The sequence below is a fragment of the Pseudomonas sp. MDT1-17 genome, from assembly GCF_054898105.1.
This window is the reverse complement of record NZ_JBUBVM010000001.1, coordinates 3,836,018-3,949,044: the sequence shown is the minus strand read 5'-3', so window position 1 is coordinate 3,949,044 and position 113,027 is coordinate 3,836,018. Positions and strand designations below refer to the sequence as shown.

100 protein-coding genes and 6 pseudogenes (2 of these 106 running past the window's edge) are annotated in these 113,027 nt (G+C 59.2%); 59 read left to right on the top strand and 47 right to left on the bottom strand.

What is annotated here, in order from left to right:
• Window positions 1-738 carry the beginning of a bifunctional aconitate hydratase 2/2-methylisocitrate dehydratase gene (gene acnB, locus ACYZTX_RS18250; protein ID WP_462037068.1) on the bottom strand. The gene continues 1,872 nt to the left of window position 1, outside the view, so the window shows 738 of its 2,610 coding nt (coding positions 1-738); its start codon is at window positions 736-738; its stop codon lies off the left edge, out of view.
• A 408-nt stretch (window positions 739-1,146) separates the two neighbouring features.
• Between acnB and ACYZTX_RS18245 the strand changes: the two genes are divergently transcribed.
• Window positions 1,147-1,617, top strand: a complete 471-nt coding sequence (locus ACYZTX_RS18245) for a DUF1289 domain-containing protein (RefSeq protein WP_094467712.1) — start codon at window positions 1,147-1,149, stop codon at window positions 1,615-1,617.
• 101 nt (window positions 1,618-1,718) lie between these two features.
• Here the strand turns inward: ACYZTX_RS18245 and ACYZTX_RS18240 are convergent, their stop codons facing one another.
• Complete coding sequence (locus ACYZTX_RS18240) at window positions 1,719-2,582, bottom strand: universal stress protein (protein WP_462035250.1); 864 nt, start codon at window positions 2,580-2,582, stop codon at window positions 1,719-1,721.
• 158 nt (window positions 2,583-2,740) lie between these two features.
• Here ACYZTX_RS18240 and ACYZTX_RS18235 point away from each other — a divergent pair, with 158 nt between their 5' ends.
• Window positions 2,741-3,349: a MiaE family protein gene (locus ACYZTX_RS18235; RefSeq protein ID WP_046032069.1), complete on the top strand. Its 609-nt coding sequence runs from the start codon at window positions 2,741-2,743 to the stop codon at window positions 3,347-3,349.
• A 15-nt stretch (window positions 3,350-3,364) separates the two neighbouring features.
• Here the strand turns inward: ACYZTX_RS18235 and ACYZTX_RS18230 are convergent, their stop codons facing one another.
• A complete protein-coding gene (locus ACYZTX_RS18230) occupies window positions 3,365-3,853 on the bottom strand; it encodes a GFA family protein (protein WP_462035249.1) in 489 nt (162 codons plus the stop codon).
• Window positions 3,854-3,899: 46 nt separating this feature from the next.
• A complete protein-coding gene (locus ACYZTX_RS18225; protein WP_462035248.1) occupies window positions 3,900-4,334 on the bottom strand; it encodes a PaaI family thioesterase in 435 nt (144 codons plus the stop codon).
• Window positions 4,335-4,563: 229 nt separating this feature from the next.
• On the opposite strand from ACYZTX_RS18225, the gene ACYZTX_RS18220 reads away from it, so the two are divergent.
• From ACYZTX_RS18220 to ACYZTX_RS18210, 3 genes are all read left to right on the top strand, one after another.
• Window positions 4,564-5,448 carry a LysR substrate-binding domain-containing protein gene (locus ACYZTX_RS18220; protein ID WP_462035247.1) on the top strand — a complete coding sequence of 295 codons (885 nt, stop codon included), beginning with the start codon at window positions 4,564-4,566 and terminating at the stop codon, window positions 5,446-5,448.
• A gap of 100 nt (window positions 5,449-5,548) precedes the next feature.
• Complete coding sequence (aguA, locus tag ACYZTX_RS18215) at window positions 5,549-6,673, top strand: agmatine deiminase (protein WP_462035246.1); 1,125 nt, start codon at window positions 5,549-5,551, stop codon at window positions 6,671-6,673.
• A 2-nt stretch (window positions 6,674-6,675) separates the two neighbouring features.
• A complete protein-coding gene (locus tag ACYZTX_RS18210) occupies window positions 6,676-7,773 on the top strand; it encodes an extracellular solute-binding protein (RefSeq protein WP_462035245.1) in 1,098 nt (365 codons plus the stop codon).
• A 33-nt stretch (window positions 7,774-7,806) separates the two neighbouring features.
• On the opposite strand, the gene ACYZTX_RS18205 is transcribed toward ACYZTX_RS18210, so the two are convergent.
• From ACYZTX_RS18205 to ACYZTX_RS18185, 5 genes are all read right to left on the bottom strand, one after another.
• Window positions 7,807-8,430, bottom strand: a complete 624-nt coding sequence (locus ACYZTX_RS18205) for a DNA-3-methyladenine glycosylase family protein (RefSeq protein ID WP_462035244.1) — start codon at window positions 8,428-8,430, stop codon at window positions 7,807-7,809.
• Between the two features lie 5 nt (window positions 8,431-8,435).
• A complete protein-coding gene (locus tag ACYZTX_RS18200; protein WP_462035243.1) occupies window positions 8,436-9,248 on the bottom strand; it encodes an isocitrate lyase/PEP mutase family protein in 813 nt (270 codons plus the stop codon).
• Window positions 9,249-9,290: 42 nt separating this feature from the next.
• Window positions 9,291-10,373, bottom strand: coding sequence for a bifunctional transcriptional activator/DNA repair enzyme AdaA (locus tag ACYZTX_RS18195; RefSeq protein ID WP_462035242.1), 1,083 nt, complete (start codon window positions 10,371-10,373; stop codon window positions 9,291-9,293).
• Window positions 10,374-10,492: 119 nt separating this feature from the next.
• Window positions 10,493-11,296: a 2OG-Fe(II) oxygenase gene (locus ACYZTX_RS18190; protein ID WP_462035241.1), complete on the bottom strand. Its 804-nt coding sequence runs from the start codon at window positions 11,294-11,296 to the stop codon at window positions 10,493-10,495.
• A gap of 83 nt (window positions 11,297-11,379) precedes the next feature.
• Window positions 11,380-12,189 (bottom strand): glycosyltransferase, encoded by an 810-nt coding sequence (locus ACYZTX_RS18185; protein ID WP_462035240.1) that lies wholly within the window; start codon window positions 12,187-12,189, stop codon window positions 11,380-11,382.
• Window positions 12,190-12,544: 355 nt separating this feature from the next.
• Here ACYZTX_RS18185 and ACYZTX_RS18180 point away from each other — a divergent pair, with 355 nt between their 5' ends.
• Complete coding sequence (locus tag ACYZTX_RS18180) at window positions 12,545-13,129, top strand: LysE family translocator (RefSeq protein ID WP_462035239.1); 585 nt, start codon at window positions 12,545-12,547, stop codon at window positions 13,127-13,129.
• Here ACYZTX_RS18180 and ACYZTX_RS18175 read toward each other — a convergent pair.
• Complete coding sequence (locus ACYZTX_RS18175; protein WP_462035238.1) at window positions 13,126-13,959, bottom strand: AraC family ligand binding domain-containing protein; 834 nt, start codon at window positions 13,957-13,959, stop codon at window positions 13,126-13,128. The two genes, ACYZTX_RS18180 and ACYZTX_RS18175, sit on opposite strands and share 4 nt — an antisense overlap.
• Before the next feature lie 35 nt (window positions 13,960-13,994).
• A complete protein-coding gene (locus ACYZTX_RS18170; protein ID WP_462035237.1) occupies window positions 13,995-14,492 on the bottom strand; it encodes a VOC family protein in 498 nt (165 codons plus the stop codon).
• A 258-nt stretch (window positions 14,493-14,750) separates the two neighbouring features.
• Between ACYZTX_RS18170 and ACYZTX_RS18165 the strand changes: the two genes are divergently transcribed.
• Window positions 14,751-14,999, top strand: coding sequence for a transmembrane sensor/regulator PpyR (locus ACYZTX_RS18165; RefSeq protein WP_462035236.1), 249 nt, complete (start codon window positions 14,751-14,753; stop codon window positions 14,997-14,999).
• A gap of 10 nt (window positions 15,000-15,009) precedes the next feature.
• Here the strand turns inward: ACYZTX_RS18165 and ACYZTX_RS18160 are convergent.
• Window positions 15,010-15,490: pseudogene (locus tag ACYZTX_RS18160) on the bottom strand (LysR substrate-binding domain-containing protein); the annotation flags it as partial.
• Window positions 15,491-15,499: 9 nt separating this feature from the next.
• Between ACYZTX_RS18160 and ACYZTX_RS18155 the strand changes: the two are divergent.
• The 6 genes and pseudogenes from ACYZTX_RS18155 to ACYZTX_RS18130 all read left to right on the top strand — a co-directional run.
• Window positions 15,500-15,700: pseudogene (locus ACYZTX_RS18155) on the top strand (SDR family NAD(P)-dependent oxidoreductase); the annotation flags it as partial.
• Between the two features lie 212 nt (window positions 15,701-15,912).
• Window positions 15,913-16,971 (top strand): IS110 family RNA-guided transposase, encoded by a 1,059-nt coding sequence (locus ACYZTX_RS18150; protein WP_462037001.1) that lies wholly within the window; start codon window positions 15,913-15,915, stop codon window positions 16,969-16,971.
• A gap of 521 nt (window positions 16,972-17,492) precedes the next feature.
• Window positions 17,493-17,948: a (2Fe-2S)-binding protein gene (locus ACYZTX_RS18145; protein WP_094467681.1), complete on the top strand. Its 456-nt coding sequence runs from the start codon at window positions 17,493-17,495 to the stop codon at window positions 17,946-17,948.
• A gap of 25 nt (window positions 17,949-17,973) precedes the next feature.
• On the top strand, window positions 17,974-20,142 hold the full coding sequence (locus tag ACYZTX_RS18140) for a xanthine dehydrogenase family protein molybdopterin-binding subunit (RefSeq protein WP_462035235.1): 2,169 nt from the start codon (window positions 17,974-17,976) through the stop codon (window positions 20,140-20,142).
• Window position 20,143: 1 nt separating this feature from the next.
• Window positions 20,144-20,722 (top strand): hypothetical protein, encoded by a 579-nt coding sequence (locus ACYZTX_RS18135; RefSeq protein WP_462035234.1) that lies wholly within the window; start codon window positions 20,144-20,146, stop codon window positions 20,720-20,722.
• 74 nt (window positions 20,723-20,796) lie between these two features.
• Complete coding sequence (locus ACYZTX_RS18130) at window positions 20,797-21,396, top strand: GGDEF domain-containing protein (RefSeq protein WP_462035233.1); 600 nt, start codon at window positions 20,797-20,799, stop codon at window positions 21,394-21,396.
• Here the strand turns inward: ACYZTX_RS18130 and ACYZTX_RS18125 are convergent.
• Window positions 21,365-21,790 carry a VOC family protein gene (locus tag ACYZTX_RS18125; protein WP_462035232.1) on the bottom strand — a complete coding sequence of 142 codons (426 nt, stop codon included), beginning with the start codon at window positions 21,788-21,790 and terminating at the stop codon, window positions 21,365-21,367. The two genes, ACYZTX_RS18130 and ACYZTX_RS18125, sit on opposite strands and share 32 nt — an antisense overlap.
• Window positions 21,791-21,902: 112 nt before the next feature.
• On the opposite strand from ACYZTX_RS18125, the gene ACYZTX_RS18120 reads away from it, so the two are divergent.
• Window positions 21,903-22,757, top strand: coding sequence for a LysR family transcriptional regulator (locus ACYZTX_RS18120; protein WP_462035231.1), 855 nt, complete (start codon window positions 21,903-21,905; stop codon window positions 22,755-22,757).
• A 172-nt stretch (window positions 22,758-22,929) separates the two neighbouring features.
• On the opposite strand, the gene fabI is transcribed toward ACYZTX_RS18120, so the two are convergent.
• The 8 genes from fabI to gloB all read right to left on the bottom strand — a co-directional run bounded on the left by fabI (window position 22,930) and on the right by gloB (window position 33,631).
• Window positions 22,930-23,724, bottom strand: a complete 795-nt coding sequence (fabI, locus tag ACYZTX_RS18115) for an enoyl-ACP reductase FabI (protein WP_008152082.1) — start codon at window positions 23,722-23,724, stop codon at window positions 22,930-22,932.
• Between the two features lie 24 nt (window positions 23,725-23,748).
• A complete protein-coding gene (locus tag ACYZTX_RS18110; RefSeq protein WP_462035230.1) occupies window positions 23,749-25,356 on the bottom strand; it encodes an ABC transporter ATP-binding protein in 1,608 nt (535 codons plus the stop codon).
• 1 nt (window position 25,357) lies between these two features.
• Window positions 25,358-26,377, bottom strand: coding sequence for an ABC transporter permease (locus ACYZTX_RS18105; RefSeq protein ID WP_462035229.1), 1,020 nt, complete (start codon window positions 26,375-26,377; stop codon window positions 25,358-25,360).
• 1 nt (window position 26,378) lies between these two features.
• Window positions 26,379-27,452 carry a microcin C ABC transporter permease YejB gene (locus ACYZTX_RS18100; protein WP_462035228.1) on the bottom strand — a complete coding sequence of 358 codons (1,074 nt, stop codon included), beginning with the start codon at window positions 27,450-27,452 and terminating at the stop codon, window positions 26,379-26,381.
• 3 nt (window positions 27,453-27,455) lie between these two features.
• The gene (locus tag ACYZTX_RS18095; RefSeq protein WP_462035227.1) at window positions 27,456-29,297 is read right to left on the bottom strand and encodes an extracellular solute-binding protein; all 1,842 of its coding nucleotides are present in this window, start codon (window positions 29,295-29,297) and stop codon (window positions 27,456-27,458) included.
• Window positions 29,294-31,126, bottom strand: a complete 1,833-nt coding sequence (locus ACYZTX_RS18090) for an extracellular solute-binding protein (protein WP_462035226.1) — start codon at window positions 31,124-31,126, stop codon at window positions 29,294-29,296. Before ACYZTX_RS18090 ends, ACYZTX_RS18095 begins: the two co-directional genes overlap by 4 nt.
• 189 nt (window positions 31,127-31,315) lie before the next feature.
• Window positions 31,316-32,764: a lytic transglycosylase domain-containing protein gene (locus ACYZTX_RS18085; RefSeq protein WP_462035225.1), complete on the bottom strand. Its 1,449-nt coding sequence runs from the start codon at window positions 32,762-32,764 to the stop codon at window positions 31,316-31,318.
• Window positions 32,765-32,863: 99 nt separating this feature from the next.
• Window positions 32,864-33,631, bottom strand: a complete 768-nt coding sequence (gene gloB / locus ACYZTX_RS18080) for a hydroxyacylglutathione hydrolase (protein WP_462035224.1) — start codon at window positions 33,629-33,631, stop codon at window positions 32,864-32,866.
• A 65-nt stretch (window positions 33,632-33,696) separates the two neighbouring features.
• Between gloB and ACYZTX_RS18075 the strand changes: the two genes are divergently transcribed.
• The 5 genes from ACYZTX_RS18075 (at window position 33,697) to ACYZTX_RS18055 (ending at window position 39,074) form a co-directional block, all read left to right on the top strand.
• Window positions 33,697-34,455, top strand: coding sequence for a methyltransferase domain-containing protein (locus ACYZTX_RS18075; protein ID WP_462035223.1), 759 nt, complete (start codon window positions 33,697-33,699; stop codon window positions 34,453-34,455).
• A gap of 92 nt (window positions 34,456-34,547) precedes the next feature.
• Entirely contained in the window at window positions 34,548-35,000 is a 453-nt protein-coding gene (gene rnhA / locus ACYZTX_RS18070; RefSeq protein ID WP_008152099.1) for a ribonuclease HI, read from the top strand.
• Between the two features lie 202 nt (window positions 35,001-35,202).
• Window positions 35,203-35,961 carry a DNA polymerase III subunit epsilon gene (gene dnaQ, locus ACYZTX_RS18065; protein WP_462035222.1) on the top strand — a complete coding sequence of 253 codons (759 nt, stop codon included), beginning with the start codon at window positions 35,203-35,205 and terminating at the stop codon, window positions 35,959-35,961.
• A 228-nt stretch (window positions 35,962-36,189) separates the two neighbouring features.
• A complete protein-coding gene (locus ACYZTX_RS18060; protein ID WP_462035221.1) occupies window positions 36,190-38,445 on the top strand; it encodes an Orn/Lys/Arg family decarboxylase in 2,256 nt (751 codons plus the stop codon).
• A gap of 14 nt (window positions 38,446-38,459) precedes the next feature.
• Window positions 38,460-39,074, top strand: a complete 615-nt coding sequence (locus tag ACYZTX_RS18055; protein ID WP_462035220.1) for a GNAT family N-acetyltransferase — start codon at window positions 38,460-38,462, stop codon at window positions 39,072-39,074.
• On the opposite strand, the gene ACYZTX_RS18050 is transcribed toward ACYZTX_RS18055, so the two are convergent.
• Both ACYZTX_RS18050 and ACYZTX_RS18045 read right to left on the bottom strand, forming a co-directional pair.
• Window positions 39,040-39,933 (bottom strand): LysR family transcriptional regulator, encoded by an 894-nt coding sequence (locus ACYZTX_RS18050; RefSeq protein ID WP_462035219.1) that lies wholly within the window; start codon window positions 39,931-39,933, stop codon window positions 39,040-39,042. The two genes, ACYZTX_RS18055 and ACYZTX_RS18050, sit on opposite strands and share 35 nt — an antisense overlap.
• Before the next feature lie 88 nt (window positions 39,934-40,021).
• Window positions 40,022-40,282, bottom strand: a complete 261-nt coding sequence (locus ACYZTX_RS18045) for a hypothetical protein (RefSeq protein WP_462035218.1) — start codon at window positions 40,280-40,282, stop codon at window positions 40,022-40,024.
• A gap of 174 nt (window positions 40,283-40,456) precedes the next feature.
• Here ACYZTX_RS18045 and ACYZTX_RS18040 point away from each other — a divergent pair, with 174 nt between their 5' ends.
• Window positions 40,457-41,017 carry an NADPH-dependent FMN reductase gene (locus ACYZTX_RS18040; RefSeq protein WP_462035217.1) on the top strand — a complete coding sequence of 187 codons (561 nt, stop codon included), beginning with the start codon at window positions 40,457-40,459 and terminating at the stop codon, window positions 41,015-41,017.
• A 29-nt stretch (window positions 41,018-41,046) separates the two neighbouring features.
• A pseudogene (locus tag ACYZTX_RS18035) lies at window positions 41,047-41,207 on the top strand (ArsB/NhaD family transporter); the annotation flags it as partial.
• A gap of 113 nt (window positions 41,208-41,320) precedes the next feature.
• On the opposite strand, the gene ACYZTX_RS18030 reads toward ACYZTX_RS18035, so the two are convergent.
• Window positions 41,321-42,271 carry a DUF1853 family protein gene (locus ACYZTX_RS18030; protein WP_462035216.1) on the bottom strand — a complete coding sequence of 317 codons (951 nt, stop codon included), beginning with the start codon at window positions 42,269-42,271 and terminating at the stop codon, window positions 41,321-41,323.
• 108 nt (window positions 42,272-42,379) lie between these two features.
• On the opposite strand from ACYZTX_RS18030, the gene ACYZTX_RS18025 reads away from it, so the two are divergent.
• The 6 genes from ACYZTX_RS18025 to pepN are packed head-to-tail and all read left to right on the top strand — an operon-like array spanning window position 42,380 to window position 48,898.
• Entirely contained in the window at window positions 42,380-43,270 is an 891-nt protein-coding gene (locus ACYZTX_RS18025) for an NAD(+) kinase (RefSeq protein ID WP_010459816.1), read from the top strand.
• Window positions 43,267-44,241, top strand: a complete 975-nt coding sequence (locus ACYZTX_RS18020; protein ID WP_462035215.1) for a metallophosphoesterase — start codon at window positions 43,267-43,269, stop codon at window positions 44,239-44,241. The genes ACYZTX_RS18025 and ACYZTX_RS18020 overlap by 4 nt, the downstream gene beginning before the upstream one ends.
• Window positions 44,238-45,113 carry a rhomboid family intramembrane serine protease gene (locus tag ACYZTX_RS18015; protein ID WP_462035214.1) on the top strand — a complete coding sequence of 292 codons (876 nt, stop codon included), beginning with the start codon at window positions 44,238-44,240 and terminating at the stop codon, window positions 45,111-45,113. The genes ACYZTX_RS18020 and ACYZTX_RS18015 overlap by 4 nt, the downstream gene beginning before the upstream one ends.
• 29 nt (window positions 45,114-45,142) lie before the next feature.
• The gene (locus ACYZTX_RS18010; RefSeq protein ID WP_449644620.1) at window positions 45,143-45,403 is read left to right on the top strand and encodes a YeaC family protein; all 261 of its coding nucleotides are present in this window, start codon (window positions 45,143-45,145) and stop codon (window positions 45,401-45,403) included.
• Window positions 45,400-46,230, top strand: coding sequence for a DUF2797 domain-containing protein (locus ACYZTX_RS18005; protein ID WP_462035213.1), 831 nt, complete (start codon window positions 45,400-45,402; stop codon window positions 46,228-46,230). Before ACYZTX_RS18010 ends, ACYZTX_RS18005 begins: the two co-directional genes overlap by 4 nt.
• A 10-nt stretch (window positions 46,231-46,240) precedes the next feature.
• Entirely contained in the window at window positions 46,241-48,898 is a 2,658-nt protein-coding gene (pepN, locus tag ACYZTX_RS18000) for an aminopeptidase N (RefSeq protein ID WP_462035212.1), read from the top strand.
• Window positions 48,899-48,979: 81 nt separating this feature from the next.
• Here pepN and ACYZTX_RS17995 read toward each other — a convergent pair whose 3' ends face one another.
• A complete protein-coding gene (locus ACYZTX_RS17995) occupies window positions 48,980-50,284 on the bottom strand; it encodes an IS4 family transposase (RefSeq protein ID WP_462037067.1) in 1,305 nt (434 codons plus the stop codon).
• A 946-nt stretch (window positions 50,285-51,230) separates the two neighbouring features.
• Here ACYZTX_RS17995 and ACYZTX_RS17990 point away from each other — a divergent pair.
• Entirely contained in the window at window positions 51,231-52,304 is a 1,074-nt protein-coding gene (locus ACYZTX_RS17990) for a WD40/YVTN/BNR-like repeat-containing protein (RefSeq protein WP_462035211.1), read from the top strand.
• Window positions 52,305-52,332: 28 nt separating this feature from the next.
• Window positions 52,333-54,717 (top strand): efflux RND transporter permease subunit, encoded by a 2,385-nt coding sequence (locus ACYZTX_RS17985; protein ID WP_462035210.1) that lies wholly within the window; start codon window positions 52,333-52,335, stop codon window positions 54,715-54,717.
• Window positions 54,718-54,912: 195 nt separating this feature from the next.
• On the opposite strand, the gene ACYZTX_RS17980 is transcribed toward ACYZTX_RS17985, so the two are convergent.
• Window positions 54,913-55,632, bottom strand: a complete 720-nt coding sequence (locus ACYZTX_RS17980) for a FadR/GntR family transcriptional regulator (RefSeq protein WP_462035209.1) — start codon at window positions 55,630-55,632, stop codon at window positions 54,913-54,915.
• Window positions 55,633-55,863: 231 nt separating this feature from the next.
• On the opposite strand from ACYZTX_RS17980, the gene ACYZTX_RS17975 reads away from it, so the two are divergent.
• From ACYZTX_RS17975 to ACYZTX_RS17955, 5 genes are all read left to right on the top strand, one after another.
• Window positions 55,864-56,160, top strand: coding sequence for a DUF5629 family protein (locus ACYZTX_RS17975; RefSeq protein WP_462035208.1), 297 nt, complete (start codon window positions 55,864-55,866; stop codon window positions 56,158-56,160).
• The gene (locus ACYZTX_RS17970) at window positions 56,147-57,322 is read left to right on the top strand and encodes a lactonase family protein (RefSeq protein WP_462035207.1); all 1,176 of its coding nucleotides are present in this window, start codon (window positions 56,147-56,149) and stop codon (window positions 57,320-57,322) included. The genes ACYZTX_RS17975 and ACYZTX_RS17970 overlap by 14 nt, the downstream gene beginning before the upstream one ends.
• A 155-nt stretch (window positions 57,323-57,477) precedes the next feature.
• The gene (locus tag ACYZTX_RS17965) at window positions 57,478-57,657 is read left to right on the top strand and encodes a hypothetical protein (RefSeq protein WP_033054657.1); all 180 of its coding nucleotides are present in this window, start codon (window positions 57,478-57,480) and stop codon (window positions 57,655-57,657) included.
• Window positions 57,658-57,978: 321 nt separating this feature from the next.
• Window positions 57,979-58,191, top strand: coding sequence for a hypothetical protein (locus ACYZTX_RS17960; RefSeq protein WP_462035206.1), 213 nt, complete (start codon window positions 57,979-57,981; stop codon window positions 58,189-58,191).
• Entirely contained in the window at window positions 58,188-58,445 is a 258-nt protein-coding gene (locus ACYZTX_RS17955; RefSeq protein ID WP_462035205.1) for a hypothetical protein, read from the top strand. Before ACYZTX_RS17960 ends, ACYZTX_RS17955 begins: the two co-directional genes overlap by 4 nt.
• A gap of 119 nt (window positions 58,446-58,564) precedes the next feature.
• Here the strand turns inward: ACYZTX_RS17955 and ACYZTX_RS17950 are convergent, their stop codons facing one another.
• The 10 genes from ACYZTX_RS17950 to ACYZTX_RS17905 all read right to left on the bottom strand — a co-directional run bounded on the left by ACYZTX_RS17950 (window position 58,565) and on the right by ACYZTX_RS17905 (window position 71,600).
• Window positions 58,565-59,161: a glutathione S-transferase gene (locus ACYZTX_RS17950; protein ID WP_462035204.1), complete on the bottom strand. Its 597-nt coding sequence runs from the start codon at window positions 59,159-59,161 to the stop codon at window positions 58,565-58,567.
• The gene (locus tag ACYZTX_RS17945) at window positions 59,158-62,799 is read right to left on the bottom strand and encodes an AAA family ATPase (RefSeq protein WP_462035203.1); all 3,642 of its coding nucleotides are present in this window, start codon (window positions 62,797-62,799) and stop codon (window positions 59,158-59,160) included. The genes ACYZTX_RS17950 and ACYZTX_RS17945 overlap by 4 nt, the downstream gene beginning before the upstream one ends.
• A complete protein-coding gene (locus tag ACYZTX_RS17940) occupies window positions 62,796-64,040 on the bottom strand; it encodes an exonuclease SbcCD subunit D C-terminal domain-containing protein (RefSeq protein ID WP_462035202.1) in 1,245 nt (414 codons plus the stop codon). The genes ACYZTX_RS17945 and ACYZTX_RS17940 overlap by 4 nt, the downstream gene beginning before the upstream one ends.
• A 54-nt stretch (window positions 64,041-64,094) precedes the next feature.
• On the bottom strand, window positions 64,095-65,747 hold the full coding sequence (locus tag ACYZTX_RS17935) for a BatD family protein (protein ID WP_462035201.1): 1,653 nt from the start codon (window positions 65,745-65,747) through the stop codon (window positions 64,095-64,097).
• On the bottom strand, window positions 65,744-67,483 hold the full coding sequence (locus ACYZTX_RS17930) for a tetratricopeptide repeat protein (RefSeq protein WP_462035200.1): 1,740 nt from the start codon (window positions 67,481-67,483) through the stop codon (window positions 65,744-65,746). The genes ACYZTX_RS17935 and ACYZTX_RS17930 overlap by 4 nt, the downstream gene beginning before the upstream one ends.
• Window positions 67,480-68,556 (bottom strand): vWA domain-containing protein, encoded by a 1,077-nt coding sequence (locus tag ACYZTX_RS17925; protein ID WP_462035199.1) that lies wholly within the window; start codon window positions 68,554-68,556, stop codon window positions 67,480-67,482. Before ACYZTX_RS17925 ends, ACYZTX_RS17930 begins: the two co-directional genes overlap by 4 nt.
• Window positions 68,549-69,043: a DUF4381 domain-containing protein gene (locus tag ACYZTX_RS17920; protein WP_462035198.1), complete on the bottom strand. Its 495-nt coding sequence runs from the start codon at window positions 69,041-69,043 to the stop codon at window positions 68,549-68,551. Before ACYZTX_RS17920 ends, ACYZTX_RS17925 begins: the two co-directional genes overlap by 8 nt.
• The gene (locus tag ACYZTX_RS17915) at window positions 69,040-69,987 is read right to left on the bottom strand and encodes a DUF58 domain-containing protein (RefSeq protein WP_462035197.1); all 948 of its coding nucleotides are present in this window, start codon (window positions 69,985-69,987) and stop codon (window positions 69,040-69,042) included. Before ACYZTX_RS17915 ends, ACYZTX_RS17920 begins: the two co-directional genes overlap by 4 nt.
• A gap of 5 nt (window positions 69,988-69,992) precedes the next feature.
• Window positions 69,993-70,952, bottom strand: coding sequence for an AAA family ATPase (locus tag ACYZTX_RS17910; RefSeq protein ID WP_008150800.1), 960 nt, complete (start codon window positions 70,950-70,952; stop codon window positions 69,993-69,995).
• Between the two features lie 294 nt (window positions 70,953-71,246).
• On the bottom strand, window positions 71,247-71,600 hold the full coding sequence (locus ACYZTX_RS17905; protein WP_462035196.1) for a hypothetical protein: 354 nt from the start codon (window positions 71,598-71,600) through the stop codon (window positions 71,247-71,249).
• 502 nt (window positions 71,601-72,102) lie between these two features.
• Between ACYZTX_RS17905 and ACYZTX_RS17900 the strand changes: the two genes are divergently transcribed.
• On the top strand, window positions 72,103-77,004 hold the full coding sequence (locus ACYZTX_RS17900; RefSeq protein ID WP_462035195.1) for an NAD-glutamate dehydrogenase: 4,902 nt from the start codon (window positions 72,103-72,105) through the stop codon (window positions 77,002-77,004).
• 169 nt (window positions 77,005-77,173) lie between these two features.
• Here the strand turns inward: ACYZTX_RS17900 and ACYZTX_RS17895 are convergent, their stop codons facing one another.
• The 3 genes from ACYZTX_RS17895 to pdxR form a co-directional block, all read right to left on the bottom strand.
• Window positions 77,174-77,884, bottom strand: coding sequence for an ATPase (locus ACYZTX_RS17895; RefSeq protein ID WP_462035194.1), 711 nt, complete (start codon window positions 77,882-77,884; stop codon window positions 77,174-77,176).
• Window positions 77,885-78,243: 359 nt separating this feature from the next.
• Entirely contained in the window at window positions 78,244-78,537 is a 294-nt protein-coding gene (locus tag ACYZTX_RS17890) for an antibiotic biosynthesis monooxygenase family protein (protein ID WP_449643310.1), read from the bottom strand.
• A 123-nt stretch (window positions 78,538-78,660) separates the two neighbouring features.
• On the bottom strand, window positions 78,661-80,094 hold the full coding sequence (pdxR, locus tag ACYZTX_RS17885; protein WP_462035193.1) for a MocR-like pyridoxine biosynthesis transcription factor PdxR: 1,434 nt from the start codon (window positions 80,092-80,094) through the stop codon (window positions 78,661-78,663).
• A 206-nt stretch (window positions 80,095-80,300) separates the two neighbouring features.
• On the opposite strand from pdxR, the gene ACYZTX_RS17880 reads away from it, so the two are divergent.
• From ACYZTX_RS17880 to ACYZTX_RS17870, 3 genes are all read left to right on the top strand, one after another.
• The gene (locus tag ACYZTX_RS17880; protein WP_462035192.1) at window positions 80,301-80,741 is read left to right on the top strand and encodes a carboxymuconolactone decarboxylase family protein; all 441 of its coding nucleotides are present in this window, start codon (window positions 80,301-80,303) and stop codon (window positions 80,739-80,741) included.
• 87 nt (window positions 80,742-80,828) lie between these two features.
• Window positions 80,829-81,806 (top strand): LysR substrate-binding domain-containing protein, encoded by a 978-nt coding sequence (locus ACYZTX_RS17875; protein WP_462035191.1) that lies wholly within the window; start codon window positions 80,829-80,831, stop codon window positions 81,804-81,806.
• A gap of 52 nt (window positions 81,807-81,858) precedes the next feature.
• A complete protein-coding gene (locus tag ACYZTX_RS17870; RefSeq protein WP_462035190.1) occupies window positions 81,859-82,380 on the top strand; it encodes a GNAT family N-acetyltransferase in 522 nt (173 codons plus the stop codon).
• Window position 82,381: 1 nt separating this feature from the next.
• Here the strand turns inward: ACYZTX_RS17870 and ACYZTX_RS17865 are convergent, their stop codons facing one another.
• Window positions 82,382-83,074 (bottom strand): aspartate/glutamate racemase family protein, encoded by a 693-nt coding sequence (locus tag ACYZTX_RS17865; RefSeq protein ID WP_462035189.1) that lies wholly within the window; start codon window positions 83,072-83,074, stop codon window positions 82,382-82,384.
• Between the two features lie 149 nt (window positions 83,075-83,223).
• Between ACYZTX_RS17865 and ACYZTX_RS17860 the strand changes: the two genes are divergently transcribed.
• Complete coding sequence (locus ACYZTX_RS17860) at window positions 83,224-83,718, top strand: hypothetical protein (RefSeq protein WP_462035188.1); 495 nt, start codon at window positions 83,224-83,226, stop codon at window positions 83,716-83,718.
• Between the two features lie 30 nt (window positions 83,719-83,748).
• Window positions 83,749-84,000: pseudogene (locus ACYZTX_RS17855) on the top strand (DUF934 domain-containing protein); the annotation flags it as partial.
• 50 nt (window positions 84,001-84,050) lie between these two features.
• Here ACYZTX_RS17855 and ACYZTX_RS17850 read toward each other — a convergent pair.
• Window positions 84,051-84,551 (bottom strand): peptidase associated/transthyretin-like domain-containing protein, encoded by a 501-nt coding sequence (locus ACYZTX_RS17850; RefSeq protein WP_461964270.1) that lies wholly within the window; start codon window positions 84,549-84,551, stop codon window positions 84,051-84,053.
• A gap of 297 nt (window positions 84,552-84,848) precedes the next feature.
• Between ACYZTX_RS17850 and ACYZTX_RS17845 the strand changes: the two are divergent.
• The 3 genes and pseudogenes from ACYZTX_RS17845 to ACYZTX_RS17835 all read left to right on the top strand — a co-directional run.
• Window positions 84,849-84,971, top strand: a pseudogene (locus ACYZTX_RS17845) (DUF3313 domain-containing protein); the annotation flags it as partial.
• An 83-nt stretch (window positions 84,972-85,054) separates the two neighbouring features.
• Window positions 85,055-85,276 (top strand): hypothetical protein, encoded by a 222-nt coding sequence (locus ACYZTX_RS17840; protein WP_462035187.1) that lies wholly within the window; start codon window positions 85,055-85,057, stop codon window positions 85,274-85,276.
• Window positions 85,277-85,515: 239 nt separating this feature from the next.
• Window positions 85,516-85,887, top strand: a complete 372-nt coding sequence (locus ACYZTX_RS17835) for a hypothetical protein (protein ID WP_462035186.1) — start codon at window positions 85,516-85,518, stop codon at window positions 85,885-85,887.
• Here the strand turns inward: ACYZTX_RS17835 and ACYZTX_RS17830 are convergent.
• A complete protein-coding gene (locus tag ACYZTX_RS17830; RefSeq protein ID WP_462036995.1) occupies window positions 85,859-87,160 on the bottom strand; it encodes an IS4 family transposase in 1,302 nt (433 codons plus the stop codon). The genes ACYZTX_RS17835 and ACYZTX_RS17830 overlap by 29 nt on opposite strands.
• Before the next feature lie 110 nt (window positions 87,161-87,270).
• Here ACYZTX_RS17830 and ACYZTX_RS17825 point away from each other — a divergent pair.
• The 7 genes and pseudogenes from ACYZTX_RS17825 to ACYZTX_RS17795 form a co-directional block, all read left to right on the top strand.
• A pseudogene (locus ACYZTX_RS17825) lies at window positions 87,271-89,527 on the top strand (S-type pyocin domain-containing protein); the annotation flags it as partial.
• Window positions 89,527-90,003 (top strand): DUF6392 family protein, encoded by a 477-nt coding sequence (locus ACYZTX_RS17820; RefSeq protein WP_462035185.1) that lies wholly within the window; start codon window positions 89,527-89,529, stop codon window positions 90,001-90,003. The pseudogene ACYZTX_RS17825 and the gene ACYZTX_RS17820, both read left to right, overlap by 1 nt.
• Window positions 90,004-90,063: 60 nt before the next feature.
• Complete coding sequence (locus ACYZTX_RS17815; protein ID WP_462035184.1) at window positions 90,064-90,261, top strand: hypothetical protein; 198 nt, start codon at window positions 90,064-90,066, stop codon at window positions 90,259-90,261.
• The gene (locus tag ACYZTX_RS17810; protein ID WP_462035183.1) at window positions 90,261-90,737 is read left to right on the top strand and encodes a DUF6392 family protein; all 477 of its coding nucleotides are present in this window, start codon (window positions 90,261-90,263) and stop codon (window positions 90,735-90,737) included. Before ACYZTX_RS17815 ends, ACYZTX_RS17810 begins: the two co-directional genes overlap by 1 nt.
• 150 nt (window positions 90,738-90,887) lie before the next feature.
• The gene (locus ACYZTX_RS17805) at window positions 90,888-91,163 is read left to right on the top strand and encodes a bacteriocin immunity protein (RefSeq protein ID WP_462035182.1); all 276 of its coding nucleotides are present in this window, start codon (window positions 90,888-90,890) and stop codon (window positions 91,161-91,163) included.
• A gap of 101 nt (window positions 91,164-91,264) precedes the next feature.
• Window positions 91,265-91,540: a bacteriocin immunity protein gene (locus tag ACYZTX_RS17800; RefSeq protein ID WP_462035181.1), complete on the top strand. Its 276-nt coding sequence runs from the start codon at window positions 91,265-91,267 to the stop codon at window positions 91,538-91,540.
• A gap of 101 nt (window positions 91,541-91,641) precedes the next feature.
• Window positions 91,642-93,162: a bacteriocin immunity protein gene (locus ACYZTX_RS17795; protein WP_462035180.1), complete on the top strand. Its 1,521-nt coding sequence runs from the start codon at window positions 91,642-91,644 to the stop codon at window positions 93,160-93,162.
• An 81-nt stretch (window positions 93,163-93,243) separates the two neighbouring features.
• On the opposite strand, the gene ACYZTX_RS17790 is transcribed toward ACYZTX_RS17795, so the two are convergent.
• Window positions 93,244-93,669, bottom strand: coding sequence for a YciI family protein (locus ACYZTX_RS17790; RefSeq protein WP_462035179.1), 426 nt, complete (start codon window positions 93,667-93,669; stop codon window positions 93,244-93,246).
• 265 nt (window positions 93,670-93,934) lie between these two features.
• On the opposite strand from ACYZTX_RS17790, the gene tpx reads away from it, so the two are divergent.
• The 7 genes from tpx (at window position 93,935) to ACYZTX_RS17755 (ending at window position 106,847) form a co-directional block, all read left to right on the top strand.
• Window positions 93,935-94,435: a thiol peroxidase gene (gene tpx / locus ACYZTX_RS17785; protein WP_462035178.1), complete on the top strand. Its 501-nt coding sequence runs from the start codon at window positions 93,935-93,937 to the stop codon at window positions 94,433-94,435.
• A gap of 178 nt (window positions 94,436-94,613) precedes the next feature.
• The gene (locus ACYZTX_RS17780) at window positions 94,614-95,930 is read left to right on the top strand and encodes an MdtA/MuxA family multidrug efflux RND transporter periplasmic adaptor subunit (protein ID WP_462035177.1); all 1,317 of its coding nucleotides are present in this window, start codon (window positions 94,614-94,616) and stop codon (window positions 95,928-95,930) included.
• Entirely contained in the window at window positions 95,927-99,031 is a 3,105-nt protein-coding gene (locus ACYZTX_RS17775; protein ID WP_462035176.1) for an MdtB/MuxB family multidrug efflux RND transporter permease subunit, read from the top strand. Before ACYZTX_RS17780 ends, ACYZTX_RS17775 begins: the two co-directional genes overlap by 4 nt.
• Window positions 99,028-102,135: an efflux RND transporter permease subunit gene (locus tag ACYZTX_RS17770; protein WP_462035175.1), complete on the top strand. Its 3,108-nt coding sequence runs from the start codon at window positions 99,028-99,030 to the stop codon at window positions 102,133-102,135. The genes ACYZTX_RS17775 and ACYZTX_RS17770 overlap by 4 nt, the downstream gene beginning before the upstream one ends.
• Window positions 102,132-103,613 carry an efflux transporter outer membrane subunit gene (locus tag ACYZTX_RS17765; RefSeq protein ID WP_462035174.1) on the top strand — a complete coding sequence of 494 codons (1,482 nt, stop codon included), beginning with the start codon at window positions 102,132-102,134 and terminating at the stop codon, window positions 103,611-103,613. The genes ACYZTX_RS17770 and ACYZTX_RS17765 overlap by 4 nt, the downstream gene beginning before the upstream one ends.
• Before the next feature lie 312 nt (window positions 103,614-103,925).
• A complete protein-coding gene (locus ACYZTX_RS17760; RefSeq protein ID WP_462035173.1) occupies window positions 103,926-106,007 on the top strand; it encodes a putative bifunctional diguanylate cyclase/phosphodiesterase in 2,082 nt (693 codons plus the stop codon).
• A 93-nt stretch (window positions 106,008-106,100) separates the two neighbouring features.
• Entirely contained in the window at window positions 106,101-106,847 is a 747-nt protein-coding gene (locus tag ACYZTX_RS17755; RefSeq protein ID WP_462035172.1) for an SDR family oxidoreductase, read from the top strand.
• Between the two features lie 124 nt (window positions 106,848-106,971).
• Here ACYZTX_RS17755 and mapR read toward each other — a convergent pair whose 3' ends face one another.
• From mapR to ACYZTX_RS17740, 3 genes are all read right to left on the bottom strand, one after another.
• Entirely contained in the window at window positions 106,972-108,381 is a 1,410-nt protein-coding gene (mapR, locus tag ACYZTX_RS17750) for a GntR family transcriptional regulator MpaR (RefSeq protein ID WP_462035171.1), read from the bottom strand.
• 146 nt (window positions 108,382-108,527) lie between these two features.
• Entirely contained in the window at window positions 108,528-109,958 is a 1,431-nt protein-coding gene (gene ccoG, locus ACYZTX_RS17745; protein ID WP_462035170.1) for a cytochrome c oxidase accessory protein CcoG, read from the bottom strand.
• Between the two features lie 195 nt (window positions 109,959-110,153).
• The gene (locus tag ACYZTX_RS17740; RefSeq protein WP_462035169.1) at window positions 110,154-110,387 is read right to left on the bottom strand and encodes a DUF3203 family protein; all 234 of its coding nucleotides are present in this window, start codon (window positions 110,385-110,387) and stop codon (window positions 110,154-110,156) included.
• A gap of 137 nt (window positions 110,388-110,524) precedes the next feature.
• On the opposite strand from ACYZTX_RS17740, the gene ACYZTX_RS17735 reads away from it, so the two are divergent.
• Window positions 110,525-111,025 carry an MgtC/SapB family protein gene (locus tag ACYZTX_RS17735; RefSeq protein WP_462035168.1) on the top strand — a complete coding sequence of 167 codons (501 nt, stop codon included), beginning with the start codon at window positions 110,525-110,527 and terminating at the stop codon, window positions 111,023-111,025.
• Window positions 111,026-111,028: 3 nt separating this feature from the next.
• On the opposite strand, the gene ACYZTX_RS17730 is transcribed toward ACYZTX_RS17735, so the two are convergent.
• Window positions 111,029-111,199 carry a hypothetical protein gene (locus ACYZTX_RS17730; protein ID WP_462035167.1) on the bottom strand — a complete coding sequence of 57 codons (171 nt, stop codon included), beginning with the start codon at window positions 111,197-111,199 and terminating at the stop codon, window positions 111,029-111,031.
• Window positions 111,200-111,428: 229 nt separating this feature from the next.
• Between ACYZTX_RS17730 and ACYZTX_RS17725 the strand changes: the two genes are divergently transcribed.
• Window positions 111,429-113,027, top strand: the 5' portion of a protein-coding gene (locus ACYZTX_RS17725; protein ID WP_462035166.1) for an alpha-1,4-glucan--maltose-1-phosphate maltosyltransferase. Its footprint extends 399 nt past the window's final position; the window shows 1,599 of its 1,998 coding nt (coding positions 1-1,599); it begins with the start codon at window positions 111,429-111,431; the stop codon falls past the right edge of the window.

The window sequence follows — 113,027 nt, the reverse complement described above, 5'->3', positions numbered from 1 at the left end:
ACGCGAAGAACCGGTACCGACCACGTCGCCGACGTAGGCGATCGGGAAGCCTTGACCGCGCATTTCTTCGATCTGCTTCATCGGGCCGGTGACGCCTTGGGCGTCAGGCACGATGCCTTCACGGGCCATTTTCAGCATGGCCAGGGCGTGCAGCGGGATGTCCGGGCGGGACCAGGCGTCCGGAGCAGGGGACAGGTCGTCGGTGTTGGTTTCGCCGGTGACCTTGAACACGCGCAGGCTGATCTTGTCAGCCAGGACAGGGCGGTTCTGGAACCACTCGCCGTCAGCCCAGGATTGCAGCACGCCTTTGGCGTGAACGTTACCGTTCTTGGCTTTTTCAGCGACGTCGTGGAAGGCGTCGAACATCAGCAGGGTGTGCTTGAGTTCTTTGGCAGCGACTGGCGCCAGTTCGGCGTCGTCCAGCAGGTCAACCAGGGTCACGATGTTGTAGCCGCCCTGCATGGTGCCGAGCAGTTCAACAGCGCGTTTCTTGTCGATCAGAGGGGATTTTGCTTCGCCTTTAGCGAGGGCAGAGAGGAAACCGGCCTTGACATAGGCGGCTTCGTCCACACCTGGCGGAATGCGATTGGTGATCAGGTCAACGAGGAAAGCTTCTTCGCCAGCCGGGGGATTCTTCAGCAGCTCGACCAGGCCTGCAGTTTGTTCGGCGTTAAGCGGCTGGGGAACGATACCCAGTGCTGCACGCTCTTCGATATGTTTGCGGTAGGCTTCAAGCACAGTTATTACCCTCATCAGTGGTCCCAAATGGGTGTCCGGGACGCTCATCCCGAAATTGCCGTACTCATGCACTGCGTGGCGTTGTGGGCCACTTAGCCAGAATTACCGACAATTCCTTACAGAAGCTGCTTTCAAAGTTTTACGCCTGCAGAACGGGGAGCTGATGAGGGTTGGCGTAGAGCTTTTCCCCGCTGGAAAAACCCTTCGCCAACTCCGCTCTGAAGGAACGACTGTGCTCGTGACGCTTTGAAAACAGCTTCTAACGGACATTGGCGCCTTAAAAGGCTGGCTGATTCTACGGCAAAAAAAAATTAAAGGTAAGTTAGACCCTCAAGATTGAGGGGTGATCAATGTTAGACAAAGGGCTAACATGCCGACCTGTTCTGCTTTCCCGTGTTCTCCCTGACTATGCCCAATCAGACCATCAAGACCCCCTGCGTCGGCCTCTGCTCCACTGTTTACGGTGATTTGGTGTGCCGTGGCTGCAAGCGTTTCCACCATGAAGTGATCAACTGGAATGGTTACAACGAGGAAGAGAAGCGCGCGGTGTGGCTGCGTCTTGAGCAACTGCTGTCCCAGGTGATGGCCAGCAAGCTGGAAATTTTCGATCCCCAGCGACTGCGACTGCAGCTGGAGCAGCGCAAGATCCGCTTTGTGCCGCATCAGTCGGAATATTGCTGGGCGTATCAGTTGATCGCCCGGGGCGCGCGGGTCATCAACAATCTGGAAGCCTACGGAATGGTGCTGATGCCAGAGTTTCGCGACTGGAACCTGCCGGAATTACGGGACGCCATTGATCGGGAATTCTTTTTGCTGTCAGAGGCGCATTACCAGCGCTACATCGCGCCGGGCTTCCTCAGGGACGCCTTCGGCGGCTAAAGCTTAAAAGCTTCGCGAGCAAGCCCGCTCCCACATTTGAAATGCATTCCCATGTGGGAGCGGGCTTGCTCGCGAAGGCATTCTACCAGGCGCCGCAAATCTCAATGCTGGGTCACAATCTCCTCCAGATGATCCATGATCGTATCCGGCTTCAGCACCAGCACATCGCTCTCCACCGCATCCAGCACCACTTCCGCCGTATTACCGATCAACGCCCCCGACAACCCGGACCGCGCGACCGTACCGATCACGGTCACCGACGCCTGCAGCTTGTGAACCATGAACGGAATCAACACATCCGCCGGACCTTCTTCGATATGCAGGTGCTTATCATCGATATCGAACTCGGCCTGAAACGATTTGCACTGTTCGCGATAGCGCGCCTGAATGGTTTCGCTGAGCTGCAACGTCGGATCGGCCGCCGACAGCATCGGCGACGGATGGGCACTGACCACGTGCAAATGGGCCTTGGCCAGGCTGGCGATGTCGTAGCCATGATCAATGATGCTAGCGTGCAGCGTACGGTGTTCGGCGTCGTTATTACCGACGTCGATCGCCGCGAGAATGACCCCGCCCGACCAGGGTTTCGAGGTTTTGACCAACAGCACCGGCGTCGGGCAGTAACGCAACAGTTTCCAGTCTGCCGGGGTGAGGAGGGCTTTTTTCAGCGGGCTGTCGGGGTAATGCTGTTTGACCACCAGTCCGCAACCTTCAGCCTGCTGCACATCGACGATGGTTTCGTGCAGGCTTTCGTTCCAGGCCTGCTCGGTGGTGACGCTGTAGCCGTCCTCCAGCAACGCAGCCTTGAGCACGCCCAACATGCCACTGTGGTCATGCTTGCGGTCGCAGACCAGCAGATGCAGATGAGCCTGGGTCACGCCGGCAATCAATTTGGCCCGTTTGAGCGCCAGGCTTTCCGAGTGTTCGGGTTCGATGACCACCAGGATGCTGCGAATGGCTTGCATGATCGGGATCTCCAGGATGTAAAAAATACTGCGTTGGACAACTATAGTTGCTGGCCGGGCATTCGGGACTTGATGCATATCAACGGTCGCGACTGGTGGTCTGCCGACAGGCCGGTATAATCGGCGCCCTTCGATTTGACCTCTTATCCGTGAGCCCCATGATCCTTCCCGAAATTCACGAGTTCCTCGGCTGCCGTACCCCCGATGGCTGGGTTCAGGCCGCGCTGGCCGATCAGGAAACCCTGCTGATCGATCATAAAAACTGCGAATTCAAGGCGGCCAGCACGGCGTTGAGCCTGATTGCCAAGTATCACTCCCACGTCGATCTGATCAACCTGATGTCGCGCCTGGCCCGGGAAGAGCTGGTGCACCACGAACAGGTCATGCGCCTGATGAAAAAGCGCAAGATCGAGCTGCGTCAGCTGTCCGCCGGGCGATACGCGTCGGGCCTGCGCAAAGTGGTGCGCAGCCACGAGCCGGTCAAACTGGTGGACACCCTGGTGGTCGGCGCTTTTATCGAAGCCCGCAGCTGCGAGCGTTTCGAGGCGCTGGTGCCGCATCTGGACGAAGAGTTGGGCAAGTTCTACTTCGGCCTGCTGAAAAGCGAGGCCCGGCATTTCCAGGGTTACCTGAAACTGGCCTACCAGTACGGTGACGCCAAGGACATCGCCCAGGTGATCGACAAGGTCCGCGCCGCCGAGCAGGAGCTGATCGAGTCGCCGGACGTGGAGTTCCGTTTCCACAGCGGTGTGCCCGCCGCGGCCTGACGGTAACGGCCGCGGTCAAACCTTCAAGTCCAACCGCTCGTGCCACTCGGCGATGGACTCATCCGGCCAGACATCGCTCTGCCGATCACCCGCCTGCGCCTTGACCTCCACCCACGGCGCTTTCGAACCGAGCATCACGTGAGTGAGTTCCGGCGGCAGTGGCAACGGCGTGTCGATGGCCGAGGCAAACGGGTGGATCAACTCCGGCCATTCGGGACTGAACAGCCACAACCCCGAACCACACACCGAACAGAAATGCCGTTCGGCCGTGCTGCGGTGGGCGCGTTTGTCACTGTCGCTCTTGAGCCGTGCATGATAAATCGCGATGTGCTTGCGGCCGCGCACCTTCAGGCTGCCAGCGTCGCCACCGATGTTGATCGAATAACCGCCACCGCCCTGGGTCTTTCGGCAGATCGAGCAGTAACAACGCTGGTACGGATAGGGATGGGCGCTGGTCAGACTGAACGACACCGCGCCGCAATGGCAGGAACCTTCGAGCTGCATGGGAACCTCCGACAGGTCAGAAACTTACCCAAGACAGCCTAGACCTTCAGCGCCCCTCGACCGGTACAAGAATCGCATCGCCGGTCGCCACCAGTTTCAGCTGATCACCGGTTTGCGCGAACAGCTCCGCGCGGGCGAACACCTGTTTTTTGCCAGCCTTCACCACCCGACCTCGAGCGATGAACACTTCGCCGATGGCGGGCGCCAGGCAGTTGACCGAAAAATGCGAAGCCAGCACGTTGCCGGCGACTGTTCCAGCGGCAAACCCGCAGGCGGTGTCGAGTAGCGCGCCGATCAGGCCGGCATGCAGGAAGCCTGCGTATTGCGCCATGTCGGAATCGCGAAACGCCATGGACAATTCCGCTTCGCCACTCTCGGCGCGGGTCACTTCGAAACCGGCCCAGCGGTTGAAGGCTGAAGTTGAGTTGATCTGTTTGAGTGCATTGAGCATGTCGAATCCCTCCGGTTGAAGCATCAACATGCACCGGGTCTGGGGGGAAGTCATGGTGGATAAGGGAGGGTGATGGTCAGTGGGGTTTGCGGTGAATGTGCCGACCCCTTCGCGAGCTGGCTCGCTCCCACATTTGATCAATGTCGTTCACAAATCACTTGTGGGAGCGAGCCTGCTCGCGAAGAACGATAACGCGGTCCCTCTGGACGCCCACCCATGGCCGGGGCAGCATGGGCGCCTTCCTATTGGAGCCCTTGCCATGCGACGACTGCCTTCTCTGGCCGCACTCAGAACCTTCGAATGCGCCGCCCGTCACGCACACTTCGGCAGGGCCGCGGCGGAGTTGTGCGTCACCGACAGCGCGGTCAGTCATCAGATTCGCCAGCTCGAAGAGCAATTGGGCGTGTCGCTGTTCGTCCGCGAAGGCCGGCAGATTCGCCCGACGATGGCCGCCGGGCGCCTGATGCAAAGCCTGCAGCAGGCCTTCGAACTGATCGGCGATGCCTGCGATGAGCTGCGTGACCCATCATCGCTGGCGGTGTTACGCCTGGCGGTGACTGCCGAGTTGGCGCAAAAGTGGTTGATGAGTCGCTTGACTGATTTTTACGCGCGCTATCCGCACATCACCCTGCACCTCTATGAACAACCGATCGACGCCACAGCGCCCGGCGAAGACATCGACCTGGCGATCACTTACGGCACCGGCCCGGTGGACAGTAGCGCGTACTTCGTCAGGCCCTTGCCGGCGTTGCAATTCTTCCCGGTGTGCAGCCCCGGTCTGTTCAACCAAGGCACGTTGAAAACCCCGAAGGATCTGGCGCGTCACTGCCTGCTGCACGACGATCAGGACGGCAAGACCTGGACCGCCTGGCTCACCAGCCATGCCGGCGATCAGCGCCCGGAACGGCAGCTGTATTTCGCCCACGCGGGTTTGGCGCTGGAAGCAGCGGCCCAAGGCCAAGGTGTGGCCATGGGCGATAACTTGACCGCGCAGGAGGATTTGCTCAGCGGTCGTCTGGTCCGGCCTTTCACCTCAAGCATGACTGCACTCGGCCAATATGCGCTGGTGTGCGAGCGGGTGAGGCTGGAGCGCCCGGCGGTGGCGCAGATGCTGGAATGGTTCAATGATCAGCTGATCGATTGATGAGTTGAATTCAAGTATTCCGAAATAATCATCGTTGGCGGGGAGGGCGCCGGCGACCTTAGCCTGTGGTCATTCCAATCCCCGTTGATGAGGTTTGACCATGGCACGTTTGCTCGATTCCACCCCTAAACTCGATGGTTTCCGCTTGCCTGGCGAATTCGAAACCAAGTCCGGTTGCTGGCTCGGCTGGCCGGAGCGTACCGACGTCTGGCGCAACGGCGCCAAGCCTGCGCAGAAAGTCTGGGTGCAGATCGTCACCGCCATTTCCCACAGCGAACCGGTCACCGTATGCGCGTCCGCCTCGCAGTTTGCCACTGCCCGCCGCCAGTTGCCGCCGCAGGTGCGCGTGGTGGAAATGACCTGCAACGACACCTGGTTCCGCGACAGTGGCCCCTGCTTTGTGGTCAACGACGACAGCGGTGAGGTGCGCGGCGTCGACTTTGAGTTCAACGCTTACGGTGGCCTCGATGGCGGCCTCTATTACCCGTGGGACAAGGACGATCAGATCGCCAGCAAAATCCTCGAAATCGAACGGTTCGACCGCTACCGCGCCCCGCTGATTGCCGAACTGGGCGGCATCCAGAGCGACGGCCAGGGCAGCCTTCTCACCACCGAGCAATGCCTGCTCAACCGCAACCGCAACCAGCATCTGGGCAAGGACGAAGTTACCCGGCGATTGACTGATTACCTCGGCGCCGAGCAAGTTATCTGGTTGCCTCGGGGCTGCAAGTTCGACGAAACCGATGGCCACGTCGACGACCTCGCGTGCTTCGTGCGCCCGGGTGAAGTGGTGCTGCAATGGACCGACAATCGCGATGACCCACAATGGGAAATCTACCAGGAGGCCTACGACATCCTGCGTAGCACCCGCGACAGCCGTGGCCGCGAGTTGATCGTGCACAAGCTGCCGCAACCGGATGTGCTGGAATGGACCGCCGAGGAAGCCGAAGGCCTGGATCAGCAAGACAGCACGCACACCCGTCAGGCCGGCACGAAAATCTGCGCGTCGTACATCAACTACTACGCCGGCAATTCCTCGATCGTGGTGCCTTTGTTCGGTGATCGCAATGATCAGGCAGCAATGGCGACCCTCGCCGAATTGTTCCCGCAGCACAAAATCGTCGGCATCGAAAACTCTCGTGAAATCCTCCTCGGCGGCGGTAACGTCGCGTGCATCACCATGCCGCAGTACGCAGGCAGTGCCTGCAACAAAAAGGGAGTTTGAAAATGGGCCTGCACAAACTGACTCAAGCATTACTGCTGGTGCTCGCACCCCTGTGTGTGCAGGCCGCCGACACCGCCAAACCGGTGGTCAACCTGTACATCTGGGGCGAGTACCTGGCCCCGGACACCCTGACCAATTTCGAGAAGAAAACCGGCATCCGCGTGGTGGCTGATCACTTCGACTCCCTGGAAACCGCCGAGACCAAATTGCTCACCGGCCGTAGCGGCTATGACCTGGTGCTGACCGCGGGTCAGCATTTGTCCCGGGCGATTCAGAGCGGTGCGATTCAAACGCTCAACCTGCAACAGCTGCCACATTTTGCCGGTGTGGGTGAAGAATTCCGCCAGCACATGGCTGTGTTCGATCCGGGCAACCGCTACGCCGGGATCTACGCCTGGGGTACCACCGGCGTCGGCTATCAAGAAGAGGCGATCAAGCAACGCCTGCACGACGCACCACGGGACAGTTGGGCGATGCTGTTCGACCCGGCGGTGGTGTCGAAATTTGCCGATTGCGGGGTCAGTCTGCTCAACGATCCCAATGAGGTTTTCGCCGCGGTCATGAAGTACATGGGGCTGGACATCAACCGCCAGAACCTCGATGACCTGAAACAGGCCGAGCAGCAACTGGCGAAGATTCGGCCCTACATCCGCTACTTCGACAATGACTTGAACATCAGCGACCTGGCCAATGGCAACACCTGCCTCGCCATGTCGTGGAACGGCAACGTGGCTATCGCCGCCGGGCAGGCCGAGGCTGCGAAGAAGCCGTTCACGCTGAGTTATCGGATACCGAAGGAGGGCACGTTGATCTGGTTCGACGCGATGGTCATTCCCAAGGATGCGCCTCATCCTCAGGCGGGGCTGGCGTTGATGGATTATCTGATGACACCGGAGGTGATTGCGCCGATCACTGACACCATCCATTACGCCAATGCAATTACGGCGGCGGACGGCTTGATTGATCCGGCGATTCGCAATGATCCGGGGACGTATCCGTCGGCTGAGGTGAGGGCTTCGTTGTATAGCAAGAATGACAATGGGAAGGCGTTTAACCGGGCTTTGGTTCGGGCGTTCAGTCGGTTGAAGTCGGGGTTGTAACTTCGGTACGGTGTTTGGCATGACAACCACCCTTCACCGGGGTGGTTTCGGCACCCGCCACAAATACCACGCCGCCACCGTCCGGTACGGACTCCACGCCAACCCGATCTCAATCATCTGCTTACGCGTCGGCTGCACCTCCAACCCCTTCAACCGCCGATACCCCTCACGCACGCCAAAATCATCGGCCGGCAAAATATCCGGCCGCTCCAGGCTGTAGATCAGCAGCATCTCAACCGTCCAGCGGCCAACCCCACGCAGAGTGATCAACCGTTCGATCAACGCTTCATCATCCATCGCCACTGCCTCGGCATAATCAGGCACCACACCGTCCAGCGCCGCTTGGGCAATGCCCTGTATGGTCGCGATCTTGCTGGCGGAGAAGCCGCAACTGCGCAGTTGATCGAACGCAGTCGCGACAATCTGTTCGGGCCGCGGGAACGCGCCCGTCCCAAACAGCGCCAGTAGCCGACCGACAATCGCATCCCCGGCCTTGGCATGCAGTTGCTGGTAGGCAATTGCCCGCACCAGCGACTCATAAGGATCGCGGGCCGCATGGGGCTGATGCAGGCAAGGGCCGATGGCGGCGATGTGGCGACGCCAATCTTCGTCGATGGCCGCCAGGAACTCAGTGGCGGCCAGGTAGGTATCGGGCATGGAGGTCAAACTTTCCCGGTCGGGGCCAACAAGGCATTAACTTCCCCGTAGGTGAAGGCCTTGAGGTGGCTACTGTCGAGCTTGCCGGTTTCCAGAAAACTCTTGGCCAGGGATGCCATGGCCCCATAAAGAAACTCGGCGATACCTGAGCCCGCGCTCAAGCGGCGTACACCGAGCGCTTTCAGCTCTTCGGGCGACGGCAGGCCGGGGAGCCCGAGCACGTTCACCGGCAGCGGGGTGCCTTGGCACAGCGCAGCAATTTCGTACTCTGCCGTGACGCCAGCCGCGAACAACCCATCGGCACCGGCCGCCTGATACAACGCGGCGCGCTTGAGCGTCTCTGCGACCCGATCTTCGGCAGGCACCAGACTTTTCAGGTACACGTCGGTGCGAGCATTGATGAACAGCTTCACATGACGGCGACTGGCAACCTGCCGCGCGACTTCAATCTTGCGCACCAGCAGTTCGGGCGAGGAAGCGCCGTCCTCGATGTTGATCCCGACGGCCCCGGCGGCAATCACCGCATCAATGACGTCGGCAACCCGTGCCAGGTCATCGGAATAACCGGCCTCGATGTCCACGGTCAACGGCACCGAAATCACCCGAGCGATGGACTCGACCGTAGATATCAGACGCTCAAGGGGCAGGGCATTGCCATCCTGATACCCGTGAGCCCAGGCCACCGCCGCACTGCTGGTGGCCACGGCTTTGCTGCCCAGTTGCTCGACGATTCGCGCGCCGGCGGCATCGGCGACGTTGGTGAGAATCAGCAGGCCGTTCTGGTGCAACTGGTGAAACCGGTTGTCGAGTATGTCCATCGAATGTCCTTCCATATGACTTTTTGAGAAACCTGCGAGTGATCAGAATGCGAGTTGTTGCGTGATCTGCACCGCCGCTTTTTCCAGCCTTAACAAGAACGCCTTGCGCGGTTGTCCTCCACCATAGCCGGTCAGCGAGCCGTCCGCACCGATCACCCGGTGGCAGGGCAAGACAATCGAAAGACGGTTATGCCCGTTCGCCAGGCCCACGGCGCGACTGGCACCGGGTTTGCCCAATAACGCCGCGATAGCGCCATAGGTGCTGGTCTGGCCGTACGGAATCTTCGCCAATTCGGCCCAGACCTGCCGGGCGAAATCGCTGCCGGGCAAGTGCAAGGGAACGGTGAAGTCGGTCAGTTTGCCGGCGAAGTACTGCGTCAGCTCGGCTTCAATCTGCTGCAAATGCCCGTTATGTCCCGGCGCGACCGCATAGCCATAGCGGTTCTGCAATTCTTCGACTTCCTTGGTCAGCGCTGGCCGATCAAGAAACTCCAGCAGCACCAGCCCGCGTCGTTCGGCCATGGCGATCATCGGCCCCAGCGGTGTGGTCAGGCGAGTGAACAGCAGCGGCTCGCTGTTGGCGGTGCGGCCGGGTGTGATGTGGAAGGACTTTTGAAACGCATCGCGAAACCCGCTCAGGGACTCGTAGCCCGAGTCGAACGCTGCGTTGTCGATGGAGTCGCCCTGTTTGATCCCGCCCAACGCCAGGCCGAGGCGTCGAGTGCGCAGCCAGGCGTGAAAGGTCATGCCGAAATGCTGCTTGAACCAACGTCGCAACTTCAGTGGCTCGATGCCCTCGGCCAGCAACTGGGCATCGGTCCAGCGCTGGTCGGGATCGGCGTCTACCGATTTCAGCAGCCGCTGCACCCAGTCCGGCGCGATGGCCGCCGCGTCCAGCGGCTTGCAGCGCAGACAGGCGCGGTAGCCGGCCGACATGCACTCATCGGCATGGGCGAAGAACTCGACGTTCTCCGGTTTCGGCTTGCGCGCCGTGCAGCTGGGACGGCAAAAAATGCCGGTGGTTTTGACCGCGGTAAAGAACACCCCCTCGTAGGCGGTGTCTCGTTCGAGCATGGCGCGAACCATCTCGGCGTGGGGCGGAAGCAAAGCGTTTTGTAGGTTCATGGGGTGAGCATAAGGCGCGCTGCCTATCGCCTCCACCGGAAAATCGACAGAGAATTCGTAGGCCGTCCAGCTGGGCGGCCTACACTCCAGGCCCGCTGCGCCTCGTCTGGCTCTACAGTTTAGTTTTTCTTCCTGATGAGTTTACTCATGTAGTACTTGAGGCTTAAACGATCCTTGGGCCTTGGCTTGTAGTGGGTTTTGTTTCGTTGTGCAGGATCGATCGCCAGGGTTCCTGCGGTGTAGTAGTAAAGCGCTATAGACCTGCGCGTGATGTGCTCCGGAGTCGTTAAAGGCTCTGGGTGCCCATGATTGCTGTCTTTGTCCGTGTTGAAAATGACACAGCGATTGTAAACAGGCAGGACTTTCTTAAGACAGGTCTTCATGTCGACATCCCAAAGTTCCAGGTTGCCGCCGTATTCCTCTTGCCAGTCTTCATTCAGATAAATGATGATATTCAGTCTGCGCTCAACATTAAGTTTCTTGTTGAGCCTGAAGTCCGAGTGTACCCCCAGGAAACCACCACTTTTCGTTTCATGCAGGCCGCCACCTGTAAAGTAGGGGTCGGGAATCAAACCTTCGATGCCTGTGAGCTTTTCAAGAAACTGCAACATGGGGGCCGAGTTAAAGGCGTTGAAAACAGTCTTCAAATAGGGGGCGCATTCGTTGGGACTGATTTGACGTTTTCGTTGACCTTTATAGCCTCGCTCATAGAGCATTTCGTTGTGGGTCGGTTCGACTGGGAAGTGCGAACAGATACTTGCAATCAGGTCTTCATGTAAGAAGTTATCGATGACTATGTGCGGAAATGGTGTCGCCTGAATATAGCGACTGGCCAATGAGTCACCAAAGGCGCTGGCGGCGTTCTGGTCGAAATCAAGCTCCGGGGAGAGGGTGATAGGCAATGCTTGAGTGATGGGTGTCATTACCGCTCCAACAACTTAATATTAAGACTTATGGGTGACTTCAAACAGCGCCTAACGCAGTGTTCGTTGCGTGTCTTTATCGCTTAAACTTTGCTGTCTTCATGGTTCAGGCGCTTCAGGATGTTGTTGTACATCTTGGTTCGTCTATGAGTCTTTTCATAACCGCCAGCCGCTGCTACAGTGCCGGACTGGATATGATCCAGATAGCTGAAAATTTTACGCGGTGATAACAATTCAACGACATAACCCAGCTCGGTCATGCGGTCTTGGAGGGTATAGCCAGGCACGCGATCATCCATCGAAAAGTGCATGTTGTGCTGTTTGATAAGTTTGCAGTTCCACAATGTACAGAAGCTCTTCAAGTAAACTTCTTTGTACGGTTTTGGTTCTCTTGAACGTAACCCCGCGGAAATTTTCAAACGTCTGAAATGGTGTTTGAATAGTCGTGAGCTAAAGCGCCAAAGCGTTCTAGTGGTGCCACGATTTAGTTGCTCTACACAACCGACGGCTACGATTTTTGGGTTGTTGATGCATTTATTCAGCATCATTGGGAAAACATTTTTATCGAAAATAAAGGTGTCAGTGTGCAATAGGAATAAATAATCAGTTTCAATTCGCTCCAAAACCAGGTCAAGTGCTTTGCCATGCGCGATATGGCCCGGCTCTGGTTCTGAAACAGAACGCTCTATTAAATTGATCCAGTCAAGTGATCGTAAGTACTCAGTGCTTTCATCGGCGGAATAGTTATCAACTACCCATATCGGGATGCTGTTGCTGCCCACGTGCTGGTGCAATAAGTCTAAGCATATCTTGGTAATTTCTGGTGTCTTGTAATTTACTATCACTATGCTAAAGGCTTTGGCGCTTTCAGACGGAAAACCAGTGCTGTTCATTGTTCAGGTACTCAATGGTGTTTTGTAGTTGTAAAAAATTGAACATTTATACAGCTTTCGTTTATTAGTCCACACAAAATTTTTCGTGATGATAGAGCTCAATTGTTAAGTCGCTTTGTCATGCACTGAATAACCATAGCCTACTCAGACTTGATGGAGAGCGGTAGATGCGGACTTCATCGTATAAGGATCTGCTCTAGAGGTAAATATCCGCGAATTATTTCGTTACATCAGAAGACTCGTCAGGTGAGCTTTTTGGGCGGTCGCGGGCAGGCGAGGGGTGTTTTCTTCAATACAGCCATCGGGCCGCTCTTTACCGTGAGGCCTCGTTCAACTGAATTGAAGAAGGTCTGTGATGAGTCTGATGTTCTCCATGGCGGCGTTTGCATTGGTCGCTTCGATAACGCCGGGACCGGTGAATATTGTTGCGCTGAGTTCAGGGGCACGGTTTGGTTTTCGTGCCAGTCAACGGCATGTGGCCGGTGCGACGCTGGGCTTTGTCGTGTTATTGGTGCTGATGGGGTTGGGGCTGCACGAGTTGTTGCGGTTATGGCCAGCACTGACGCAGGTGGTGCAATGGGCGGGAGTGGCGTTCCTGTTGTACATGGCCTTCAAGTTGGCTGCGGACAAGGGCCATCTCGATGCGAAGGAATCGGGCCGGGCGCCGTCAATGTTGTACGGCGCCGTCATGCAGTGGCTCAACCCGAAAGCCTGGTTGGCCTGTGTGGCAGGCATGGGCGCTTTTGTAGGGGATGGCGAAGCGCGCCTGGTCTGGCAGTTTGCGGCGGTGTATCTGGTGATCTGCTACCTGTCCGTCGGTTGCTGGGCCTATGCCGGGACCTTTTTGCGCGGCTATTTGAATAACCCGGCGGGTATGCGCCTGTTCAATCGGAGCATGGCGTCGCTACTGGCGGCGAGCGCGGTGTACCTGTTGTTTTAGCCGCGATACTGCCCCGGTGTCGCCGCCAGATGCTGTTTGAACGCACGCTGGAAATGCGCCTGATCAGCAAACCCCGCTTCGAGCGCCACATCGGCGATCAGCTTGCCGCGGCGCAGTTGATCGCGGGCGAACTGGATGCGCCGGTTGACCAGAAAGGCGTGGGGCGTCATGCCGTAATGCTGCTTGAACGCTCGGATCAGGTAGGACGGCGATAGCTGAGCAGCCTCGCAAATAGCTTCAAGCTTGAGCAGTTGCGTGCAGTTGTCGCGAATGTAATCGGCCGCCCGTTCCAGTTTGAAATTGGGCTCTCGCAGCGGTTGATCGACCGGATTAAGCCGCTGCTGCAGGTCGGTGAAAAACTCCACGGCCGCGCTTTGCTTGCGCAGCACGTCTTGCTGCGCATCGACCAGCACGTCGTACAAACCTTTCAAGCTGGCAAACAGGTCGCTGTTGTGCGTGTGGGTGATGGAAAACCGGCGAAACGCCCAGTCCTGGTTGAAGCCGAGCTGATGCTGTAAATCGGTCAGCCAGGGTGTCTCGACGTACAGCATCAGGTACGACCACGGTTGGTCATCGATGGGATTGCAGGCGTGGACATCACCGGGATTCATCAGCACCACGGTGCCGGCACTGACCTGAAATTGCGATTGCTCGTGGAGATAGGTGCTGCGCCCGGCCGTGATCGCACCGATGGAAAAATGCTCGTGAGAATGCCGGGTGTAACAGACCTCGCGGCCGTCGGCGATGGAACGGGCTTCGATGAAGGGCAGGGCGTCGTCGCGCCAGAAGCGCGGGGCTTTGTCAGCGTCTTTGGCAACGGCGGGCTTCATGGTCAGCGTCCTCGGCAGGTCAGAACCGGAGTGTATTAGCTCTCGCCGTTAAAGGCCCGCTGCAAGGTGGCGATGTCGAGTTTTTTCATCTGCATCATGGCTTGCATGGCGCGCTGGGATTTTGTCGTGTCAGGGTCTTTCAACATGTCCATCATGGCGACCGGCACGATCTGCCAGGACAAGCCGAATTTGTCCTTGAGCCAACCGCACTGCTCGTTCTGTGGATGGGCGGACAGCGCCCCCCAGAAATGGTCGACTTCGTCCTGGGTCTGGCAATTGACCTGAAATGAAATCGCTTCGCTGAACTTGAAATCAGGGCCGCCATTGAGTCCCGTCATAGGCTGTCCGTCGAGTTCGAAACTGACCGTCAACACCGAGCCTTCAAGCTTGCCATGAACCTCCTGACCGGCTTTGCCGTAGTGAGTAATGGCGGTGATTTTCGAATGATCGAAGATCGAACAGTAGAACTTCGCGGCCTCTTCGGCCTGATTGTCGAACCAGAGGCAGGGGGTCAGTTTTTGAACGCGGTGCATGGCGTAGCTCCTCTACGGATTACTCAGGCTGGACTGTTCAGCGTAGTCAGCCTCGGGTCGTCTAGCCGTACCGTAGATCGACAAGTTAGAAACACTCAAATGTAGTCGTAATGACTTTTCATAGTGTCGATATGACAACTTTTGAATGTGGTCATATTGACTTGTAATTTTTCAATAGTTTGATTTCTATGGCTTTTTAAGCTGGCACGAGACTTGATACATCCTACGTACAACTGATCTGATTCAGGAGTAGAGAAAATGTTCGAGTTCTTCAGCAATCCCCAGAACGTTCTGCAGCTGTCGAGCCGGGTACTCGGCGCCGGTCTCGCGCTGCTGGTGGCGGGCATCTATGGCGCTTACCTCTACGACGGTCATTTGCCGATCGTGGTGCTGGTGTCGATGCATGCGATGACCATCATCGGGCCAACCTTGCTCAAAATCGGCTATGTGATGCGTCTGCTGGCGCAACATCGGCTGGGTAAAGGTCTGGTCGGCGCTGTGGCCTGAAGGTAGCGGGTCAGCGACGGCCCAACGCACCCTTTTCGGCGATCCACCGGGTGGCCAAATCGATAAAGGCCCGCAGGCTGTGTCTGAGTGCGGCTGGGAAAGTACAGGAACAACGCCGAGCTGAGGGGCACAAAGGGCTGCAGCACCCGTTCCAGCCGTCCGTCCGCCAACTCGTCGGCAATGATCACAGGCATACGCCAGGCCCGAACCGCTGCGAGCCGCCGCCATCAACAGCCTGCGGTCATGGACGATCACGCCGCCGTCGACGCCCACGGTGAAGTCCCGACCTTCGCGGCGAAATTGCCAACGCTGGGCGCTGCCTGAGGTCGAGAAGCGAAAGCCGATGCATTCATGCCGGGTCAGGTCTTCCGGGATGACCGGTTTGCCCGCCTTGGCGAAGTACTCCGCGGAGCCCACCACACTGACCATTGCAGGTCAGGTGTCAGGCGCACCGCGATCATGTCTTTTTCAATCGACTCTCCCAGAGCCAGGGTGAAGCTATTGTGCTCATCACTGGCGCTTCTCGCGGTATCGGCGCAAAGATCGCTGCCGCCGCGCTGGCCAATGGCGACGCCGTGGTAGCCACCGCCCGTGACGCCAGCAGCATCACCCAGCGATTTGGCGAGCAGCCAGGCTTGCTGGCAACCACCCTTGATGTGACCAACGAAGCCCAGGGTGTTGGCTGTGTCGCGGCGATCGAAGCCAAGAACACCTTGGTCGCCGATGAGTTGCAGATTTGGCGTGAGCTGTCGGTGTCCACCGAATTCTGAGTCTCAACACGGTCCGTAATTGGATGGACTCGCCCAAGCCGAGGCGTCAATGCGCCACGGTGGCAGTCTAAACAGCCAACGACAGCGAGGGCGAGTCCATGAAAAATCATAGTTCGATTGATCAATCCCTGTCTTCTTCCGATTTGTCGGCCTGCACAACTTTGGCGGTCGATCTGGCCAAGCAGGTCTTTCAGGTCGCCGGTGAAGATGTCCTCGGCCAGGTGCGCTATGAGCAGCGGATCAAGTCGCGTGAGGCGTTTTATGAGTTTCTCCAACAGTTACCGCCTCATGTCGTGGTTTTGATGGAGACCGGTCCGGGCGCTCAAGCCTGGGCCCGGCAGCTGCAAGACCAAGGCAATTTGGCGCGCATTCTTCCAGCCGGTTTGGTGGCCACACACCGCAGCGGGCCTAAAAATGATCGCAACGATGCGCTGGCGATTCTGCGGGCTGGTCGCGATGAAAAGATATGCGCAGTACCGGTCAAAAGCGTTGCGGCGCTGGCAATGCAGGCGCTGCATCGCGCCCGTCAGGGCTATGTGCGTCGACGCACGGCGGTAAGTAATCAGATGCGCGGCCTGCTGCTCGAGCACGGCGTGGCCTTGGCGCAGGGCGATGTTGCGATCAGCCAGAAAATTCCGCGGGTACTGGAAGATGCTACCCAGCCGGTGCCTGGCCTGCTGCGTGAACTGATCGACGAACTGTTGGCCGAGTGGCGCCATTTGGGCGAGCGCATCAGCGTGCTGACGGGACGCCTGGAAGTGGCCGCCAACGCCGACATGACGGCGAAGCGACTGATGACTGTGCGCGGCATCGGCCCAGTCACTGCCACGGCACTGGTGGCCAAGGAAACCAAACCTGAGCGATTTCCCAATGCCCGCAAGTTTGCCGCGTACTTTGGCATGGTGCCTGACCAGCACAGCAGCGGGCAGACGGTCCGGCTGGGGGACATGACCAAGCGAGGTGATGTTTATTTACGCAGCCTGATGATCCAGGGAGCCCATGCGGTGCTGCAACAACTACGACCTGATTCCCAGCAACCCGATGACCGCCGCTTGTTGCGCTGGGTGAGCCGGCTGGGTCGTAAGGAGGCTGCGATCAGGCTAGCCAACCGCAACCTGCGAATCGTCTGGGTGCTTCTACAGAATGACCAGACTTATCGTCGCCACGCTGGTGATGGCCAGCAAGCGACGATAAGCCACTGAGCGACAGAGTTCTGCCACCGAGGTACTGACTGTCCGACCCTTTGCTGAAGAAAATTGACCCCAGGTAAGACCGGCGTGGATTGATGCCTTAGCTGCTACTGGCCTTCGAGGCCTGACTGTAATCGGCATACCACGAGCTCTTCCAATTTTGGCCAGAAGCCGAAGACGGCTTCCACGAATAGGCCTAATACATAGATGCAACGGGGCGACGGTTTTTTCAAAAGCGGGTAGACAGTGGGGGCGAGTCCATACATAGCAGCTGCCGAGCCTGCGAGGCTGCGTCCGGCGACGAAGTCGTCGTAACCCTGCGAACGCGATTTCCTTGGCGCACCGCGGGGGCTGACTTCACGACGACTTCGTCGCCGGGCGCAGCCTCGCGGGCTCGGCAGCTGCTACAAAGAGCTCGGCCTTTGTGTGACCGGTGGTCGATGAACCTGTCCTGCGGGGCAAATTGCGCTTAGCTGAAAGGATAACGCCGACTCAAAAAATCAGGCGTCACCGTGAGTCTGAGGAGATTCGCAATGCTGACCCTCAACATCAATGGCAAGGATCAGGAGCTGGATGTCCCCGCGGACATGCCACTACTGTGGGTCCTGCGCGATGTCGCGCACCTGACCGGCACCAAATTCGGTTGCGGCATGGCCCAGTGCGGGGCCTGCACCGTGCATGTCGACGGCGCGCCGCTGCGCTCCTGTATTACCCCCGCCACGGCCGTGGCCCATGGGCAAAAAATCCTCACCATCGAAGGCCTGTCCACCGACGGTTCACACCCGGTGCAACAAGCCTGGGCCGAACTCGATGTGGTCCAGTGCGGTTACTGCCAATCCGGGCAGATCATGTCGGCGGCGGCCTTGCTGGCCAAGATTCCTCAACCCACCGACAGCGACATCGATCAGGCGCTGTCCGGCAATATCTGCCGCTGCGGCACCTACCCACGAATCCGTGCCGCGGTCAAACGCGCCGCCGAGATCGGTTGATGCCACGTTGACGGGAGTCTGAACAATGAACAGCCTCAATCCTCTGTCGCGCCGTGGTTTTCTCAAGGGAAGTGCGTTGCTCGGCGGAGGTCTGGTGGTGGCATTTGTCATCCCCGGTGCCCACCGTTTTGCCATCGGCGCCGAGAATCAGGGCAATGTTTTCGCACCCAATGCGTTTTTACGGATCGGCAACGACAACAGCGTCACCGTACTGCTTGGCCATTCGGAAATGGGCCAGGGCATCTGGACCGGCTTGACCATGTTGATCGCCGAAGAACTGGACGCCGACTGGTCGAAGATCCGTGTCGAACATTCACCGGCCTCGGCAGCCGAGTATGGCCTGGCCGGATTTGGCGGGATGCAGATTACCGGCGGTTCGACCTCGACCTGGATGGAATTCGACCGCTACCGTCAGGCCGGTGCAGCCGCGCGTTTGATGTTGATCGACGCGGCGGCTAAACGCTTCAACGTCGCACCTTCCGGGATTCGCACCGAATCGGGTGTGGTCATCGCTGGCGACAACCGCGCCACCTATGGCGAACTGGCTGATGAAGCCGGCAAGCTACCGGTGCCGGACCCGGCGTCGATCAAGCTAAAGGAATCTAAAGACTGGACACTCATCGGCAAACCGACCAAGCGCCTGGATACACCGGAGAAAATCACCGGTCGCGCCAAGTTCGGCATGGACGTGCAATTCGACGGGCTAATGACCGCCATGGTCGCGCGTTCACCGGTGTTCGGCGGCAGCGTCAAATCCTTCGAAGGCGCCGAAGCGCTGGCGATACCGGGCGTGCACAAAGTCGTGCAGGTGCCCACCGGCGTCGCGGTGATTGCCGATCATTACTGGGCGGCGAAGCTTGGGCGTGATGCGTTGAAGATCGATTGGGATCTGGGGCCGAACACCGGACTCGACAGTCAGCAGCTGCTGGAAAGCTTCCGCAAACTCGCCGCCACTCCTGGCATGTCGGCCAGTCAGGCCGGTGATGTCGCGGCTAACTTGGGTAAGGCCGCGAAGACCCTCGATGTCGAGTACAGCGTGCCGTACCTGGCCCACGCACCGATGGAGCCACTCAACTGCACGGTGAAAATCACCCAGGATAAATGCGAAATCTGGACCGGCACCCAGTTCCAGACGCTGGATCAAATGATCGCCGGGAAAATCACCGGGCTCAAACCCGAGCAGGTGGAGATTCATACCGAGTTTCTGGGTGGCGGTTTCGGGCGCCGGGCCAACCCGACCTCGGATTTTGTCGCTGAAGCGGTGGAAGTCGCCAAGGCAGCGCGCGAGCCGGTGAAAACCGTCTGGTCCCGGGAGGATGACATTCGCGGCGGGTACTACCGTTCGGCGTTCCTCCATCAGGCGCGCATCGGCCTCGATGCCGGCGGCATACCGTTCGCATGGAAGCATGTGCTGGTCGGGCAGTCGATCATGGCCGGCACGTCATTCGAGGCGACCATGGTCAAAAATGGCGTCGACAAGACCTCGGTCGAAGGGGTCGCTGACAGTCCTTACCTTAAGGGGTTGGCGAATCACCAGGTTGAACTGCATTCTCCGCAAACCGGCATCAGCGTGCTATGGCTACGTTCGGTAGGGCACACCCACACCGCGTTTGTGATGGAGTCGCTGATCGACGAACTGGCCACGGCTGCCGGCAAGGATCCGGTCGAATACCGGCGAACCTTGCTCAAGGACCATCCACGGCACCTTGGCGTGCTGAACCTGGCCGTCGAGAAAGCCGATTGGAAGGCCTCGCTGCCGAACGGTCATGCGTTGGGTGTCGCGGTGCATGAGTCCTTCGGCAGTTACGTTGCCCAAGTGGCCGAGGTATCCGAGGACAACCTGGCGATCCGCGTGCATCGGGTGGTGTGCGCGGTGGACTGCGGCATTGCGGTCAACCCGATGAGCATCGCGGCGCAAATGGAATCGGCCATCACCTTCGGTCTCGGATTTACCTTGCACAGCAAACTGACCTTCAAGAACGGGCAAGTGGTGCAGTCCAATTATCACGATTATCAGGTGCTGCGGCTGAACGAAATGCCGGTGGTCGAAGTGCATATCGTGCCCAGCAGCGACAAACCCGGCGGTATCGGCGAGGCCGGTGTGCCGCCCACGGCGCCAGCAGTGGCCAACGCGGTGTTCGCCCTGACCGGGCAGCGCTTGCGCGAACTGCCGCTGCAACTGTCGGGGGTGTGAGATGAGACGACATCTGATTCTTGGCGCGGTGGTGTTGGTCGGTCTGGCCGGTTATGCCGAGGAGCTGTTCGCTGACGATAAGGAAGCCATCAAGGCGTTCGAGACGGTGCAAAAGGTCTTTCAGAGCCCGCGTTGCCAGAACTGCCATATCCCCGGCGATTCGCCGTTGCAGTTCGACGCCGGGATTCCCCACGCGATGAACGTCGTGCGGGGCATGGACGGCAAGGGTGCGGCAGGTTTGCCCTGCGCAACATGCCACGCTGACAGTAATCCACCGGCCAGTTATGGCGCTAACACCCCACCGGGAGCACCGCACTGGAGCCTGCCGCCAGCCGCGCACAAAATGGCCTGGATCGGGCTGCCGGCCGATAAGTTGTGCGCAATGATCAAAGACCGCTCCAGCAACGGCGACCGCGATTTCGCCGCGCTGATCAAGCACGTCAGCGACGACAAATTGGTGCTTTGGGGCTGGAATCCCGGTCAGGGAAGGGCGCCGGTGCCGGTGCCGCACGACATTTTTGTCACCCAGTTCAAGCGCTGGGCAGACGCTGGAGGGCCGTGTCCGGTACTGGGTAGTTGACCGACGGTCCGTTAACAGGGAGTCAAAACGGGTATGGACGACTCTAAGAAATATACCCGCCCATGGAGTGAGTAATGCTGATCCCAGGCAAACCGGTAAAACCAGGCGCTTGTGCCGACCTGTTACGCACACCACTGCAGGGGCGCGAACTCCTGCGTGACCTGGCCCGCAAGGCCGAGGAGGAGCTGATGGGCGTGCAGATGGCGAGCATGGATGAGTTGACGCTGCTCTCCAATCGACACGGTTTTACAGCGCTGGCCCAACAAGGGCTGGATGCCTGCCAGCAGCTGGAAAAGCCAGCGACGCTACTGCTCTTCAATATAGATGGCTTCAAGCACATCAATTATCTCTATGGGCGTGCCGAGGGCGACAAAGCCCTGAAAACCTTCGCTGATATGCTGCGAATTGCCTTTCGCGAGAGCGATGTGATCGGCCGACTGGGTAACGACACTTTCGTCGCATTGCTGACGGGCTCAAGCTTTGTGGAAATACTCACTATCAAGGCGCGGCTCGAAGAAATACTCGAAGAGCGCAATGCCACGGTGCACCGCGGTTATGACATCCGCTTCAGCATCGGGCAAATCGAGTGCAACCCTCAACTTCCCGGCTCGATTGAGGAGTTGTTGGCGCAGGCCGATGCGTTCACTTGGCAAACAACTGGCCCACATCTTTGAATGCCTTGAACTCAAGCGCGTTGCCGCACGGATCGAAGAGAAACATCGTCGCTTGCTCACCCACCAATCCCTGAAAGCGAATGCCCGGTTCGATCACGAATCGGGTTCCCAGGGATTTCAATCGCTCGGCCAGCGCTTCCCATTGCTCCATCCCCAATACCACACCGAAATGCGGCACCGGCACATCATGACCGTCGACAGCATTGGTGTGCGCGGCTTCTTGAGACGCGTTTTTCGGTGCGAGGTGAATGACCAGCTGATGGCCGAAAAAATTGAAATCGACCCAATGATCGCTCGAGCGACCTTCTTCCAGGCCGAACACTTCGCCATAAAAATTCCGCGCGGCGCTCAGGTCGTAAACCGGGATGGCCAAGTGAAAAGGGGAGAGTTGCATCGGAATGTGCCTCGACTGTATGGATTCAGACTGAGTTTAGCTCTGTGCTTTTTGATTAAAAGACGATAATTTTTGCATCGAGCTCAAAATATTTCGATCAATCGAGAACGCCATGCTGCGGGAACTGAAAACCTTTATTGCGGTGACGCGCTACGGCACGTTTGCCGCGGCCGGGATGCACATCGGCCTGACCCAATCGGCTGTCAGTGCGCAGATCCGCAATCTGGAACAGGCCCTGGGTATTCGTTTGTTCGACCGCACCGGACGCCAGGCGCTGCTCAATGCTGCGGGCCAGCGCGCATTGCCGATGGCCAGGGAAATGCTGGAAACCTTCAGCCGCATGGCGGTCAGCGATGATGTCAGTGAGTATCGCGGCGAGTTGAAAATCGGTGCGGTGGCCACGGCCCAGACCGGACTGCTGCCCCAGGCGTTGCTTCGACTGAGGCAACAGGCGCCGTTGCTGGAACCGAAACTGGTGCCCGGCGTGTCGCTGAACCTGTTAAGTCAGGTGGACACCGGTGAGGTGGATCTGGCGATCCTCATCAAGCCGCCGTTCGAGTTGCCCAAAGAACTGTCAGCGCAGGTCATCCGCAAGGAGCCTTTTGTATTGATCGTGCCAGCGGAACTTGAAGGTGATGAGCCGTTGCAGATCCTCGCGAGCCACCCGCATGTGCGTTACGACCGCAATTCGTTCGGTGGAAGATTGGTGACGCGGTTTTTGCGTGAGCAGCAGATTGATGTGCAGGTGGCTTTGGAGCTGGATGAGCTGGAGGCCATCGTGAAGATGGTTGAATGCGGGTTGGGAGTGTCGCTGCTACCCGAGGCGGGGCTCTGGCTTGAGCATGGGGCGAAGGTCAGGATCATCCCGTTGGGAGAGTTGACGTTCTACCGGGAGATCGTACTGTTGCAGCGCTATAGCCAGCGCACGCAACCGATCCAGCAGCTGTTTGCGCAGTGTTTAGTCTGACGTCAACGTCAAAAGATCGCAGCCTTCGGCAGCTACAGGGGATTGGTGTTCATCCGCCAACATGGGTGACACCGGTCAATGTAGGAGCTGCCGAAGGCTGCGATCTTTTGACTTCGCGTCCCCCATAAAAAACCCGCCTGAAGAGGCGGGTTTTTTAGTGGCTGACCGAAGATTACTCTTCGAGGCTGCCCATGGCCGTGGTGTTGAAACCACCGTCCACGTACATGATTTCGCCGCTGATGCCGGACGCCAGGTCCGAGCACAGGAAGGCGCCGGCGTTGCCGACTTCGTCGATGGTGACGTTGCGACGCAGCGGGGTTTGCGCTTCGTTGGCGGCCAGCATCTTGCGGAAGTTCTTGATGCCGGAAGCGGCGAGGGTGCGGATCGGACCGGCCGATACGCAGTTGACGCGGGTGCCGTCCGGGCCCAGGGAGCCGGCCAGGTAACGAACGCCTGCTTCCAGCGAGGCCTTGGCCATGCCCATCACGTTGTAATTCGGCATGGTGCGCTCGGCGCCCAGGTACGACAGGGTCAGCAGGCTGCCGTTGCGGCCTTTCATCATTTCGCGGCCAGCTTTGGCCAGGGCCACGAAGCTGTAGGCGCTGATGTCGTGAGCGATGCGGAAACCTTCACGGGTGGTGGCTTCGGTGAAGTCGCCATCCAGTTGGTCGCCCGGGGCGAAGCCGACGGAGTGCACGATGCAGTCCAGGCCGTCCCACTTCTTGCCCAGCTCAACGAAGACCTTGGCGATTTCTTCATCGCTGGCCACGTCGCACGGGAAGCACAGGTCAGGGTTGGAACCCCAGCTTTGTGCGAACTCTTCGACACGACCCTTGAGTTTGTCGTTCTGATAAGTGAAGGCAAGCTCAGCGCCCTCGCGATGCATGGCGGCAGCGATGCCGGATGCGATGGACAGCTTGCTGGCGACACCGACGATCAGTACGCGCTTACCGGCGAGAAAACCCATGTGTTGCTCCTCTCTTTCAGGTTATTACGCAGTGGCTGGAACCAGGAAAGCGGCTTCCAGCAACTGCTGTGTATACGGATGTTTGGGGGCCGCAAAAATACTTTGCGCGTCTCCCTGTTCGACCACTTGGCCTTGCTTGACCACCATTAGCTGGTGGCTCAGCGCCTTGACGACAGCCAGGTCATGGCTGATAAACAGATACGTCAGGTTGTACTTGGTTTGCAGTGAACGCAGCAGCTCCACCACTTGGCGTTGCACGGTGCGGTCGAGGGCCGAAGTCGGCTCGTCCAGCAGAATCAACGCCGGTTTTAGCACTAATGCCCGGGCAATGGCGATTCTCTGCCGTTGCCCACCGGAAAATTCGTGGGGGTAGCGGTGCCGGGTTTCCGGGTCCAGACCTACCTCCTTGAGTGCCGCAATAATCGCTTGTTCCTGTTCCGCCTCGGTGCCCATCTTGTGGATCCGCAGGCCTTCGCCGACGATCTGGCTCACGCACATCCGTGGGCTCAGGCTGCCGAACGGGTCTTGAAACACCACCTGCATCTCCCGACGCAGTGGCCGAACCTGTTGCTGCGTCAGGCAGTCTAGCTGCTTGCCTTCAAAACGGATCGCGCCTTTGCTACCGATCAGCCGTAAAATCGCCAAACCCAGTGTCGACTTGCCGGAACCGCTTTCTCCCACAATCCCCAAGGTCTGGCCTTGAGGCAGGCTGAAATTGATTCCGTCCACCGCTTTGATGTGGTCGACGGTTTTTTTCAGAAAGCCTTTCTTGATCGGGAACCAGACTTTCAGGTCCTCGACTTGCAGCAATGGCGGGCCAATCACATTGGTCGCCGGTTTACCGCTGGGCTCCGCTGCCAGCAGTTCCCGAGTGTACGGATGCTGTGGCGCGCGGAACAACTCTTCGCACGATGCCTGTTCGACGATGCAACCGCGCTGCATGACACATACGCGATGCGCAATTCTTCGCACAAGGTTCAAATCGTGACTGATCAGTAGCAGCGCCATGCCCAGTCGGGCCTGTAAGTCCTTGAGCAATTCGAGGATTTTCAGCTGGACGGTCACGTCCAGCGCGGTGGTCGGTTCGTCGGCGATCAGCAGTTCCGGCTCGTTGGCCAGGGCCATGGCAATCATCACCCGCTGACGCTGGCCGCCAGACAATTCGTGGGGCAGGGCCTTGAGGCGCTTTTCGGGCTCCGGGATGCCGACCATTTCCAGCAACTCCAGCGTGCGCTTGGTCGCGACTTTGCCGATCAGGCCCTTGTGGGTGCTCAACACCTCGTTGATCTGCTTCTCGATCGAGTGCAGCGGATTGAGCGAGGTCATCGGCTCCTGGAAGATCATCGCGATCCGGTTGCCGCGGATGTGGCGGATGGTTTTCTCTTTCAGGCTCAGCAGGTTTTGCCCGGAATACTCGATGGTCCCGGACGGATGCCGGGCGAGCGGGTAGGGCAGCAGCCGCAGGATCGAGTGGGCGGTCACCGATTTGCCGGAACCACTTTCGCCCACCAGCGCCAGGGTTTCGCCACGCTTGATATCGAAGCTCACGCCTTCGACGACCCGCTGACAGCGGTCCCCGACGATAAATTCGACGGCCAGGTCGCGCACTTCGATCAGATTGTCCTGATTCATTTCACTTCCTCGGGTCGAAGGCATCGCGAGCGGACTCGCCGATGAACACCAGCAAACTCAACATCAACGCCAGCACCGCAAACGCGCTCATACCGAGCCAGGGCGCTTGCAGGTTGGATTTGCCCTGGGCCACCAGTTCACCCAGCGACGGCGCGCCAGGCGGCAGACCGAAGCCCAGAAAGTCGAGAGCGGTCAGGGTGCCGATGGCGCCGGTCAGGATGAACGGCATAAAGGTCATGGTCGAGACCATGGCGTTGGGCAGGATGTGGCGGAACATGATCGCACCATTCTGCATCCCCAACGCCCGGGCGGCGCGCACGTATTCCAGATTGCGCCCGCGCAGGAATTCGGCGCGGACGACGTCGACCAGGCTCATCCACGAGAACAGCAGCATGATCCCCAGCAGCCACCAGAAGTTCGGCTGGACGAAACTGGCGAGAATGATCAGCAGATACAGCACCGGCAGCCCGGACCAGATCTCCAGAAAACGCTGTCCGGCCAGGTCGACCCAGCCGCCATAGAACCCCTGCAGGGCGCCGGCAATCACACCGATAATCGAACTGAGAATGGTCAGCGTCAGCGCAAACAGCACCGAAATCCGGAAGCCGTAAATGACCCGGGCCAACACATCGCGACCCTGATCGTCAGTACCCAACAGGTTGTCGGTCGAAGGTGGCGCCGGGGCCGGGACTTTCAGGTCGTAGTTGATACTTTGGTAGCTGTAGGGAATCGGCGCCCACAGCACCCAGGCGTCTTTGGCCTGGAGCAATTCGCGGATGTACGGGCTCTTGTAGTTGGCTTCCAGCGGGAATTCACCGCCGAAGGTAGTTTCCGGGTAACGCTTGAGCGCCGGGAAGTACCAGCCGTTGTCGTAGTGCACCACCAGCGGTTTGTCGTTGGCGATCAATTCGGCACCGAGGCTCAGCCCAAACAGCAGCAGAAACAGCCACAACGACCACCAGCCACGCTTGTTGGCCTTGAACAGTTCGAAACGTCGGCGATTGAGAGGGGAGAGATTCATCTCAATGCTCCCGGCTTTCGAAGTCGATGCGCGGATCGACAAAGGTGTACGTGAGGTCTCCGATGAGTTTCACCACCAATCCCAACAGGGTGAAGATGAACAACGTGCCGAAGACCACAGGATAATCGCGGTTGATCGCGGCCTCAAAACTCATCAGCCCGAGACCGTCGAGGGAAAAGATTACTTCCACCAGCAACGAGCCGGTGAAGAATATGCCAATAAACGCTGACGGGAACCCCGCGATCACCAGCAGCATGGCGTTGCGGAATACATGGCCGTAGAGCACGCGGTGATGGGTCAGGCCCTTGGCCTTGGCGGTCACCACGTACTGCTTGTTGATTTCGTCGAGGAAGCTGTTTTTGGTCAGCAGCGTCATGGTCGCGAAGTTGCCGATCACCAGTGCGGTGACGGGCAATGCGAGGTGCCAGAAGTAATCGAGAATCTTGCCGCCCATGCTCAATTCGTCGAAGTTGTTGGAGGTCAGCCCTCTGAGCGGGAACCAGTCCAAATAACTGCCCCCGGCAAACACCACGATCAGCAGGATCGCGAACAGAAACGCCGGGATCGCGTAGCCAACGATGATCAACGAGCTGGTCCATACGTCGAAGTGGCTGCCGTGCCGCGTCGCCTTGGCGATCCCCAGCGGGATCGACACCAGGTACATGATCAGCGTGCTCCACAGCCCGAGCGAGATTGACACCGGCATCTTTTCCTTGATCAGGTCGATGACCTTGGCGTCGCGGAAGAAGCTGTCGCCGAAATCCAGGGTGGCGTAGTTCTTGATCATGATCCACAAGCGTTCCGGCGCCGATTTATCGAAGCCGTACATGTGTTCGATTTCCTTGACCAGCATCGGGTCCAGGCCCTGGGCACCGCGATAGGCGGAGCCGGCCACCGAGACTTCGGCACCGCCGCCGGCGATGCGGCTGGTGGCGCCTTCGAAGCCTTCGAGCTTGGCGATCATCTGTTCCACCGGCCCGCCGGGGGCGGCCTGGATGATCACGAAGTTGATCAGCAAAATGCCGAGCAAGGTCGGGATGATCAGCAGCAGTCGCCGAAAAATATACGCCAGCATCTATTACTCCGTGCCCGCAGGGTCGGCTTGCAGTTTGGTTTCGACTTCTACCGCAGGTTTCGCATCGGGCTTGACCCACCAGGTGTTAATGCCGATGTCGTACTTGGGCGAGACTTTTGGGTGACCGATGTGGTTCCAATAAGCCACGCGCCAGGTCTTGATGTGCCAATTGGGGATCACGTAATAGCCCCATTGCAGCACGCGGTCCAGTGCACGGGCGTGAGCCACCAGGCTTTTGCGCGAATCGGCGTTGATCAGTTGCTCGACCAATTGGTCCACCACCGGGTCTTTCAGGCCCATGGAGTTGCGGCTTCCGGGTTTGTCGGCGGCAGCGGACATCCAGAATTCACGCTGTTCGTTGCCCGGTGAATTGGACTGCGGGAAGCTGCCGACGATCATGTCGAAGTCCCGGGAGCGAACGCGGTTGATGTACTGCGAGACGTCCACCCGGCGGATCACCAGGTCAACCCCCAGGTCGCTGAGGTTGCGCTTGAACGGCAGCAGCACCCGCTCGAATTCGGTTTGGGCCAGCAGGAATTCGATAGTCACCGGTTTGCCAGTGGCGTCGACCATCTTGTCATCGACGATCCGCCAGCCCGCCTCTTGCAGCAGTTGATAGGCTTTACGCTGCTGGGTGCGGATCATGCCGCTGGCGTCGGTCACCGGGTTCTGAAACGCCTCGCTGAACACCTGCTCGGGGATCTTGCCGCGGAACGGGTCGAGGATCGCCAGTTGATCGGCATCCGGCAGGCCAGTGGCGGCCATTTCCGAGTTTTCGAAATAACTGCGGGTGCGGACGTAGGCGCCGTTGAACAGCTGCTTGTTAGTCCATTCGAAGTCCAGCAACAGGGTCAGGGCCTGACGCACGCGCACGTCCTGGAACACCGGGCGGCGCAGGTTGAATACAAAGCCTTGCATGCCGGTCGGGTTGCTGTTCGGGATCTGTTCCTTGATCAGCCGGCCCTCGGTAACGGCAGGAATGTTGTAGGCGTTCGCCCAGTTCTTCGCGGCCATTTCCAGCCAGTAATCGAACTGCCCTGCCTTGAGCGCTTCCAGGGCCACAGTGTTGTCGCGGTAGTAGTCGGTGGTCATGACGTCGAAGTTGTAGAAGCCGCGGTTGGCCGGCAGGTCCTTGCCCCAGTAATCCTTGACCCGCTCATAGCGCACCGAACGCCCGGCCTTCACTTCACTGACTTTGTACGGGCCGCTGCCCAGTGGCATTTCCAGGTTGCCCTTGTTGAAATCACGCGTTGCCCACCAATGCTTGGGCAGCACCGGCAACTGGCCGAGGATCAGCGGCAGTTCACGGTTGTTGTTGTGTTTGAACTTGAACAACACAGTCAGCGGATCTTCAGCGACCACTTCCTCGACATCGCTGTAGTAACCGCGGTACAGCGGCGCGCCGTCCTTGATCAGGGTCTGGAAGCTGAACACCACGTCCTCGGCGCGCATCGGATGCCCGTCGTGGAAGCGCGCTTCGGGGCGCAGGTAGAAACGCACCCAGCTGTTGTCCGGGGCTTTTTCGATCTTGCCGGCGACCAGGCCGTACTCGGTGAACGGTTCATCCAGGCCCTGTTTGGCCAGGGTGTCGTAGATCATGCTGATGTCGTCGGCCGCGACCCCTTTGCTGATGAAGGGATTGAGGCTGTCAAAGCCGCCGAAACCGGCCTGACGGAAGATCCCGCCCTTGGGCGCGTCGGGGTTCACGTAATCGAAGTGTTTGAAGTCGGCCGGGTATTTCGGCGGCTCGTTGTACAGGGTCAGGGCATGTTGCGGGGCGGCGCAGGCCAGCCCGGCGAACAACAGGCCGCTGGCCTGCAAGAGCAGGGCGCGTACGGGTTTCATCGATCTTTCTCCGAAGATTTCAGCCACCACGCGCTCAGGCCCAACGTGTAGGGCGGCGTAGTGACGAAGGCGAACCGGTTGCGGTAGGCCAGGCGGTGATAATTGAGGTACCAGTTGGGAATGATGTAGTGCTGCCACAGCAACACCCGGTCCAGGGCCTTGCCGGCGGCGACCTGTTCATCGCGGGTCTGGGCGGCGAGCAATTGTTCGAGTAAATGGTCGACCACCGGATTGGCGATGCCCGCGTAGTTTTTGCTGCCCTTGACCCCGACCTGGCTGGAATGGAAGTACTGCCATTGTTCCAGGCCTGGACTGAGCGTCTGGTTGAGGGTCATCAGGATCATGTCGAAATCGAACTGATCAAGGCGTTGCTTGTACTGGGCGCGATCGACTGTGCGTAGCCGAGCGTCGATGCCGATGCTGGCGAGGTTTTCGACGTAAGGCTGAAGGATGCGTTCCAGGTTCGGATTGACCAGCAGAATCTCCAATCGCAACGGTTGCCCAGCGGCATTCTGAACGTGCTGGCCGCTGAGCTTCCAGCCGGCCTCAGCGAGCAGGCCCAGGGCCTTGCGCATGGTTTCCCGGGGAATGCCGCGCCCTTGGGTCTGCGGCAGGCTGAACGGCTCGGTGAAGAGCTTGGCGGGCAATTGCTCGCGATACGGCTTGAGCATCAGCCATTCATGGCCGACCGGGAGGCCGGTGGCGGAGAACTCACTGTTGGGGTAGTAGCTCATGGCGCGTTTGTAAGCGCCGCTGAACAGGGTGCGATTGGTCCACTCGAAGTCGAACATCAGGCCCAGCGCTTCACGGACCTTGGTCTCGGAGAGCGCCTGGTGCCGGGTGTTCATGAACAGGCCCTGGCTCTGGGTCGGGATCTGATGCGCGATCTGCGCCTTGATGACGTCGCCGCGTCGCACCGCCGGGAAGTGGTAACCGTTGGCCCAGTTCTTCGCCTGGTGCTCGATATAGATGTCAAATTCGCCGGCCTTGAAGGCTTCGAAGGCGACGTCGCTGTCGCGGTAGAACTCGACTTCCATGCGGTCGACATTGTATTTGCCGCGATTGATCGGCAGGTCTTTGCCCCAGTAATTCTTGACCCGTTCGAAAACGATCTGACGCCCAGGCTCTACCGACGTGATGCGATACGGTCCACTGCCCAGTGGCGGTTCGAAGGTGGTGGCCTTGAAGTCACGATCTTTCCAGTAATGCTGGGGCAGCACCGGTAATTCCCCCAGGCGCAGGATCAGCAACGGATTGCCGGCGCGCTTGAAGACGAAACGAATGCGCTGCGGGTTGAGGATGTCGACCCGCGACACTTCCTGAAGATTGGTGCGGTATTGCGGATGGCCTTCCTTGAGCAACAAACGGTAGGAGAACGCCACGTCATAGGCGGTAATCGGCGTGCCATCGTGGAAACGTGCTTCGGGGCGCAGGTTGAACACCACCCAGCTGCGGTCCTCGCTGTATTCCACGGATTTAGCGATCAGGCCATAGTTGGAGGTCGGTTCATCGCCGGACGGTGCGTACTGCCCGGTGCCGACCATCAGCGGTTCGTTGAGCTCGTTGATGCCGTACTGCAGGAAGTTGGGTGTGGAAACCGGACTCGAGCCCTTGAAGGTGTAGGGATTGAGCGTATCGAAGGTGCCAAATGCCATCACCCGCAATGTACCGCCCTTGGGCGCTTGCGGGTTGACCCAGTCGAAGTGGGTAAATCTGGCCAGGTACTTGAGCGTGCCGAACTGCGCATAACCATGGCTTTCGCTGATCGTCGCGCTTGCGGGGGAGCTCAAGGCCAGGCTGATCAGGAGCAGGAGGAGGGGACGCTTCAAGTCAGGGATCCGATCCAGGCGGCTTGGGCTTTGTGGCCCGTACAGTAACAGCTTGTATCGACAGGAAAAAGACGGGTGCTGAAAGCGGTGTCGGGGCATAAAAAAAGATCGCAGCCTGCGGCAGCTCCTACACGTGCTTACATTCGTAGGAGCTGCCGAAGGCTGCGATCTTTTCTGGTTTCACATCAATCAGCGTGGGGAAGCCACCGTCAGCATCTGCCCAGGCTTCAGCGCCTGACCGACCCGTGGGTTCCAGCGCTTGAGGTGCTGCATTTCAACGTTGAAGCGCTTGGCTACCATGTACAGCGAGTCGCCTTGCTTGACCTTGTATTGGGTCTGCTGTTGCTGCTTCTTGCTGTCTGACTTGCTGTTCGCCGCCACGACGGTGTTGACGCGACCGCTGCTGCGCTTGGTGGTGTCCTGCATGACCAGTGTCTGGCCGACCTTGAGGTTCTTGCCGGTCAGCTTGTTCCAGCGCTGCAGGTCCTTGATGTCGACTTTGTTGGCCTTGGCGATGGTGCCGAGGTTGTCGCCGCGTTTAACGCGGTAAGCGCGTTTGAGGCTGGCAATTTCGGAGTCGTCTGCGCCTTCGAATACGGGTTTGAGCGACTTCTTGCTGATCAGCTCTTCAGGACGCATGGTCGAAAGGCTGGTGGTCAGCAGCTGCGCCTTGGACGTCGGCACCAGCAGATGCTGAGGGCCATCAATGGTGGTGCGCTGCTTGAACGCCGGGTTGAGCTGGAACAGTTCGTCTTCGTCGATGTTGGCCACCGCGGCGACCTTGGACAGGTCCATGCGCTGGTTGATTTCGACGACCTGGAAGTACGGTTCGTTGGCGATCGGGTTCAGGTTCACACCGTAGGCTTCGGGTGCCAGCACCACTTGCGACAACGCCAGCAACTTCGGCACGTAGGCCTGGGTTTCAGCCGGCAGCGGCAGGTTCCAGTAATCGGTCGGCAAACCGAGCTTTTCGTTACGCTCGATGGCACGGCTGACCGTGCCTTCGCCGGCGTTATAGGCCGCCAGGGCCAGCAGCCAGTCGCCGTTGAACATGTCGTGCAGGCGGGTCAGGTAATCCATGGCCGCGGTGGTCGAGGCGGTGATATCGCGACGGCCATCATAGAAACGGGTTTGACGCAGGTTGAAGTAACGCCCGGTGGAGGGGATGAATTGCCACAAGCCAACCGCGTTGGCCCGGGAATAGGCCATCGGGTTGTAGGCACTTTCAATCACCGGCAACAGCGCCAGTTCCAGCGGCATGTTGCGCTCTTCAAGGCGTTCGACGATGTAGTGAATGTAGAGGCTGCCGCGTTCGCCGGCATTTTCGAGGAAGGACGGGTTGCTGGCGAACCACAGGCGCTGTTGCTCGATGCGTGGGTTGACGCCCACGTTGTCCTGCAGCTGGAAGCCTTGGCGCATACGCTCCCAGACATCCTGTGGAATTTCCGGAGTCGGTTTTTCGCTGAGCCAGATAGGTTTCTGCTTGGCTCGCGCGGCAATGTTCGGTGTGTGTGTCGCTTCGGTCTGCGGCACATGGCTGGAACAGCCCGCCAGGGTGGCGGACACAGCCACCGCTATGGCTTGAACCAAGCGGGTCAATGCGTCTGAATTGATGGCTTTACGAATAGATGACGACATTGGCTGGAAGTAAGTTCCGGGCAAAAATGTCGGGCGATTCTAGAAAGCGTACCCCCTGCGGTCAACCATTCAGAATTTTTGTACCAACGGGATAGCTACTTAGAACTTATCTTTCCAAGCCCGAAGCGCAGCAAAAACCGCACTCGGAGCCCGGTTATCGGTTCCATTCCGTTCGTCCACTTTTTCTTTAACGGATGTTTCGTCGACACGCAAAAACGGGTTGGTAAGCTTTTCAAGCGCCAGAGTAGAGGGCAGCGTCATGATTCCGGCTGCACGTTGCGCGGTGACTTTTTCCAGACGTGCGGCGGTGTCCGGATTGTTCGGTTCCACCGCTGCGGCAAACTTCAGGTTGCTCAGGGTGTATTCGTGGGTGCAATAGACCAGCGTATCCTCAGGCAATGAAGCCAGGCGCGTCAGCGAGGTGTGCATCTGCTCCGGCGTACCTTCAAACAGCCGCCCGCAGCCGGCGGCAAAGAGGGTGTCGCCGCAGAACAGCAGGCCGTGATGGTAATAGGCAATATGCCCCAGGGTGTGACCGGGGACGGCAAAGATATCGAAGTCCCGGCCCAGCACGGTGACGCGGTCGTTGTCCTTGAGCGCCACGTCCCGGCCCGGGATGGTTTCGCTCGCCGGACCGTAGACTTTCGCGTCTGTCGCTTTTTTAAGCTGCTCGACGCCGCCGACGTGGTCATGATGATGGTGAGTGATCAGAATATCACTCAACACCCAACCCGGATGCTCTGCGAGCCAGGCCTGCACTGGCGCGGCATCACCCGGATCGACCACTGCGCAGCGCTGGGTGCGGTGGTCTTGTAACAACCAGATGTAGTTGTCGGTGAAGGCGGGCAGGGCACTGATCTGTATCATCGTCGGATTCGCCAAGCGGAAAACAATGGTGCATCTTAGAACTTCCTGGCGCGTTGGAGAATGCAATGACCGATAAAGCGTTCGCTCAGGCTGATCCTGAGTGGCTGACATTGATCAGCGCGGCCCGTGAATGGCTGTCCGGCCCCATTGGGCAATTTCTGCTGGACGAAGAACGTCGCATGCTCGAAGACGAGTTGGGGCGCTTCTTTGGTGGCTACCTGGTGCATTACGGTCCGTCGGCCCAGACACCGCCGTCGGCGCCGCAAGTGCAGCGCAATGTGCGGCTCGGGGCGCCGTTGCCGGGTGTCGAGATCGTCTGCGAAGAGCAGGCGTGGCCTTTAAGCGAGCATGCCGCCGACGTAGTGGTGTTGCAGCATGGGCTGGATTTCTGCCTGTCACCCCACGGTTTGCTGCGTGAAGCGGCGAGCAGCGTGCGGCCCGGCGGGCATCTGCTGATCATTGGGATCAATCCCTGGAGCAGTTGGGGCTTGCGACACGTTTTTGCTCACGACGCCTTGCGCAAGGCTCGCTGCATCTCCCCGTCGCGAGTCGGCGACTGGCTCAATCTGCTGGGTTTCGCGCTGGAGAAACGTCGCTTCGGGTGCTATCGTCCGCCGCTTGCGTCACCCGCCTGGCAAGCTCGTCTGGCTGGTTGGGAGCGCAAGGCCGGTGACTGGCAATTGTCGGGTGGCGGCTTCTATTTATTGGTAGCGCGCAAGATCGTGGTGGGCCTGCGGCCCGTCCGTCAGGAGCGGCGCGAACCGATGGGCAAGCTGATTCCTTTGCCGATGGCCAAGGTCAATCGTCGCCGTATCGATCCGTAATACACTTTTTATTTTCCCGGCCGGGTTTGTCCCGGCCTCGGGCATCGTCGAACATTGATCGGCGAGCCACCGCATTTTCTGGATAGATTGGCATGAGCGATAGCGTAGAACTCTTCACCGACGGCGCCTGTAAAGGCAATCCTGGCCCAGGCGGCTGGGGCGCTTTGCTGGTGTGCAAGGGCATTGAAAAAGAACTGTGGGGTGGCGAAGCCAACACCACCAACAACCGCATGGAGCTGATGGGCGCGATCCGCGGCCTGGAAGAACTCAAGCGCTCCTGCGACGTCCTGCTGGTGACTGACTCGCAATATGTGATGAAAGGCATCAATGAGTGGATGGACAACTGGAAGAAGCGCGGCTGGAAAACGGCGGCGAAAGAACCGGTGAAAAACGCTGATTTGTGGAAGCTGCTCGATGAGCAGGTCAATCGCCACAACGTCACCTGGAAATGGGTGCGTGGCCACATCGGCCACCACGGCAATGAACGGGCCGACCAATTGGCCAACCGCGGCGTAGATGAAGTACGCGGTTACAAACAGGCCTGATCCCGGCACTACCGATGCACCGTGTCGCGCCATTCGCGAGCAGGCTCGCTCCCACATTGGACCGCTTCCGCCCGGACAACTCGGCCAACTGTGGGAGCGAGCCTGCTCGCGAATGGGTGCAACACGGGGTACCTGAAAGACCCCGGCGAGCGTGTTAACATCGCCGCTTTTGCACGATTGACCCGTTGAGAGCTGAGCACTGATGGCCACCAGATCCGTTGTACTCGATACCGAAACCACCGGCATGCCGGTGACCGACGGCCACCGGATTATCGAAATCGGTTGTGTCGAGTTGATCGGTCGGCGCCTGACGGGCCGGCATTTCCACGTTTACCTGCAACCGGACCGCGAGAGTGATGAAGGCGCCATTGGCGTCCACGGCATCACCAACGAATTTTTGGTGGGCAAGCCGCGCTTCACTGAAGTGGCCGATGAGTTCTTTGAATTCATCAAGGGCGCGCAGCTGATCATTCATAACGCGGCGTTCGACGTTGGCTTCATCAACAACGAATTCGCCTTGATGGGCCAGCACGATCGTGCGGACATCACGCAACACTGCTCGATCCTCGACACCCTGATGATGGCCCGGGGACGTCACCCGGGGCAGCGCAACAGTCTCGACGCCTTGTGCAAACGTTATGGCGTCGACAACTCCGGCCGTGAGCTGCACGGTGCGTTGCTCGACTCCGAGATCCTCGCCGACGTTTACCTGACCATGACGGGCGGCCAGACCAGTCTGTCCCTGGCCGGTAATGCCTCCGATGGCAATGGTTCCGGTGAGGGGGCAGACAACTCGGCCACCGAAATCCGCCGTCTGCCGGTCGATCGTCAACCGACGCGAATTGTTCGCGCCAGCGAAGATGACTTGGCCCAACACGTGGCACGCCTGGAAGCCATCGCCAAATCCGCCGGCGCCCCGTCGCTCTGGCAGCAACTGGCCGAGGCCAAGGCTCAGGCGTAGGCGCTTCGGAAAAAGATCGCAGCCTCGTTTCACTCGACAGCTCCTACGGGGTTACGCATTCCGTTGTAGGAGCTGTCGAGTGAAACGAGACTGCGATCTTTTGATCTTGATAAGGCGTACCGCGCCCGATGACCCATTTTAGGGCATCGCGCTCGCCACAAGCGCTTGAACCCTCTACCCTGAGGTGATTGGCGGACCACGGTCTGCCGCCTCAGGACACTGAGCCCCATGTATAAAGATCTGAAATTCCCGGTCCTGATCGTCCATCGCGACATCAAGGCCGACACCGTCGCCGGTGACCGCGTGCGTGGCATCGCCCGGGAACTGGAGCAGGAAGGCTTCAGCATTGTCTCGGCGGTGGATTACACCGAAGGGCGCCTGGTCGCCTCGACCCATCACGGTCTTTCCTGCATGTTGATTGCGGCCGAAGACGCCAGCGCACACTCTCATCTATTACACAACATGGCCGAGCTGATCGGCCTGGCGCGGGTTCGTGCGCCCGACTTGCCGATCTTCGCTCTGGGTGAGCAGGTGACCCTGGAGAACGCTCCCGCCGACGCCATGGCTGAACTCAATCAGTTGCGCGGCATCCTTTATCTGTTTGAAGACACCGTGCCATTCCTGGCCCGCCAGGTGGCCCGAGCCGCGCGAAAATACCTGGATGGTCTGCTGCCGCCGTTTTTCAAGGCGCTGGTGCAACACACTGCCGACTCCAATTATTCCTGGCACACACCCGGTCATGGCGGCGGCGTGGCGTACCACAAGAGCCCGGTGGGACAGGCGTTTCACCAGTTCTTCGGGGAAAATACCCTGCGTTCGGATTTGTCGGTGTCGGTGCCGGAACTCGGTTCTTTGCTTGATCACACCGGTCCGCTGGCAGAAGCGGAGGCCCGTGCTGCCCGCAACTTCGGCGCTGATCACACCTTCTTCGTGATCAATGGCACCTCGACCGCCAACAAAATCGTCTGGCATTCGATGGTCGCGCGCGATGACTTTGTGCTGGTGGACCGCAACTGTCACAAGTCGGTGCTGCACTCGATCATCATGACCGGCGCCATCCCGCTGTACCTGTGCCCGGAGCGCAATGAGCTGGGGATCATCGGCCCGATTCCGTTGAGCGAATTCAGCCGCGAATCGATTCAGGCCAAAATCGATGCCAGCCCGCTGACCAAGGGCCGGGCGCCCAAGGTCAAGTTGGCGGTGGTGACCAATTCGACGTACGACGGCCTCTGCTACAACGCTGAGCTGATCAAGCAGCAGTTGGGCAACAGCGTCGAGGTCTTGCACTTCGATGAAGCCTGGTACGCCTACGCGGCGTTTCACGAATTCTTCGCCGGGCGTTACGGCATGGGCACTTCCCGCAGTGAAGACGGCCCGCTGGTGTTCACCACCCATTCCACCCACAAACTGCTGGCGGCGTTCAGCCAGGCGTCGATGATTCACGTGCAGGACGGCGGCGCGCGGCAACTGGATCGGGATCGCTTCAATGAAGCGTTCATGATGCACATCTCCACTTCGCCGCAGTACAGCATCATCGCTTCGCTGGACGTGGCTTCGGCCATGATGGAAGGGCCGGCCGGGCGTTCGCTGTTGCAGGAAATGTTCGACGAAGCGCTGAGTTTTCGCCGGGCGCTGGCCAATCTGCGCCAACACATCGCCGCTGACGACTGGTGGTTTTCCATCTGGCAGCCACCGTCGGTGGAAGGCATCGACCGTGTTGTCACGCAAGACTGGCTGCTGCAACCCGACGCCGACTGGCACGGCTTTGGCGGCGTGACCGACGACTACGTGCTGCTCGATCCGATCAAGGTCACTTTGGTGATGCCGGGCCTGACGGCAGGCGGCGCACTCAGCGAACGCGGGATTCCGGCGGCGGTGGTCAGCAAATTCCTTTGGGAGCGTGGGCTGGTCGTCGAAAAGACCGGGCTGTATTCATTCCTGGTGCTGTTCTCCATGGGCATCACCAAGGGCAAATGGAGCACGCTGCTGACCGAGTTGCTGGAATTCAAGCGCAGCTACGATGCCAACGTCAGCCTCGCGAATTGCCTGCCGTGCGTGGCGCAAGAGAATGTCGCGCGCTATCAGGGCATGGGCTTGCGGGATCTGTGCGATCAACTGCACGCCTGCTACCGCAGCAATGCCACGGCCAAACACCTCAAGCGCATGTACACCGTGCTGCCGGAAATCGCCATGAAGCCATCTGACGCCTATGATCAATTGGTGCGTGGCGAGGTTGAAGCGGTGTCGATCGATGCTCTGGATGGGCGGATCGCCGCAGTCATGCTGGTGCCGTACCCGCCGGGCATCCCGTTGATCATGCCCGGCGAGCGTTTCACTGAATCGACACGCTCGATTATCGATTACCTGGCATTCGCCCGTACGTTCGATAGCAGCTTCCCGGGGTTTGTCGCTGATGTGCACGGTTTGCAACACGAAGACGAGGGCAATGGACGGCATTACACCGTCGATTGCATCAAGGAATGAGGACCTTTCCCAGTATGCAACCACTCATGAATCCTAAATATCCAGGGCTGTCGGTACGCGTTGCCGACGACGGTTTTGCGGCCTACATCTGGGGCAGTGATTTCAGTTTTGAAGTCGCGGCCTACGGCGCAGCCGAAATCGGCATACCGGTGGAGCATTGGCTGGTGACGCCGATCACGCCCTATCGCAAGTGCTACGGCATCGATCCTGAAGAGTTCAGCAGTTTCCGCGATGCCGCTGACAGCGCGATTTTCATGGCTTATCTCGATGATGAGCCGGTGGGCCACCTGGTGGTCAGCACCAACTGGAACGGCTTTGCCCATATCGACGAATTGGCGGTGCATGCGCCGGCGCGCCGCCATGGCGTGGCCAAGGCGTTGCTGGATGTGGCGCAGTTCTGGAGCCGCAAAAAGAAACTGCCGGGCATCATGCTCGAAACCCAGAACAACAATCTGGGCGCCTGTCGCCTATATGAGCGCATCGGTTACGTCATGGGCGGAATCGATCATCTGCGCTATCGCGGAATCGATCCGAACACCGCTGAAGTGGCGCTGTTCTGGTATCGATTGTTCGATAACCCGCTGGAAACCCTGGCTAACTCGCCAACATCGCCACGGCTTGTTCCGTAATGATCCCCAGTAAGGCCTGAACCGCCGGTGATGGCTCGCCGTTCTTGAGGGTCAAGGCATACAGGCTGATCGGCACGGCGGGCGCCAGCGGGCAGGCATCCAGCCCGGCCGATTTGGCCCCGAGGGCGGTGAAAGGGTCGACGATGGCCAGGCCTTCACCGGCCTCGACCATGCTGCGCATCATCTGGTGAGTCTGTACGCGGGTCTGAATGACCGGGGCAGGGCGCAGGGCATGCAGTTTGTTCTCCAGCACCGGACTCAGCGGCTCATGACCCTCCAGGCCAACCATCGATTGGCCGGCCAGGTCCTGCAGCGAGATGTACTTTTGTTTGGGTTGCAGCCAACCGTGAGGTGCCAGCAGCTGAAGTTTGCCTTGGGCAATTACCTGGCAATGCATGTCGGCGTGATCGGGATCATGCAGGCTCAGGCCCAGATCGCTTTCGCGCAGCAGCAGGCTTCTGACGATTTCGCGGGTGGGTTGGCTCAGGAGGGTGCAAGGCGCGTCAGGGAGGCGTCGGCGCAGGGCGGCAATGCTCTGTGGCAATAACTGCTGTGCCAGGGGCGGCGTGCAGATGATCCGCAAGGGCGGAGCCTGATATTGCTTGAGACTGTTGGCCAGGCGCTGGACCGGCTCGAGCGCTTCATAAACGTGGGCGATCTGGACCTGCAACTCCCGCGCCTCGCGTGTGGCCTGCAGGCGTCCACGCACGCTGGAAAACAGCATGAAACCCAACTGATCCTCGGCGTCGCGAAGAATGCGTTCGACTTCGGCCACAGGCAGCTGCAGCCATTCGGCCGCGGTGCCCAGGTGACCGGTCTGCAAGAGCGCCTGAATCACTTCGATATGACGTAAACGCATGCGTGAAGTCCATGTTCAGCAGGTGAGGGAGTCAGTGGCTGAATCCTAACTCAAGTGCGCGCATATGACTTCTGCTCATAACACGGGGTTATGAGGCGAGGGTGGTTTCCGGCCGGCTGCCGACATAGGTGTCGGGTTCGCGCACGATGGTGATGTTCGATTGCACCAGCAGAAACTGGTTGTCGTCGAGCTTATTGACGCGGTCGCCAATGGCCAGCTTATAAGTGGTGACAGGCACCGAGCCAGCGAGGCCGTCTGCCGACGGGGTGGATTCCTGGAATTCATGCACGGAATAGACACGGCCTTCCGCGTCTCTTGCATGGAACTGACCGACGAGTACTGCTGCCATCTGCTTAGAACCTCTGGAGATAAATCACTCAATATGCGGCTCTGTAGACCGTGGTTGGGCGAAGTAAGTTTTCCTACAGGAAAAAAATAGTCAGGGGCGGCGTTTCAGTCGCCCACTGATTGAATCGTCATCTATAACTACAAGCTCTTTCCATCGGACAGTCGAGAATCTTCCATGAGCAACGTCTATACGATCGCCGTACTGGTCGGCAGCTTGAGAAAGGATTCGATCAATCGCAAGCTGGCGCTGGCCCTGGCCGACCTGGCGCCTGCCAATCTCAAGCTTACAATCGTCGAAATCGGCGATTTGCCGCTCTACAACGAAGACATCGACGGTGCTTCACCGCCGGCAGCCTACAGCACTTTCCGGCAACAAGTCAGTTCATCCGACGCAGTGCTGTTCGTGACCCCTGAATACAACCGTTCGGTGCCAGCACCGATGAAGAATGCGATCGATGTGGGATCGCGCCCTTATGGCAAGAGCGCCTGGAGCGGTAAGCCTGGAGCGGTGATCAGTGCTTCGCCGGGCGCTGTCGGCGGATTTGGCGCCAACCATCACCTGCGCCAGTCCATGGTGTTTCTGGATGTGCCTTGCATGCAGCAACCGGAAGCCTATCTGAGCGGCGCCGGTACAGCGTTCGATGAGGCGGGTAACCTGTCCGAGTCGGTCAAGCCGTTCTTGCAAAAATTCATCGATGCTTACGGCAAGTGGGTCGAGCAACACAAGACGCTATGACGCTCATTTAGCCACTGAGCCGGCCACAGAAAATTACTCCGATCGGCAGCCTGGCGACGTTGCTTTGGCTGCATGTACTGGAACGCAAGAGCTTCGGATCGGTTGGGGTTATTACTTCAAGGTGACGGTACCGGTATTGTTGGTGACGTTTGTGACGTTGGTGGCGCTGGCATTGCGGTTATCCATCTGAACCGGGTTGGCCCTTTCGCGAGCAGGCTCGCTCCCACAGGGATCTTCGCCAAAAGGAGATCAAACGTGGGAGCGAGCCTGCTCGCGAAGAGGCCATCGCAGTCACCACAAATCTCAGCCACTGCCAGGAACGTTAGGCCAAAGATCCGCCACCAGAAACAAGCGCTCGGCTTCCTCCCAATCCCCGTCGGTATTTTCGATCAATCGCACCAGCAACTGCGCTGGCGCCAGTGGCTCCAGATCGCTGAGCCAGGCATTCAGCTGCTCACTGTTCCAGGTCTGCTCCGCCGGATAGTGCGCTGGCGCCAGCCAGGCATGGCGAGGCAGGGGTTGCCAGCGACCGAATGGACGCTGCACGACAAAATCTGCCCAGTCCTTCTGATGCAGCCAGCTACCGCGCAAGTGCTGTGGATGTGCGCCGTTCGGTGGCTCGGCCGGTCCCGGCCACGGATACAGCAAATAGCCCCCCAGCCACAAATGCGCACTGAACTGCTGGATATCCAGAGCCGCCAACACTTCACGGCTCTCCGGGCGCGCCGAAATCGGCAATTGATGTTGAGTCAGATGGGCCAGTTTGCGGTCCAGTCGATCGTGGCAGCCTGGGCCGAGCCACTGCGCGGTGTCGTGTCCGTCGCCATTTTGCGGGCCAAGGTAAAGTTTGATCGCCAGTTCCAGATGATGCACGCCGTCGCGGTCGCGCAGCAGCATGTCCAGCTCGCCCAGCGTGTGGCCTTCGCGGCGGATCGGCATGTTGGCGGCAATCAGGTCGATACCCGGCGCGTGCCGCACGGCGTATTGCCAGAGGCGCTCGTAGTACAAGCCCAAGCGCCGGGTTCTGGCCTGCGCCAGCCAGTGCAACAAGTCATAGCTGTCGCGATCGAGTTGCCGCAGCCATAGCTCCAGTCGCTCCGGCGCCTGTACCCAGTCACTGCCGGCCAGCGGATGGCGTTGCGGCCACGGGGTGACGTCGAGCATCGGCGGCGCGAGGATGACCCACGCCAGGTCGCGCACTTCGGGGTGGCGCAACTGGTGGGGTAACTGCAGCAAATCTGGAAATAGGATCATCTTGCGAGCATAGCCCTAAACATGAGTACATCCTTGTCGCTGAAAGGATTTTGTCTATCCCGCGCTTTCGCCCATAATTGTGTCTTTCGCCGTCCTCGCAGGAACCCCATGGAGCAATTTCGCAATATCGGCATCATCGGTCGCCTGGGCAGTTCTCAGGTGCTGGATACCGTCCGCCGACTGAAACGGTTTCTGCTCGATCGTCACCTGCACGTGATCCTCGAAGACACCATCGCCGAAGTCCTGCCGGGTCATGGCTTGCAAACGTCGTCGCGCAAGATGCTCGGCGAAGTATGTGACATGGTGATTGTGGTCGGCGGTGACGGCAGCCTGTTGGGCGCCGCCCGCGCGCTGGCCCGGCACAATATTCCGGTGCTCGGCATCAACCGGGGCAGCCTGGGCTTCCTGACCGATATTCGCCCCGATGAGTTGGAAGTCAAAGTCGCCGAAGTGCTCGACGGCCACTATCTGGTGGAAAACCGCTTTCTGCTGCAAGCCGAAGTCCGCCGCCACGCCGAGGCCATCGGCCAGGGCGATGCGCTGAACGATGTGGTGCTGCACCCCGGCAAATCGACGCGGATGATCGAGTTCGAGCTGTACATCGACGGCCAGTTCGTCTGCAGCCAGAAGGCCGACGGCCTGATCGTCGCCACGCCCACTGGTTCCACCGCCTACGCGCTGTCGGCGGGCGGGCCGATCATGCATCCCAAGCTCGACGCTATTGTGATTGTGCCGATGTACCCCCATACCTTGTCGGGCAGGCCGATTGTGGTCGATGGCAACAGCGAGCTGAAAATCGTCGTGTCCAAAGATATGCAGATCTACCCGCAAGTCTCCTGTGACGGGCAGAACCACTTCACCTGCGCGCCGGGTGACACCATCACTATCAGCAAGAAGGCCCAGAAGCTGCGGCTGATTCACCCGCTCGACCACAACTATTATGAAGTCTGCCGGACCAAGCTCGGCTGGGGCAGTCGGTTGGGTGGTGGAGGCGATTGATGCTCGATCCCGCGCGTAGCTACGACCTGATCGGTGACGTGCACGGTTGCGCTCTGACCCTTGAGCACTTGCTCGACCGGCTCGGTTATAAAAAGCACGGTGGCGTCTGGCGGCACCCGTCGCGTATGGCGGTGTTCGTCGGCGACATCATTGACCGCGGCCCGCGGATTCGCGAAGCGCTGCACATCGTTCACGACATGGTTGAAGCCGGCCAGGCGCTGTGCATCATGGGTAACCATGAATTCAACGCCCTCGGCTGGAGCACGCCGGCGCTTCCGGGCAGCGGCAAGCAGTTCGTGCGTGAACACACCCCGCGGCATGCCCGCTTGCTCAACGAAACCCTGACCCAGTTCGAAGACCATCCGGCTGACTGGCATGACTTTCTGCAATGGTTCTATGAGATGCCATTGTTCGTCGATGCCGGGCGTTTCCGGGTGGTGCATGCATGCTGGGACTCGGGACTGATCGAACCGCTACGGGCATTGTTCCCCAACGGTTGCGTCGACGAGCACTTCCTTCAGGCCTCCGCGGTGCCGGGCAGTTTCGCCTGCACCGTGTTCGACCGCTTGCTGCGCGGCACCGACATGCGCTTGCCTCATGGCCTGACCATGACCAGCGGCGATGGCCTGACGCGTTCGTTTTTCCGCACCAAGTTCTGGGAAGACGACCCGCAAACCTACGGAGATATTGTGTTCCAGCCCGACGCCCTGCCCGAACCCGTGGCCCAGACGCCGCTGTCGTCCACCGAGAAAAACACCTTGCTGCGCTATGGCGTCGATGAGCCTTTGTTGTTCGTCGGCCACTACTGGCGCAGCGGCAAACCGGTGCCGATCCGGCCAAACCTGGCCTGTCTGGATTACAGCGCCGTGCTCTACGGCAAACTGGTCGCCTACCGTCTGGACCAGGAAACCCGTCTCGACCCGCACAAATTTGTCTGGGTCGATGTCGAACGTCCGGAGGTGCTGCGATGAGTGCCGTTGCCGTTTTACGTCTGCCGCTGGCGGTGGACTTGAGCGGGTTCGTCGAACTGTTGCGACGCATGCAGGTGCCGCATCGGGTCAGCGAAGAGGCGGGTGAGCAGGTGCTGTGGGTGCCGGCCAACATCAGCGACGACGTGCGCTCGTTGTACGAACGCTTCCCGGCCGGTGATCCCGAGCAACAGCTGGACATTCCGGTGGCCCAAACCATAAAGCGCCCAGGTTTCGTCGAGCAATTGCGCCATGCCAAGGCGACAGCGTTCGTGTTGCTGCTGAGCCTGCTTGTCGGCGCGGTGACGCTGCTGGGCGAAAACCTCGAGACAATGCGTTGGCTGACCTTCCTCGATTTCCGCGTTGTCGGCGAGTACATCCACTTCGTGCCATTGACCGACAGCCTGGCGGCGGGTCAGTGGTGGCGTCTGGTGACGCCGATGCTGATCCACTTCGGCATCCTGCACCTGGCCATGAACGGCATGTGGTACTGGGAACTGGGACGACGCATCGAGTCGCGTCAGGGCAGCATCAACCTGATCGGTCTGACCTTGCTCTTCAGTCTGGTTTCCAACTACGCCCAGTATTATTTCAGTGGCCAGACCTTGTTTGGCGGGTTGTCCGGCGTGCTGTATGGCCTTTTAGGGCATTGCTGGATTTTCCAGCTGTTGTCGCCGAACCGTGCTTATCGCCTGCCGCGCGGTGTGCTGGTGATGATGCTGGTGTGGTTGCTGCTGTGTCTTTCCGGGCTGGTCTCGATGATCGGCTTCGGTGAAATTGCCAATGCGGCCCACGTCGGCGGGTTGCTCGTCGGATGCTTGACCGGTTTGTTGGGTGGTTTGTACAACCTCCGTAAACTGGCCGCCTTAAATTAGTTATGTGAATAAAGAGCGCGGAGACCTTGATGTCCTCTTTTAACGAAATGATCCAAAACATTACCCCCGATATCTACCAGAGCCTGAAGTTGGCAGTGGAAATCGGTAAATGGTCCGACGGTGGAAAACTCACCGCCGAACAACGCGAACTGTCGCTGCAAGCGATGATCGCCTGGGAAATCCAGAACCTGCCCGAAGACCAGCGCACCGGTTACATGGGCGTGCAGGAGTGCGGCTCCAAGTCGATCACCGTGCCGAACATCCTGTTCAAGTCGGATGCCGTCCATTGATCGAGATTGGCCGCGGTGCAATCAGCAAAATGTCGGCGCGCCTTGACGGGCCGAACGTGCAGTACGCGTTTCGTCTGGATGACGTCGAGGTCCCGGTCAATCCATTGATCGGCACCACGGTGCGTCTGGAATACCTGGGGGCGATTCACTGCTCGCATTGTGGACGCAAAACCAAAACCAGCTTCAGCCAGGGTTATTGCTACCCGTGCATGACCAAACTGGCCCAGTGCGACCTCTGCATCATGAGCCCGGAGCGTTGCCACTATGACGCCGGCACCTGCCGAGAGCCGGAGTGGGGCGAAAAGTTCTGCATGACCGATCACATCGTGTATTTGTCCAACTCGTCGGGGGTGAAGGTCGGGATTACCCGCGCCACTCAACTGCCTACCCGTTGGATCGATCAGGGCGCCCGTCAGGCGTTGCCGATCATGCGCGTTTCGACCCGTCAGCAATCGGGTTTCGTCGAAGACCTGTTTCGCAGTCAGGTGGCAGACAAGACCAACTGGCGTGCTTTACTCAAGGGCGATGCGGTTTCGGTGAACTTGGCCGAGGTTCGCGATCAGTTGTTCGACAGTTGTGCCGAAGGGCTGCAAGGTTTGCAGGAACGATTCGGCCTACAAGCAATCCAGACCATTGCCGATGTAGACGTCCTCGAAATCCGCTATCCGGTCGAGCAATACCCGGCCAAAATCGTCAGCTTCAACCTGGACAAGAATCCGATTGCCGAAGGCACGCTGCTGGGGATCAAGGGCCAATACCTGATTTTCGACACTGGCGTGATCAATATTCGTAAGTACACGGCCTATCAGCTCGCCGTGCATCAGTAAGGACTCCAGCATGCGCACCGAACAACCGAAGATGATCTACCTGAAAGACTATCAGGCGCCTGAGTACCTGATCGACGAGACGCACCTGACCTTCGAGTTGTTCGAGGACCACAGCCTGGTCCATGCGCAACTGGTGATGCGCCGCAATCCTGAACGTGGCCCGGGCCTGCCGCCGCTGGTGCTGGACGGCCAGCAGCTTGAATTGCTGTCGGTTACCCTGGCCGACAGCGAGTTGACCGCCACCGACTATCAGCTGACGGAAAACCACCTGACTCTGCACCCGTCCAGCACCACCTTCACGGTCGACACCAGCGTCAAGATCCACCCGGAAACCAACACCGCGCTGGAAGGCCTGTACAAATCCGGCACGATGTTCTGCACCCAGTGCGAGGCCGAAGGCTTCCGCAAGATCACCTATTACCTCGATCGTCCGGACGTGATGAGCACGTTCACCACCACGGTCGTCGCCGAGCAGCACAGCTATCCAGTGCTGCTGTCCAACGGCAACCCGATTGCCTCAGGTCCGGGCGAAGACGGCCGACACTGGGCGACCTGGGAAGATCCGTTCAAGAAACCTGCCTACCTGTTCGCGCTGGTGGCCGGTGATTTGTGGTGCGTCGAAGACACCTTCACCACCATGACTGATCGCTCCGTAGCGCTGCGCATTTATGTCGAGCCGGAAAACATCGACAAGTGCCAGCACGCCATGAACAGCCTGAAGAAGTCCATGCGCTGGGACGAAGAGGTCTACGGTCGCGAGTACGACCTGGACATCTTCATGATCGTCGCGGTCAACGACTTCAACATGGGCGCCATGGAGAACAAGGGCCTCAACATCTTCAACTCCAGCGCCGTGCTGGCCCGCGCCGAAACCGCCACCGACGCCGCGCACCAGCGGGTCGAGGCGATCGTTGCACACGAGTACTTCCATAACTGGTCGGGCAACCGCGTGACCTGCCGCGACTGGTTCCAGTTGTCGCTCAAGGAAGGCTTCACCGTGTTCCGCGATTCCGGTTTCTCCGCCGACATGAACTCGGCCACGGTCAAGCGCATCCAGGACGTGGCGTACCTGCGGACCCACCAGTTCGCCGAAGACGCAGGTCCCATGGCCCACGCCGTGCGCCCGGACAGCTTCATCGAGATTTCCAACTTCTACACCCTGACCGTGTACGAAAAGGGTTCGGAAGTGGTCGGCATGATCCACACCCTGCTCGGCGCCGAAGGCTTCCGCAAAGGCAGTGACCTGTACTTCGAACGCCATGACGGACAGGCCGTGACCTGCGACGACTTCATCAAGGCCATGGAAGATGCCAACAGTGTCGACCTGACCCAGTTCAAACGCTGGTACAGCCAGGCCGGCACACCGCGCTTGGCGGTCAGCGAGTCCTACGACGCTGCGGCGAAAACCTACAGCCTGACGTTCCGTCAAAGCTGCCCGGCAACCCCGGACAAGGTTGAGAAGTTGCCGTTCGTGATACCGGTGGAATTGGGCCTGCTAGACGCCAAAGGTGCGGCCATTGCGTTGCGTCTTTCCGGTGAAGCCAGCGACCAGGGCACCTCACGGGTTATTTCGGTGACTGAAGCCGAGCAGACTTTCACCTTCATCGACATCGCTGAACAGCCATTGCCTTCGTTGCTGCGTGGCTTCTCGGCACCGGTGAAGCTGAGCTTCCCGTACAACCGCGATCAGCTGATGTTCCTGATGCAACACGACAGCGACGGCTTCAACCGTTGGGATGCTGGCCAGCAACTGTCGGTGCAGGTCCTGCAAGAGTTGATCGCCCAACAGCAGAAGGGCGAAAAACTGGTACTGGATCAGCGACTGATTTCTGCCTTGCGCACCGTGCTGTCCGACCAGACGCTGGACCAGGCCATGGTCGCGGAAATGCTCTCGCTGCCGGGCGAGGCGTATCTGACCGAAATCAGCGAAGTCGCTGACGTTGATGCCATTCACATCGCTCGCGAGTTTGCTCGTAAGCAATTGGCAGAAGGGTTGTTCGAGGCGTTGTGGTTGCGTTATCAGGCCAATCGCGATCTCTCGAAGAAAACCCCGTATGTGGCTGAAGCAGAACACTTCGCTCGTCGCGCGTTGCAGAACATCGCGCTGTCGTACCTGATGCTCAGCGGTAAACCGGAAGTATTGGCGGCGACGCTGGAGCAGTTCGAGACCAGCGACAACATGACCGAGCGCCTGACGGCGTTGGCGGTGTTGGTAAATTCGTCGTTCGACGAAGAAAAGGCCACGGCACTGGCGAGTTTTGCCGAGCACTTCAAGGACAACCCGCTGGTCATGGATCAGTGGTTCAGCGTTCAGGCGGGCAGTGTGTTGCCTGGTGGTCTGGAGCGGGTCAAGGCGTTGATGCAGCATCCGGCGTTCAACATCAAGAACCCGAACAAGGTGCGGGCACTGGTCGGCGCGTTTGCCGGGCAGAACCTGATCAACTTCCATGCGGCTGACGGATCGGGGTATCGGTTCCTGGCGGATCTGGTGATCGAGTTGAACGGGTTTAATCCGCAGATTGCCTCTCGCCAACTGGCGCCGCTGACGCGCTGGCGCAAGTATGACGATGCGCGTCAGGCGTTGATGAAAGGTGAGTTGGAGCGGATTCGTGCTTCGGGTCAGTTGTCCAGCGATGTGTTTGAGGTGGTCAGCAAAAGCCTGGCTTGAGTTGGGGCTTGTTTCCGCAGGGGTGTATATCCATTCCTGCGGTAACGGCCGCTAATGGTTTCGCTCTTACAGCCATCCCTTTCAAGGTCTTTTGGCCTTGGCGGCTTTGAGCACCCGATCTGTCGACACATGGGCATTCACTGCCTTGCCCTCAAGCCACTCCTTTGATTTGGGCACCTTCGGACCTCGTTTGCTTTTGGCGACCGCTTTGGGCTGGACGTTTCGGGCTAGCGTCAGCAGGTACTGAGCCAGCCCTCCTGCGGGGATGGGGATGGATAAGTGCTCTGGCGGCAAGGCTATTTGCATGCCCTCATAACCGCTGCGTACCTGCACCGTCAGGTGAAAGATCGACGCTTCCCAGTCTTCTGATTGAGTCTGGCAATGAGCCTGTTCGACACTGCGTTTAAGCACGGACAAAACGTTGTAAGCCAACACGGCGGACGCGAACCCCAGCAGGGCGGCTTTGGGGTTGCCCAAGGTTTCGATTTCACTGTCCAGCACCGATTCCAGACGCTGGAACATCCCTTCGATACTCCAGCGACGTCGATACAAATCGGCGATCTGCTCTGCACTGATGGTGTCGGGCAAGTTGCTCCAGAAGGACAGCGTGGTGTCGCCGGATTCGGTGGGGTTTTGCAGGCTCAGTTCGACACGCCGCCACTGGCGTCCGCCTTTTACTTCGATGGTTTGCTCGCGCACGCTGCCGGTTGCGACCGGGACAGGCTCCTGCCAGTCGCTTTCTTTAAGCAGGCGTGGATGCTTGCTTTGTTCGCGAATGATGAATGAAGCGCCGGCATCTTCGCAGGCCTCCATGACCGGGAGCGTGCAGTAGAGCCGATCAGCCATCCAGAGCTGGCCCGCCGTGGCTTTTTCCAGCAAGGGCAACACGCCGACGCGTTCGCTGGCATAGGCATCTTCACAGGGCTGAAGGTCGACGACTTGGTCGAGATCAGGGTCGTAAACCACGACCGAAAAACCAGGGCGGGCGGCACCTCGTTCACGGCGCAAAGCGCCCAGACGTTTTTCGCTGGAAGGCAGATGGTTGCCGTCGACGACGCGTAATTGCCAGCCAGGCAAAATGGCCGAGCAACCCAATTCTTGAATCGTCGGAGCCAGGCGCTGCGCGCTACCAGTTACCAACGCGCGCAACAGCGCAGGTTCGGTTCGGCTGACCTTGTCATAAAGCGCCGCCAGGCTGACGGGAAGATCCTCCATCTGCCGCGCGGCGGCGTGTAGGGAGGGCCGCAACCCCAGAGAAACAAGGGACATCAGCTCAATAATGGTCGAAAACAAAAGCTCGCGCGGGTACTGGCGCTGACGATGTTCTTCGAACACCTGATCAACCCACTCTGCCGCAACGGCCTGCTCCAAAACCAATTTGGCCATGACACTGGCCGGTGCTTTTTTCTCGAACCGCGCTAAAACTTCTGCCCACATCGTCTCGCCGTCCTGACTGGAGTTTTGAGGATTTTATCAAAGACCTTGAAAGGGCTGGCTCTTACAGCGAGTCCCTTTTTCAAACGCCAAAAAGGAACCAAAAGGCTTACTTGCTGGCTTTAACGCAGCGAGGATCAACATTGATAGAGGCGCCGATGGAGGTGTCTACGGGTTGACGGAGAGGCTCAGGGCGTGAAGGGGCGGGTGGATCAAGATCAAGAGCTGCAGGCGAGCTAACGCTCGCCCTATTGAGTGGTGAAGGGCGGGTGCATACGAATCCAAGGTAGGAGCTGCCGAAGGCTGCGATCTTTTGATCTGGCTTTGGCTTTGGCTTTAGCTTTTGATGTTGATCCTGCTTTTGATCTTTCGCCCCTTCGGCAGGCCGAGCGGAGGTGTTCATCAGGGGGTTAGGCGCGTAGCGCCGTGCGGCGAAGCCGCACACATCGAGAGGAGGTCGTCGCGAAGCAGACCGTAGGCGATGCCCCCTGATGGACACCGTAGCGAGGGAACACTGAGCCTTAGCGAAGTGCCGTACGCCGGGGCGAAGCCTTTTGCTTACTTTTCGGCGTCTGGAAAAGTGAGTCGCTGTAAGAGCGAAACCAAAAGTCGCCGTTACCGCAGCAACGGATATGTACACAAACCCCGAAACCCCGAAACCCAATCACCCCACCTGATACCGAATCATTCAGAAACTGCGCATACCCCCCAGGTTAACAAAACATAACGCGGCGTCGATTGTCAGACCTTTCCAAACCCCGATAGGATAAGCCAGCTTCCGAAGGGGCTCTAGATTGCGTATTCCAGGACTATGCTCCAGAAACGGTAATCCCAAAGAGCAGCCCTTACGGCGCCCTGAAAGGTTGAACGACCTAACAATAATAATGGGGGAAGGTCTATGAGTGAGCCTGTCATGGGTGTGGGTATCTGCCGCCCGCCGGCACTACGCAAATTCGCGTTGCTGGCTACAGCGCTCTCGCTGTTGGGCTGTGCCATGCTGTCGGAACCTGTACTGGCCGCTGCGGCGCCAGCATCCGACATCGTTTATTCCGTTGAATCTGCCAAAGCCAGCAAGAGCCTGATGCTCGACGTCGTGCACGCAGGCTCTCGCCTGGTGGCGGTCGGGGATCGCGGGCACATTCTGTATTCCGATGATCAGGGCGCGACCTGGACCCAAGCCAAGGTGCCGACCCGACAACTCCTGACCTCAGTGTTTTTTGTCGACGACAAACACGGTTGGGCCGTGGGCCATGACGCACAGATCCTCGCCAGCGAGGATGGCGGCGTCACCTGGACCAAGCAATTCGAAGATATGAAACGCGAATCGCCTCTGCTCGACGTCTGGTTCAAGGACGTCAACAGCGGCTTTGCCGTGGGCGCTTATGGTGCGCTGCTGGAAACCACCGACGGTGGCAAAAACTGGGAAGACGCCAGTGATCGCCTGGACAACGAAGACCAGTACCACCTCAACGCCATTGCCGCGGTCAAGGATACCGGTCTGTTCATCGTCGGTGAGCAGGGCAGCATGTTCCGCTCCGCCGATTGGGGCCAGACCTGGGAGAAGCTTGAAGGTCCATACGAAGGCTCACTGTTTGGCGTGATCGGCACCACTCAGGCCAATACGCTGCTGGCCTACGGGCTGCGGGGCAATCTGTTTCGCTCCACCGATTTTGGCACCACCTGGGAGCCTATCGAGTTGAAGGCGGCTCGCGGTGCGCTGGAGTTCGGACTGTCCGGCGCGACGCTGCTCGACGACGGTTCCATCGTGATCGTCGGTAACGGCGGCTCCGTGATCCGCAGCAACGACAACGGCGAAACTTTCAGCGTGTTCAATCGTCCTGATCGTATTTCCGTTTCGGCGGTGACTGCGGCTGGCAACGGCAATCTGATTCTGGCAGGACAGGGCGGCGTTCGCGTCACCTCGCCAACAGGCGCCGGCGCAGAGAATGGAAAAAATGGGTCGTCCAAATGAGCCGGGCAAATAATAAAAAGGCGGGGCTATGACATCCTTGAGCAGTCATCACCAAGACAAGGCGACGTTTCTTGAGCGCCTGATTTTCAACAACCGCCCGGCAGTGATCGTGATCTGCCTGCTGGTGAGTATTTTCCTGTTCTGGCAGGCGACGCTGATCCGACCGTCCACCAGTTTCGAAAAAATGATCCCGCTCGACCATCCGTTCATTCAAAAGATGATGGAGCACCGCAACGATCTGGCGAACCTGGGCAACACGGTGCGTATCTCGGTGGAAGCCACCGACGGCGACATCTTCTCCAAGGAGTACATGGAGACCCTGCGCCAGATCAACGACGAGGTGTTCTACATCTCCGGTGTTGACCGTTCTGGCCTCAAGTCGCTGTGGAGCCCGAGCGTACGCTGGACCGAAGTGACAGAGGAGGGCTTCGCCGGTGGTGAAGTGATTCCGCAGAGCTACAACGGCTCCCAGCAGAGCCTCGACCTGCTGCGCAACAACGTGCTCAAGTCTGGGCAAGTCGGGCGTCTGGTGGCCAATGACTTCAAGTCGAGCATTGTCGATATCCCGCTGCTGGAGGCCTACCCGGATCCGCAGGACCAGGGCAAGTTGCTGGCGCTGGACTATCGCAAGTTCTCCCACGAACTCGAAGACAAGATTCGTAACAAGTTTGAAGCCCAGAACCCTAACGTGAAGATCCACATCGTCGGTTTCGCCAAGAAAGTCGGCGACCTGATCGATGGGCTGGTCATGGTGGTGATGTTCTTCGGCGTCGCCTTCATCATCACATTGATCCTGCTGTACTGGTTCACCAACTGCATGCGCAGCACCGTGGCGGTATTGAGTACCACGCTGGTGGCGGTGATCTGGCAATTGGGCCTGATGCACTTTTTCGGTTTCGGGCTTGATCCGTACTCGATGCTGGTGCCGTTCCTGATCTTCGCCATCGGGATTTCCCACGGCGTGCAGAAAATCAACGGCATCGCCTTGCAGTCCAGCGAGGCGGACAACGCCTTGACCGCGGCGCGGCGTACGTTCCGTCAGTTGTTCCTGCCGGGGATGATTGCGATCCTCGCGGATGCGGTGGGTTTCATCACGCTGCTGATCATCGACATCGGAGTGATTCGCGAACTCGCCATCGGTGCATCCATCGGCGTGGCGGTGATCGTGTTCACCAACCTGATCCTGCTGCCAGTGGCGATTTCCTACGTCGGTATCAGCAAACGCGCCGTGGAACGCAGCAAAAAGGATGCAACCCGCGAACACCCGTTCTGGCGTCTGCTGTCGAACTTTGCCAGCCCGAAAGTCGCCCCGGTCTCCATTGCACTGGCACTGATCGCTTTTGGCGGCGGCCTTTGGTACAGCCAGAACCTGAAAATCGGCGACCTCGACCAAGGCGCGCCGGAACTGCGTCCGGACTCGCGCTACAACAAAGACAACAGCTTCATCATCAGCAACTACTCCACCAGTTCCGACGTGTTGGTCGTGATGGTCAAGACCAAGTCTGAAGGTTGCTCTCGCTACGAAGCCATGGCACCGATCGACGAGCTGATGTGGAAGATGCAGAACACCGAGGGCGTCCAATCGGCGATTTCTCTGGTGACCGTGTCCAAGCAGATGATCAAGGGGATGAACGAGGGCAACCTGAAATGGGAAACCCTGTCGCGCAATCCTGACGTGCTGAATAACTCCATCGCCCGTGCCGATGGCCTGTACAACAACAGTTGCTCATTGGCACCGGTGCTGGTGTTCCTCAACGATCACAAGGCCGCAACCCTGGATCGCGCGGTGCATGCAGTGCAGGACTTCGCCAAAGAGAACAACAAGGACGGCCTGGAATTCATCCTCGCGGCGGGTAACGCCGGCATCGAGGCGGCCACCAACGAGGTGATCAAGGAATCCGAGCTGACCATCCTGATCCTGGTGTACATCTGCGTCGCGACCATGTGCATGATCACCTTCCGCTCCTGGGCGGCGACCTTGTGCATCGTATTGCCGCTGGTACTCACCTCGGTACTCGGCAATGCCCTGATGGCCTTCATGGGCATCGGCGTGAAAGTCGCGACCTTGCCGGTGGTGGCGCTGGGCGTGGGGATTGGCGTGGACTACGGCATCTACATCTACAGCCGTCTGGAAAGCTTCCTGCGTGCCGGCCTGCCGTTGCAAGAGGCGTACTACCAGACGCTGAAGTCCACCGGTAAAGCCGTATTGTTCACCGGTCTGTGCCTGGCGATCGGTGTGTGCACCTGGATCTTCTCGGCCATCAAGTTCCAGGCCGACATGGGCCTGATGCTGACCTTCATGCTGCTCTGGAACATGTTCGGCGCGCTGTGGCTGCTGCCAGCGCTGGCGCGGTTCCTGATCAAACCGGAGAAACTGGCGGGGCAGAAGGGCAACTCGCTGTTCGCTCACTGATTCCAGGCTGAAATAGAAAAGCCGCAACCCAGGTTGCGGCTTTTTTACGCCTGCCGGATGAGCTGCGATGCTCCTGTAATTGGATGGACTCGCTGTCGCTGTCGTTGGCTGTTTAGACTGCCACCGTGGCGCATTGACGCCTCGGCTTGGGCGAGTCCATCCAATTACTGGTGTGCGGTGTGTTTTGAGTTTTTGTTACGACAAATCGGTGCCGAGCACCGCATTCAACGCACTACGTGCATCATCCAGTTGCACCAGCGTGGCATGCCGTGCACCGAGTGCATCACGATTCTCGATCGCCGTCAGAATCGCTTTATGCCGTGGCAATGCCAGTTCATGCAGATTCGGCCGCTGGTTGGAATGCTTCAAGGCTTCGGCAATCGCCACCGACAGCATGTTGCACAGGTTCGCCAGCAAGTCGTTGTGCGTCGCATCGGCAATCCGGCTATGGAAATCCAGGTCCGGTTGCAAGAGCGCTTCGGGGGTCGATGCGGCTTCCATGCGTTGGTAGGCTTCACCGATCGAGGCGATGTCATCGCTCGTGGCGAACTGCGCGGCGAGGGCCGCCGCAGCGGGTTCGATGATGCTGCGCACGCTGGTCAGCAAATCGAAAAATTCATTCTGCGGGCTGCTTTGCATCAGCCAATGCAAAACGTCCGGGTCGAGCATGTGCCATTCCTTGCGCTGCTTGACCACCGTGCCGACCCGCGGACGGGAATACACCAGGCCCTTGGCGACAAGTACGCGTGTGGCCTCGCGCAACACCGGGCGGCTGACCGCGTACTCCTCGCACAGCAGGGCTTCAGGGGGCAGTTTGTCACACGGCTTGAAGCGCCCGGAAACGATCTGCATGCCCAATTCCTGGACGATGCGCGAGTGCATGCTTTTGCGGTCTGAGGGTTTGCGGTAGTCCATGGGGAACGGCGCGATCCTGTGCGATGGGGTGCCGCGCATGATAACAGGCGCGGCGAGGACGGTCGCGAGAGCAAGCAAAGTCCTGAATCAGAAGGAGATCAAAATGTGGCAGCGAGCCTGCTCGCGAAGCTTTTAGCGCTCTCAAATGGCCCTTCGCGAGCATGTCGGATCGCCGCATCGCCGCTCCCACATGAGCTATCATTGCGTTTTTCCCATTCAAAGATTACTGCCATGACTGCCGCTACCGACACCTTGCTCGCCACCCTCGAACACTGCGATATGGTGGAAATCGACGGGCTGCACGCCTTCGAATTCTCCCTCGATGAAGACGACAATCTGCACATCGAATGCCTCGACGGCCGCGTGTCCAAACACTGGGAGTTCACCCCGGCTGAGGTCGAGGCCGCGACCTTCGATCCAACGCTGCAAAGCTGGGTGATCACCGGAAGTTCCGGCGAACACCGGCTGGTGTGCATGACCGCTATCCGCGGTGATGACGATGAGGAAGAAACGAATGAGGATGCGTAAACTCTGGCCGCTCTTGATCGCCGGCAGCGTCGGCGCGATGGGGTTTCAGGTTGCGTCGGCCGAGGACTATCAGTTGCTGGTCGGTTCCTACACGGCCGGTCAGAGCGAAGGGATTTACCGCCTGAACTTCGATGCCGCCACCGGGCAGATCGACGCCAAGCCGCTGCAAGTGGTCAAGAGTGAAAACCCGTCCTGGCTGACCCTGTCCAAGGATCAGCATCGCCTGTTCGTGGTCAACGAAAACGGTCCCGGACAGACTGATCCGGTCGGGCGCGTCAGCAGTTATGCAATCGATCCAAAAACCCATGCGCTGAGCCTGATCAATCAGGTGCAGAGCCTGGGCAACGAGCCGACTCATTCGAGCCTCAGCGTTGAAGCCAGCCACTTGTTTGTCAGCAACTATTCGGTGGCTGAAGATCCGGGTGGCACCCTGGCGGTGTTGCCGGTAGGCGCTGATGGCAAGCTCAAGCCGGTGGTGCAGATGAGCAGTCATCCATCGAGCCGGGTCAATCCCGAGCGACAGATGTCGGCGCACGTGCATTCGACGGTTTCATCGCCGGACGGCCAGTATGTGTTCTCCAACGACCTGGGTGCAGACAAGCTCTTTGTCTACCGCTTCGACCCCAAGGCCAACCCGGAACTGCCATTGACCGCCGCTACACCGGCGTCCGTCCAGTTGCCAGCCGGTAGCGGGCCGCGTCATCTGCTGTTCAGCGCCGATGGCAAGCACGCGTGGCTGGCCATGGAAATGAGTGCACAGGTTGCGGTGTTCGATTACAAGGACGGCAAACTCGCGCAAACGCAGATGGTCGACCTGGCCGCAGGGCAGCCCGTTTCGGACAAGGCAGCCGCTGCGCTTCATGCGTCGCACGATGGCAAGTTCCTCTACGTCAGCAACCGTGGCACCGCCAATCAGCTGCTGGTGTTCGCCATCGATCCTGCGACCGGCCACCTCAAGGAGCTGCAACGCCGCTCGGTGGAAGGTGATCACCCGCGTGAGTTCAGCCTCGATCCGAGTGGCAAGTTCTTGCTGATCGCCAACCAGAAAAGCAACCAGATTGTTGTCATCGAGCGCGATTCAACGACAGGCCTGCTGGGTAAAACCGTACAAAAACTGCCGATGGACGCCCCGAGCGACCTCAAGTTTCTGGTGCGTCAATAGGCCGCAGGCCCCGGTGGATGGGGCCTGCATCCTTCTATTAATGACGCTGATATCTGCTAATGCTACAAAAGAGTTCAAGACGCCAACCTCGACGGTTAAGTTTGCTTCACGGCCCCACCGGGCATGCAAGCCAACTGAATCCGAGGAATACCGCCATGAACTTCAATCTCTTCTCCGTAATCGCTGCTTCCGCTATCTCGGCCACCGTTGCTCTGCCAGCCAGCGCCAACATTGAAATCAGCGACAAAAAATCCCACGCCCAAAGCTACACCCAGAAGTACCTGCAACAGAGCGCCAACTTTTACGCGGCTCTGGATCACAAGACCCAAGCCTGAAATGTGAACCCTGCACCTTTTATGCAGGAGCGAAGTCACTTGCGCCGATCGAGCTGAAACGCTTCGAGAAAGCCTGAGTGATGTCGCTCCTGCATAACGCGTTTACTTCTGTTTCTCTATTCAACCCCCATTCTTCGGCTGCCCAGCCCGTTCCAGACGAGCCGGATGCGGCCCGAGAGCGCTTGATGAGTTTTATCGAAGACTGAAATAGTCTGGCTTGATGATCAACGAAGCTGATGGTCACTATGGATAACCCTGAGTGGTTATCACCGCTTTTCTGATCGATTCTGTGGGCATCGAAACCTGCCTGCGGAGAACATCATGGCCAGCGCATTCATCACTTCTGCCAAACACGGCGCCTACCTGGCTATCGGTCTTTACGTAGTCCTCGTGCTGGCTGTCAGCCTCTCGCCTCAATCGCGTCAACCTGTTGAAGCGCCGATTCAAGTCGCGCATCCCGGCATCCACTTTGAATACCATCCGCAAAGCTCGATGGTCGATCAGGCTGAAACCGCAGGAGTCGCCGGGGCATGAAAGGGCACAGACTTTGGGTCATCGCCTTCCTTTCATTCATGACCAATGGATCTTCCTTGGTGGGGATCGGACAGGGTTCGGCGGGGTCGGTGGCGCGGTCTATCGAAGCCAATCACAACCTTGCTCGTAACATTGAAACCGAAAAGGCACTGGGGCTGCTGGCCGGCAATCCACCGATCAAACGTGAAGGCAGTTTTTTCGGGCCGTTCCAGGTGGACTGCTCGGCGTTGGAAATGTGCTCGGTATTGGCCTGAAAACATCACCTGTAGGAGCTGCCGAAGGCTGCGATCTTTTGATCTTCGGCGGCAGCGACAATGTGAACATCAAAAGATCGCAGCCTTCGGCAGCTCCTACACGGATCGCGATCATCCAGTTACTTTTTCATTACCGATGTAAATAACTCCGACGCCAGAAACCGCTGCAACCAGGCCTGCAAACGCCGATAGGGCGTCAGCCCGAACCACTCGCGATCCACGTGGGCGAATTGCCGCACGAACGGCATCAGCGCCACGTCCGCCAGACTCGGATGCTCGGCCAGCAAGTAGTCGCGTCCCTCCAGCAACTCATCGAGCTTGCGCAAAAACACCTCGCCCTCGGCGCGATAAAACGTCATCGGCTGCTCGGGATACCGTTCGGCGTACTTGTAGCGATTCAGGTGCACCTTGAACACCTGATCGTTTTCTTCGATCAGCCCGGCGATGTGTTGCTGCCCGACAGGGTCATCCTTGAGCAACCAATCCTGCGGATCGTTTTGCGCCAGGGCCCAGTGCATGATCGCCAGGCTTTCATCGATCACCTGACCGTCGACGCTCAGCACCGGCACCGTACCTTTGCTCGACAGCGCGAGCATTTCGGCAGGCTTGGCCTTCAAGCTAACCTCGACAATGTTCACCGCAACCCCTGAATAGCGCAGGGCCATGCGCGCCCGCATCGCGTAGGGGCAGCGGCGGAAGGAATACAGCGTATTCATTTCACCTCCAGGGTACTCAGGCCGTTGCCCTGACGGCGCACCTGAATCTGCACCGGAATCCGCTCATGCATTTCCTGGACATGGGAAATCACCGCGACCTTGCGGCCCTGGGCCTGCAAGCCATCGAGGGCGTCCATGGCCAGTTGCAGGGATTCCGGATCAAGGCTGCCAAAACCTTCGTCGATGAACAGCGATTCGATTTTCAACGTGCTCGACGCCATCGATGCCAGGCCCAAGGCCAGGGCCAACGACACCAGGAAGGTCTCACCGCCGGACAGCGAATGCACCGAACGCAGTTCATCACCCATCTCGGTGTCCATCACCAACAACCCGAGCATGCTGCCGCCACGTTTCAGGCGATAGCGCCGCACCAGTTGCCGCAACTGAACGTTGGCGTGATGCACCAGCAGGTCGAGGTTGTAGGCTTGAGCGATCTTGCGGAAGGTATCGCCAGTGGCTGAGCCGATCAGTGCATTCAAACGTGCCCAGCGCTGGTACTCGGTGTAGGCGTCAGCGATCTGCTGCGCGAGGGCCTGATTGGCGTTTTGCCGGCGCTGATCCTCGGCCTGTTCGGCGCGCAGTTCGGCGCAACGGTGTTCGCTGGCGGCGGACAGGGTTTGCAGGTCGGTGAGCGCGGTCGCCAGTTGTTCGGCGTCGAGGTTGCCATTGTGCTGGGCCTGATGGCTGAGCAAGCGTTGATCCCGCTCCTGCAATAGCACCTTGAACTGCTCAATGGCTTTTTCGCTTTGCTGCAACTGCTGGCGCAGTTCGCTGACCTGTTGGTCGTCAACGCTCAGCAGGGCTTCCAGGCCTCCGTCATCCAGTTCCGGATGCAAGGCGCGCCAGTCGGCAATCTTGCCGCTCAGCTCGCGATCTTCGGTTTCCAGTGCCTGCGAGCGTTCCTGCTGAGCCTTGAGTTCGGCGCCCAGTTGCGCGAGCCGCGTACGCACGGTGTGCAGTTCCTGATTGGCCGTCGCTTCGGCATTGCGCGCCTGTTCGACGGCTTGATCCAGCTGTTGCTGCCACTGCTCGGCGCTGATGTGTTGGCCGAGCAATTGCGTCAGTTTTTGCTGGCAGGCCTGTTGCTGGTCGGCGAGGGCGGTGAACTGCTGTCGGGCGGTTTCCAACTGCTGGACACGCGAGAGTTGACGGTCCTGTTCTTTCTCCAGCGTCTGCTGCCGTTGTTGCTGTTCGCTGAGTTCATCGCGTTGCTGATCGAGTTGCTCCAGACGCTGGGATATCTGCCGATCCAGTTGCATGAAGGTCGCGGCGGGCTCGTCGCGCAAGGCTTGCAGCGTATCGGCCGGGAGCAGGGTGCTGAACGCCGTCAACTCCTCGTCCAGCCGCTGGCGATCACTGCTCAACTCACGTTGCTGGTTGGCCAGGTGCTGGGACGCTTGCTGGCTCGCCGCTTCAGCGCTACGCAGTTGCTGTTGAAGGCGTGCGGCGTCCTGTTGCAGGGCGAGCAGAGCGGTTTGCCGTTGTTCGTCCTGAGTGATGCTTTGGTTCAACTGGTTGTTTTGCTGCGCCAGCCAGGCATCGCGTTTGAGTGCATCCTGGGTTAGCAACTGCGCAGACAACGGATGTGCTTCAAGGCTCGGCGCCAGGCTCTGCTGCTGGGGCGCGAGTTGTTCTTGCTGTTGCAGCAACTCCTTTTGCTGAGCAATCACACCGCCCACTTCAGTGCGCAGATCAGTGAGTTTTTCTTTCAGCAGGTCGACGGCTTTCTGGGCGTTGGCCTGTTCGCTTTCATCATGCCGGCCAAGGCTTTGCAGCAGTGCTTCGGGCTGATGATAGGGATGGTCGGGACTGCCACAGACCGGGCACGGCTGATCGTCCTGTAACTGCTCGCGCAGTTCTTCGACGCTGGCGCTGCGGGCCAGACGCTGGCGTTCCAGCAGTTCGCGGGTGACGGTCAGCGTCTGTTCGGCCACGACCAATTCGTTCTTGGCTTGCACACCGTCCTGGGTCAAACGCTCACGTTCTTGTTGAGCGGTCAGCTGGCGCTGCTGGAGTTCCGACGCGCGCTTGTCCAGTTCCTGCTGACTGACCCACAGTCGCGTCAGCTCTTCAAAGGCCCGCTGCTGCTTGCGGTTGTCTTGTAACAAACTACCGAGAATCTGGACCTGCTCGGCCACCGCTTCCGGTTCTGCGCCGGCCTCTTTGTACAGCACTTCAAGGCTCTGGCGCTGGGTGGAGAGATCCTCGGCAGCGCGAGCGGCGCTGTGTTCCAGGGCGGCCAGTTCGGCCTGGCCCTTGTTCAGGCGATTACCCACCAGCATCAGCTGTTGCAGGCGATCGCGGTAGGCGTTCCAGGCATCGCTCAACGGCGCCAGAGGGGTGCTTTGCTCAAGCTCCCGGGCAATCCGCTGTAAACGATCGGCGACCAGTTTCTGTTGGTCGAGCAAACCTTGAATCGAGTGTTGCCCCTGCGTGCAGGCTAGCTCCGCCTGCTGCTTGAGGTCGGCGCTGAGGCGTGCGTCCTTTACCAGGCGAGCGAGAGTGTTTTGCTCTTCAAAAGCCTGACGCAGTAGTGGAGCGCTGGTGGTGTGTTGGCCATGGGCGTCGACCAGCGCGGTCTGCGCAGTACTCAGGCTGTGTTCGAGTTGCGCCTGGCGCTCATTCAGCTCGGTTTGCTGTCGGGTGTGCTGCTGAATCTGTGCGGCCAACGGTGTGAGCTGGGCAGTGAGTTCGGTCTTGCGGGCGAACTGGTGCCGTTGCGGGGCCAGTTGCTCCAGCCGGGTCAGCTTCAAACGCTCGCTGGCCAGACTTTCCCAGTGCTGCCGGGCCGATTGCAGCTGCTCGGTGGCGCTCTGTTGCGCGTCCTGTAACTGACGCAGGTCCTTGAGCCAGGTGTGTTGCAGTTCTAATTGCTTGAGCTGCGCTTGCTGGGTCTTGAGTTGCTGTTGCGCTTCGTTGAAGCGTTCATCGAGTTCCGTCCGGGCTTCTGGCGACAACGGTGTCACGCCGGTGGCCTGATCCTGCAACAGCTTGTGCGCTTCACGCGCCTCTTTGGTCTTGTCGAAAGCCCGGCGACCGAGGCGCGTATAGAGTGCGGTGTCGGTGAGCTTTTCCAGCAGTTCGCTACGTTCGTTGTCGTTAGCCTTGAGGAACGCACTGAACTCGCTTTGGGCCAGCAGCACGGCTCGGGTGAACTGTTCGAAGTTCAGGCCCAGTACGGCTTCGAGCTGGGTTTTGAATTCGACTTTCTGACTGGCCAGCAACTGATCCTGATCGATGTCGCGCAAACTCTGACGGCTGGCTTGCAGCTTGCCGCCGGCCTTTTCGCGAGCGCGATTAGCTTCCCAGCGCGCGCGGTAACGACGGCCGTCGATCCCGACGAAATCCACTTCGGCATACCCTTCGCCGGTCCCACGACGCAGCAATGTGCGCGGGTCGCCCGTGCCGATTTCGCCGTCGGCATCCGGCGCTTTGGCAGACACTTGAGCGTTGCTTAACCGCGGCACGGCGCCAAACAGTGCGAGGCACAAGGCGTCGAGCAAGGTACTTTTGCCGGCGCCGGTCGGCCCGGTGATCGCGAACAGACCGGCGCTCGCCAACGGTTCAGCGGTAAAGTCGATTTCAAAAGGCCCGGCTAACGAGGCGAGGTTTTTCAGGCGGATCGCGAGGATCTTCATGGTTGTTCGCTCTCCATCTGTACGTCTTGCAACAGCTCGGCGAAGTCCTTGAGCGTTTGCTCATCGACCTCGCTGCCGTAGTTGTCCTGCCAGGCGCGGCTGAACAGTTCCTGAGGTGTGAGCTGGTCGAGTTCGATCAAGGTCGTGCCGTCATCGAGCCCCTCGCGGCTGCCGTTGCCGGCGTATTCAGCGGCGATCCGCACCAGGCGCACGGCTTTGCCTTGCAGGGCGGTTTCCACTTGAAAACGCAAGTCGGGTTGCGGTTCATCGAGGCGCACCCGAACTTCCAGCCACGGCTGACGCTGGATATCGGCCAGCAGGTCGATGTTCGGCAGGTCGGCCAGTTGCAGCAGGATTTCCGCCAATGGCGCGGGACCGATGCGTTGCAGATTCACTGCCCGGGGGATCAGTTTGGGTTCGACGCTGACCAGGGTTTCGCCCTCGAGTGTGATGTCGAGAATCTGGTGCTGATAGCCGATCTCGGAGAACGACAACGGAATCGGCGAGCCGCAGTAGCGGATGCGCTCTTCACCGTTGACCTTCTGCGGCTTGTGCAAATGACCGAGGGCGACGTAACTGATGCTCGGCCCGAACAAGCTGGCGGGCAGGGCTTCGGCGTTGCCGATGATCAGGCTGCGCTCGGAATCTTCCGACACCGACCCGCCGGCCATGTGCGCGTGGCTGATGGCGATCAGCGCCTGGCCCGGCTGGCGTTTGGCATTGGCCGCTTCGATCAGCCACTCGTGAACCTGACCGATACCACGCAGGTAGTTGTCGCCCAGGTGCGCGCCGGTCACTTCGGCCGGTCGCAGGAACGGCAGCGCCAGGCACCAGCCGGCAATGTCCCCGGTGGCATCGGGCAAAGGCAGCAATAGGCGTTCGGCGTCGAGTTGACCGTCATCGAGCCACAGCACACGGCCCAACGCGTAGGTGCGCAAACGCCGCATCAACGGCGCCGGGAGTTCGATGCGCGAACCGGAGTCATGGTTGCCGGCGATCATCACGATGGTCAGCGACGGCTGTTGTTCGTGGGCACTGACGATGAAATCGTAGAGACGCTCCTGGGCTTTGACCGGCGGGTTAACCGTGTCGAAGATATCGCCGGCGATCAGCAACACATCAGGCTGGTCGAGCTTCAGCTGACGTAGCAGCCATTCAAGGAAACAGCCGTGTTCGAAATCGCGTTCCTGGCCGTGCAGGTTCTGCCCTAGGTGCCAGTCGGAGGTGTGAAACAGACGCATGACAAATTCCATACAGAAGCAGCCATCGTGTCAGGCACGACAGCTGCTTTTTGATTATTTGGGGTAAAGCGGCGGGAGGCCACTGTCGCCAACCGGGTCCTGAACTCGCTCGGCAATCGGAATCGTACGAATCGCCCGCCACAGATCTTCACCCTGCCAATGCTGGCCGGTTTCGCTGTAGAGCGCGCCGTTCAAGCCGTCGAGGGCGTCGGACAGCGGTACAAAACGCGCCGCCATATCGGCCAGGGTTTCCGGTTGTTGCCGGGCCCAGGCGTCGAGGGCCTGGCGGGTGGCGTGGGAATCGTTGGCCTGACAGGCGCGCTTGAGGTCGTCGAGCACGGTGCGCGGGCTCGGGCCGGTCTGCGCCGCGCGCAGGATCGCCGGTTGCCAGCGGGCGCGCCACCAGAGACCGAAGCCCAGCAGGGTGGTGCAGGCCAGAATCAGCGTACTGAGTTTCCACCACCAGAGGGCTTCGTTGTCGGCAACGGAAAGGACTTGAGGCGTGCCGGCCGGGGTGTCGACCATCAGGCTCGGATTGTTCGCCACCGGCAGGGTTCGGGCCGGCAGGCTGCTGTGTTCCAGGTGGTCCTCGAAGGTGTTCCACCAGACCACTTCAACCGCTGGCAACTCGATTGCGCCGCTACGCGTCGGCACCAGGGCTTCACGGTCTTCGCGACTGCCGACCAGGCCTCGCTCGGTGTTCTGGTTGCCCAACACCGGTTGATCCGGGTAGCGCCGCAAACCGTTGACGTCGGTGGCGGGCAGCGGTGGCAATTGCGAACTGGCCAGGCCTTCAGCCTTCACCGTCAGGCTGCGGGTCAACGAATCACCCACCTGCGCATGATCGGGGTCCGGGTTCCAGCTTTCGCTCAGGCTGAGGCTGCGGGCCGGCAGCCATGGCATGTCGGCCGGGTACGTGATGGGTTTTGCCTTGACCGTCAGCAGTAGCTCTGAGGAGCTGACCCGCATCAGTTTGCCGGATTTCGCTGCCTGGGCAGCGGTGTCCTGGGCGGGCTTTGCGTCCACAAGCGCGGCATTGAATATCTGCGCTGGAATGATCAGCTCACCGCTGTGTTGCGGGTAGATCGCGTAGCGCTTTTCGATTACGCCGTGACGCAGGCCATTGATGTCTTTCTCGTAGGTACGCGCCTCGCCCAGTTGTTCGATGCGCACATCGGGGATTTGCAGCGGGGGCAGACTGCTGTCGTCGTACAGCGACACCGAATGGTAGATGCGCAAGGTCAGGATCGCCTGGGCTTGCACGTACACGCTGCTTTGGTCGAGGCTGGCGTCGATGAACACCGGGGCCCGTTTGTTCGGGCTGTCCTGGGTTTCGGTCTCGACCACTTGCACGGTGATTGGCTGGCTCTGTACGTCACCCAGTTGCAGTGACGGAATCACCACGCTGCCGTTCTGCCGAGGCAGCAGGGTGATGATCCAGCGGGTTGTCGCACGGTTGTCGCCGTTCAGGGTGTTCAGCTGGTTGACCTGACGGGTGCCGCGCACGTCGAACAGCGGTTCCAGTGGTGTCAGATCAGGCTTGCCGAACTGCGTCACGTCGGTGGATTCCAGCGTCAGTTCAATCGTCTCGCCGGTGTTCAGGCGACTGCGATCCACACTGGCGACCAGCCCGGCTGCCTGTACCTGAACGGTGCAGAGCAACAGGGCGGGCAGCAGTGCGAGCAAGAAGGCGGTGAAGCGGGTCATCGAGTTTTTCCCTGATCCTGATGTTGTTGCTGTTCGTACCAGAATTTGCGCCTGAGCAATTCACCCGGGTCGTCCGGAATCTTGCGCAGCCATTGCTCCAGCGCCTGGCGCTGTTCGCCATCGATGCTGTCGCTGGCGGGGCGCAACGGTGGTCTGGTGCTGTCTTCATTCCCCAGCTCGCTGCCCGGGACTTCATTGGTGCCGGGTTTCGCCGGCGTTTTGTCCGGTTGCTCGGAGTCCGGCGTGGTCTGCTGAGCGTCGGTTTTCGGTTCGCCATTATCTGACGGTTGCGTGGCTGGGCCCGGTGGCGTTTCTTGCGTAGGGGGCTCGCTCTCGTTGCCGGCGTTTTTGTCCGGCTCAACCGGCGAGGGTGTGTTTTTCTGCTTGAGCAGATTTTCCACCAGCGCCTTGTTGGTCTGCGCCGGGCGCAAATCCGGTTGCCGCTCCAGCGCCTGTTCGTAGGCGTCCAGCGCGGCCTCCAGCTCACCGCTTTTGGCCAGGGCGTTGCCACGATTGTAGTGGGCGTGGGCGTCGGTGCCTTCGGCGAACCGCTGGGCGGCGCCGCTGTAGTCGCCGGCTTCGTAGCGCGCCACACCCTGCCATTGTCGATCTTCAAAATGCTGCGCAGCTTCGGCCGGGCGCTTCTGCTTCAGCAAGATCAGACCCTGTTGGTCAGGTCGCAGCCACAAATCGTTGAAGTCGAAGGCATAACTCGGTTGTGGCAGCAGCAATAGCAATGGCAGGCAGAATAACCAGCCGCGACGGCCGGCGCAGGCCGCCAGTAACAACAGCGGCAGCAACAGCCAGTAACCCTGATCGGCCCACGTGTCGAGGCGCAGGGTATGGCCGTCGTTGCGCAGCGTGCGGGGGCCCTCGAGCAAACCGAGGGCGCGCAGGTCGGCATCGTCCAGGCGTGCGTGGCGATAGAGCCCGTCGAGGTCATTGGCAAAGGCTTTCAGGCTGGGTTCGTCCAGATGTGGCACCAGAATCGCGCCCTGGTCGTCCTTGAGAAAGCTGCCGTCTTCCTGGGTGATCGGCGCTCCTTCGGATGTGCCCACACCGAGCATCAAAAATTGCGTTGATTTACCGTCCATCACCTGCCGAATCCCTTGGCGTTCCTGTTCGGTCAAGGTTGAGCCGATCAGCAGGAGCCGGCCGTCGCCGAGGGCACCCTGATCCAGCAGTGCCAGGGCCTTGGCCACCGCCATATCGGCACGATGACCCGCCTCGGGCATCAGCGAAGGCTTGAGGGCATCCAATAAATTGCGGCTGGTCGACAGGTCGTCCGACAGCGGCACCAGCGTGTGAGCGCTGCCAGCGAAAACGACGATCGCGGTCTGGGCGTCGCTGCGGTTCTGCAGCAGGTCGAACAGCTTGCGCCGGGCCTGTTCGAGCCGGTTGGGTGGCACGTCAGTGGCGAGCATTTCCGGGGTCAGTTCAAGGACCACGACCAGCGGGTCGGCGGGTTTCTGACTGGTTTGCTCGACACGTTCCCAGCTCGGCCCGAGTAGCGCCAGAACAGTCAGCACCCAGGCACAGCCAAGGATGACCCACGGCAATTTGCTGTCGCGACCGTTGCCACCACTGAGCAACGCCGCATGGAAGGCCGGTGGCAGAATCATCTGCCAGCGCCCGGCGCGCTTCTGCCGATGCCAGAGTTGCCAGAGCAACCAGCCGAGCAACGGCAACAACAGCAACCACCAGGGGCGGAACCAGTATGGCCAGAGCGCACTCATCGGCGCCTCCGCAGACGCAGGCGTTTAAGCCGTTGGCGCCAGTCGGGCAGTTGCGAATGCAGAAGATCCTTGGTGAACAGCCGCCGCAACGGATTGTCCGGCCAGCGCTCGCGAACCACCAGTAGCATGCTCAATAGCAACGCCATCGCCAAAGGCCAGTGATACAACGCCTGCGCCGGGCGAGCCTGAGTCGGTTGCTGGGTCACGGGTTCGAGTTTGTCGAGGGTGCCTTTGATCGCCAGCAGTTCCTTGGCATCGTGGGCGCGAAAATACTGGCCGCCCGTGGCTTCGGCGATCGCCTTCAAGGAGTCTTCATCGAGGTCGAGGCTCGGATTGACCCCCAGGAAACCCAAGGTGCCGCTTTGCTCCGGATCGGCGCCGATACCGATCGGGTAGATTTTCACGCCTTCATTAGCCGCCAGCCGCGCCGCCGTGAGCGGGTCGATTTCACCACCGTTGTTGGCGCCGTCAGTGACCAGAATCAGTACGCGGCTTTGTGCCGGCCGTTGGCGCAGGCGTTTGAGGGCAAGGCCGATAGCATCGCCGATGGCGGTGTTTTTGCCGGCGATGCCGATCCGCGCTTCGTCGAGCCACACGCGCACCGTGTGCCGATCGAACGTCAGCGGTGCTTGCAGATACGCCCGGCTGCCGAACAGGATCAGCCCGACCCGATCGCCCTCACGACTTTCGAGGAAGTCACCGAGCAAGTGCTGAACCAATGTGAGTCGACTGACCTCTTCGTCCTGCCACTGCATGTCGGGAAAATCCATGGAGCCGGACACGTCGACCGCCACCAGCAGATCGCGACCGCTGGCGGCAATCGGCAGCGGTTCGCCGAGCCATTGCGGGCGCGCCGCGGCGATCAGTAACAACAGCCACAGTAGAATGAACGGCGCTTGTTGACGCCAGGCCGGCAGGTTGGCCCGGGCGCGGCGGCGGGCGAGGCCCTCGAGATCACTGAGGAAGCTGACTTTGAGCGCCGGCTCGCCACTGTCGGCGACAGGCAACACGACGCGCATCAGCCAGGGCAGCGGCAGCAGGGCGAAGATCCACGGCCAGGCGAACTCAAACATGTTTACGAATCCAGGTGTCGACAGCTTGGGTCAGGCCGGCGATGGCTTTGTCGTCGAGTTTGCATTCGGGTTTGTAGGCGCCTTCGACCAGCACCATCCAGCGGGTCAGACCGGCGGCCGGGCAACGATTGTCGAGGAAGGCCAGCCATTTGCGCCCATTGAGGGTGTGGCTCTGGCTGTAGGGATAGTGGTTGCGGCACAGGCGTTTGAGCAAACCGTTGAGTTGCTGCAACCAGGCACCGGCCGGAGCGCCGTCATAGGGTTTGGGCATCCGCGCCAATTCGGCCAGCGCGGCGAGGCGCACCGGGTCCAGCGGTTGTTCGGCGCGCACGATCGGGCGTTTGTTCGCAAGGAAGCGCCTCGCCTTCCACAGACCGAAACCGACCAGCGGCAGTAACAACAGCAATAGCCACCAGCCCGGCGCCGGTGGCCAGAATTCGATCGGCGGAGGGGAGATCAGTGGTTGCAGTTGATCGAGGCTGCTCATCGAGCTTTCCCCGGTTTCTGTGGGTTCAGGTACTCGCGCAGTTGTTCGACCATCTCGCTCTGCGTGCTCAAGGGCATCAACAATACCCGCAGCTTCTGTGCCAGCAGTTCCCAGCGAGCAATGCGCGCTTCGGCCTGTGCGCGATAGGTCTGGCGCAGCTCGAAATTGAGGGTATCGAGCTCCAGTTGCGCCCCGCGTTCGGCGAAGCGTAAAAGCCCGGCGGCGGGCAGGGCGTGATCCAGTGGATCGGACACCGGCAGCAGCAACAGATCGCAATGCCGCGACAACAGACTCAGCTGTTGTTCGGCGCCCTCGGTCAGGGTGCGTTCGTCGCAGATCACGATCACCAGACTGCCGGGACGCAGTACTTCCCGGGCCCGGCGCAGGGCAATGTTGAAGGCGTCCCCCCGGTCCGGCTCGCTTTCCGTGTGCAGAGACTGATTGACCCGCACCATGCGGTTGAGAAACTGCAGCAGGCTCTGCTTGCTGCGTCGTGGCTTGATTTCATAGTGCTCATTGTTGCCGAACACCAGTCCGCCGACCCGATCGTTATGACCCAGTGCGGCCCAGCCGATCAGGCTCGCGGCCTGGGCGGCGAGCACTGATTTGAACATCAGCCCCGAGCCGAAAAACAGCCGGCGACTTTGCTCGACCATGATAAAAATCGGCCGCTCACGCTCTTCATGGAACAGCTTGGTATGGGGTTCCTGGGTGCGGGCGGTGACGCGCCAGTCAATGCTTCGCACGTCATCGCCGGCCTGATAGACCCGCACCTGATCGAAATCCACCCCGCGCCCGCGCAGTTTGGAGTGGTGCAGGCCGATCAGCGGGCTGCGCTGGCTCGGTGTGGAAAACAGTTGCACTTCACGCACGCGATGGCGCATCTCGATCAGCTCGGCGAGGCTGACACGGATGCCCGGCTCGGGCGGCAGGAGGGCGTTCATCGGGGTCAAGCGACGGCTACGACGTCGAGAATCCGCTGGACCACCCGGTCCTGATCGATGCCCGCGGCTTCGGCTTCAAAGGAAAGAATGATGCGGTGACGCAGCACATCGAACAGCACCGCCTGAATGTCTTCCGGGCTGACGAAGTCGCGACCGGCCAGCCAGGCGTGGGCCCGGGCGCAACGGTCGAGGGCAATCGAGCCGCGCGGGCTGGCGCCGTAGGCGATCCACTCGGCCATCTCCGGGTCGAATTTGGCCGGGGTGCGCGTGGCCATGACCAGTTGCACCAGGTATTCCTCCACGGCGTCGGCCATATACAAGCCGAGGATTTCCTTGCGCGCGGCAAAGATCGCCTGCTGACTGACACGGCGCTCGGGTTTGGTTTCGCCGTTCAACGCTTCGCCCCGGGCCTGTTGCAGGATCCGACGTTCAACGGCGGCGTCAGGGAAGCCAATTTTTACGTGCATCAGAAAGCGGTCGAGCTGCGCTTCGGGCAGTGGATAGGTGCCTTCCTGCTCGATCGGGTTTTGTGTGGCCATCACCAGGAACAGCGGCGACAGCTCGTAAGTACTGCGCCCGACGCTGACCTGGCGCTCGCCCATGGCTTCGAGCAGGGCGGACTGAACCTTGGCCGGGGCGCGGTTGATTTCGTCCGCCAGCACCAGGTTGTGGAAGATCGGGCCTTGCTGGAACACGAAACTGCCGGTTTCCGGGCGATAGATTTCCGTACCGGTGATGTCGGCCGGCAGCAGGTCGGGGGTGAACTGGATGCGATGGAACTGTGCTTCGATGCCTTCGGCAAGTTCTTTGATGGCCTTGGTCTTGGCCAGGCCCGGAGCGCCCTCGACCAGCATGTGGCCGTCGGCGAGCAAGGCGATGAGCAAGCGCTCGATGAGTTTTTCCTGGCCGAGAATCTGCGTTGAAAGAAAGGTTCGCAGCGCTAGCAGCGCTTCACGATGTTCCATCGATGACTGTTCCTGGAAAGGGTGACCGAAGACGTTCGAATAACGCCAGGGCTGGGGGCGTTACTTTAATCCATCGCAGGGGGCGGCGACTAACGGCATTTTGTGCAATGTGCGGGAAATGATTGGCGAAATTGCTTGAATTTTGTAGGACGCAAAAGGTGGTGGTGTTCTTTCGGGCCTCTTCGCGAGCAGGCTCGCTCCCACAGGTGACCGAGTCGCTTGATTGAAATGCGAACAATGTGGGAGCGAGCCTGCTCGCGAAGAGGCAAGTTCAGGCTCTAGAGATTCCGAGGCTTAAAGCTCGCTGATGTAAGTGCCAGTCCCTTTTAGGATGTTCTGCAACGTTTCTTCCACTTCCGCCAGATCGCTCGCATCAGTGCTGTGAATGATTTCCAGCGAATCATCACCATTGAGGGCATCGGCGTCCGCGGCGGCGATTTCGATGAGCAGGCGGGTAGGGCTGAGGGTGACTTTCACGCCGTCCAGCGTCGAAGGCTCGCCGTCGAGAGTGATGTCCAGCGCGTCCTCGTCCGGGTAGCGGGTCATCAGGAACATATCGCCCTGATCGCTGTGGCAGCAGAGCATGGCCATGTTGTCTTCTTCGTCGTCGCACGGGTTGACGATCAAGAGGGCGGTGGTCATTTGCATGGGGAATTCCTGGCTCGACGAGCATTGTGAAGACGAACAAAGGGCGATTCTGCCAGCAGACGGGAATTTCTGCTCGCCTGAGTGTCAGAGGATGTGTCGTGAACATCCGGGGTGTTGCTGGTCATTTCTGGTACGGATGTGCCGTAAAACCGGGCTTAATCCCCCGTTTTGCCGTGCGGCTGCTAGTGTTGTTCGATGCACAAGGCGCAAGCTGCGTGCCGATGACCGAATATGTCGCAGCGCTGCAAGCACGGGCCTTGCCGCACTCGTTAAGCTGCGCAACGGATGAGCACCTGTAAAGACATTGCGCGCTACATGGCCCAGTCGTTTTTGCAGATGCCCATTCATGGAAGGTGAATGTGACCTGAGTGTCTCGTCCAGCTTCACCCCCCTGTCATCCTGTTTCCTCTGCCCGAGAATCAGGAACAGGGTGACGGATCACCCCGAAAGGGGTTTGCACGCGACGCTTCCATCAATAACAAGCCCAAGCGGAGTACCACAGATGGCGTTCTTCACCGCAGCCAGCAAAGCCGACTTCCAGCACCAACTGCAAGCGGCACTGGCCCAGCACATCAGTGAACAGGCACTGCCACAAGTGGCGCTGTTCGCGGAACAATTTTTCGGCATCATTTCCCTCGACGAGCTGACTCAACGTCGGTTGTCCGACCTCGCCGGCTGCACCCTTTCTGCGTGGCGCCTGCTTGAGCGCTTCGATCACGCGCAACCGCAAGTGCGCGTCTACAACCCTGATTACGAACGCCACGGCTGGCAGTCGACCCACACCGCGGTCGAAGTACTGCACCACGATCTGCCCTTTTTGGTGGACTCGGTGCGTACCGAGCTGAACCGTCGCGGCTACAGCATCCACACCCTGCAAACCACTGTGCTGAGCGTGCGTCGCGGCAGCAAGGGCGAGCTGCTGGAAATCCTGCCGAAAGGCACCCAGGGCGACGACGTTCTGCAAGAGTCGTTGATGTACCTGGAAATCGACCGTTGCGCCAACTCGGCCGAACTGAATGTCCTGAGCAAGGAATTGGAACAGGTTCTCGGTGAAGTCCGCGTCGCGGTCGCCGATTTCGAGCCGATGAAAGCCAAGGTCCAGGAAATCCTCACCGGCCTGGACACTAGCCAGTTCGCCGTCGATCCAGAAGAAAAGGCCGAAATCAAAAGCTTCCTGGAATGGCTGGTGGGCAACCACTTCACCTTCCTCGGCTATGAAGAGTTCGTGGTTCGCGATGAAGCCGATGGTGGCCATATCGTCTACGACCAGGACTCTTTCCTCGGCCTGACCAAACTGCTGCGCACCGGCCTGACCTACGATGACCTGCGCATCGAAGACTACGCCGTGAACTACCTGCGCGAACCGACCCTGCTGTCGTTCGCCAAGGCTGCGCACCCAAGCCGTGTACACCGTCCGGCTTACCCGGATTATGTGTCGATCCGTGTCATCGACGCCGACGGCAACGTCACCAAGGAATGCCGTTTCATGGGCCTGTACACCTCGTCGGTGTATGGCGAGAGCGTGCGGGTCATCCCGTACATCCGTCGCAAGGTCGAAGAAATCGAACGCCGTTCCGGCTTCCAGGCCAAGGCTCACTTGGGCAAGGAACTGGCGCAGGTGGTTGAAGTGCTGCCGCGCGACGATCTGTTCCAGACCCCGGTGGACGAGCTGTTCAGCACCGTGATGTCGATCGTACAGATCCAGGAACGCAACAAGATTCGCGTGTTCCTGCGTAAAGACCCGTACGGCCGCTTCTGCTACTGCCTGGCCTACGTGCCGCGTGACATCTACTCCACCGAAGTGCGCCAGAAGATCCAGCAAGTGCTGATGGATCGCCTGAAAGCCTCGGACTGCGAGTTCTGGACCTTCTTCTCCGAATCCGTGCTGGCCCGTGTGCAGCTGATTCTGCGCGTCGATCCGAAGAATCGTCTGGACATCGACCCGGTTCTGCTGGAAAAAGAAGTGGTGCAAGCGTGCCGCAGCTGGCAGGACGACTACGCGAGTCTGGTCGTCGAAAGCTTCGGCGAAGCCCATGGCACCAACGTACTGGCAGACTACCCGAAAGGCTTCCCGGCCGGTTACCGCGAGCGTTTCGCAGCCCACTCGGCTGTGGTCGACATGCAGCACTTGCTGAGCCTGAGCGAAAAAAACCCACTGGTGATGAGCTTCTATCAGCCACTGGGTCAGGTGTCCGGTCAACGCGAGCTGCACTGCAAGCTGTATCACGCCGATACGCCGCTGGCGCTGTCCGACGTGCTGCCGATCCTGGAAAACCTGGGGCTGCGCGTGCTGGGCGAGTTCCCGTATCGCCTGCGTCACAACAATGGCCGCGAGTTCTGGATTCACGATTTCGCGTTCACCGCTGCTGAAGGCCTGGAACTCGACATCCAGCAACTCAACGACACCTTGCAGGACGCTTTCGTCCACATCGTGCGCGGGGATGCCGAGAACGATGCCTTCAACCGCCTGGTGCTGACCGCCGGCCTGCCATGGCGCGATGTTGCGCTGCTGCGTGCCTACGCCCGTTACATGAAGCAGATTCGCCTGGGCTTCGATCTGGGTTACATCGCCAGCACCCTGAACAACCACACCGACATCGCTCGCGAGTTGACCCGGTTGTTCAAAACCCGTTTCTACCTGGCCCGCAAGCTCGGTACAGACGATCTGGAAGACAAGCAGCAACGCCTGGAACACGCGATCATCAGCGCGCTGGACGACGTCCAGGTGTTGAACGAAGACCGCATCCTGCGTCGCTACCTGGACCTGATCAAGGCCACGCTGCGGACCAACTTCTACCAGACCGATGCGAACGGCAAGAACAAGTCCTATTTCAGCTTCAAGTTCAACCCGCACCAGATTCCAGAGCTGCCCAAGCCAGTACCGAAGTTCGAAATCTTCGTGTACTCGCCTCGCGTCGAAGGCGTGCACCTGCGCTTCGGCAACGTTGCTCGTGGCGGCCTGCGCTGGTCCGACCGTGAAGAAGACTACCGCACCGAAGTCCTGGGCCTGGTAAAAGCCCAGCAAGTGAAGAACTCGGTCATCGTGCCGGTTGGCGCGAAGGGCGGCTTCCTGCCGCGGCGCCTGCCACTGGGTGGCGGTCGAGACGAGATCGCGGCCGAGGGCATCGCCTGCTACCGCATCTTCATTTCGGGCCTGTTGGACATCACCGACAACCTGAAAGACGGCGCGCTGGTTCCGCCGGCCAACGTCGTGCGTCATGACGACGATGACCCGTACCTGGTCGTCGCTGCGGACAAGGGCACTGCAACCTTCTCCGACATCGCCAACGGCATTGCCATCGACTACGGCTTCTGGCTCGGCGACGCGTTTGCGTCCGGTGGTTCGGCCGGTTACGACCACAAGAAAATGGGCATTACCGCCAAGGGCGCGTGGGTAGGCGTACAACGTCACTTCCGCGAACGCGGCATCAATGTTCAGAAAGACAGCATCACTGTGGTCGGTGTCGGCGACATGGCTGGTGACGTGTTCGGTAACGGCTTGTTGATGTCGGAGACGCTGCAACTGGTCGCAGCGTTCAACCACCTGCACATCTTCATCGACCCCAATCCTGCGCCTGCCAACAGCTTCGCCGAGCGTCAGCGCCTGTTCGACCTGCCGCGTTCGGCCTGGTCGGATTACGACACCAGCATCATGTCCGAAGGCGGCGGGATCTTCTCCCGTAGCGCGAAAAGCATCGCGATTTCCCCGCAGATGAAAGAGCGCTTCGACATTCAGGCGGACAAGCTGACCCCGACCGAACTGCTGAACGCCTTGCTCAAGGCACCAGTGGACTTGTTGTGGAACGGCGGTATCGGCACTTACGTCAAAGCCAGCAGCGAAAGCCACGCCGATGTCGGCGACAAGGCCAACGATGCACTGCGCGTAAACGGCAACGAACTGCGCTGCAAAGTCGTGGGCGAGGGCGGTAACCTCGGTATGACCCAGCTGGGTCGTGTTGAATTTGGCCTCAATGGCGGCGGTTCCAACACTGACTTCATCGACAACGCCGGTGGTGTTGACTGCTCCGACCACGAAGTAAACATCAAGATCCTGCTGAACGAAGTGGTTCATGCCGGCGACATGACCGACAAGCAACGTAACCAGTTGCTGGCGAGCATGACCGACGAAGTCGGCAACCTGGTGCTCGGCAACAACTACAAGCAGACTCAGGCCCTGTCCCTGGCGGCCCGTCGTGCCTTGCCGCGGATTGCCGAATACAAGCGTTTGATGAACGATCTGGAAGGCCGCGGCAAGCTGGATCGCGCCATCGAGTTCCTGCCGGCTGAAGAAGCGATCAACGAGCGCATCGCGGCAGGCCATGGCCTGACCCGTGCCGAGTTGTCGGTGCTGATCTCCTACAGCAAGATCGACCTCAAGGAAGCGCTGCTCAATTCCCAGGTGCCGGATGACGCCTACCTGATGCGCGACATGGAAACTGCGTTCCCGCCGACTCTGGTCAGCAAGTTCGCCGAAGCCATGCGTCGTCACCGTCTGAAGCGCGAAATCGTCAGCACCCAGATCGCCAACGATCTGGTGAACCACATGGGCATCACCTTCGTTCAACGACTAAAAGAGTCGACCGGCATGAGCCCGGCGAACGTGGCCGGTGCTTACGTGATCGTGCGTGACATCTTCCATCTCCCGCACTGGTTCCGTCAGATCGAAGCCCTGGACTACCAGGTGTCGGCCGACGTACAACTGGAGCTGATGGACGAGCTGATGCGTCTGGGCCGTCGCGCTACGCGCTGGTTCCTGCGTGCCCGTCGCAACGAGCAGAACGCTGCCCGTGACGTCGCGCACTTCGGTCCGCATCTGAAGGATCTGGGTCTCAAGCTCGACGAACTGCTGAGTGGCGAGATCCACGAGAACTGGCAGGCCCGCTATCAGGCGTACGTCGCAGCCGGTGTGCCGGAGTTGCTCGCGCGCATGGTGGCTGGCACCTCGCACCTGTACACGCTGCTGCCGATCATCGAGGCCTCCGACGTGACCGGCCAGAATCCTGCGGACGTGGCCAAGGCTTACTTCGCCGTGGGCAGCGCGCTGGACATCACCTGGTACCTGCAACAGATCAGCGCTCTGCCGGTTGAAAACAACTGGCAGGCCCTGGCCCGTGAAGCGTTCCGTGATGACGTCGATTGGCAACAACGTGCGATCACCATCTCGGTCCTGCAACAGGGCGACGGTACCCAGGACGTGGAAACTCGTCTCGAGCTGTGGATGGAAGAGCACGAAGGCATGATCGAACGCTGGCGCGCCATGCTGGTAGAAATCCGTGCCGCCAGCGGCACTGATTACGCCATGTATGCGGTGGCCAACCGTGAGTTGCTGGATCTGGCGTTGAGCGGTCAAGCGGTAGTGCCTGCCGCTGCCGCTGCAAGCGTCGAACTGGAGCCGGCTGCCTGATCAGGCGTTGAATAAAAAGCCCCGTCTCGGAAGAGGCGGGGTTTTTTTGTCTGGATGATTTGTTGTGTCGGGTCGGGCCCCTTCGCGAGCAAGCCCGCTCCCACATTGGTTTTGCGTCGTACACAGAACCAATGTGGGAGCGGGCTTGCTCGCGAAGGGGTCATAAACCTCAATACAACTTTTTGCCTATATTAATATCGATCATCGACACTTTATCTGTCGGCCTGGTCAATAAATTACTGAGCGATTGGTCAAACTTCTGCAAGGCCCTGACTTGCACATTCTGTTGTTCGTTAATATCGGCAACTATCTCTTCGCTGCGTTTATAGTCCGCCCATAACGGGCTGAGTATTTTAGCGTCATGACCTTGTGCAGTACCGATGTAATTGAAATTCGTGTCGTAGAAGTCTGCGCTGACATGGGCCTTGATGTCCGAACTGCGCGAGGTCATCAATTGACTGCGGCTGTCGACAATGGCGACCACGTCCGGTTTAGCGGCTCTGAGGCTTCGCATGTCCGGGTACACCGTCACCGAGCCAAACTGCCGTTGCAAGGACGCCTTGACCCAGTCCACCGCCAAGTCGGGTTTGGAGGTGGCGACGTAGGCGTCATGAATCGGTTGTACCAGCAGGCTCTGGCCGAAACCGGTGCCGGCGTTGGCCTGGTAATCCTGAAGGTAGGCGCGGTTGTCCTGAGTGTTGCGGCTGTACACGATGCCCAAGGACACGTTGCTGCCATTGGCGACACTCGTGGCACTGCTGCGCCCGACCGGCTCGGTGAAGATGCCGTCGAGCGAAGAAACAGCCTTTGGTGCAGTGGGTATTGAACAACCCGTTAAAAGAACCGTCATCGTCAAGCTACTGACAAGTGCAAGTTTCATGGGTGTTTCTCCAGTGAAACAACTTGAGTCGGGAAGTTAAAGTTGCCGGGCGTCGGCAGTGATTCCAGACTAAACCTGTGCCTGCTGAATGAAATAGCCCATTCGTGCGCTTATCAGATGGCCAATAGTTTTGTTTGGTTTAAAAGTGTGCGGTTAATTGCGCCGGGAAATAAAAAGGCCCGAACAGGTGGTTCGGGCCTTTTTATTTATGGCTGTACGTTCAGCTATCAGTTTTCCAATGGGATCAACACTTTCTCGTCCGGGGCTCGCGTTTAAACAACAAGGTCACCGCCTCCAGCCACTTCTGCAGGGGTACCCATTGCCCTGTAGGAGTGGCCGAAGACGGCGACCTAATTTGTCTAAACGATAGGGAAGCTGTTGAAATCGACGGCGTTGGCCAGGCGGCTGTCGATCAGGCCGATAAAACCTTGTACTTCAGGGCAGTTGAAATGCATTTGCATGGCCGCTTCCGATTGCCAGCGGGCGCTGACAGTCCAGCGGTTGTCGTCCTCGGGGCAGCGGTCGACCATATAGGAATCACAGCCCGGTAGTTCGCGCAGGGTATCGACAATCTTTTGCAGTTGCTTACCCAGTTCATCCGAGCGGCCGGCGACGGCCTGCACCTTTACGGTATTGATCACTTCGTAGGGCATTGCTCACACTCCTGAATCAGGCCGGACGAATCCTGCCCATTGAGGGATAACGCTTATGCAGGATAGGCCTGCACTCCCGGACCACCAATAGCCAATTGCCGGATAAAAACGCAGACCAATCTGTCAGGCGACCTGCTGCAAAATGTCCCGCAAGCGGTCCAGGGCAATGTCGATGTCCAGGGTTTCGATGGCGCCAAAACCCAGGAAAAGCCCGGCCTGTGGCGCTTGCTGGTAGAAAAAACTATCGATGGGATACACCCCGACTTCGACCTTTTTGGCCAGCTCGATCACCAATGAAATATCGATAGGCACTTTACACATAACCACCATGTGGAACCCGGCTGTGGTCGGGACCGCCTCGAGCCACGGGAAAAGGTCGCCGGCCATGCGCGCGAGGATTCGTTCGCGGCGTCCGGCATAGATCGTATGGCAGCGCCGAATGTGCTTGAGCAGGCAGCCTTCGGCGATGAACTTGGCCAGCGCCCATTGGGGCAAGGTGGAGGTGTGCAGATCGGTAAGCTGCTTGGCGCGAATGACGGCTTCGAGAATCGCCGGCGGCAGGATCGCATAACCCAGTCGCAGCTCCGGCAGCAGGGTTTTCGAAAAGGTCCCGACGTAGGCGACGATGCCGCGCTCGTCCATGCTTTGCAGCGAGTCGGTGGGCCGGCCTTCGTAGCGGAATTCGCTGTCGTAATCGTCCTCGATGATGATCGCCCCCAACTCATGGGCCCGCTCCAGCAGCGCATCCCGGCGCGCCTGGCTCATCGGCATGCCGAGCGGGAACTGGTGCGACGGGGTGACGTAAATCAGCCGGGTGCCGAGGGGGATCTTGTCCACCTGAATGCCTTGCGCATCCACCGGGACGCCGATCACCGTGGCACCGTGGGTACCGAACAACAGGCGTGCGGGCGGATAGCCGGGGTCTTCCATGGCGACAATGCTGCCGGGACGCGTGAGCACCCGGGAGATCAGGTCCAGCGCCTGTTGCGCGCCGTTGCACACCACCACGTCTTCGTCCTGGCAATTAACCCCGCGAGAAAACGCGATGTGCCGGGCGATCGCGTTGCGCAGCGCCGGCAGGCCCGCGGGCAGGCTGTAGAAGCCCTTGGACGCGGCGATCTGGCGCAAGGCGTGAGAGGTGCAGCGCCGCCAGTCATCCTGGGGAAACTGGCCCTTGCTCGTGGCGCCGCCGATGAAGTCGTAGCGCAACGAGCTTTCCAGCGTCGGATGGCGCAGAAACACCGGAAGGTTGCGCCAGGACTCGATGACCTCGGCACTGGCCAGTTCCGAATGGCTCTGTTTACGGGTGATTTTCGCCGTCCGGGCGTTGACGTAGGTGCCTTTGCCGATGACCCCGGTGAGGAAGTTTTCGTAGGTCAGTTGTGAGTACGTGTCGGAAATGGTCTTGCGGGAAATGCCCAGTTGTTCAGCCAGTAGACGACTGGGCGGGAGCTGCGTGCCGGCTGCCAGACGGCCGGATTCGATGGCGCTGCGCAGTTGGTTGTACAACTGGCCAGCCAGGTCCTTGCGGCCGTTGATGACAACGTGAAGTTCCATACCGGCGAGGCTCCTGGGCAATTGAGGCGCATGTGCGTCGCGCCAGATTACCCGCATGAGCGCCTGCGCATAAGTTGCGTGGGCGAAAAACCTCCGATTGGTCTGGTGCCTCAGTGGTCAACGGGTATTTCGCAGAATTGGATCTGTAACGCCAGCGTATCAACGCCTACCTTGAGGGGCACACATCCGATCCACGAGGTCACTCCATGAACGCCCGCCTGGATTACTACAGCGCATCGCCCAAGGCGATGAAAGCGATGATTGCCATGGAGGCCTTGACCAGCAACCTCAGCATCGAGCCGGCCTTGCTGCATTTGATCAAGATTCGCGCCTCGCAGCTCAATGGCTGCGCCTTCTGCACCGACATGCACTCGGTAGATGCCCGGCGACTCGGCGAGACCGACCGCCGTTTGTATTCGATCGTGGTCTGGCGCGACAGCGGCTTCTTCAATGCGCGAGAACGTGCGGCGCTGGCCTGGACCGAAGCTGTCACCTTGCTCTCTGAAAGCCACGTGCCAGACGACGTCTACGCAGTGGCCCGGGAGCAGTTCAGCGAAGGCGAGATCGTCGACCTGACCATCGCCGTCACCACCATCAACAGCTGGAATCGGCTCGCGGTGAGTTTTCGACAAACCCCTGGAGGCTGAATCGATTTTCCACCCCGAGTGTCACATCAGGTTCATAAACACTGCGCAGGATGAGGCTTTCAAGGACAGATCGACAGGGAGTCAGCGATGCGATTCATGGAGACCACAGGTCGTCAGCAAGTTGCCCAGTACCGCTCGCCCGTAGAAAAAACCGCATCCTGGCGCACACTGGCGGCAGGGATCGATCCGGTGTTGGCGCAGTCCTTTCGGGTCAGTGCGCGCTGCGGCTGTTTCATGCAGGCGGCCCGCAGTCTGAACATCAAGGCCACTCAGCTGCGCAAACAATTGGCGCAGCTTGAAGCGCAACTGCAGTGTTCGCTGTTCAGCCATTTAGAGAATGGCGTTGCCCTCAGTCATGACGGGTTGCAGCTGCAATCGCAGTTGATTGCCCTGGCCCACGAGCGCGACGTGCCGGTGATCGAACAGCCGTTGATTCGCCTGGCCGTCGCCGAATCGATCCTGCATGACATTCTCGGTCGCGACCTGGTTGCTCTCTTGCGGCGCAACGCCAGCGTGCGTCTGGACATCATTACCCTCGACAGCGAACTGTCCCTGCAAGCGGTCAGTGCCGATGTGGTGCTGTGGCTGGCCGGCACCGGTTCACCGCTGCCAGGCCCGAGTTTTGCCGTTAGCGAGCCCCAACGTCTGGCACGGCTCGACTACCTGCCGCACATCGCCAAACGCTATTCACGGGTCGCGTCCCGCCCTGACAGCCTCGATGACCTGGCGGATTTCCTGCTGGTGCAATGGCAGCATGACCGCCAGGTCGACAGTTTTCGGCCATGGAATGCCCTCGTGGACCAACGCCTGGCCGGGGTGGTGCAGTTGCATTCCTATGAGTTGATGCTGGAGATGATTCGATGCAGCGCCTGCATTGGCCTGCTGCCCGGATACATCAGCCGTTTCGATCGCGGCCTTATTGAATTGCCGGGGCTGTTCAGCCAACCGATGCAGCGCCAGGTGTGGATGGCGGTCAACGCTGAATCCGAGGGTTCAGCGCAGGTGCAGATGATCGTTGAGCTGATCCAGAACACCTTCAGTGAACGGCGGGAATGGTTCGAATAACCCTCGGCGGTATAGAGTAAGCGGCCATGTCTGTATCAAGGATGAATCACCCATGCCCGCCACTGACGCTGTCATCTCCCTCGAACGTTTCAACGAATCCCACCTCGACGGCATTACCGCGCTCTACAACGACCCGGCAATTACCCGGCAGGTGTTGCAAATGCCGTTTCAGTCCACCGAGGTCTGGCGCAAACGCCTGATGCCGGACAATGAGCGTGTGGTGCAGCTGGTGGCGCTGCATCAAGGGACGGTCATCGGCAACATTGGCCTGGAGCAATTTTCCCGGATCCGTCGCAGCCACGCCGGTAATCTTGGAATGGCCGTCGCGACGGCTTGGCAGGGCAAGGGCGTTGGCTCGAATCTGCTGACGGCGGCGCTGGACACCGCCGACAACTGGATGAACCTGCAACGGGTCGAGCTTTCGGTCTACGTCGACAACGAAGCCGCCATCGGGCTTTACCGCAAGTTCGGCTTCGAAACGGAAGGGCTGTTTCGCGACTACGCCGTGCGTGACGGCGTGCTGGTGGATGCCTTGAGCATGGCGCGCCTGCGTCGCACGCCCAAGGCCGGTTGAGTCACTCGCCCAACGCGAACGCCACCGCCGCCTGCGCATGCAGTTCGGTGGTGTCGAGCAAGGGCAGGGCGCTGTGCTCGGGTTTGATCAGCAGGCCGATTTCCGTGCAGCCGAGGATGATCGCCTGGGCGCCGCGTCGGGTGAGTGATTCGATCACCTGCTGATACACCTTGCGTGACGCCTCGCTGATCACCCCGACGCACAACTCGTCATAGATGATCCGGTGGACGGCCTGACGTTCATCGGTCTCTGGCACCAGCACGGTCAGTCCCATCGACGTGAGGCGCTCCTTCATAAAGTCCTGTTCCATGGTGAACGCTGTGCCGAGCAATCCAACCTTCAGCGCACCCGTATCGACGGCAGCCTGACCGGCTGGATCGGCGATGTGCAGGAATGGAATGTCGATCGCTGCCTGAATCTGCCTGGCCACCTTGTGCATGGTGTTGGTGCACAGCACCACGCACTCGGCACCACCGGCCTGTAACCGCTGCGCCGCGTCCACCAGAATCGCCGCTGCATCGTCCCAGCGCCCCGCATGCTGGGCCTGTTCGACAGGCCCGAAGTCGACGCTGTACATAAGCAATTTCGCCGACCGCAACGGCCCGAGCCGGTCGCGTACCTGCTGGTTGATGAGGCGGTAATACTCGGCGCTGGACTCCCAGCTCATGCCGCCGATAAGGCCGATGGTGCGCATGTCGTGCTCCTGTTGATGGCAAACCTTTGTTTTAGCATGCCCTTGCCATGACCCCCAGCCAATACCGTTCACGCTTTTAGTCGTACGCCGGCCGCGCGCATCTGCCATGCTCAAAGTCCGCAGCACCGCTTCAACAAAGGAACACCGCAATGGACGACGTACAGCAACTGGGTGAGATGCTTCGCCACTACGCAGAAAGCGAAGCGCACAAGAAGCAACTGTTCGAGTCGCAATCGGCCGTATGGGCGACGCGCATTGGTGAGCTGTTCGATCAGATCCAGCAATGGCTGGAGCCGGTCCAGACGCCGAATCTGCTGGAGGTGACCCGCGAAGTCTATGTCGCCTCGGGACCGAGCGTGCCGGTCGAGACGTCGACGTTCAAGACCGAGAAGCTGACGATTGTGATAGCCGGCAAACCCGTGGAGTTTGTGCCGGATGTGATGGGGGCCGGTGGTCAGATTTCACTGGCCGTGATGGGCCTCACGGCAGCGCGCTACGGTAGCATTTCGCTGGTGTGCCTGCCGCCGTCCAATAGCTGGCAATGGCGCAAGACCAATGGCTTGAAAGATCCGGATACGTTTGCGTTCGACGCGAATTTTTTGGCGCAGCAGTTGCAGAGTTTGATTCCTCGCGAGCGCGGTTGAGGTCACTGATCGTTCCCACGCGCAGCAACGAGTTTCCGTGATGGCCGCGGTTACAGCCAGGCGTACTTGCTGCGCACTCGATTGGGCTGGACGGGCGAGTTGCGTGCGGTCGGCGATGTACTGCGCGATCAACTCAGCCACATGCGTCAATGTGGGTTCGACAGTTTTGCTGTGCGTGAGGACAAATCGGCTGAAGATGCGCTAAAGGGGCTGGCGGGGATGAGCGTGTTGTATGGGCGTTCGGTGATTGAGCCGTGGCCGTTGTTTCGCCGACGGAAGTAGACCGTCGACGAAGAGGGCGCATCTTTTACGGCAGGATGCGCCGGGCGCAGTCAGTTGATGCGTACCAGGGCTGCTTTAGTGTCAGGTGACAGCTGATCGATTTCGAGCAGTGTCAGGTTTTTTGGCGCTTCAGCGGCCAATGGGTTTCCAAGATTGCCCGCGGCGCCCTCCGGCAGTTTGTACATCGCGCCAGTCAGCGGGTCGACGACCAGCATGCCAATCAGGCCACCGAACACGATGTTGCCCCAGTACCAGCCGCTCATGCTGGTTTCCAGGGTGGCGCTGGCATCGGCATAACCTTCTTTCTTGAAGGTAATGGTGTAGGCCTCGCCCTTGAAGTAGCCACGACCTGAAGGCAGCGTCACGGTATTGGGCGTGGAACCGTTATGCACGATGACACCGGCCTTGTTCGTGATGGTGTAGTTGGCACCGCTTGGGGTGCTCGATACGTTCACCGGGTACTTGCTGTCTCCGACGATGCTTGCGCAGCCCGAAGTCAGGAGAGTGGCGGCCAGGGCTGTAACGGTGAACAGTGTGCGGAGAGCTTTCATTGTTGATCCTTGAGACCGGTTTGCCGTCATTGGCCGAGGCACGCTTCATGTCGCCTCGTGGTGATTATTGGGACAGATTGCAGGGCGCGGACTTTAGCACTAATGGCAGTGCGCCACTATTTGAGTTTCGAGTTAATTCGATTGAGTCGAATGTGGTGTGGTGGCGGAAGGCATTTTGTTGCAGCACACCACCGAACATTGATGCCGCCGCGTTGGGTAAGGACCGACTGATCGTGACGTTCAAGCTCGATGTAGCTTTGCCGGATGCCCGGCGTCTTTCAAATGCACGCACTGTGCAAAGGCACTGGCAAACCCTTGGAAAACGAGTCTCAGGTGATGAAGGCCGATGATGTGAAAGGTGTGATCGATGGCTGGGCCTCCGACCTGCATCAGTCGTATTTGAAGCTCAAGTCCAAGTAGGTTTCGCATGATCGTTCCCACGCAGTGGGAACGATCATCGAGGGCTGCATCACTCCCCGATAAAACTGCCTGGCGATCGATTCATGGGCCGGCAGTTCGCGTTCCATTGCGATCTTGCCGATCCGCGTATCAAGCTCCTGAGCACCAACGCCGCAACTGACGAACATGGTCATCAGGCTGAAACCGGCTGCGCGAATTGCAACGTGCATATCAAGTCCTCATTCGCCGAAGGTGACGTTGATCCCGGTGAACAGCGTGAACTGTGGCCTGCTATTTCACCGGTGCTGGAGCCGCTGTCCGGATAGGGGCGAGTGCTGATTCCCTCGTTACTGCGCAATCTCTTTCCTTGAAAGCCTGTAGGACACGTCTGTTGAAGCTAGCAGCTAACGCCGGGTTCGCCAGTCGAAGGGGGGAATCCTTCAAACCCGTCGGATGCGATTTGTCAGCGTGCCGACCCTCGATATAAATCCACCCCTATAACTATGTACCGCACCTGACCACCGCCCCATCGACATGCTGTGCCCTACAGACAAGGAGTGACTGTATGGCACAACACACATTTAACGATGGATCATCAGGGAGCGTTGTCATCAGATCCGGACCGCCCTCTTCGGGTGGTGGTTCTGGTGGCGGCTCCGGCGGCGGTGGGGTTTCAGGCGGCTTTGGTAAAACCAGCAAAAGAAAACAAAAAGCCCGAAAGCGGGCCATAGAAGCTGATCGTAAGGCAAAGGAACAAGCGAGCGCGCAAGCAGCAGCTCAGGCGCAAGCCGAGGCGGCACAAGCGCAGGCCGCCGCTGCACAAGCGCAGGAACAGGCTCGCGCGCAGGCCCGGCATCAACAACTCGCGGGGCTGGCGCAGCGTCATGCCGCTGTGAGAGCCAGCCCTTTCAAGGTGTTTTCCCTTTATGGGCTTTGAGCACTCGATCGGTCGACACATGAGCATTCGCAGCCTTTCCCTCCAACCACTCCTTGGGCTTGGCGATTTTGGGGCCGCGTATGCTTTTGGCAACCTGTTTGGGCTTGATATTCCTTGCCAGCGCCAACAAGCGCTGTGCCAGCGTTTCTGAGGTCGATTGAAGTGACAGATAATCCGACGGTAACGCGATCTGCATGCCCTCATAACCACTGCGCACTTGCACTGCCAAATGGAAAATCGATGCCTCCCATCCCTCTGGTTGCGTCTGGCGATGAGCCTGTTCAACGCTGCGCTTAAGTACTGACAAAACGTTGTAAGCCAACACGGCCGCGGCAAATCCCAGCAGAGCCGCCTTGGGGTTGCCCAGGCTTTCGATTTCACTGTCCAGCACCGATTCCAGGCGCTGGAACATCCCTTCGATACTCCAGCGACGACGATACAAATCGGCGATTTGCTCAGCGGTGATGGTGTCGGGCAAGTTGCTCCAGAACAACAGCATGGTGTCGCCTGATTCGGTAGCTTTTTGCAGGTTCAGTTCAACACGCCGCCACTGACGTCCGCCTTTCACTTCGATGGTTTGCTCGCGCACGCTTCCCGCCTCGACCGCGACAGGTTCTTGCCAGTCGCTTTCCTGAAGCAGGCGCGGATGCTTACTCGGCTCACGAATAATGAAAGAAGCGCCAGCGTCTTCGCAGGCCTCCATGACCGGGAGCGTGCAATAGAGCCGATCAGCCATCCACAACTGGCCCCTACTGGCGTTTTCCAGCAACGGCAGCACGCCGACGCGCTCACTGGCATAAGCATCTTCACAGGGCTGAAGATCGACGACCTGGTCGAGATCAGGGTCGTAAACCACGACCGAAAAACCAGGCCGGGCGGCGCCTCGTTCACGGCGCAAAGCGCTCAGACGTTTTTCGCTGGAAGGCAGGTGATTGCCGTCAACGACCCGCAGTTGCCAGCCAGGCAAAATGGCCGAACAGCCCAACTCTTCAATCGTCGGTGCCAAACGTTGTGCACTGCCGGCTACCAAGGCGCGCAGCAGCGCAGGCTCTGTGCGGCTGACCTTGTCATAGAGCGCCGCCAAGCTGACAGGAAGATCCATCTGCCGTGCGGCGGCATGTAGCGACGGCCGCAAACCCAGTGAAACAAGGGACATAAGCTCAACGATGGTCGAAAATAAAAGCTCACGCGGGTACTGTCGTTGACGATGCTCTTCGAACACCTGATCGACCCACTCAGCTGTAACAGCCTGCTCCAACACCAATTTGGCCATGACACTGGCCGGTGCTTTTTTCTCGAACCGCGCTAAAACCTCTTCCCACATCGTCTCGTCGCCCTGACTGGAGTTTTGGGAGATTCTAAACGAAGACCTTGAAAGGGCTGGCTGTGAGAGCAGAAGTAGACCAACGTTTTGCAGCCCGGTCCGCGCAACTTGCACCCACCCTGGAGCAGGAGGTCCTGGCAGTGCGACGACCGCCCGATAGCCACTCGAGCGAGCGCTTGCAGCTTCACAACATCACCAAAGAAAAAAACGGAATCGATGGGCTCATCGCCCGTAAAAACGCAGAACTAAACGCAAAGAACGCGGTTGCCCGATCATTCGATGGGCACGATCCACTTACCCGCACGTTGCACGACTACCAGGCCCGACTGGAGCAGTTCGGCGAGGCGCTCGTTCACGGCCAGCAGACCTGGGAAAACGCCTATACCGCAGCCCATGAAGCTCGACTGCTATCGGCACAGATAAATGCCCTCACGGGTAGATCCAATGCACTGGCCGAGCATCACGCCGAGCAGACCATTGTCTGGCGTGAGCGGGAGGCCATCTGGGAAGCCCAGCGTCAGTACGCCGAGCAACGTGAAGCGCGAGTTCGGTTCAAGCAGCAAGTCGATGAAGACGTGCGGGTTGAACGGGTCAGGCAGGCCAATACGCTGACGGCGCCGGTAACTTCGGTGACCGCTGGCGGAATGTTTTTGACTCGAGAAAGCGTGTTAGTTGCGCAAGACTTCGCCGCTGCACTTGAAAGGGCTGTCCAGGCTGCCATCGACTCCCTCATCGATGCCGGACGCATCGTAGCCAGGGACGGGGCCAGTATTTATCACTGCAATGATTTATTCGCCAACCCTTGGCAATGGCGAGTTGATTGCGGAACAACGCAGGCGTTTGTTCCAGGGCATTGGCATTCCCGCCCAAGCGCTGGGCCTTACTGACAGTCGGGCGCTGCAATCAATCGCAGATGCGGGCGGTTCAGCGGAGGTGGCGTACAGGCTCAAACCCGAAGCCGTACCGGAAGGTACCGCGATTGTCGTCACCAACACCGGTGGTGAGGTAGACGCTCGTGTACCGGTCATCAATGCCGTACTTGACCCGCTGACCGGCATCTACAGCGCCGAGTTCCCGGGTTCACCGCCACGACTCCTGCAGTTCACACCCGAGTCCATACCTCAGGTGACCACTTCCGGTCAGGCCTGCCTGGCGGTGATGACGCCGCAGATCCAGGACATCCCGGCAGGCGTCGACCTGCGCATTCAGGATTGCATCGTTTGCGTGCCGGGCCTCCCGCCGATCTACATGTCCTTCAACCTGTCGCCAATCGGCTCAGGCATCGTCACCGGGACCGGTCAACCTGCTGCGAATGATTGGTGGAAAGCAGCAAGCCATGCCCAGGGTGCGGCCATTCCGGTGCAGATCGGCGACCAGTTTCGTGGCCGGGAAATCCCGTCGTTCAGCGCCTTCGATGAGGCGCTGTGGCGTACGGTTGGCGAACACCAGGCGCTTGTCGCCAAATTCGATGAGGTGAACAAAAAACGCATCGAACAAGGCTTTGCACCCTACGCGCCGAAAAGTGCCTGGGTCGGTGAACGGCGTGAATTCGAACTGCGCTATCAGGAGCAGGCAGAACTCGGTGCGAACCCGTTCAATCTCGACAAAATAAGCATCACCACACCGCAAAGCACCCAAGGTCGACTGGGGATCATTCCGGTGGTTCTACCTTGGCCGATACGTCCCGTGGGTGGCGGTACCTGGACCCCTTTGGTTCCGCCAGGCATTGAACATCCCGGGCCAACGACCTCGCCGATCACACCGCCGATTCCAGCGGTTTATCCCGGCGCACCGGCCATCCCGGTCCTACCGCAAAACGAGACGTTTCCGGCTGTTGACGAAGGGCAGATCGGTGCCAGTATTCCTGGGTATCCGGGGGATATGGAATTGCCTTCGCCGGGGCTGGTATTCGTCGGGCCGCCGGTGGAGCCTCTGGAGGTCGGGCCGTATAACGAACTCAGTGGACGGAGCAGGGGAGATGGGTTGGATATTGACCATATTCCTTCTAGGAAGGCGTTGGAGGCATACATTGTCGATTCTTGGCCAGACATAGGCCCTGAGGAGTTATCAGACTTTTTAAGACGGGCACCCAGCATTGCGATCCCTTCAGTAGTTCATAGGAAATACAGTGAAACTTATGGGGGGCGCAACAGCATACGGAAACAGGAGGCGGATGCGATCGACTTACGAGCGGCCGTGGACAAAAACTTTGATGCACTGAGGCCAGGGTTTTTGGAATCTGGTTATACAGACTCAGAAATTGAGTTGGGGCGAGAGCGTTTGCATAAACTTGGCAATGATCAAGGATGGTACTGATGAACACTATGAACGTTGAAAAATGGATGGATAACCTCGGGGAGACGCATGACAACTTGGTCGCACTTGGAATAGTCCCTACTGAGCCGCTGAAGGAGTTGTATCCGGGCCGCGATCATTTACATATCAACCCTGAGCTAGGTATCGCCTTGTCTTTTCAGGCAGAGACCAAGCAATTTGAAAGCCTTTTCGTAACACTCATAAAAACAACACCCTCAACCTCTAAATATGAAGGTCAGCTTCCACTGCCTTACATGTCAAAAATGAATCAGTCAGATGTACATGCGGTTTTTGGCGATCCGATGGAATCAAGAGGCCCTATAAAAATGCCTGAACCAATGGGGCAGACAGGTGGCTGGGAATCCTATCCGCTGGACCCCCTCATCTATCCCGGCAAGAAGGTTGTATTTCAATACACTGCATCGATGGAAGTAAAAACATTGGTCTTTACGTTGATTGATAAAGGTCATGAGTAATCTCAAGCGTTAAAAGCTTGTTGAGCGAGTCTTGTGCACCTGCTCATAAGGAATGAACAGGTGCCTAGCCCAAAAATAGATCTGTCACCTTTTGCTAAGGAAAAACGGGCAAAAGATGCCTCGGATATTTTCAGTGCGGTGCAAAATAACTTTCAGGCAATAAAGAAAGGACTGGTAGAGGAGGGCGTTTCAGAAACTGATTTCGAGAGGGCCCTTGAACAGTTACATTCTTTGAGCAAAGAGCAGGGGTGGTACTGATGGACGCAATTACCATAGATCGTTGGATTAAAGGGCTCGGCCAGTCTTATAACGCGTTGGTTATTGATGGTGTTATTCCCGATCACCCTCTGCAAGAGTTGTATCCAGGCAGAGATTGGCTGGATGTTGAGCCTGTGCCGGGCGTGGAACTCAGTTTTTGGGCTGAGACCAAAAGGCTAGAAAAAATTTTTATCACTTGTATGGAGACAATACCTGGAATCACCCTATATACGGGCGAAATGCCGGAACCCTATAGGTTGCACATGATGCAAAGCGACGTTAGGGCATTGTTTGGGGGGGCGATCGAGTTTAAGGGGCCAACTAAAATGCCTCAACCAATGGGGATGACTGGTGGGTGGGGGTCTTATGCATTAGATTCAACTGCATATCCCAATGTTAAGGTTGTATTTCAATACGCTGCTTCGATGGAAGTCAAAACGCTAGTCTTTACGTTGATTGATAAAGGTCATGAATAATCTCCAGCGTTAAACCCTCGGTAAGCGAGTCGTGTGCACCTGCTCATAAGGAATGAGCAGGTGCCTAGAAAAAAATAGATTTATCACCTTCTTAGCTTTGGTTATGACGCCTAAGTGACATATTCTTCTACATGGTAAAGGAACTGAATGATGGAGTTTAAAAAGCGTTTTGAGGACTACACAGAGTCTGAATTTCTGGACTTCCTTAGAGAGTTTTTTGATGGCGGGGAGGATTTAACAGCAGATGAGTTTGATAAGTACATGATTGAGCGCGTCGAACATTTTGAGGCTGTCACCGAGCACCCAGATCGTTCAGATGTCATCTTCTACCCCAAGGAAAGCCAGGAAGACAGCCCCAAAGGTATCTTGAAGGAAGTCAAAGAATGGCGCGCACTCAACAACAAACCCGGCTTTAAGTCAGAATAATGCAATCAATAAGAACGTAGAAACCATCTGCTCATGATGGAATGAGTAGATGCCTTCGTCCGGCAGCTGTTAAGTGTCACAGACACAAGGAAGAACCAAGGATGGAACTTAAAGCAACTCTCAAGGATTACACCGAGCCGGAGTTTTTGTTATTTTTGGGAGAGTTCTTCCACCAGACTAGCGGTCTGCGAGGGCGGGCACTGGAGGCTTATAGAGATAAGCTCCTTGATCATTTTGAATCGGTCACCGAACACCCAGGCCGCTCAGACGTCATTTTCTACCCCAAGGAAGGCCAGGAAGACAGCCCCGAAGGCATCTTGAAGGAAGTCAAAGACTGGCGTGCACTCAATAACAAACCCGGCTTTAAGTCGGAATAATGCAATCACCAAGAGCGTAGAAATCATCTGCTCATGATGGAATGAGCAGATGCCTCCGCCCGGCAACTGTTAAGTGTCACAGACACAAGGAAGAACCAAAGATGGAACTTAAAGCAACACTCAAGGATTACACCGAGCCGGAATTCCAGGCGTTGGTAAACAGGATTTGGGCGGTTGATGTGCCTAAGCAGAATCACGACCAACTGATCAATCATTTCGACCGTATCGTCGGCCATCCTGATGGTGCTGACCTGCTGTTTTACTCAAAAGATGAGTACAACAGGAGTTCCCCTGAATGGGTCGTCGGTTATGTCAAGGAGTGGTGGCAAGGGCAGGGCTTGGCCGCGTTCAAGGGCCAGAGTGTAGCTGTGAGAGCGCCAATGCCGTATGTGCCACTGAGTCCCGCGCAAATGGCGCAGCAACGAGCGACTCTGAGCCTGGCAGGTGTTCAAAGAATCGTCGCGGAACTGGCGGCATCCGAGCAAGCGATTGAAGTGTCTCTTGGCCTTCTTGAGCAACGAATCAAGCACCAGCATGACCAACAGGTCGATGAAGTGAATATCATCGAGCGCGAGGCGAGTCTCCGAGCGCTGGAAGTGGCCGAGTACGAGGCGCGTAAGGCTGCGCACCAGTACAGATACTGGAAATCGCGCGTCGAGTTCACCAAGGACGCCGCCCTGCGCAATAAGACTGACGCTCGGTCAGAGCAGGCACTGTGGCAAAGTATCGCGCAACAGATCAGCGCCACCCATGAACGGTACGCAAGGAGTTTGATCGCCATCAACCAGCGTCTGCAGCGCTTGCAAGTTCAGGCTGAAGCATTGCTGGTCCTCGCACAGGCTCAACTTGTCTGTCAGCGTCATAAGGAGGGGGTTGGCCCCACTCAGGCGCCCGGTCTGCTTGTCGCATACCTCGCCTTTGCCAAGGTGCGCCCCAGTATTTTGCTCAGCGGTGCCTTGTCGCAGCCACTGGAGACTCATTGGGTGGCTCTGCAAAAAGCCATACGTTCAGCTATGGCAGAGTTCACCTGGCAGCTCACTGCTGAAACCGACCCTCATACAGGTCAGTACGCAGCGGTCCTGCGATTTGAGTTTGTCAGTCGTGCCGAAACCGAGATGTATGGGTTAAGTGTGCCCCTTGCCGAACTTCACCCTATAGAGGGGCAGGACTGGCACGGTCTGGCGAAGTCTCAAGCTGAGGTCGACATGCGCTTCAGAATGAACAGCGGTAGCTACTCCGTTCCACCCGGCACCCTGTCTCGAGGATTGAAACAGATACAGACGCTGCTACAGATAGCCATTACACCGACCAATGGAACGAAGGTACGAGTGCGCGAGGCCGTTTGGGATGAGCGTCTAAAAGCTTTCTGCTTCACGACTGACGCAAAAGTACCGGTTACCGTTAGCTGGGTTTCGCCGGGCGTACTTGAAACCATTTCTGAGTTGGCACCAGCCCCCGAGAGCAAGTTGGGATTTCTCGTGTCGTTACCTGTGCCTTCACTAGAGCTGATCAACAATATTGAAGCGATTCAGTTCGATGACTATGTCGTAGTCTTTCCGAAAGATTCAGGTCTGGACCCGCTTTACGTCATGTTCAGGGATCGGCGTGAGTACCCGGTTTAGCGGGTGAGCGCCAAGCGTCCGATCACGTCCGTCGATGACAAGAAAATGTCCTGGACGTGATCGCGCTCCTACGCTGCTTATTCAGCGTTTCTTCACCTGCGCGCGCAGCCGTTCTTCCTGCTCCCGCAGTTCTGGAGTGAACTCAGCCCCGAAATCCTCAGCCTCGAACACCTGGCGAATCTCGATCTCGGCGTCGGTGCCGGGCATCGGGTTGGGGCAGCGCTTGACCCAGTCAATCGCTTCCTGTTTCGACTTCAGATTCCATAGCCAGTAGCCGGCGATCAGCTCCTTGGTTTCGGCAAACGGGCCGTCGATCACCGTGCGCTGGTCACCCGAGAAACGCACGCGGGCGCCTTTGCTGCTGGGTTGCAGGCCATCGCACTCGATGAGGATGCCGGCCTTGACCAACTCCTCGTTGTAGTTGCCCATTGCGGTCATCAGTTCCTCGCTGGGCATCACACCGGCCTCGGAATCCTGGCTGGCTTTCACAATGATCATGAATCGCATGGTCTTATCTCCGCTGGATTTGAGTGATTCACTTCCTAGTCGAATGGCCGTCATCTGAATCGACACCGTTTCTTACGGAAAATAGCCGAAAAAGCAGATTTGTTTCTCGACAGTCAACTCGCTACACGGCTGTTGAGGCGGGTTGTATCCAATGTGTGCGGCGAGACTTCACAATTTGTATCTGGGCATAGGTCGTCGGACCATTTCGTGGTTAACTTCGGCCTCTTCAAAATTCTCTACAACAACGTTCAGAAGGACTCCGTTCATGGCTCAAGTCACTCTTAAAGGCTCCCCGGTTCAAGTCAACGGCCAACTGCCACAAGCCGGTTCCAAGGCGCCAGCCTTTTCCCTGGTTGCCGGCAATCTGTCCGATGTGACCCTGGCGAGCTTCGCCGGCAAGCGCAAAGTGCTGAACATCTTCCCGAGTGTTGATACCCCGACCTGCGCGACGTCGGTTCGCAAGTTCAACACCCAGGCCAACGATGTCGCCAACACTGTCGTGCTGTGCATCTCCGCTGACCTGCCGTTCGCTCAAGCTCGCTTCTGCGGCGCCGAAGGCCTGGAAAACGTACAGAACCTGTCGACCCTGCGCGGTGCCGAGTTCATCGAGAACTATGGCGTTGCCATCGCTGACGGCCCGCTCAAAGGCCTGACTGCCCGTGCCGTCGTGGTGCTGGACGAAAACGACAACGTTCTGCACAGCGAACTGGTCAAGGAAATCGCTGAAGAGCCGAACTACGAAGCAGCTCTTGCTGTTCTGAAATAAGCATACCCTTACAATTGTTAACGGCCTGGCCCTGTCCAGGCCGTTTTCATTTGTGCTTCAGTGTCTTAGATAAATCTCCTGTTACGTAAGCTGAAGGTAAATTGCCGGTAAAGCCGCTTTGCTTAATGCCCGCCAGTGCTTATCGTTCAGCCTCCTGTAGAAGAAGCCCACGCGCCCAATGGTTGATCATTCCATGCAATCCTCCGTTTCCCGTAGTCCCCGTCGCTGGCTGTTTGGCCTGCTTGTCCTGTTGGTCATCGCTGGCCTGTGCTGGAAATTCTGGCCCGCCGGCACTGCCCAAAAAGAGGGCGCAGGGCAAAAAGCCGTTGCCGGACACACCGGCAGGTCGGGAGGGATGCGTCCGGGTTTCGGTGGCGCGACCGGGCCCGTTCCGGTGCGTGTCGCGCCAGCGGTCAAGGGCGACTTCCCGCTGTATTACAAAGCGCTGGGCACCGTGACGGCGCTGAACACCATTAATGTGCGCAGCCGCGTCGGTGGTGAGCTGATGAAGATCTCCTTCGAGGAAGGGCAGATGGTCAAAGCGGGCGATCTGCTGGCTGAAATCGATCCGCGTCCTTACCAGAATGCCTTGCTTCAGGCCGAAGGCACGTTGCTGCAGAACCAGGCGCAACTGAAAAACGCCCAGGTCGATGTGGAGCGCTATCGCGGCTTGTATCGCGAAGACAGTATTGCCAAGCAGACTCTGGACACCGCCGAAGCGCTGGTGGGCCAGTATCAGGGTACTGTCAAAACCAATCAGGCAGCGGTCAACGATGCCAAGCTCAATCTGGAATTCACCAAGATCCGCGCCCCGATTGCCGGGCGTGTGGGCTTGCGTCAGCTGGATGTCGGCAACCTGGTGGCAGCCAACGACACCACGGCGCTGGTGATCATCACCCAGACCCAACCGATCAGCGTTGCCTTCACCTTGCCGGAAAACAGCCTGGAAACCGTGCTGGCCCGTTATCGCACCGGCGCCAAATTGCCCGCCGAAGCCTGGGACCGTGGCGACACCAAGTTGCAGGCCACTGGCGTCTTGCAGAGCCTGGACAACCAGATCGACGTCACCACCGGCACCCTGAAATTCAAGGCACGTTACGAGAACCGAGATCAGGCGCTGTTCCCGAATCAGTTCGTCAACGTCCATCTGCTGGCCGACACCCTCAAAAACGTGGTACTCGCACCTTCGGCAGCGATTCAGTTCGGCACCAACGGCACGTTTGTCTACGCCCTGGACGGCGACAAGAAAGTCACGATTCGTCAGTTGAAGGTCGGCGCCAGTGACGGTGAAAACACCGTGATTACCGAAGGCCTGGCCCCTGGGGATCGTGTTGTCCTTGAAGGCACCGACCGCTTGAAGGAAGGCAGCGAAGTGGAAGTAGTCAACGACACCAAGGACGTGCCGACGACCCCGACCGGCCATCTGCAAGGCAAATCGGGGGCCAACGCGACTGAGCCTGCGACCACCGACAAGGCGAAAAAGGGCGGCGCATGAACATCTCGCGGCTGTTCATCCTTCGCCCGGTAGCCACCACCCTGAGCATGCTGGCCATTATCCTGGCCGGCGTGATCGCCTATCGGCTGCTGCCGGTGTCGGCACTGCCTCAGGTCGATTACCCGACCATCCGCGTGATGACGCTGTATCCCGGCGCCAGCCCGGATGTCATGACCAGCGCCGTGACCGCGCCCCTTGAGCGTCAATTCGGGCAGATGCCCGGCCTGACGCAAATGGCGTCGACCAGTTCCGGCGGTGCCTCGGTGTTGACCCTGCGTTTCAGCCTCGACATCAACATGGACGTCGCCGAGCAGCAGGTGCAGGCGGCGATCAATGCCGCGACCAATTTGCTGCCCAAGGACCTGCCGGCGCCGCCGGTGTACAACAAGGTCAACCCGGCGGACACCCCGGTGCTGACCCTGGCCATCACCTCCAAGACCATGCTGCTGCCCAAGCTCAATGACTTGGTCGACACGCGGATGGCGCAGAAAATCGCCCAGATCAGCGGTGTCGGCATGGTCAGCATTGCCGGTGGCCAGCGTCAGGCGGTGCGGATCAAGGTTAACCCTGAAGCCCTCGCGGCTAATGGCCTGAACCTCTCCGACGTGCGCACCCTGATTGGCGCCTCCAACGTCAACCAGCCCAAGGGCAACTTTGACGGCCCGACCCGGGTGTCGATGCTCGACGCCAATGACCAACTGACTTCGCCCAAGGATTACGCCAACCTGATTCTCGCCTACGCCAACGGCGCGCCGTTGCGGCTCAAGGATGTGGCGGAGATTGTCGATGGCGCGGAAAACGAACGTCTGGCGGCGTGGGCCAATGAAAACCAGGCGGTGCTGTTGAACATTCAGCGTCAGCCCGGTGCCAACGTCATCGAAGTGGTCGACCGGATCAAAGCCCTGCTGCCAAGCATCACCGATAACCTGCCGGCCGGCCTTGACGTCACGGTCCTCACCGACCGCACCCAGACCATTCGCGCCTCCGTCACCGATGTGCAACACGAGTTGCTGATCGCCATTGCGTTGGTGGTCATGGTCACCTTCCTGTTCCTGCGTCGGGCCAGTGCCACGATCATTCCGTCGGTGGCCGTGCCGCTGTCGCTGATCGGCACCTTCGGCGTGATGTACCTCGCCGGTTTCTCGGTCAACAACCTGACCCTGATGGCCCTGACCATCGCCACGGGTTTCGTGGTGGACGATGCGATCGTGATGCTGGAGAACATTTCCCGGTATATCGAAGAAGGGGACAGTCCCCTTAATGCCGCGCTCAAGGGCGCCAAGCAGATCGGCTTCACCCTGATTTCCCTGACCTTGTCGCTGATCGCGGTACTGATTCCGCTGCTGTTCATGGCCGACGTGGTGGGGCGGCTGTTCCGCGAATTTGCTATCACCCTGGCGGTGGCGATCCTGATTTCCCTTGTCGTCTCCCTGACCCTGACACCAATGATGTGCGCGCGGCTGCTCAAGCGTGAACCCAAGGAAGAAGAACAGGGCCGTTTCTATCGGGCCAGCGGCGCCACAATTGATTGGATGATCGCGGCTTACGGGCGCAAGTTACAGTGGGTTCTCAAGCATCAACCGCTGACCCTGATGGTGGCCATCGGCACGCTGGCGTTGACCGTGTTCCTTTACATGGTGGTGCCCAAGGGCTTCTTTCCGGTGCAGGACACCGGGGTGATCCAGGGCATATCCGAGGCGCCGCAGTCGATTTCCTTCGCCGCCATGAGCGAGCGTCAGCAGGCATTGGCCAAAGTGATCCTGGCGGATCCGGCGGTGGAAAGCCTGTCGTCCTACATCGGTGTGGACGGTGACAACTCGACGCTCAATAGCGGTCGTCTGCTGATCAACCTCAAATCCCACAGCAACCGCGACCTGAGCGCAACCGAGGTGATTGCACGTCTGCAACCGGAGCTGGACAAGCTCACCGGCATTCGCCTGTTCATGCAGCCGGTGCAGGACCTGACCATCGAAGACCGCGTCAGCCGTACTCAATACCAGTTCAGCATGTCGTCGCCGGACTCGGAGTTGCTGAGTCTGTGGAGCGGTCGCCTGGTGGACGCACTGGTCCAACGGCCGGAGCTGACCGACGTTGCCAGCGACTTGCAGGACAAGGGCTTGCAGGTCTATCTGGTGATTGACCGCGACGCGGCATCGCGGGTCGGCGTGTCGGTGTCGAACATCACCGATGCGCTGTACGACGCCTTCGGTCAGCGGCAGATTTCCACCATCTACACCCAGGCCAGCCAATACCGCGTGGTGCTGCAATCGCAGTCAGGCGAGAAGATCGGCCCGGATGCGCTGAACCAGATTCACGTGAAAACCACCGACGGCGGGCAAGTGCGCCTGTCCAGTCTGGCGCACGTCGAGGAGCGTCAGGCACAACTGGCGATCACTCACATCGGTCAGTTCCCGGCGGTGATGATGTCCTTCAACCTCGCGCCCGGCGTGGCGCTGGGGCAGGCGGTTGAGATCATCGACCAGGTACAAAAAGACATCGGCATGCCGATTGGCGTGCAGACTCAATTCCAGGGCGCGGCCGAGGCTTTCCAGGCGTCGCTGTCGAGCACCTTGCTGCTGATTCTGGCGGCCGTGGTGACTATGTACATCGTGCTCGGCGTGCTCTATGAGAGTTACATCCACCCGATCACCATTCTCTCGACCTTGCCCTCGGCGGCGGTCGGCGCGTTGCTGGCGCTGCTGTTGAGCGGCAATGACCTGGGAATGATCGCGATCATCGGCATCATCCTGTTGATCGGTATCGTGAAAAAGAACGCGATCATGATGATCGACTTCGCCCTCGACGCTGAGCGCAATCAGGGCATGGACCCGGAGACCGCGATCTATCAAGCGGCGCTGCTGCGTTTCCGGCCGATTCTGATGACCACACTCGCCGCGTTGTTCGGCGCCGTGCCGCTGATGCTGGCGACCGGCTCTGGTGCAGAACTGCGTCAACCGTTGGGTCTGGTGATGGTGGGTGGCTTGTTGTTGAGTCAGGTGCTGACACTGTTTACCACGCCGGTCATCTATCTGTACTTCGACCGCCTCGGCCGGCGCTGGGGGCGCAAGTCTGAATCCGTGGAAGCGGTAGAACAGCCATGAACCTGTCCGGACCTTTCATCAAGCGCCCGGTCGCGACCATGTTGCTGAGCCTGGCGATCATGCTGCTGGGCGGCGTGAGCTTCGGCCTGTTGCCGGTGGCGCCGTTGCCGCAGATGGACTTCCCGGTGATCGTGGTTCAGGCGAGCCTGGCCGGCGCCAGCCCGGAGGTCATGGCCTCGACCGTGGCCACGCCGCTGGAGCGCTCCTTCGGCGCCATCGCCGGGGTCAACACCATGAGCAGCCGCTCCAGCCAGGGCTCGACCCGGGTGATTTTGCAGTTCGACCTGGACCGCGACATCAACGGCGCAGCCCGGGAAGTGCAAGCGGCGATCAACGCCTCGCGCAACCTGCTGCCGAGCGGGATGCGCAGCATGCCGACCTACAAGAAGATCAACCCGTCCCAGGCGCCAATCATGGTGCTGTCGCTGACCTCCGACGTGCTGGAAAAAGGCCAGCTTTACGATTTGGCCTCGACAATTTTGTCCCAGAGCCTGTCTCAGGTGCAGGGTGTCGGCGAAGTGCAAATCGGCGGCAGTTCCTTGCCAGCGGTGCGCATCGAACTCGAACCGCAGGCGCTCAACCAATACGGCGTGGCGCTGGACGATGTGCGCAACACCATCGCCAACGCCAACGTGCGCCGGCCCAAGGGCTCGGTCGAAGACAGCCAGCGGATGTGGCAGGTTCAGGCCAATGATCAACTGGAAAAAGCCAAGGATTACGAGTCGCTGATCATTCACTACGCGGACGGCGCGGCCCTGCGCCTGAAGGACGTGGCCAAGGTCAGCGACGGCGTCGAAGACCGCTACAACAGCGGTTTCTTCAACAACGACGCAGCGGTACTGCTGGTGATCAACCGCCAGGCCGGCGCCAACATCATCGAGACGGTCAACGAAATCAAGGCTCAGTTGCCGGCGTTGCAGGCCGTGTTGCCGGCCAGCGTCAAACTAAACGTGGCAATGGACCGTTCGCCGGTAATCAAGGCGACCTTGCACGAAGCGGAAATGACCCTGCTGATTGCCGTGGCGCTGGTGATTCTGGTGGTGTTCCTGTTCCTCGGTAACTTCCGCGCCTCGTTGATTCCTACCCTTGCGGTGCCTGTGTCGCTGGTCGGCACCTTTGCGGTGATGTACCTCTACGGATTCTCCTTGAACAACCTATCGCTGATGGCGCTGATTCTGGCCACCGGGCTGGTGGTGGACGATGCCATTGTGGTGCTGGAGAACATTTCCCGGCACATCGACAAAGGCGTGCCGCCGATGAAGGCCGCGTACCTCGGGGCGCAGGAAGTCGGCTTCACCTTGCTGTCGATGAACGTCTCGCTGGTGGCGGTGTTCCTGTCGATCCTGTTCATGGGCGGGATTGTCCAAAGCCTGTTTCGCGAGTTTTCCATCACATTGGCGGCGTCTATCCTGGTGTCGCTGGTGGTCTCGTTGACGCTGACGCCGATGCTCTGCGCCCGTTGGCTCAAGCCGCATACACCGGGTGAGGAAAACCGATTGCAGCGCTGGAGTCAGCAGGTTAACGAGTGGATGGTCGGCAAATACGCGACAAGCCTTGACTGGGTGCTGCGTCACCGCCGGTTGACCTTGCTTAGCCTGATCGTGACAGTCGGCGTGAACGTTGCGCTGTATGTCGTTGTTCCTAAAACATTTATGCCTCAGCAGGACACTGGCCAGCTGATCGGTTTCGTGCGTGGCGATGACGGGTTGTCGTTCAGCGTGATGCAGCCAAAAATGGAAACCTTTCGCCGGGCTGTGCTCAAGGATGACGCGGTGCAGAGCGTCGCTGGCTTCATCGGCGGCACCAACGGCACCAACAACGCCTTCATGCTGGTGCGGCTGAAACCGATCAAGGAACGCAACATTTCTGCGCAAAAAGTCATCGAACGTCTGCGCAAGGAAATGCCCAAGGTCGCCGGTGCGCAGTTAATGCTGATGGCCGATCAGGACCTGCAGTTTGGTGGCGGTCGTGAACAGACCACGTCGCAGTATTCCTACATCCTGCAAAGCGCTGATCTCAGCGAATTGCGCCAGTGGTACCCGAAAGTCGTGACTGCGCTCAAGGCTTTGCCGGAGCTGACCGCGATTGACGCCCGTGAAGGACGCGGCGCCCAACAGGTGACCCTGATCGTCGACCGGGATCAGGCCAAACGCCTGGGCGTCGACATGGACATGGTCACTGCGGTGCTGAACAACGCTTACAGCCAGCGGCAAATTTCGACGATTTACGACAGCCTCAACCAGTATCAAGTGGTCATGGAGGTCAATCCGAAATATGCCCAGGACCCGATCACCCTCAAACAGGTGCAGGTGATCACCGCTGACGGCGCGCGGATTCCGCTGTCGACCATCGCTCATTATGAAAACAGCCTGGAAGACGACCGCGTCAGCCACGAAGGCCAGTTCGCCTCCGAGAGCATTTCCTTCGACATGGCCGAAGGCGTGACGGTGGAGCAGGGCACGGCGGCCATCGAGCGGGCCATTGCCCGACTCGGCATGCCGGAAGACGTGATCGTGAAAATGGCCGGCACCGCCGACGCCTTCGCCGCGACCCAGAAGAGCCAGCCGTGGATGATTCTCGGGGCGCTGGTGGCGGTGTATCTGGTGCTGGGTGTGCTGTATGAAAGCTACATCCATCCACTGACCATTCTCTCGACGTTGCCGTCGGCGGGGGTCGGCGCGTTGCTGTCGATCTATGCGCTGGGCGGTGAGTTCAGCCTGATTTCGTTGCTCGGGCTGTTCCTGCTGATCGGCGTGGTGAAGAAAAACGCCATTCTGATGATCGACCTGGCCTTGCAGCTGGAACGACATCAAGGCCTGGCGCCGCTGGAGTCGATTCGCAGTGCCTGTTTGCAACGTCTGCGGCCGATTCTGATGACCACCCTGGCGGCGATCCTCGGCGCGTTACCGTTGCTGCTGAGCCGCGCCGAAGGTGCGGAAATGCGTCAGCCACTGGGCCTGACCATCATCGGCGGGCTGATCTTCAGCCAGGTGCTGACCCTTTACACCACCCCGGTGGTTTACCTCTATCTCGACAAACTGCGCCATCGCTTCAACCACTGGCGTGGGGTGCGTACCGATGCTGCTCTGGAAACTCCGCTATGACTGACCGTTCGCTTTTCCATCTGGCTGCACCGCTGGTTACGGCCCGAGGCTCACGTTTGTTGAGCTTGGCGCTGTGCGTAGCGATGCTCAGCGCCTGCGCCATCGGCCCGGACTATCAGCGCCCGCAATCCGCCTCGCCAGTGCAATTCAAGGAAGCGGCAGGCTGGCGTCAGGCCAGTCCCGGCGATTCTCTGGCCCGTGGTGCCTGGTGGGAATTGTATGGCGATCAGCAGCTCAATGGCCTGATCGAGAAACTCAACAGCGCCAACCAGACCGTCGCGCAGTCCGAAGCCCAGTACCGTCAAGCCCAGGCGTTGGTGCGCAGTGCCCGTGGTGCGTTTTTCCCGACCGTGGACCTGACCGTCGGGAAAAACCGTTCCAGCCAGGGCACGGGCAGCAGCAGTTCGAGCCTGACCAGCTCTTCCAGCGGGATTCGCGACACCTATACCGCTCAGGCGGGGGTCAGTTGGGAAGCGGATATCTGGGGCAAATTGCGCCGTGGACTTGAGGCCGACACCGCCAACGCCCAGGCCAGTTTTGCCGATCTGGCGGCGATGCGCTTGAGTCAGCAGTCGGAACTGGTGCAGAACTATCTGCAACTGCGGGTGATCGACGAGCAGAAACGCCTGTTGGAAGCGACGGTCGAGGCCTATCAACGCTCGTTGAAAATGACCCAAAACCAGTACCGCGCCGGTGTCTCCGGCAAGGATGCGGTGGCGCAGGCACAGACTCAGCTCAAGAGCACCGAGGCTGACATGGTCGATCTGATCTGGCAGCGAGCGCAGTTCGAGAACGCGATTGCCGTACTGATCGGGTTGCCGCCGGCCGAGTTCAAGTTGACTGAAACCAAAGACATTCCTGCGTTGCCCGAGGTGCCGCTGAGCCTGCCTTCGCAATTGCTCGAACGCCGCCCGGACATCGCTTCCGCAGAGCGCTCGGTGATGGCGGCCAACGCCAACATCGGCGTGGCCAAGGCTGCCTATTACCCGGACTTCACCCTGAGCCTGAACGGCGGTTACAGCAGCAGCACTTCTTCCAACTGGATCAGCGTGCCGAATCGCTTCTGGTCGGTCGGGCCACAATTGGCCATGACCTTGTTCGATGGCGGCCAGCGCTCCGCGGAAGTTGACCGCAGCGAAGCGGCCTACGACGAAACGGTGGCCAAGTACCGCCAGACCGTGCTCGACGGCTTCCGTGAGGTGGAAAACTATCTGGTCCAGCTCAAGGTTCTGGAAAACGAATCCGAAGTGCGTCAACAGGCACTGGATGCCGCACGTGAATCGCTGCGTCTGACCCAGAACCAGTACAAAGCCGGGTTGATTGCTTACCTTGATGTGGTGGTGGTTCAAGCCACGGCGCTGAACAATGAACGCAACATGCTGGATTTGTTGCAGAGCCGGTTGATTGCCAGCGTGCAATTGATTGCGGCACTGGGTGGCGGCTGGGATGGTCAGCTACAGATGAGCGACAAACAATAACAGCAGCACCTCAAAGCCCTGTAGCAGCTGCCGAGCCTGCGAGGCTGCGTTCGGCTGCGTAGCAGTCGTAAACCCGGCACACACGGTCTTCCTGAAACACCGTGTCGTCTGATTTCACGACTGCTTCGCAGCCGAACGCAGCCTCGCAGGCTCGGCAGCTGCTACAGGGCTTTCAGGTGTCAAACAAGTGTTTCATCGGCTTGATGGCCCTTTGCTAATTTTGTCAGTGCGTTCTTTTACGCAATCAGTACAATCGCCCGATTTGCCCCCCGAGAATGGAAGCAGTACGGAGGGGCCGTAGCGAGTAGTCTCATGCTTATCGGTAGCTATTCCCCCACGCTGGTTATCATCTCGCTTTTTGTGGCGGTTCTCGCGTCCTATACCGCGCTCGACCTGACCGAACGCATCGCCACAGCCAAGGGCCGGGCCGTGCATCTATGGACGGCGGGCGGCGCTTTTGCCATGGGGGTTGGCGTGTGGTCGATGCATTTCATCGGCATGCTCGCGTTCAAATTGCCCGTCGACCTTGGTTACGACGTCAGCATCACGTTGCTGTCTCTGCTGATTGGCATCCTGTCCTGCGGCTTTGCCCTGTGGCTGGTCAGCCAGCCACAATTACCGGCCTGGCAATTGGCGTTTGGCGCGCTGGTCATGGGTGCCGGGATCAGCGCCATGCACTACACCGGCATGGCTGCCATGCGCATGCAGCCGGGCATCGATTACGATCCGACGCTATTCGGCGCCTCGCTGCTGATCGCCGTAGTCGCCTCGGGCGCCGCGTTATGGATCGCTTTCCGCCTGCGCCAGCACACGCCTTTTGTCGGCCTGATCCGTGGCGGTGCGGCGGTGATCATGGGCCTCGCGATTGTCGGCATGCACTACACCGGCATGGCGGCGGCGCGTTTCCCGGACGGCAGCTTCTGTGGGGCGGCCGTTAGCGGCTTGAACGGCAAGGGCCTGGACAATCTGGTGCTGATCACCACCCTGGCGGTGTTGAGCCTTGCTTTACTGACCTCGATCCTCGATGCGCGCCTTGAGGCACGCACCGCAGGACTCGCCCGCTCATTGACCGAGGCCAACCGCGAACTGACCCAATTGGCCTTGCATGACACCCTGACCGGCCTGCCGAATCGCGTGTTGCTGGCTGACCGCATCGATCAGGCGATGTCGATGGTGCGCGAGCAGGGCGGTTGTTTCGCATTGATGTTCATCGATCTGGACGGTTTCAAACCGGTCAACGATGCCTTCGGTCACCATATGGGCGATCTGTTGTTGCGTGAAGTCGGCCTGCGCCTGCGTGAGGATTTGCGCAGCCAGGACACCCTGGCGCGGATCGGCGGTGATGAGTTCGTATTGCTGGTGCAACTTGGCGAGCAGAGCGACGCATTGGCCCTGGCGGCCCGTCAGGTCGGGCTGATCGCGCGCTCGTTCCGGGTCGCCGAACATGACGTGCAGATTTCCGCCAGCGTTGGTATCGCGATTTATCCGGGTAACGGTGAAACCGCCGAAGAGTTGCTGATGAACGCCGACGCGGCGATGTATCACGCCAAGGGCGCCGGGAAAAACGGCTATAGCTTCTTCGATGCTTCGATGAACAGCAACGCGCGCAAACAGCTGCAATTGCTGCAGGACTTGCGTATCGCCCTCGATCAGCAGCAGTTCAGCCTCTATTACCAGCCCAAGTTCGATGCCGCCAATGGTCGGCCGGTCGGCGCCGAGGCGTTGCTGCGCTGGGTGCATCCGACCCAGGGCATGCTGCTGCCGGACAAGTTCATTGAACTGGCGGAAAAGACCGGGCTGATTATTCCGATTGGCGAGTGGGTGCTCAACGAAGCCTGCCGTCAGATGCGCGAATGGTACGTGCTCGGGTACACCGACTGGCGCATCGCCGTGAACCTTTCAGCCTTGCAGTTCTGCCACGCGGGCCTGGTCCAGAGTGTTGCCAAAGCCTTGGCCACTCACCATTTGCCGGCCAACAGCCTGACCCTTGAGATCACTGAAACCACCGCCATGAGCGATGCCGATGCGAGCATGACGGTGCTGCAGGAGCTTTCGACAATGGGTGTCGACCTGTCGATCGATGACTTCGGCACCGGCTATTCGAGTTTGATGTACCTCAAGCACTTGCCAGCCAACGAACTGAAAATCGACCGGGGATTTGTCCGCGATCTGGAACGTGACAGCGATGACGCCGCCATCGTTTCCGCCATCGTCGCCCTCGGCCAGGCGCTGGGGTTGCGGATCGTCGCCGAAGGGGTGGAAACCAACTCGCAGCAAGACTTCCTGACGCAACTGGGGTGCGACTCGCTGCAGGGCTATCTGCTCGGGCACCCGCTGCCGGCCGAACGCTTCATGGTGGATATTCACCGCGCAGAGCAATTGGCAGTGAGTTGAGAACCAGGTGATTGATGTGAGCCCATGCAAAATCCCGCGATGACGGTTATTCTTGCCCCCGACTGCTAATGCTTGGAAAGGGGGAAAGTTCGCATGGACAAAGTCATCGTCATCACTGGCGGCAGCCGCGGTATCGGCGCCGCCACAGCCCTGTTGGCCGCCGAACAAGGCTATCGGATCTGTATCAACTATCTGGCCGACGAATCGGCTGCGCAAACTGTGCTGGACCAAGTCCGGGCGCTGGGCGCGCAAGCTATCGCGGTTCGCGCTGATGTCAGCATCGAAGACGAAGTGATCGCCTTGTTCCACCGCGTGGACACTGAACTGGGCCGGGTCACGGCACTGGTGAACAACGCCGGGACGGTCGGGCACAAATCCCGGGTCGATGAAATGTCCGAATTTCGTATCCTCAAAATCCTCAGAACCAACGTCCTTGCGCCGATCCTCTGCGCGAAACACGCGATCCTGCGCATGTCGCCCAAACACGGCGGGCAGGGTGGCAGCATCGTTAACGTGTCCTCGGTGGCCTCACGCTTGGGCGCCCCCAGCGAGTACGTCGACTACGCGGCGTCGAAAGGTGCGCTGGATACGTTCACCATCGGCCTGTCCAAGGAAGTGGCCGGCGAAGGCATTCGCGTCAACGCGGTGCGCCCTGGTTACATCTATACCGACTTTCATGCGTTGAGCGGTGATCCCGATCGGGTCAGCAAGCTGGAGTCGGCGATTCCGATGGCCCGGGGCGGGCGGCCGGATGAAGTGGCTGAGGCAATTGTGTGGTTGTTGTCGGACAAGGCTTCGTATGCGACCGGGACATTCGTTGATCTCGGCGGCGGGCGTTAATCCTTAAGGTTCTTTTTTGTCTGATCTGACCTCTTCGCGAGCAGGCTCGCTCCCACAGTTGATCGCATTCCCCTGTGGGAGCGAGCCTGCTCGCGAAGGCGGTAGACCAGGCGCCATCAAGCCTTCAGAACGACCGCACAATCCGCCCCAACGTCTCCATCGCTTTCTCGGCAGTCTCATCCCAAGGGCTGCCGTAATTCAGCCGAATACAGTTCCTGAACCGCTGGGTCGGTGAAAAAATCGGCCCGGGCGCAATGCTGATCCCTTGCGCCAACGCCATCTGAAACAGCTTCAGCGAATCCATCTGCGGTGGCAATTCCAGCCACAGGAAGTAGCCGCCGGCGGGTTGACTGACGCGAGTCTGCGCCGGGAAGTAGCGCGCGATGGCGGCGAGCATGGCGCTTTGTTGTTCTTCCAGGGCGTAGCGCAGTTTTCGCAGGTGCCGGTCGTAGCCGCCGTGTTGCAGGTAATCGGCGATGGCTGCCTGGGCCGGCATCGACGCGCACAGAGACGTCATGAGTTTCAGCCGTTCGATCTTCTGCGCATAGCGCCCGGCAGCGACCCAGCCGATGCGGTAGCCGGGGGCCAGGCTTTTGGCGAATGAACCGCAGTGCATCACCAGTCCTTCGGTATCAAAAGCCTTCGCCGGTTTCGGCGCCTGTTGGCCGTAATAGAGTTCGGCGTAGACGTCGTCTTCGATCAGTGGCACTTGATGGCTGCGCAATAGCTCAACCAGTTCCTGTTTCTTCGCCTCGGGCATCGTCGCGCCCATCGGGTTCTGGAAGCTGGTCATGCACCAGCAGGCCTTGATCGGGTGCCGTTCCAGGGTTTGCGCGAGTACGCCAAGGTCGATGCCATCGCGCGGATGGACAGGGATTTCGACGGCTTTGAGCTTCAGCCGTTCGAGTATTTGCAGGCAGGCGTAGAACGCCGGGGCTTCTATGGCCACCAGGTCGCCGGGCTCGGTGACCGCTTGCAGGCACAGGTTCAGCGCTTCCAGCGCGCCGTTGGTGATCAGCAGTTCTTCCATGGGCAACATCAGCCCGCCGACCATGTAGCGCAGGGCGATTTGTCGACGCAGCTGCGGGTTGCCCGGCGACATGTCGGTGACGACCATGCGCGGGTCCATCTCTCGGGCAGCGCTGGCCAGGGATCGGGACAGGCGCTGCAGCGGAAACAGGGTCGGGCTGGGGAAGGCCGAGCCGAAGGGCACGGTGTTGGGGTCCTTTATCGAATCGAGGACCGAGAACACCAATGCGCTGACGTCGACTTCGGTGGACTCGCTGACCTGGCTGCTGATCACCGGCTCCGAGAACGGGCTCGGCGCGTGCGCGTTGACGAAGTAGCCGGAGCGCGGGCGAGCGCGGATCAGGCCTCGGCGTTCGAGCAGGTAATAGGCCTGGAATACGGTGGACGGGCTGACCCCGTAGGTCTGGCTCGCGTAGCGTACCGACGGCACGCGCTGGCCGGGGCCGAGGACGCCGGAGCGGATCAGTTCAGCGATGTCGTCGGCGAATTTTTCGTAGCGTTTCATCGAGTGCCTGGACTGGTGTCATTCATTGAAAAATGGGTGGCATTCAGGTCGCCAGGATCGCAGCCTTCGGCAGCTCCTACAATGGATCGGCGTACACCTGTAGGAGCTGCCGAAGGCTGCGATCTTTGGCGTTGCATCTTAAAGGCTCAACGATTCATCGGCGCAACAAACCGGCTCTTCGCCACGCTATAAATGTCCGGCTCATCACTGTCGACAATCTTGAAGCTGATGCTTTGCGAACTGCTGCTCGGCCGTTCCGTGGTCATCGCCACCGACACCGGCACATCAACTATCTCACCGGGTGCCAGGCTCAGTTCGGTCTTGCCTTGCAATTGGAAGCCGTCGCCATCGACCAGGGTCAGACGATAGTCCTGACGTTGCTGGGTCTTGTTGATGACTTTCAGGCTGTAGATGTTTTCGATCTGCCCCTGACTGTTCTCGCGGAACAGGCCACGGTCCTTGCTCACGTCCAGCGAGACCATCGGCCGCTCCACCAGCGCCAGGGCAAGCGCACCGATCATCACCAGCAGCACCGCGGTGTAACCGATCAATCGCGGCCGCAGCAGGTGAGTGTTGCCACCTTGCAACTGATGCTCCGAGGTATAGCTGATCAGTCCGCGGGCATAGCCCATTTTGTCCATGATCGAATCACAGGCGTCGATACACGCGGCGCAACCGATGCATTCCATCTGCAAACCGTCGCGGATGTCGATGCCGGTCGGGCAGACCTGCACGCACAGCTGGCAATCGATGCAATCACCGAGGCCGACTTCAGCCGGCGCCACGTCACGTTTGCGCGGGCCACGGTTCTCGCCACGGGTGACGTCGTAGGAGATGGTCAGGGTGTCCTTATCGAACATCACGCTTTGGAACCGCGCATACGGGCACATGTGCATGCACACGGCTTCACGCAGCCAACCGGCGTTGATGTAAGTCGCACCGGTAAAGAACAGAACCCAGAACAGACTGATGCCACCCATCTGCAAGGTCAGCAGTTCTTCGGCCAGTGGTCGGATCGGGGTGAAGTAGCCGACAAAAGTCAGGCCGGTCAACAGGCTGATGGCCAGCCACAAGGTGTGCTTGGCCGAGCGACGGATCAGTTTGTTCAGACCCCAAGGCGCAGCTTGCAGCTTGATCCGCTGGTTGCGTTCACCTTCGGTGAGCTTTTCGCACCACATGAAGATCCAGGTCCAGGAACTCTGTGGGCAGGTGTAACCGCACCAGACCCGCCCGGCGAATACGGTGATCGCAAACAGCCCGAACGCAGCAATGATCAGCAGCGCTGACAGCAGGATGAAATCCTGTGGCCAGAAGGTTGCACCGAAGATGTGGAATTTGCTCTCGGAAAGGTCCCAAAGCACCGCCTGGCGGCCGCCCCAGTTCAACCACACCGTGCCAAAGAACAGCAGGAACAGAAACCCCGCGCCACTCATGCGCAGGGTGCGGAATAAACCGGTGAAGCTGCGGGTGTGGATCAGGTTGTCGCTGGACTTGGCCTTCATCTTTGGACGCGAAGGCTCATAGCTTTGAACGGGCGAGGCACTTTCAACAATTCGGACGGGGATTCTATCGCTCATGGTCTTTCGCTCATCAGCCTCCATCAGGCCTGAGCACTATGAGCGGTGATCTGTTTGCATAACAGACTCACCTATTGCAAAAAAAAGCGGATCAGATGGGCGCTGATCCGCTGCCTGCGACACGTTGAAGCACCCGCTGCAGCGGGATGCAGGCGCCTACATCAAGCGTCTGCGGGTGTTGTTGATCCGGGTCAGTCAAATCACCGAATCACTGTCGGTAGCCTTCAAATGCCTACGACCGTCGACTGCGCCTGCTACGGTCAATGCATCGGCTTCTGCTTCGGTGATGTAGACGCGCTGGCCGTTGAGCTCCACCGCCGACATGGCTTTGTCCGAGTCGGTGATGATGGTGACGTCGGGGCACAGACGAATTTCTTCGCCGTTTTCGGTAATGAAGAAGCAGGTCTGGTTTTCGATGCGCACAGTCATGGAGGTGTCCTTTTTTCTGCGGGGTCTAAAGTGTTAGGGCACAGCCGAGGATCATCGTTCTGTGCAACCGATTAATGGTCGACGCGGTCCATCCTGAATCGAGCAACTTTCTTTCCAGTCATCACAAGGACAACACCATGAACGCTTGGTGGCATGAGGTTTGGGTGACCCTTCAATCGGAGTTCGCTGACATCGGCGACGCTTCACAACTGACGCGGATTACCGTGCGACTGCTGATGGCGGCGGTGCTGGGCGGGATTCTCGGCTTCGAGCGCGAGCACAAAGGCAAGGCCGCTGGCGTGCGCACCCACATGCTAGTGGCTCTCGGCGCCGCACTGTTTGTGCTGGTGCCGCAGATGTCCGGCTCTCAAGCCGATGCCATGAGCCGGGTGGTGCAGGGCGTGATCGCGGGGATCGGCTTTCTTTGCGCAGGCACCATTCTGAAAAACAACGAGGGCGACGAGGGGCATGTCAAAGGCCTGACCACCGCCGCCGGGTTGTGGATGACTGCGGCTATTGGCGTCTCGGCCGGGTTGGGGCGAGAGGCGACGGCGGTGTTGAGTACGTTCCTGGCGCTGGCGATCTTCAATGTGATGCCAAGGATCGTGAAATTACTCGATAAGGATCACGCCCCGTAATTGTCATGACGCTGGCTTCACAATGACCGGCGGCATGGTGCTTGGTGGCTCTTCCCTGGGTGGCGGGGTGGTGCCGGGCGGCTCCTGGTCAGGCACAGGTTCCGGTTCGGTAGGCGGAATGGTCGGGCTGTCGATGTTTGGATCAGGTGTCTCGGCAGGGATCGGAATGCTCATGGTTTTAGCCTCCAGTGGCACATGGCGTAAGTCGTGCTTAAGTGTGTTGACCACCGTGCGAAGTAATTGATTCCCCCGAAGGCTCAGGCAAATGCTCGTGAACTTTACCGGTGCCTGTGGCTCGGAACTTAGGTGAGTTCATTCCGGGGCGGACGGTCCTGCGGGATGGCGATCCAGTAACAAGCCACAGACACAAGAGCGTCCATGGGGCGTAAAGGAGAGATGCTCGATGACTGCTGAAAAACCGACAGAGCTGAACTACAACCCTCATATGCCGCTGTCGCAGGCTTTACTGCTACCGCGCATCGCAATCGAAAACACCATGCCGACACTCGATGGCGGCCAGTTCGCCGTCAAAGCCGTGGTCGGTCAGGACGTGGTGGTGACCAGCAAAGTGTTTGCCGACGGTCACGACACGTTGGCCGTGCGCGTGCGCTCGCGTGCCGAGGGTGACGAGACCTGGCAAAGCGAAGTCATGACGGACTTGGGCAATAACGGTTGGCAGGGCCAGTTCCGGGTCGCGCGCCAGGGCCGTTATGTGTTTTGCATCGAGGCCTGGATCGATCAGTTCGCCAGCTTCTGTTATGAGCTGGAGAAAAAACACGCGGCCAGGGTGCCGGTCAGTCTGGAATTGCAGGAAGGGCGAACGCTGGTCCAGCAAGCGGCCGAACGTATGGAAGGGCTGCTGAGTGAACAACTGGCGGCGCTGCACCATGAATTGTCGGGTCTGCTCGAAATCGAGCAGGTCGAGTTGTTTCTGCACCAGCGTAGCGCCGAGCTGATGTCGCAGGCCGATCATCGGGCCTATTTGAGCATCAGCCCTGAGTACCCGCTCGACGTCGAACGGGACCTGGCGCAGTTCGCCAGTTGGTATGAACTGTTTCCGCGGTCGATCACTGACGATCCGGCCCGTCATGGCACCTTCAACGATGTGCATTCACGGCTGCCGATGATCCAGGACATGGGCTTCGACGTGCTGTACTTCCCGCCGATCCACCCGATCGGCCGCAGCTACCGCAAAGGCCCGAACAACTCCCTGACCGCCGGGCCGGACGATCCCGGCAGTCCGTATGCCATCGGCAGCGAAGAGGGTGGGCATGAGGCGATTCATTCCGAGCTGGGCACTCGCGAAGACTTCCGGCGTCTTGTCGCGGCAGCCGCTGACCATGGGTTGGAAATCGCCCTCGACTTCGCGATTCAATGTTCCCAGGATCACCCGTGGCTGGAGCAGCATCCGGGCTGGTTCAACTGGCGGCCGGACGGCACGATCAAATACGCCGAGAACCCGCCGAAGAAATACCAGGACATCGTCAACGTCGATTTCTATGCCGCCGATGCGATTCCGAGTCTGTGGGTCGAGTTGCGCGACATCGTGGTGGGTTGGGTCGAGGAGGGCGTGAAGCTGTTTCGCGTCGACAACCCTCACACCAAACCGCTGCCGTTCTGGCAGTGGCTGATCGCTGATGTGCGGGCGCTGTACCCCGAGGTGATTTTCCTGGCCGAGGCCTTTACCACCCCGGCGATGATGGCGCGGTTGGGCAAGGTCGGTTACTCCCAGAGCTACACCTACTTCACCTGGCGCAACAACAAGTCCGAACTGGCGACCTACTTCACCGAACTCAACGAGTCGCCGTGGCGTGAATGCTTCCGGCCGAACTTCTTCGTCAACACACCGGACATCAACCCGGCGTTTTTGCATGAGTCCGGGCGCGCCGGTTTTCTGATACGTGCGGCGCTGGCAACCATGGGCTCCGGTCTGTGGGGCATGTATTCAGGCTTCGAACTGTGCGAAGCGGCACCGGTGCCGGGCAAGGAGGAATACCTCAAT

What these genes read in the sequence shown, in the direction of transcription:
- ACYZTX_RS18210 (WP_462035245.1), top strand. Translation starts at nt 6,676, where the DNA reads ATGGGCCTGCACAAACTGACTCAAGCATTACTGCTGGTGCTCGCACCC.
- ACYZTX_RS17875 (WP_462035191.1), top strand. Translation starts at nt 80,829, where the DNA reads ATGCGATTCATGGAGACCACAGGTCGTCAGCAAGTTGCCCAGTACCGC.
- ACYZTX_RS17860 (WP_462035188.1), top strand. Translation starts at nt 83,224, where the DNA reads ATGGACGACGTACAGCAACTGGGTGAGATGCTTCGCCACTACGCAGAA.
- ACYZTX_RS17970 (WP_462035207.1), top strand. Translation starts at nt 56,147, where the DNA reads ATGAGGATGCGTAAACTCTGGCCGCTCTTGATCGCCGGCAGCGTCGGC.
- ACYZTX_RS17770 (WP_462035175.1), top strand. Translation starts at nt 99,028, where the DNA reads ATGAACCTGTCCGGACCTTTCATCAAGCGCCCGGTCGCGACCATGTTG.
- ACYZTX_RS18200 (WP_462035243.1), bottom strand. Translation starts at nt 9,248, where the DNA reads ATGGACATACTCGACAACCGGTTTCACCAGTTGCACCAGAACGGCCTG.
- ACYZTX_RS17760 (WP_462035173.1), top strand. Translation starts at nt 103,926, where the DNA reads ATGCTTATCGGTAGCTATTCCCCCACGCTGGTTATCATCTCGCTTTTT.
- ACYZTX_RS17975 (WP_462035208.1), top strand. Translation starts at nt 55,864, where the DNA reads ATGACTGCCGCTACCGACACCTTGCTCGCCACCCTCGAACACTGCGAT.
- ACYZTX_RS17960 (WP_462035206.1), top strand. Translation starts at nt 57,979, where the DNA reads ATGGCCAGCGCATTCATCACTTCTGCCAAACACGGCGCCTACCTGGCT.
- ACYZTX_RS17850 (WP_461964270.1), bottom strand. Translation starts at nt 84,551, where the DNA reads ATGAAAGCTCTCCGCACACTGTTCACCGTTACAGCCCTGGCCGCCACT.
- ACYZTX_RS18060 (WP_462035221.1), top strand. Translation starts at nt 36,190, where the DNA reads ATGTATAAAGATCTGAAATTCCCGGTCCTGATCGTCCATCGCGACATC.
- ACYZTX_RS18075 (WP_462035223.1), top strand. Translation starts at nt 33,697, where the DNA reads ATGACCGATAAAGCGTTCGCTCAGGCTGATCCTGAGTGGCTGACATTG.
- ACYZTX_RS17830 (WP_462036995.1), bottom strand. Translation starts at nt 87,160, where the DNA reads ATGGCCAAATTGGTGTTGGAGCAGGCTGTTACAGCTGAGTGGGTCGAT.
- ACYZTX_RS18235 (WP_046032069.1), top strand. Translation starts at nt 2,741, where the DNA reads ATGATCCTTCCCGAAATTCACGAGTTCCTCGGCTGCCGTACCCCCGAT.
- ACYZTX_RS17800 (WP_462035181.1), top strand. Translation starts at nt 91,265, where the DNA reads ATGGAACTTAAAGCAACTCTCAAGGATTACACCGAGCCGGAGTTTTTG.
- pdxR (WP_462035193.1), bottom strand. Translation starts at nt 80,094, where the DNA reads ATGGAACTTCACGTTGTCATCAACGGCCGCAAGGACCTGGCTGGCCAG.
- ACYZTX_RS17835 (WP_462035186.1), top strand. Translation starts at nt 85,516, where the DNA reads ATGGCACAACACACATTTAACGATGGATCATCAGGGAGCGTTGTCATC.
- ACYZTX_RS17795 (WP_462035180.1), top strand. Translation starts at nt 91,642, where the DNA reads ATGGAACTTAAAGCAACACTCAAGGATTACACCGAGCCGGAATTCCAG.
- ACYZTX_RS18015 (WP_462035214.1), top strand. Translation starts at nt 44,238, where the DNA reads ATGAGTGCCGTTGCCGTTTTACGTCTGCCGCTGGCGGTGGACTTGAGC.
- ACYZTX_RS17890 (WP_449643310.1), bottom strand. Translation starts at nt 78,537, where the DNA reads ATGCCCTACGAAGTGATCAATACCGTAAAGGTGCAGGCCGTCGCCGGC.
- pepN (WP_462035212.1), top strand. Translation starts at nt 46,241, where the DNA reads ATGCGCACCGAACAACCGAAGATGATCTACCTGAAAGACTATCAGGCG.
- ACYZTX_RS18180 (WP_462035239.1), top strand. Translation starts at nt 12,545, where the DNA reads ATGAGTCTGATGTTCTCCATGGCGGCGTTTGCATTGGTCGCTTCGATA.
- ACYZTX_RS18195 (WP_462035242.1), bottom strand. Translation starts at nt 10,373, where the DNA reads ATGAACCTACAAAACGCTTTGCTTCCGCCCCACGCCGAGATGGTTCGC.
- ACYZTX_RS17985 (WP_462035210.1), top strand. Translation starts at nt 52,333, where the DNA reads ATGACATCCTTGAGCAGTCATCACCAAGACAAGGCGACGTTTCTTGAG.
- ACYZTX_RS18125 (WP_462035232.1), bottom strand. Translation starts at nt 21,790, where the DNA reads ATGCAACTCTCCCCTTTTCACTTGGCCATCCCGGTTTACGACCTGAGC.
- ACYZTX_RS17935 (WP_462035201.1), bottom strand. Translation starts at nt 65,747, where the DNA reads ATGACCCGCTTCACCGCCTTCTTGCTCGCACTGCTGCCCGCCCTGTTG.
- gloB (WP_462035224.1), bottom strand. Translation starts at nt 33,631, where the DNA reads ATGATACAGATCAGTGCCCTGCCCGCCTTCACCGACAACTACATCTGG.
- ACYZTX_RS17920 (WP_462035198.1), bottom strand. Translation starts at nt 69,043, where the DNA reads ATGAGCAGCCTCGATCAACTGCAACCACTGATCTCCCCTCCGCCGATC.
- ACYZTX_RS17910 (WP_008150800.1), bottom strand. Translation starts at nt 70,952, where the DNA reads ATGGAACATCGTGAAGCGCTGCTAGCGCTGCGAACCTTTCTTTCAACG.
- mapR (WP_462035171.1), bottom strand. Translation starts at nt 108,381, where the DNA reads ATGAAACGCTACGAAAAATTCGCCGACGACATCGCTGAACTGATCCGC.
- ACYZTX_RS17990 (WP_462035211.1), top strand. Translation starts at nt 51,231, where the DNA reads ATGAGTGAGCCTGTCATGGGTGTGGGTATCTGCCGCCCGCCGGCACTA.
- ACYZTX_RS17905 (WP_462035196.1), bottom strand. Translation starts at nt 71,600, where the DNA reads ATGCAAATGACCACCGCCCTCTTGATCGTCAACCCGTGCGACGACGAA.
- ACYZTX_RS18225 (WP_462035248.1), bottom strand. Translation starts at nt 4,334, where the DNA reads ATGTTGATGCTTCAACCGGAGGGATTCGACATGCTCAATGCACTCAAA.
- ACYZTX_RS17865 (WP_462035189.1), bottom strand. Translation starts at nt 83,074, where the DNA reads ATGCGCACCATCGGCCTTATCGGCGGCATGAGCTGGGAGTCCAGCGCC.
- ACYZTX_RS17735 (WP_462035168.1), top strand. Translation starts at nt 110,525, where the DNA reads ATGAACGCTTGGTGGCATGAGGTTTGGGTGACCCTTCAATCGGAGTTC.
- ACYZTX_RS18205 (WP_462035244.1), bottom strand. Translation starts at nt 8,430, where the DNA reads ATGCCCGATACCTACCTGGCCGCCACTGAGTTCCTGGCGGCCATCGAC.
- ACYZTX_RS17780 (WP_462035177.1), top strand. Translation starts at nt 94,614, where the DNA reads ATGGTTGATCATTCCATGCAATCCTCCGTTTCCCGTAGTCCCCGTCGC.
- ACYZTX_RS18170 (WP_462035237.1), bottom strand. Translation starts at nt 14,492, where the DNA reads ATGCACCGCGTTCAAAAACTGACCCCCTGCCTCTGGTTCGACAATCAG.
- ACYZTX_RS18130 (WP_462035233.1), top strand. Translation starts at nt 20,797, where the DNA reads ATGCTGATCCCAGGCAAACCGGTAAAACCAGGCGCTTGTGCCGACCTG.
- ACYZTX_RS18105 (WP_462035229.1), bottom strand. Translation starts at nt 26,377, where the DNA reads ATGAATCTCTCCCCTCTCAATCGCCGACGTTTCGAACTGTTCAAGGCC.
- ACYZTX_RS17805 (WP_462035182.1), top strand. Translation starts at nt 90,888, where the DNA reads ATGGAGTTTAAAAAGCGTTTTGAGGACTACACAGAGTCTGAATTTCTG.
- ACYZTX_RS17915 (WP_462035197.1), bottom strand. Translation starts at nt 69,987, where the DNA reads ATGAACGCCCTCCTGCCGCCCGAGCCGGGCATCCGTGTCAGCCTCGCC.
- ACYZTX_RS18095 (WP_462035227.1), bottom strand. Translation starts at nt 29,297, where the DNA reads ATGAAACCCGTACGCGCCCTGCTCTTGCAGGCCAGCGGCCTGTTGTTC.
- ACYZTX_RS18110 (WP_462035230.1), bottom strand. Translation starts at nt 25,356, where the DNA reads ATGAATCAGGACAATCTGATCGAAGTGCGCGACCTGGCCGTCGAATTT.
- ACYZTX_RS18050 (WP_462035219.1), bottom strand. Translation starts at nt 39,933, where the DNA reads ATGCGTTTACGTCATATCGAAGTGATTCAGGCGCTCTTGCAGACCGGT.
- ACYZTX_RS18220 (WP_462035247.1), top strand. Translation starts at nt 4,564, where the DNA reads ATGCGACGACTGCCTTCTCTGGCCGCACTCAGAACCTTCGAATGCGCC.
- ACYZTX_RS18030 (WP_462035216.1), bottom strand. Translation starts at nt 42,271, where the DNA reads ATGATCCTATTTCCAGATTTGCTGCAGTTACCCCACCAGTTGCGCCAC.
- ACYZTX_RS18085 (WP_462035225.1), bottom strand. Translation starts at nt 32,764, where the DNA reads ATGTCGTCATCTATTCGTAAAGCCATCAATTCAGACGCATTGACCCGC.
- dnaQ (WP_462035222.1), top strand. Translation starts at nt 35,203, where the DNA reads ATGGCCACCAGATCCGTTGTACTCGATACCGAAACCACCGGCATGCCG.
- ACYZTX_RS17925 (WP_462035199.1), bottom strand. Translation starts at nt 68,556, where the DNA reads ATGTTTGAGTTCGCCTGGCCGTGGATCTTCGCCCTGCTGCCGCTGCCC.
- ACYZTX_RS17730 (WP_462035167.1), bottom strand. Translation starts at nt 111,199, where the DNA reads ATGAGCATTCCGATCCCTGCCGAGACACCTGATCCAAACATCGACAGC.
- ACYZTX_RS18145 (WP_094467681.1), top strand. Translation starts at nt 17,493, where the DNA reads ATGCTGACCCTCAACATCAATGGCAAGGATCAGGAGCTGGATGTCCCC.
- ACYZTX_RS18240 (WP_462035250.1), bottom strand. Translation starts at nt 2,582, where the DNA reads ATGCAAGCCATTCGCAGCATCCTGGTGGTCATCGAACCCGAACACTCG.
- ACYZTX_RS18190 (WP_462035241.1), bottom strand. Translation starts at nt 11,296, where the DNA reads ATGACACCCATCACTCAAGCATTGCCTATCACCCTCTCCCCGGAGCTT.
- ACYZTX_RS17930 (WP_462035200.1), bottom strand. Translation starts at nt 67,483, where the DNA reads ATGAGTGCGCTCTGGCCATACTGGTTCCGCCCCTGGTGGTTGCTGTTG.
- ACYZTX_RS17775 (WP_462035176.1), top strand. Translation starts at nt 95,927, where the DNA reads ATGAACATCTCGCGGCTGTTCATCCTTCGCCCGGTAGCCACCACCCTG.
- ACYZTX_RS17810 (WP_462035183.1), top strand. Translation starts at nt 90,261, where the DNA reads ATGGACGCAATTACCATAGATCGTTGGATTAAAGGGCTCGGCCAGTCT.
- rnhA (WP_008152099.1), top strand. Translation starts at nt 34,548, where the DNA reads ATGAGCGATAGCGTAGAACTCTTCACCGACGGCGCCTGTAAAGGCAAT.
- tpx (WP_462035178.1), top strand. Translation starts at nt 93,935, where the DNA reads ATGGCTCAAGTCACTCTTAAAGGCTCCCCGGTTCAAGTCAACGGCCAA.
- ACYZTX_RS17965 (WP_033054657.1), top strand. Translation starts at nt 57,478, where the DNA reads ATGAACTTCAATCTCTTCTCCGTAATCGCTGCTTCCGCTATCTCGGCC.
- ACYZTX_RS17900 (WP_462035195.1), top strand. Translation starts at nt 72,103, where the DNA reads ATGGCGTTCTTCACCGCAGCCAGCAAAGCCGACTTCCAGCACCAACTG.
- ACYZTX_RS18135 (WP_462035234.1), top strand. Translation starts at nt 20,144, where the DNA reads ATGAGACGACATCTGATTCTTGGCGCGGTGGTGTTGGTCGGTCTGGCC.
- ACYZTX_RS17840 (WP_462035187.1), top strand. Translation starts at nt 85,055, where the DNA reads ATGGGCCGGCAGTTCGCGTTCCATTGCGATCTTGCCGATCCGCGTATC.
- ACYZTX_RS18175 (WP_462035238.1), bottom strand. Translation starts at nt 13,959, where the DNA reads ATGAAGCCCGCCGTTGCCAAAGACGCTGACAAAGCCCCGCGCTTCTGG.
- aguA (WP_462035246.1), top strand. Translation starts at nt 5,549, where the DNA reads ATGGCACGTTTGCTCGATTCCACCCCTAAACTCGATGGTTTCCGCTTG.
- ACYZTX_RS17940 (WP_462035202.1), bottom strand. Translation starts at nt 64,040, where the DNA reads ATGCGTCTGTTTCACACCTCCGACTGGCACCTAGGGCAGAACCTGCAC.
- ACYZTX_RS18230 (WP_462035249.1), bottom strand. Translation starts at nt 3,853, where the DNA reads ATGCAGCTCGAAGGTTCCTGCCATTGCGGCGCGGTGTCGTTCAGTCTG.
- ACYZTX_RS17755 (WP_462035172.1), top strand. Translation starts at nt 106,101, where the DNA reads ATGGACAAAGTCATCGTCATCACTGGCGGCAGCCGCGGTATCGGCGCC.
- ACYZTX_RS18040 (WP_462035217.1), top strand. Translation starts at nt 40,457, where the DNA reads ATGAGCAACGTCTATACGATCGCCGTACTGGTCGGCAGCTTGAGAAAG.
- ACYZTX_RS18100 (WP_462035228.1), bottom strand. Translation starts at nt 27,452, where the DNA reads ATGCTGGCGTATATTTTTCGGCGACTGCTGCTGATCATCCCGACCTTG.
- ACYZTX_RS18245 (WP_094467712.1), top strand. Translation starts at nt 1,147, where the DNA reads ATGCCCAATCAGACCATCAAGACCCCCTGCGTCGGCCTCTGCTCCACT.
- ACYZTX_RS18185 (WP_462035240.1), bottom strand. Translation starts at nt 12,189, where the DNA reads ATGAACAGCACTGGTTTTCCGTCTGAAAGCGCCAAAGCCTTTAGCATA.
- ACYZTX_RS17945 (WP_462035203.1), bottom strand. Translation starts at nt 62,799, where the DNA reads ATGAAGATCCTCGCGATCCGCCTGAAAAACCTCGCCTCGTTAGCCGGG.
- ACYZTX_RS17740 (WP_462035169.1), bottom strand. Translation starts at nt 110,387, where the DNA reads ATGACTGTGCGCATCGAAAACCAGACCTGCTTCTTCATTACCGAAAAC.
- ACYZTX_RS18055 (WP_462035220.1), top strand. Translation starts at nt 38,460, where the DNA reads ATGCAACCACTCATGAATCCTAAATATCCAGGGCTGTCGGTACGCGTT.
- ACYZTX_RS18165 (WP_462035236.1), top strand. Translation starts at nt 14,751, where the DNA reads ATGTTCGAGTTCTTCAGCAATCCCCAGAACGTTCTGCAGCTGTCGAGC.
- ACYZTX_RS17765 (WP_462035174.1), top strand. Translation starts at nt 102,132, where the DNA reads ATGACTGACCGTTCGCTTTTCCATCTGGCTGCACCGCTGGTTACGGCC.
- ACYZTX_RS17950 (WP_462035204.1), bottom strand. Translation starts at nt 59,161, where the DNA reads ATGAATACGCTGTATTCCTTCCGCCGCTGCCCCTACGCGATGCGGGCG.
- ACYZTX_RS17790 (WP_462035179.1), bottom strand. Translation starts at nt 93,669, where the DNA reads ATGCGATTCATGATCATTGTGAAAGCCAGCCAGGATTCCGAGGCCGGT.
- fabI (WP_008152082.1), bottom strand. Translation starts at nt 23,724, where the DNA reads ATGGGTTTTCTCGCCGGTAAGCGCGTACTGATCGTCGGTGTCGCCAGC.
- ACYZTX_RS17820 (WP_462035185.1), top strand. Translation starts at nt 89,527, where the DNA reads ATGAACACTATGAACGTTGAAAAATGGATGGATAACCTCGGGGAGACG.
- ACYZTX_RS18010 (WP_449644620.1), top strand. Translation starts at nt 45,143, where the DNA reads ATGTCCTCTTTTAACGAAATGATCCAAAACATTACCCCCGATATCTAC.
- ACYZTX_RS18120 (WP_462035231.1), top strand. Translation starts at nt 21,903, where the DNA reads ATGCTGCGGGAACTGAAAACCTTTATTGCGGTGACGCGCTACGGCACG.
- ACYZTX_RS17955 (WP_462035205.1), top strand. Translation starts at nt 58,188, where the DNA reads ATGAAAGGGCACAGACTTTGGGTCATCGCCTTCCTTTCATTCATGACC.
- ACYZTX_RS17980 (WP_462035209.1), bottom strand. Translation starts at nt 55,632, where the DNA reads ATGGACTACCGCAAACCCTCAGACCGCAAAAGCATGCACTCGCGCATC.
- ACYZTX_RS18140 (WP_462035235.1), top strand. Translation starts at nt 17,974, where the DNA reads ATGAACAGCCTCAATCCTCTGTCGCGCCGTGGTTTTCTCAAGGGAAGT.
- ACYZTX_RS17880 (WP_462035192.1), top strand. Translation starts at nt 80,301, where the DNA reads ATGAACGCCCGCCTGGATTACTACAGCGCATCGCCCAAGGCGATGAAA.
- ACYZTX_RS18045 (WP_462035218.1), bottom strand. Translation starts at nt 40,282, where the DNA reads ATGGCAGCAGTACTCGTCGGTCAGTTCCATGCAAGAGACGCGGAAGGC.
- ACYZTX_RS17995 (WP_462037067.1), bottom strand. Translation starts at nt 50,284, where the DNA reads ATGGCCAAATTGGTTTTGGAGCAGGCCGTTGCGGCAGAGTGGGTTGAT.
- ACYZTX_RS17870 (WP_462035190.1), top strand. Translation starts at nt 81,859, where the DNA reads ATGCCCGCCACTGACGCTGTCATCTCCCTCGAACGTTTCAACGAATCC.
- ACYZTX_RS18025 (WP_010459816.1), top strand. Translation starts at nt 42,380, where the DNA reads ATGGAGCAATTTCGCAATATCGGCATCATCGGTCGCCTGGGCAGTTCT.
- ccoG (WP_462035170.1), bottom strand. Translation starts at nt 109,958, where the DNA reads ATGAGCGATAGAATCCCCGTCCGAATTGTTGAAAGTGCCTCGCCCGTT.
- ACYZTX_RS17895 (WP_462035194.1), bottom strand. Translation starts at nt 77,884, where the DNA reads ATGAAACTTGCACTTGTCAGTAGCTTGACGATGACGGTTCTTTTAACG.